Below are 110238 nucleotides of genomic sequence, written 5' to 3' on the forward strand. Positions count from 1 at the left end.
CTCGACACCGACGTCGCGACGGCGAGCGTGCGGGCGATCCTCAGCGCCGCGAATGGGGCGTAATTCGGGGGCGGCCTTACAATCCGCCCCCCGCGACCCCATATGTCATTATCGCGGCAGACGTTTTTTCGTAGGCCACCGCGACTGAGAGACGCTTGGCGCTCCCGCTTACGCAAGAGGAGCCGCGCCGATGAGCAGTAAACCCGACCCCGATTCCGCCACGCCCGCCCCCGCTCCTGCTTCGGCAAAGTCGCACTCCAGCCGCGTGTTTCGCCCCAAATGCACCCCGCTTCCCCACGATGAAGCGCGGCGCCAGGGTAACATCAGCAGCCTTGCCTATCTGACGATGGGCGGCCGCGACCCCGCAATGGCCTTCCTCAACGCCGAAAATTCCGCCCTCGGCGGCCGCCCGCTCGCGCTCGCGACCGCCAGTGCCGAAGGCTATGCGCGCGTCGCCGCCGCGATCCACGCCTGGTCGCCGGGCCCGGCCGCCGGATGAGCCGCGCGATGAACCTCGCTTTGTCCGAAAGCGAAGTGACCACGCTCTGCACCGCCGCAGGGATCAGCGTCAGCGCGATCGAACCGCTGCCGTCGGGCGGCACGCACCTCGTCTGCACCACCGGCGCGGGCGCCGACGAAATCCGCCTGCGTCTCGCCGGCCACCTGATCGAAGGCGCGGTCACCCGCTATCGCTTCTATCGTCCGCCGGACAAATAGGCCGCCCCGCACAGCGTCAGCGGCCGCGGCAACGCCCTGATGTCGAGCGTCATCGCCGCGCTCAGCGAAAGCGGCGGCCCGGTGATGGACATCGTCGATTACAGCGAACACGCGATCGGCCAAGGCAGCAATGTGAAGGCCGCGGCTTACTTGGAATGCCGCACGGCGGACGGCAGGAGCCTGTTCGGCTGCGGGCTCGACACCGACGTCGCGACCGCGAGTGTGCGGGCGATTTTGTCGGCGGCTAATGGCGCATAGAAGTCAGCCCCTCCACCGCTACGCAGTCCCCCTCCCCATGCCCTACGGGCACAGGGGGGAAAGAAAAGCGATGCGAAGCGAGCCCAAAATCCTCCCTGTTGCGAAGCAATGGGGAGGGAGACCGCGCCCGAAGGGCGTGGTGGAGGGGCGATTAGCGCGACGCCAAAATCAGCCGAACCAACCCATCCACAACTCCATCGACATCCTTCAACACATCAACCGCCGCCACCCGCACCACAACAAACCCCTGCCCGCGCAACCAATCATCCCGCACAGCATCGCGCTCGATCCGAAAATCATGCGCCACCCCATCAACCTCAACGATCACCCGCCCCTCAGCCGCATAAAAATCCGCCACATACACCCCCACCGGATGCTGCCGCCGAAACTTCACCGCACCCGGCCGCAAACGCAGCCGCTGCCAAAGCAACACCTCCGGCGGCGACATCTCCCGCCGCAACCCCCGCGCCTTCCGAACCGTCGCCTTAAAAGTCTGCCGCACCCAAACCTCCCAACCAACTCCTCCCTGTGGCCAAAGGCCATGGGGAGGTGGCAGCCGCAAAGCGGCTGACGGAGGGGCCAAAAGCGCAACGCCCCAGCCCCTCCACCACCCTACGGGCGGTCCCCCTCCCCATCGCTACGCGACAGGGAGGAAATCAAAACCCCAACCCCCCTCCACCCCGGACCGATCCCCAAACAAAATCCTCCCCGTGCCGCAGGCATGGGGAGGGGGACCGCCGCGAAGCGGTGGTGGAGGGGCTTCAGCGCTGACCGCTGATTGCTAAAATCCGCGCTCGACGACCTCATTCAGATTGCCCAGCAGATATTCCTCGACCCTGAATGATCGGCCCGCTGCATTTAGCTCCGCGAAATACCCCAAGGAGTACCCACAAACATGCTCCGGAAGCGTTTTTCCATCCGCTGACCACACACCATCGTACGACTGCTTCGTCAGTGCTCTAAGACGATCGCGATCCTTCGTTTTCTCTGTCTCGGGATGCTCTATCCGCTTCATTTCGAGAGCAATAAGATTGTCTCTTTCGATGACTTTTCCTCAGCTATGGAGAATTAGATCGCAGGTGATCCGCACTATACGCAAGCGATCATCGAGCAAGGTTTTGACTCTGCCCTCTTGCATCCGATTATACTCGACGTCCGCGTAGTATCTGTTGAATCCCGCACCCTGCGCCTCGGTCGCACCGTAGAGTGCCAAGGCTGCGGAGAGATGATTATGCTGGAGGATCATACCCCGATCGCTGCGGTGCAGAAGATGATCGACGGAATTGAAATCAGTTAGCGACTGGGGTTGAACGGTCGCGCTTCCTCGTGGCCAGCATTCCGTCGATAGATTGCGGGTAGGATTAGCGAGCCACGCGAACGAACTTAATCATTTCGGGGCCGCAGTGATTTTCTTGGCAAATTAATTCCTTGCCGCAGCCGTTCTCTACCGCATTGCCCACGATCACGACTTGCTTACCAACATTGGCTCTAAGTTCGGAAGCCTGGTCAGCTGTGTGAAGAATGCCAACGCACTTTTTATCTCGGGAGATCAAGTTGAAAATTGATCCATACCGTTCCAATCGCCCGGAAAAAGAGTCCTCAAATCGAGGGCTTAGGCTCTCGTTGTTCTTCTCTGATATCGTGGAGCAAGCCGCTAGGAAGCCTGATGAAGCGCAAGCAACTAGCAAAAACAAGGATTTCACATTCATGGCCTAGAAGCCCTCTGCATTTGATTCAATCGCTGCACGATCACACTCTTAGTAGAAGCGGAAACCGTAAACGAAACTGCCATCGGTCGCGACATTATCTGGCAGAAAGACTAAATAATCTCCCTTTCCTACAATTCACCCATATGGTTCATTCTCTCAGTTTCATCTAACCGAAAGGACGAATCGATGGACGACGCCGCCCCCAATCCCGCCGACATCCCCGCCCCCGGCAGCTATCACTGGACACCCAAACTCCAGCGCGCGTTTCTGGAGAGCTTGGCGACCACCGGGTCGGTGAAGATCGCCAGCGCGTCGGTCGGCATGTCGCCGCGCGCGACCTACGATCTCAAGCACAAGCCGCAGGGCGCGGCGTTCCGGCTCGGCTGGGCGGCGGCGGTGCTGATCGCGCGCGGGCGGCTCGCCGACGAGCTGCTCGACCGCGCGATATGGGGGCATGACGAGATGACCACCGTCATGCGCGAGGAGGACCGCAGCCTCACTAAACGCCGCCGCATCGAATCGCGCCTCGGCCTCGCGATGCTCGCGCGCCTCGACCGCATGGTCGAAACCCGCGCGAAAGCCGGCGAGGAAATGCTCGCGCAGATCATCGCCGGCGACTGGCCGGGCTTCCTGTCGCTCTTCGATGCCGCCGAGGCAGCCAAGTCCGACGGCGCCGGGGCCGACGCATCGGATGCCGAGACGCACGCCGACGCGCGCGCCGATGGCCGCGCCGACGGTCTCGGGGCCGCGCTCGCGCTCTGGCTCGCCGGTCGCGACAACCGCGCGAACCCGCTCGCCACCCTTTGGCGCGGTACCGCGATCGCGAATGAAGTTGCGCAGTTTTCCGCCGATGACGGGGAAGAGGAACAAGCCGATCCCACCCCCGAGGAAGAGGCCGCCGCGATGACCGTCTGGCACGACGACGAAAGCGGCGAACTGCGTACCAACTTTCCCCCGCCCGACGATTTCGTGGGGATCGAGGAGGGCCAGTTCGGCCATGAGGATTATGAACGCTCGCTCGATGCCGAGGAGGAGGTCGCGTGGGAGGCCGCGTGCGCCCAAATCTACGCCCCGCTGCGACAGGCCGGCGAAGCCGCCCGCCGCGCCTTCTTCAACCTGCCCCTGCCCGCCAACGACCCGGCCCCGGCGGACGAGACAAAGGCGCGGAAAAGCGCGAGCGGCTGAAATCCCCTCCCTGTCGCGAAGCGATGAGGAGGTGGCAGCGCGAAGCGCTGACGGAGGGGCAATGGCGGCGCCGTTGCCGCCCCACCACCACGCCCGGCGGGCGCGGTCGCCCTCCCCATGCCTGCGGCATAGGGAGGACAAAATGGGCTCAACCTTGACTTTTCAATGGAATGCGCCCATATCCGGAAAGCTATCGTCGCAGGCGACGGAAAATTCTCACGTGCTACGGCCTGAAATTCCCTTCACATGCTACCAAGCTCCTCCGGTGCTTTTGCCGGCGGATTCCCGTTTCTTCGTGAAAGGAAACATCAAATGGCCATCGGCACTGTAAAATTCTTCAACACCGACAAGGGTTATGGCTTCATCGAGAATGAAGACGGCTCGGGTGACAGCTTCGTCCACATCACCGCAGTTCAGGCTGCCGGCATGGACACGCTCCACAAGGAACAGCGCGTTTCCTACGACCTCGAAACCGGCCGCAACGGCAAGGTTTCGGCGATCAACCTCCAGTCGGTCTGATCTGAATTCGTCCGCGTGGCGGGCCGGGTGTCACGTTTCGCGCATCCGGTCCGCCCCGGCCGTTCCGCCGCGCGTCCTTCGGGGCGCTCCGTCCACCTGTAACCAAGCAATTTCGTTTAAAATCAAAGATAAAGATGATGACTATGTTTAGTAATACCAATTCGATTTTCCCCGCTCTGCCCGCGCTGTCGCTGGCCGGCAAGGCCCAGACGGTCATCCCGTCCCGCCGCCGCCGCCCGACGCTTTCGCGCCGCGAGCTCCGGCGTCTCATCGCCGATATGGTCGACTGATCGACCGTAAACCCTAAGGAAGCAGCCATGTCGGCCACTATCGAATTCTACCTCACGCAGGCTGAAAAATGCTCTACAGAGGCCGAGGCATCGGCGCTGACCCAGGTCCGCGACCGCAATCTGCGCGCCGCTGCGGCGTGGCAGGCGATGGCCGACAAGCTGCTCCACACCGAACAATTGCGCGCCGAGAAAGACCGGCTCGCGGCCGCCGCGCGCGGTTGACGCCGGCGCGGTGCAGGCGCCATGGCCCACGCCATGACGACATCCTCTGCCGGCCGCCCCTTCACCCACCGCATCGCCGTCGCTGACGACCTCGCGGCGCTCCGCACCGTCATGGCGCTCGCCATCGCCGAGCTGCAAAAGGGCTTCCTCTCGGACGAACAGATCGCCGCCAGCAACGCCGTCATGGGCCTCGATACCCAGCTCGTCGCCGACGGCACCTATTTCGTCATCGAGGACGGCGACGCCATCGCCGGCTGCGGCGGCTGGTCGTACCGCGCCACCCTCTATGGCGGCGACCACAGCAAGGATCTGCGCGATCCCGCGACGCTCGACCCCGCCGTCGATGCGGCGCGCATCCGCGCCATGTACACCCACCCCGCATTTGCCCGCCGCGGCGTCGGCCGCCTCATCATGACGCTCTGCGAGGATGCGGCGCGCGCCGCGGGTTTCCGCCGCGCCGAAATGATGGCGACGCTGTCGGGCGAACCGCTCTACCGGGCCTGCGGCTACACCGCGATCGAGCGTATCGAGGCGCCCGGTCCGAACGGCGTGGCCGTCCCGCTGATCCGGATGGGCAAGGCGCTGGATTGAGTCAGGCTGCGGCGACCGGCATCGCCATGCCCCGCAGCCGCTCGGCATCCCGCGACGGCGGCAGGCCAAAGGCGCGGGCATATTCGCGGCTGAACTGCGATGCGCTCTCGTACCCGACCGAATAAGCCGCGCGGCTCGCCTCGCTGCCCCCCGCCAACAGCCGCCGCGCCGCGTGCAACCGCAGCGTCTTCTGGAACTGCAGCGGGCTCATCGCCGTCGCCGCCCTGAAATGCCGGTGAAACGAAGCAACGCTCATCCCCGCAATCTCGGCCAGCTTGGCGGTCGGCAGCAACGTGTCGAAATGCTCATGCATCCACAGGATCGCCCGCCGAACCCGCGACAGCCGGCTATCCTCTTGGGCAATGGCGCAAAGCTGCCCGCCCAGCGGCCCCTGCAGCAGGCGATAGAGGATTTCGCGCTCCCGCATCGGCGCCAGCATCGCAACGTCGCCAGGCCGGTCGAGCAGCCCGAGCAGGCCTGCCCATGCCTCGACCAGTTCTTCCGTCACCGACGCAACCGCGAATCCTGCCAGGTCACCCGGCGGCGTCTGCCCGATCACGGTGGGATCCATGCTGGCGATCAGATCGGCCAACACGGCACGGTCGATGCGCAGCGCCGCGGCGACATAGGGCTTGTCCAACGTCGCCTCGACCACCCGGCCGACCGCAGGCAGGTCGAGCGAGGCGACAAAATAGCTCGACGCGTCGTATCGCAGTACCCGGTCGCCAATCACGACCTGCTTGGTCCCCTGCAGGATCAGGCAGGTGACGGGCTCATAAACAGTCGCGATCCCGCTCGTCGGCGCACATTGCGTCGCGACGACCAGCCGCGGCACCGGCGTCTCATAATATGGGGAAACCGCATGACGCAGAACCTGCGCGCAGATCGAGTCGAGCCGTTCTCTCATAAACCCAACATCGGATGCCGCGTGGCAGCGCGCAAGGTCGCTTATCGACTAACGCCTTCGCATTGACAGGAATAGGCAAGCGAACGCCATGATCGGGCAGCGCAACGACGGGCAGCCCGCTTATCATGATCGGACAGGGCATCCCCTCCCCCGCCCTGCAACCCAAGGAGTCCATCATGACCCAGTTCAATGCCAAATCGACCACCGACGACGTGCTGGCCGGCGTCGATCTCAAGGGCAAGCGCTTCCTCGTCACCGGCGTCTCGGCCGGGCTCGGCGTCGAGACCGCCCGCGCGCTCGTCGCCCATGGCGCCGATGTCGTCGGCGCGGCGCGCGACCTGACCAAGGCCGAGGGCGCGACCGCCGAAGTCCGCGACGCCGCGGCGCAAAGCGGCGGCAGCTTCGAGCTGATCCGGCTCGACCTCGCCTCGCTCGCCAGCATCCGCGCCGCCACCGATGCCCTCAACGCCGACGGCCGCCCGTTCGACGTCATCATCGCCAATGCCGGCGTGATGGCGACGCCCTTCGGCAAGACCGAAGACGGGTTCGAAACGCAGTTCGGCACCAATCACCTCGGCCACTTCACCTTCGTCAACCGGATCGCTTCGCTGATCAAGGACGGCGGCCGCTTCGTCAGCCTCGCCTCGTCGGGGCACCGCTTCTCGAACGTGAACCTCGAAGATCCGAACTTCGACAATGGCGATTATGAGCCCTGGGCTGCCTATGGCCGTGCGAAGACCGCGAACATCCTCTTCGCCGTCGAGTTCGACCGCCGCCACAAGGATCGCGGCGTGCGCGGCATCGCGCTCCATCCGGGCGGCATCCACACCGAACTTGGCCGCCACCTCGACGAAGGCGCGATCGAGGCGCTGCTCGAACAGATCAACGCCTCGGCGCGCGCCGCGGGCGGCGAAGAGTTCGAATTCAAGTCGGTTCCGCAGGGTGCGGCCACCTCGGTCTGGGCCGCGGCGGTCGCCGATCCGGCCGAAGTCGGCGGACGCTATCTCGAGGATTGCCACGTCGCCGAACTCGCCGACGACGACGGTCTGCGCGCCGGGGTGCGCGCCTATGCGATCGATCCCGACAATGGAAAGGCCCTGTGGGCAAAGAGCGAGGAAATGGTCGGCGAGCGTTTCTGACGCCCGGCATCAGCCGATCCGGAGGAAGGCGGTGACCGTCAGCCGCCCTTCCGCCGGATCGGCCGATAACGCCGCGTCCGCCGCAATCGCGCCGCTGTGGAGGTTCCAGCTGCGATAGAGCAGCGCGCGATTATAACATGCTTCGGCGGCATGAATGCGCTCGAACAACGGCGTGTCGCCGTCGATATAGGCCGGCGCGGGCGGTCCGCCATGCCGCAACTCGGTATCGAGGTGGCGGAAGAATATCTCGCGCCGCGCCTCGGTCACGGTCTCGAAGCCCGTGGCGCGATGGCGGTAGAAAGCCGTGCCACCCCTGCGTGGCGAGAGATAATGAATGAGCGCGATGCGATCTTCGTCGAACGCATCGACATGCGGGAGGCGCTGCGCAATGGACAGCGCATCCGTCGCCGTCGCGACGATCGAGAAGCTTGCGTCGACAACCTCGATCGGCCCCGACCGTCCGAACGCCTCGACCGCTGCGGTGGCGATGAGCGGAAGCTGCTCGGCCAGATAGGTTTCGGGCAACGCAGCACGGACGCCTGGATAATGCTGCCGCCCCGGCTCGAACGCCGCCGCTGCGGCAAAGGCCCGCAGTGCGTCTGGATTGGCGGCGAAACCGTCGAGGACGGCGAGGGGCTGCGCCTCGTCGCCGATGCTCCCGACGCGAACGGCGCTCATTCGGTGTGCGGCTTGATGGCAACGGGTTCCGCAGCGGGTGCGACGACTTTCGCAAGGTGACGCCGCAGCGCTTCAAGTGCAACCGCATTGCCTTTGGCGAAAAAGGCAACGAGCGCGCGGCCGCCCTCGCTGTCGGGATAGCCCGTCGCAGTCAGCGTCAGCCGCGTTCCCGAGCCCTCTGGTTGAAGCTCGATGAAGGAGGTGACTTGCTTGTAGTCGTCGCCGTGCGGGAAATCGTCGGGCACCTTGATCGTCCGGAACACCAGCAACCGCCCGGGAATGCGTGCCACGAACTGCTGCCAGATCGCGCCCGGACCACCCGCCAACTCATCCGGGTTGTAGCTCGTTTCGATAACATCGCTCTCGCCCTCCGCCCAGCGGGCGAGCGGAGCAGCCCAGCTCCTCCACCCCTCGGGCGTCGAGATCGCCGTCCACACGTCGGTGATTGGCGCGGCAATGACCGTGCTGTGGACCGTCATCGCGGTACCGTCGGCTTCGGTCTTGGTTGCCGTTTCGATCGTCGATGCGGGGGAAGCCTCCGGTGCGGCTTCGGTGACAGGCTCGGCCGCGGGAAGATCCTGCGCCATCACCGGCGTAGCAGCCATGATCAACGCGAGCGGGATCAGTGCGCGCATCATGCCGCCTCCGCCACGGGATGCGGCGCCGAGAAGCGCTGGCGATACTCCTGCGGCGACAGGCCGGTGATGCGATGAAACAATTTCCTGAACGCCGCTGCATCTTCATATCCGACCGCCCAGGCGATCTGGTCGACCGTCCGCTTGGTGAACTCCAGCAGCTCGCGCGCCTTGCCGACGCGGATATGCTGGACATATTCGACGGGGGTCATGCCGGTCGCCGCCTTGAAGCGACGTTGGAAGGTTCGCTCCTCCATTCCCGCCTCAGCGGCCATGTCGGCGAGCACGACCGGCCCGGCGCCCTTCGCTTGCAACCAGTGCTGGACCTTCAGCACCGGTTCGTCACCATGGGTCAGCTTCGGCGCGAAGCTCGCGTAGTTCTTCTGTTCGCGCCCCGACGGGTCGATCAGCAGGAACCGCGCCGTCTCCATCATCACCGAAGGCCCCAACAGCCGCTCGACGATACGAAGGCCCAGGTCGGTCCAAGCCATCAGACCACCCGCAGTGATGATATCGCCCTCGTCGATCACCATCCGGTCGGCTTCCAGCCGCACATCGGGAAAACGCGCCTTGAATTCCTCGGCAAAGAACCAGTGCGTCGTTGCCGGTCGCCCGCTCAGCAGGCCCGTCGCGGCCAGCGCAAAAGATCCGCCGCAGTTCGACGCCAGGACCGTGCCCTGCGCATGCCGGTCGACCAGCCAGCGCGCGTAGGGCGCGACCTCTTCGGCCTCAAGCAGCCTGTGCAGGCTTCCCGGCGTGACAATCACGCTTGGCGAATTCGCCGCGGGCTCATCGGGATGGCTGTCGAAGCAACGGGCAAAGCCGCCGCCTTCCTGCATCCGCCAGTGGCTGACGCGGATCGGCTGGCGGCCGTGATCGACGGCGAACCGCCCGGCGATATGGAACAGGTCGGTTATTCCGTGGACCATGCCCATCTGGCAGTCGGGATAGAGCATCATCCCGACCTCGACGAGCGTCTGGGGCGCATCGGGTAACTTCAATCTGGGCATTGTTGCTCCCCTGTCGCTCATTTGTCGGAATCGGACCGCATAATGTCGCGTCCGCCAATCCCGATCAAGCCCGACCCGGCCTATCTCCAGATCACCGGCGGACGACCCGCCCCTGACGAAACGAAAGGAACCACGCCATGACCACGATCGCAACCAAGGACGGCACGCACATCTTCTACAAGGATTGGGGTCCGAAGGACGCTCAGCCGATCGTCTTCTCGCACGGCTGGCCGCTGTCAGCCGACGCCTGGGACGCCCAGATGGTGTTCTTCGCGAATCAGGGCTTCCGGACCATCGCTCACGACCGCCGCAGCCACGGCCGCTCGGATCAGGTCTGGGACAACAACACCATGGACCAATATGCCGATGATCTCGCCGAACTGATCGAACAACTCGACCTCAAGGACGTCATCCTTGTCGGCCACTCGACCGGCGGCGGCGAAGTCACCCGCTACATCGGCCGCCACGGCACCGCGCGTATCGCCAAGGTCGCGCTTATCGGCGCAGTCCCCCCGCTGATGCTCAAGACCGAGGCCAACCCCGGCGGTCTCCCCCTCGACGTCTTCGACGGCATCCGCAAAGGCACCTTCGATAACCGCCCGCAGTTCTTCAAGGATCTGACCCTGCCCTTCTATGGCTACAACCGCGATGGCGCCGTCATCAGCGAGGCGGTGCGTGACGAATTCGTCCGTCAGGGCATGAACGGCGGTCTCAAGGGCTTGCTCGACAGCATCCGGGCCTTTTCGGAAAGCGACTTCAATGAGGATTTGAAGAAGTTCGACAAGCCGACACTCGTCCTCCACGGCGACGACGACCAGATCGTGCCGATCGGCGCCGCGGCGCTCTCGACCGTCAAGATCGTCAAGCAGGCAGTCCTCAAGGTCTATGAGGGCGGCAGCCACGGACTGACTGTGACCGAGCAGGACCGCTTCAACACCGATCTTCTCGAATTCATCAACAGCTGATAAGGAAGAGGCGCGGCTCCCCCACCGCGCCTCCTCTTTTTTACGGAAGGAGACGTGCCATGATCCTGGGTTTGAGCATTCCGCAATTCACCACCCTGCATGTGCTGATCAGCTTTGTCGGCATCATCGCGGGCCTTGTTGCTATCCCCGCCCTTGCGCGGGGGCGCGTCCTGCCCCGCACAAACGCGGTCTTCCTATGGTTCACGCTGCTCACCAGCCTGACCGGCTTCCTTTTCCCGATCGTTGCCTTCACACCGGCGCTTGGCACGGGGATCGTCTCCACGCTGGTGCTAGCGATTGCCTTCTGGGCCTGGTACGGTCGCAAGCTCGCCGGTCGCGCCGCTTCAGTCTATGCCGTCACCGCCACGATCGGCCTCTGGCTCAACCTGTTCGTGCTGGTCGTCCAGTCGTTCCTGAAGGTGCCTGCGCTCAACGCGCTTGCTCCCAACGGCACCGAACCGCCGTTCGCCGCAGCGCAAGGCACCCTGCTCGTCCTGATGATCGGTCTCGGCTATCTCGCCTTCAAGGCAAGCCGCAAATGGGCGACCACCTGAGCGGGGCTTTCGGGACGGGGGCGGCCTGTATGGGTCGCCTTTGTCATGTCCAATGGACAGCCGATCACGCAACCGCTTAAAGGCCCGTGCATGACCGCATCCCCTCACCCCGAAAAAGTTCGCGTCGCCGCCGTCCAATATGGCCTCCGCGGCATTTCCGGCCCCGAGGCATTCGAAAATCAGGTCGAATATTTCGTCCTCTCCGCCGCAGACTATGGCTGCGACTTTATCGTCTTTCCCGAACTCTTCCCCATGCAGCTTCTTTCGTCGGGTGAGCGCCTTCCCGCTGTCGAAGCCATGGCCGCGATCGATGCGGCTACCCCGCGTTTCACCGCTGTCATGACCAGCCTCGCGCAGAAATATCGCATCAACATCATCGGCGGTTCGCACCCGGTCCGCATCGAAACCGGCGCAAAGCGCAACCGCTGTCACATCTTCCTGCGCGACGGCAGCACTCACCACCGCGACAAGCTCCACCCCACCCCGTCCGAACGCGAGGCTTGGGGCATCGAGGGCGGCACAACACGCGATGCCGACGTGATCGAAACCGACTGCGGCCCTATCGGCATCACGATCTGTTACGACAGCGAGTTTCCCGAACTCCCCCGTCGCCTCGTCGATCAGGGCGCCGAAATCCTGTTCGTCCCCTATTGCACCGACGACCGCCGCGGGCACCTTCGCGTCCGCTATTGCTGCGCCGCGCGCGCAGTCGAAAACCAATGCTATGTTGTGACCGCGGGCGTCACCGGCAATCTGCCGAACGTCTTCAATATGGACATCCACCACGCCGAAAGCGCGATCCTGACTCCATCGGACATGCCCTTCGCCCGCGACGGCATCGCCGCCGAAGTCACGCCCAACACCGAAGGCATGGCGATCGCCGACCTCTCACTCGCCGACTTGCGCGAGGCACGCGCGGGCGGCGCCGTTCGCAACCTGGCAGACCGTCGGCACGACCTTTACCGCATCGACTGGAGCTAGCGATAACACCAGCGCATCTCCTCTTGCACGACCTTCCCTTTACGTTAAGGTAAGTTTCAAACCGCAACTGGAGAGAGTGATACAATGGCCCTTCCCCCGATCTTTGACCGCCTGCGCCTGCCCGTCATCGGGTCGCCGCTGTTCATCGTGTCGGGGCCCGAACTCGTCATCGCGCAGTGCAAGGCCGGCGTGGTCGGCAGCTTCCCGGCGCTCAACGCCCGCCCACAGACGTTGCTCGACGAATGGCTCCACCAGATCACCGAGGAACTGGCCGCGTGGGACCGCGACAATCCCGATCGCCTCTCTGCCCCCTATGCGGTCAACCAGATCGTCCATAAATCGAACGACCGCCTCGAACAGGATATTGCGACCTGCGCCAAGTGGAAGGTGCCGATCACGATCACTTCGCTCGGCGCGCGCGAAGAACTCAATCAGGCCGTGCACGGTTGGGGCGGCATCACCCTCCACGACGTCATCGACGACCGCTTTGCGCGCAAGGCAGTCGAAAAGGGCGCCGACGGCCTGATCCCCGTCGCCGCCGGTGCCGGCGGCCATGCCGGCCGCCAGTCGCCTTTCGCGCTGGTGCAGGAAATCCGCGAATGGTTCGACGGCCCCGTCGCACTCTCGGGCGCGATCGGCCATGGCCGCTCGATCCTTGCCGCACAGGCTTGTGGCGCCGACCTCGCCTATATCGGCAGCGCCTTTATCGCGACCGCCGAGGCGAATGCCGATCAGGGTTACAAAGACGGCATCGTCGAAGGCCGCGCGGCCGACATCGTCTATTCGAACCTCTTCACCGGCGTGCACGGCAACTACCTCCGTCAATCGATCGTCTCGGCCGGGATGGACCCCGACAATCTGCCTGAAGGCGACCTCAAGACGATGAATTTCGGCTCGGGCGGCAACACCAAGGTCAAGGCGTGGAAGGATATCTGGGGGTCAGGTCAGGGCATCGGCCCGGTCACCGCCGTACGCCCCGTTGCCGAGTTCATCGGCGAACTTGAAGCACAATACCTCGCTGCCCGCCGCGAACTCGAAGCGAAGGTCAGGCTTTGACCGCCTTCTCCAAACATCCTGTCGATCGCTTCGTCCAGATAGGGGCGGTCGGCAAATAGCCGCATCGGATCGCGCCGGTTGAGCCAGAAAGCGCCGCCGTGGCGATCTGTCAGCGCCCGTCGCATCGCATCTTGCAGTAACCGCAGCCGCATGACTGCAACGCGCCGCGCCGAGCGCAAATCTGTGGGTGCGTTGAGCGCGAAATGAACGCGAATCTGCTCGACACGAGCCGTCATCACATCATTATATCCCTGATGCGGCCCGCGATGCAGGGCATGTCCGGACGTCAAAGCAGCGCTCTCGCAAGCTGGCAGCACCAACCCGTTATGGCTGAAGTGGTGAAGCGAGAAGGCTTCGGCCTCCAGCCAGTCGAACATTATAGCCATTTGCGGGCGATGCAGCAGTCCGACGGGGATCAGATGATGTCGCTGGAACCCCGGACGTGGCGGCGGAGCTTGTTGCCACCGCCGCGATGCCATCAAAAATCGCTGCCGAATTCCGCTCGAATCACCGCGTCGCGCTCAGCGCTGCCACCAACCGGCCGAAGCACAACCCATTCGCCCGGGTTCAGGCCTCGCAGACCCCGCTCCTCGGTTACCGGTCCATGGAGCATGATATCCAGTGCCAGCCGCGCAAGCCGTTTGACCATTTCAGCAACGGTCCAGCCCGGAGGAACTCCGCCTTCGATCTCCTGCCCCCCGAACAACGCCAGCCCTCGCGTCCGCACCGTTGCGCCATCGGGTCTGTCGCTCCGGCGAAAGGCGACCAGATGCAGAACCGGCGGCATACCGCTGACCAGCATCTCGGCCATCGCCCCTCTGAACTGCGGCGCGTCGGACCACAGCCGCGCTGGCGACCAGAAAATATGGCTCGCATCGAACAAATCGATCAGCAGCACCGTCATCTTGAAAAATTCGCGTAGCCGCGTCGGTTCGATTTCGACGCCATCTACGACCTCGGGAACGAGGGTCCATATCTGCCCCTCTCCCCGCCACCCGGGAGGAAGCCGCGCGGCGAGCATGCTCGTTGCCGGATGTTGCGGATCGGCATCCGCCAGCGCCGGTGCCGACGTCGACCCGACGATCAGGCTCATCGACCCCACGCTCAAACGATAGGCTGGCGCAGAAACGCCTGCCACCCCGTTCCCCGCCGGTTCCGGCCGCAGCCCCATCCGGCGGAACGACGCCTCGGGGTTGCCTCCCGGCAGCGTGCCGACAATCAGCACAAAGGGAGCCGGCGCTGCCGGTGCGATCGACGTGGTGCTGCTGTCCGTTTGCATGACGTGGGCCGCCCTCCCCGAGGGATCATCCTGCATCGCAAGAGTTGCCGGAATGTTCAAACGCTTATTCGGACATTGCCGTAAGTTAACGAGCAGCCCGGATCAGATCGCGACCTGGCTACCCAGCTCGACAACGCGGTTCGTCGGCAGACGGAAATACTCCATCGCGCTTTCCGAATTGCGCAGCATCCACGCGAACAGTTTCTCGCGCCAGATCGGCATACCGGGTTTACTCGCCGCGATCAGTGTCTGGCGCGAAAGGAAAAAGCTCGTCTCCAGCATCTTGAACTCGCCGCCGCAGCCGGTTGTGCGCTTCAGCGCCTCGGGCACATCGACCGGCTGCATGAAGCCATAGTTCAGGATCAAACGGTGGAACCCCTGCCCCAGCGCTTCGAGCTGACAGAGCTTGCTCTCGGGCACGAACGGCACGTTAGCGATCTTGATCGTCAGCAGGATGATCCGCTCATGCAGCACCTTGTTGTGCTTCAGGTTGTGGAGCAACGCATGCGGCACGCCATCGGACGAGGAGGTCATGAATACCGCTGTTCCGGGAACCCGGGTTGCGCTGTTAGCAGCGGATTTCACGAATACCGGGATAGGCATCGCGCCCTCCGCCATTTCCTGCTGCATCAGCTTGCGCCCACGCGACCAGGTCGTCAGCATCGTGAAGATGACCAGCCCGATCGCCAGCGGCACCCAGCCACCATCGGGTACCTTGATCAGATTCGCGCCGAAATAGGCGATGTCAACGATGAAGAAGACTGCAAGGATGGGCAACGCCTTCCACGCCGGCCAGCGCCACAGGACGAACAACACCACGCTCATCAGGCAGGTGTCGATGAACATCGCGCCGGTCACCGCGATGCCATAGGCGGCGGCAAGGTTGCTCGACGAGCCGAAGAACAGGACGAGAAGGATGACCATCACCATCAGGCCCCAGTTCACCACCGGAATATAGATCTGCCCCTGCGCCGACGCGCTCGTGTGATCGACGCGCAGGCGCGGCATGAAGCCGAGCTGGATGGCTTGCTGGGTCAACGAGAAAGCGCCCGAAATTACGGCCTGGCTCGCAATGATCGTTGCGAACAGCGCCAGAATGACGACCGGCACCTTCCACGCTTCGGGCATCATCAGGAAGAAGGGATCCTGGATCAGCTGCGCGGTCGGGGCAACCTCGCCCGCCAGCACCATCGCACCCTGCCCCATATAGTTGAGCATCAGTGCGGGCAGCACGAACGCCAGCCAGCTGATCCCGATCGGCGCACGTCCGAAATGCCCCATGTCGGCATAGAGCGCCTCGGCGCCCGTCACCGCCAGCACGACGGCGCCCAGCGCGATGAAGGCGGTAAAGCCGTCGAGATAGAAAAAGCGCAGCGCGTTGATCGGGTTGAGCGTGTGCATCACGATCGAGGGATGATCGACGATATGGATCACCCCCAGCACCGCGAGCATCAGGAAATAACAAAGCATGATCGGGCCAAAGAGCATTCCGACCTTGGCGGTCCCGCGCGACTGGATCGCGAACAGGCCGATCAGGATCGCCAGCGCGATCGGCACGATATAGGGCTCGAACCCGCGGCTCACATATTGCAGGCCCTCGGTCGCCGAGAGCACCGACATCGCCGGGGTGATCATGCTGTCGCCATAGAAGAGCGCGGTCGCGAACACCCCGAGCAGGATGATCGGCCAAGTCCAGCGCTTGCCCTCCGACGACCGGCTGATCAGCGCCAACAGGGCCAGACTGCCGCCCTCGCCCTTGTTGTCGGCGCGCATGATCGTCATGACATATTTGAACGTCACGACGAGCATCATCGACCAGAACACCAGACTCAGCACGCCATAGATGTGCAGCCGGTCAGCCGCGATCGAATGATGGCCGGCAAAGGTCTCGCGGAACGCGTAAAGCGGGCTCGTACCGATGTCGCCGAACACCACGCCCACGGCACCCACGGCAAGCTTCAGCTTGCTGTCGGCGTGATGCCCGTGGCCGTAATGGGCCGTTTCGGCGGCGGCAGTACCGGCGTCCGAAGCGCCGCCTGCGGCCTGTTGCGACTCAGCAGTCATTGCGCGCCTTTAGACGAGCCGGAGCCTTTGTAATAGGTTCCAAATCGGGACGCATCCTCAGGGCGCCGCAGGCGCCTCGGGCGGCAGTTCGGGCCCCATGGCCTGACGAAGCTGCGCCAGACGCAGTTCAAGGTCTTGGCGCCATGGCGCATTCTCCGGCGACCGTGCCAGAAGCTGGCTCCAGACCGCATTCGCTCCCTTCAGATCGCCGCTCTGCGCCATTGCCAGCCCCGCGAAAAACGGCGGCGCCGGATGGTTCGGATCGCGTTTCGCGGCTTCGTCGAAGGCGAGCGCCGCCGCGGGCGACATCACCCCGCCGCCGTGCGCCACCAGCGCATTGCCCAATCCGACCCACAGGTCGACATTGTCGGGATATTTCTCGAGCCCCTTTTCTAGCGACTGCGCCGCCAGTTCGGTCTTGCCGGTACGCATGAAACCGTCGGACATGCCTATCCATTGCGCAGCCGGGCCGAAGCGATCGGCCATTCCTTGCTGCCGGTCGGTGATGGCTTCACCGAACCCGTCGGGTTCGGGCGCCGCGACGACCGGTTTGCCGGGCAGCGAGGGACTCCCCTGCAGGGCGTAGCCCACCAGCCCCAGCATCACCGCCGCCCCTGCGAGCGGCTGCGACGCAGTTGGCAGCTTGCCGAGCCATATCATGCCGCCGGCGGCCAGCATCGCGGCCAGGAAAATCCACAGCCAGATCATGCGTCACCATCCCCATCGGCGTCGCCGCGCCGGAAGCGGCCGAAGGCCAGCCAGCCACCCAGCGCGAGGAACAGCAAAGGCCCGAACCAGAGCAATGTCGTCGCCGCGTCGAGCGGTGGATCGTAGCTCACCCAATTGCCGTAGCGCGCGACGAGCCATTTTCGGATCGCGTCCGGGCTCTCGCCCGCCGCGATCTTCGAACGCACTTCATGCCGCATGTCGCCCGCGAGCGGCGCGTCGCTGTCGGCGATCGACTGCCCCTGACAGACGAGGCAGCGCAGCGTCTCCATCAATTCCTTCGCCTTCGCCTCTTCCGCCGGGTCGCGCAGCTGCTGATAGGCGTAGGGAGCCGGCGGCAGCCGATCCTGCGCCGCGACCGGCGCGATGATCGACGCGAACAGCAGGGCCAGGATCAGCCACAGCCTCACTTCATCGCCTCCAGCTTGGCAACGATCTCGGGCACCTGATCCTGCAGGATCACGCCCTGAATCTGCTCGCGGATGATCCCCTTACCGTCGATCAGGAAGGTTTCAGGCACCCCCGACGATCCGAGTGCGATCTGCACGCTGCTCTGCTGGTCCGACCCGATGCGGTCGAACGGATTGCCATTTTCGCGCAGGAACGCCGCGACATCTTCGGGCCGGTCGCGGATCGCGATCCCGTCGATGGGCACCCCGGCCGCCTTCAGGGCCTCGAGCTGCGGCGCCTCGGCGCGACACGGGATGCACCAGCTCGCGAACACATTGACCAGCCGCGGCTTGCCGTCGGCCAGTTGACTGCTCTTCAGTCCCTCGATCCCCCCAGTCGCGGGCGGCAGATCGAATAGCGGCATCGGCTTGTTGATCCACTGCGACTGGATCAGCGTCTCGGCGGGTACCGTCAGGCGATAGATGAAGGCGCCGAACAACAGCCCCATGACCGCCAGCGGTACGAACAAGACCCAGCGGTTCCTCATGCGAAACGCTCCTGCGCCTTGCGGGCACGCCGGGCGCGCCAGATTTCGAGCAATTGCGCGCGGCCGAGCATCGAGAGTGCGGCGCCGACCGCGATAAGCGCACCGCCCAGCCATATCCACCACACCAGCGGCTTCCACCACAGGCGCAGCTGATAACGGTCGGCGGTCCCGTCGGGTCCGGTCACCGGCTGACCCAGCACAGCATAAAGCTGCCCACCCGGCCGCGTCAGCAACGCCGCCTCGTTCGTTTCGGTCGGCGCTGTGCCCATCAGACCGGGGAACATCCGCGCCTCGGGATGCAGCGTGAAAGAAGCACCCGACGGCGTCGTCGCGACCAGCGTTCCGCGGATCGCGGTGTAGTTCGGCCCCGCGACGGGCGCGACGCCGACGAACTTCACCGAAAAGTCGGATACCGTCACCGTCTCACCCGGCGACGCCGCCACAAGCCGTTCCTTGATGAACGCGCTCTCGGCGCCCATGCCCGCGAGCGCGATCGCGACGCCGAAATGTGCAATTACCATGCCCCAGGTCGGCAGCGGCGTGCGCCGCAGGTTCCGGCCCCAAAGCGGCGCAAGGCTAGCGACTGCGACAATCCCCGCCACCGTCATGCCGAGCAGCGGCAGCACGCCGACCTTGCCGCCGAACAGGATCAGCGAGAACAACACCACCGCGCCCGCCAGCACCGCTGCGGGCAGCCGCGACCATAGCTTCTTGCCGTCGTCCTTCCGCCAGCTGAGCAACGGACCCGCCACCATTACGAGACACAGGATCAGCGCCAGCGGCCCGGCGACCTTGTTGTAATAGGGCGGCCCGACCGAAATCTTCTCGCCCATCGCCTCGGCAACGATCGGATAGAGCGTACCGAGCAACACCAGCGCGAGGATCGTCGTCAGCAACAGATTGTTGATCACCAGCGAGCCTTCGCGGCTCATCAGGGCGAATTTCTTGCCCTCGGCCACGGCTCCCGCACGAAAGGCGAAAAGCGTCAGCGCACCGCCGATATAAACAGCCATAAGCACCAGCAGGAAAGTACCGCGCTCGGGATCGACGGCAAAGCTGTGGACGCTCGTCAGCAAGCCGGATCGGACGATGAAGGTGCCGACCATGGACATCGAAAAGGCAATCACCGCCAGCATCACCGTCCAGGCGCGCAGCGCGTTGCGCGTCGCGGTAACGCTCACCGAATGCAGCAGCGCCGCGCCGGCAAGCCACGGGATCAGCGACACATTCTCGACCGGATCCCAGAACCACCAGCCGCCCCAGCCAAGCTCATAATAGGCCCAGTAGGAGCCGGCCGTGATTCCGAGCGTCAGGAAAATCCAGCTTCCCAGCACCCACGGCCGCATCGCGCGCGCGAACGCGGGACCGATCTCGCGCGTGATCAGCGCACCGACAGCGAAGCTGAAGGCGACCGAAATTCCGACATAGCCAACGTAAAGTGTCGGCGGATGGAACGCCAAACCCGGATCCTGCAACAGCGGATTCAGCCCCTGCCCGTCGGGCGGCGCAACCGGCAGACGCTTGAACGGATTCGACGAGAACAACAGGAAAGCGAAGAAGCCAAGGCTGAGCGCAGCCTGCGCCGCAAGCGTTGCAATCAGCGTGTCGTTGCGAAGCCGCCGCTCGAAAATCGCGACGAGCGCACCCGAAACGCCAAGGATCGTCAGCCACAACAGCATCGACCCTTCATGGTTGCCCCAGGCGCCTGCGACCTTGAACAGCATCGGCTTCAGGCTGTGGCTGTTGCGCGCCACCAGTTCGACCGACATGTCAGACCGTACGAACAGCGCGATCAGCAACGCGAAAGCGCCGGCAGTGAGCACACCCTGCGCGACGCTGGCCGGACGGACGAGCGCGGCAAGGTCATCCTTGCCAGTGCGGACATAAAGAATGCCCGCAATCAGCGAAAGACATGCAAGTGCCGCGGCGATCCACAGCAGAGCCTGGCCCAGTTCGGCGATCATACCTTCGGCGCCACTTTCATATTCTTCGGCATCTCGCCCATCTGCGGGGGCATATAGCGCTCGTCATGCTTGGCGAGGATGCGGTCGGCGACGAACGTTCCGTCGGCGCGCATCCGGCCGTCGGCAACCATGCCCGAATTTTCGGCGAACAGGTCGGGGACGATCCCCTTGAACTGAACCGGAATCGACGCCTTGCCGTCGGTGGCGACGAAATCAATCGTCAGCCCGTCGGCCTGTCGCTTGATGCTGCCCTCAGCGACCATACCCCCCAGCCGCATCGGCTCGCCGACCACGGTCTTGCCGTCCTTCACCTCTACCGGGGTGCGAAAATAGGCCGCCTCGTCGCGCAGCGCGCTGGCTGCCAGAACGCCGGCGCCCGCGACACCGCACAGCGCGACCGCTGCCAGAATCAACCGTTGATGCTTCGCCTTCATTTGCGATCCCCGCGCGGCGCCCCGCCGCGCCGACTATCGGCGCGCAGCGCGTCACTGCGTTTCTCGGCCTTCGCCATCGCGCGCCAGCTTGCCCACAGCACCGCACCGGTGAGCAGCGCCGTCAGGGCATAGGCCGCCGCCACATAGGCCCATTGCCCGCTCCCGCTGATCACCCCCGTCACGCCTCAATTCCCTTCGTCGTCGTCGGCAAGGCGCCGCAGCCTGGCCGCAACGCGGTTGTCGGCGATGATCCGCCGCATCCGCATCAGCACGATCGCTCCGAATAGCAGCGAAAAACCGATAAGGGTCAAGCCCAAAGGCCACAGCAAGGTGCCGTCGATGCTCGATCCGCCCAGCGTAATGCTCGGTCCCTGGTGCAGGCTGTTCCACCACACGACGCTGCGGTTGATGATCGGAATGTTGATCGCGCCGACAAGGGCGTAAATGGCAGCGCCGCGCGATAGCGACCCGCCCTGCCGTTGCCCGTCGTCGCCGGTCGTGAGCGCGATGAAACCCGCATAGAGGAACAGCAGGACCAGCATCGAGGTCATCCGCCCGTCCCATTCCCACCAGGTGCCCCAAGTCGGCTTGCCCCAGATCGATCCGGTCGCAAGGCACAGCGCCGTAAACAGCATCCCCGGCACCGCAATCGCGCGGGCCGCAATTCCGGACAGCGGATGGCGCCAGACGAGCTGCACCAGCCCCGCAACCGCAAGCGAGGTCCAGCCTCCCATACCCAGCCAGGCCGACGGCACATGAACATACAGGATTCGGGCGGTTTCGCCCTGCTTCGCCTCGCCTGGCACCATCGTCAGTCCGGCAAAGGCGCCGCCCAGCACGAGCAGAAGCCCGACGCCGAGCAGCCACGGTGTCAGCGGCTTGGCGATCGCCAGAAAGCGGGTCGGGTTGGCATAAGCGTGCATCGGTTTCGCGTCGTCTTTAGGTGAGGCCGATTTATCGGTCCAGTGAATTGCCCGGCGCGACCCGGCCGCGCTTCTCTCGCCCGCCTGATCTGCGCCGTCAACCCTGTGGGTCGTTACGCGTTTCCCTTCCGAAGCCATTGAGCAAGGTCAAAACGCCCCGATGATGCTTGGGGATTCAGCCCTCCGGCCGCGTCCATATCCAGCTTCCCGTCACCACTGCCGCGATCGCCGGCGCCATCACCCATGGCCAGGGTGAAAAGATCGCCGCCAGAACGATACTGAATGCGAATGCGACAGTCGCCGCGATCTTGCCCTTGCGGCTGATCGCACCCTTCTCGCGCCACGCGACGATATGGTGCCCGAAATGCGGATGGTTCAGCAGCCATGCCTCAAGCCGCGGCGACGAGCGCGCGAAACAGAAGGCGGCCAGAATGACGAACGGTACGGTCGGCAGCAGCGGCAGGAACGCGCCGATCGCGCCGAGTCCCAGCGAAGCCCAGCCTGCGACCAGATAGAAATGCCGTTTCATCGGGGGCTGGCTTAGCGGAAATCGAAACCCGTGCCAGCCCTCGAAGCGCTTAACCTCGCCCGATCAGCTTCTGCGCCATCCGGTCGGCGACAGCGGAAGCCGGCGCACCGCTCGATTTGCTCTCGGCCCAGATTTCTGCCAGCCGGCCGGGAATCTGATGGATACGGCTCTCGACTTCCTCGCGGCTACCCTGCCCCAGATATTCCAGCGCGACATTGATGATGCCGCCCGCATTTATCACATAATCGGGCGCATAGACGATGCCGCGGTCGTGGACGCGCTGGCCGTCGGCTGCGGTCGCGAGCTGGTTGTTCGCACCGCCCGCGATGATCGGCACACGCAGCTTTTCGATACTGCGCTCGGTCAGGATCGCACCCAGCGCATTGGGGCTCAGCACATCGGCCTCGATCTCCATGATCGCCGCCGAATCTGCCAGATCGGCGCCCAGCTCCTCGGCCAGCGCCTTCGCGCGCGCCAGATTGACGTCGGCGAGGGTCAGCTTCGCGCCCTCGGCCGCAAGTCGCCGCGCAACCCCGCCGCCGACGCTGCCGACACCCTGGATCGCGACGCGCACGCACGCGGCGCTGTCGGTGCCGAGACCCTCGCGAATCGCGGCCTTGATGCCCAGATAGACGCCGAGCGCGGTGAACGGCCCCGGGTCGCCGCCGGCATCGGCACCGCTTGCCACGGGCAGCCCGCTGACATGCTTCGTCTGCTTCGAAATCTCGACCATGTCGGCGTCGGTGATCCCGACATCTTCCGCGGTGACATAGGCACCGCCCAGCGAATCGACCGCGCGGCCGAACGCCGCAAGCAGGTCGGGGGTCTTGGCGCCATTCTCGTCGGCCAGGATCACGCCCTTGCCGCCGCCCATCGGCAGGCCCGCCATCGCATTCTTGTAGCTCATCCCGCGCGACAGGCGCAGGGCGTCGGTGATCGCCGCTGCGCGCTGCGGATAATGCCAGTAACGGACACCGCCCGCCCCGGGCCCGAGGTGGGTCGAATGGACCGCGATGACCGCGGTCAGTCCGCTGGCACGATCGCGGAACATGTGGACATGCTCATGATCGTCGAAATCGGCGAAATCCCAGACAGCAGACATGCGCGACTCCTCGCGTTAGAAAATTACGTTATGGCGTAATAATCCGTCAGGGGGTATGTGTCACCCCAAATACCGCACAGGCGTGAAAATCGAGAAAATGGGGCGACCAACGGGGCTCGAACCCGCGACCTCCGGTACCACAAACCGGCGCTCTAACCAACTGAGCTATGGTCGCCACATGCCCGGCGAAACCGCCTGCGACAGCGCGCGGCGATAGGCGCGCCCTCCCCCTTCGTCAAGCATTGTTCGCGGACGCGCGCGCCACTAAAAGCGCGCCATGGCTGCTAACGAACATGTCGACATGGCGACCTCGAGCGCCGACCGCACCGCCGAACGGCTCGCCGCCGTCCCGGGCATCAGGCGCGCGCCCAGCCCGAAGCTTCAGCAGTTCATGCTGCCACGCTTCCTCGATGCAGAAACCTGCGCTGCGCTCATGGCGCTGATCGAAGACGATGCACGCCCGTCGACGATTGCCGATCCCAATGGCGATGAGGCCTTTCGTACCAGTTCGACCTGCGACCTCGACCACCGCATACCCATCGTCATCGAGGTGAACCGGCGGCTTCATGAACTCACCGGTATTCCGCCCGAATATGGCGAACCGCTGCAAGGTCAGCGCTACGATGTGGGGGAGGAGTTCAAGGCGCACACCGACTATTTCGATCCCGGCGGCGCCGATTGGGAGACATATTGCGCGATTCCCGGCCAGCGAAGCTGGACGCTGATGATCTATCTCAACGAGCCGCCCGCGGGCGGCGCGACGCGCTTCCTGTCGACAGGCAAGATGCATCAGCCGGAGGCGGGCAAGCTGCTCGCCTGGAACAATGTCCGCCCCGACGGCACGCCCAACCCCGAAACGCTCCACCACGGGATGAAGGTTCGCAAGGGCCGGAAATATATCATCACGAAATGGTTTCGCGAGCGCCCGTGGCCTTGGGCAGAGGGGGAGCTGGCCTGAGCCAGCCCCCACCGGATTTAGCGCACCAGCCGGTACTGGAAGCTCAGCGTCAGCGTGTTCGCGACCTGACCCGGTTCGACCGGCGTCGCCTTGCCGGCTGCGTCCATCGCCTGCAGGCGTACCATCGGAACCGGCTGCGGCCCGCCAAAGCTGCCGCCCTCGCTGAGCGAAACCAGCTCGGCGCCACGGTAGCCCGCAAGCCGGGCATAGTCGGCCGCCTTTGCTTCGGCTTCCTTGATCGCCGCACCACGCGCGCCGACCAGCTGAGCGTCGGGATTCTTCATGCCGAACCACGGTCCGTCGACATTGGTGCCGCCCGCCGCGACCAGCGCATCGAGCAGCGGGCCGATGTCGTCGATCTTCGGCGTCGTCGCGCGCACGCTGTTCGACACCTGATAGCCGAGGAAGCGCGGCGGCTGGCCGTCGGTGCGGTTGTTATAGTCGTACTGCGGCGACAGGTTGATGCCGCTCGTCTGGATATCCTCGGCCTTGATCCCGCGCGCCTTTGCCGCGGCGATCAGCTTGTCCATCGCGGCGGCGTTAAGGCGCATCGCCTCGACCGCGGTCGGCGCGGTCGTCGTCACCCCGGCACCGACGGTCGCCTGATCGGGACGCGAGCGCACTTCCTGGCTGACGCTGAACGAAAGAATGGGGCCCTGCACCGTAGCTGTCGTCACCGTCGATCCTCCCTGTTGGGCAGTGGCGGGCACGGCCGCCATCAGCGCGATACCGGCAGCCATAGCGGTGAGCATTTGCTTCGTCATTTCATTCTCCTGTGGACCGGAGTTCCGGCCGTTCGTGATGGCCACTCCGTAACGCTGACGGAGCGAACCCGTTCCGGCCTTTGCCCTTACGGCGCTTGCATGATGCTGAACGTATCGGTAGCGCGCCGTTCATCATGGCAGCTCCCATTCTTTCTTATGAAGGCCTCGGCCTGGTTCAGGGCAGCGGCTGGCTGTTCCAGGATCTCGACATTTATGTCGGCCAGCGCGACCGCCTCGCGCTCATCGGCCGCAACGGTGCGGGCAAGACCACGCTGCTGAAACTGCTCGCGGGCAGCATCGACGCCGACAAGGGCAAGCGGACGATCGTGCCCGGCACCCATGTGGTGCTGCTCGAACAGGAGCCCGACTTCCGCGGCTTCGCCACCCTTATGGATTATGCCCTCGCTGGCAACGACGGCCCGCCCGAGCATGAGGTCGCCGCGATCGCCGACCAGCTCGGCATCGACATGACGCGCGAGGCCGCCAGCGCCTCGGGCGGCGAGCGCCGCCGCGCCGCAATCGCCCGTGCGCTCGCGCAGAACCCGGACGTGCTGCTCCTCGACGAGCCGACCAACCATCTCGACCTCGCGGCGATCGACTGGCTCGAAAGCTGGTTGTCGCGCTTTACCGGCGCATTCGTCGCGATCAGCCACGACCGCACCTTCCTGACCCGCCTGACGCGCCAGACCTTGTGGCTGGACCGCGGCAGCATCCGCCGCAAGGAAATCGGCTTCGGCGGCTTCGAGGAATGGAGCGACGCCGTCGCCGCCGAGGAAGCCCGCGCCGCGCAGAAGCTGGACTCGAAGCTGCGGCTCGAGGCGCACTGGCTCGAACGCGGCGTCACCGCGCGTCGCAAGCGCAATCAGGGCCGGCTCGAAAAGCTGAAGGAAATGCGTGCCACGCGCGCCGCTATGATCGGTGGCCCCGGGGTCGCCAAGCTCGGGCTCGCCAACGACGATGTGCGTTCGAAATCGGTGATCGTCGCCGATCATATCAGCAAGCGCTTCGGCGACCGCACGATCATCAAGGATTTCGATTTCCGCGTCCAGCGCGGCGACCGCATCGGCATCGTCGGCGCCAACGGCGCAGGCAAATCGACCCTGCTCAAACTACTCACCGGCGAAATCCAGCCCGACGAGGGCAAGATCACGCTGGCCCCGACGCTCGACGGCATCGTCATCGACCAGCAGCGCAGTTTGCTCTCGCCCGAAAAGCGCGTCCGCGACATCCTCGCCGACGGCGGTGACTGGGTCGAGGTGCGTGGCGTCAAAAAGCATATCCAGGGCTATCTGAAAGACTTCCTGTTCGACCCGGGCATCACCGAAGCCAGCGTCGGCGCCCTCTCCGGCGGCGAACGTTCGCGGTTGCTCCTCGCACGCGAGTTCGCTCGCGAATCGAACCTGCTCGTCCTCGACGAACCCACCAACGACCTCGACCTCGAAACGCTCGACTTGCTTCAGGAAGTCATCGCCGATTACGAGGGCACCGTCCTCCTTGTCAGCCACGACCGTGACTTCCTCGACCGCACGGTAACCGTGACGCTCGGCCTCGATGGATCGGGCAAGGTCGACATCGTCGCGGGCGGCTATGCCGACTGGGAAGCCAAGCGGAGCAAGCCTGTCGCTGCCAAGGCAAAGAGTGCGCCGTCCGAAGCCGCTCCCCCTCCGCCGCCACAGGCCCGCAAGAAACTCAGCTACAAGGATCAGCGCGACTACGACCTCCTCCCGGCCCGCATCGAGGAAATCGAGACGGAAATGGCCGGGATCGAAACCGAACTCTCCGACGGCGCCCTGTTCACCCGCGACAACGCGCGTTTCAATGCGCTGACCGCAAAGCTCGACAAACTGCGCGACGAAAAGGCGACCGCCGAGGATCGCTGGCTGGCGCTGGCGGAAGAGATCGAGGCGCTAGGGTAGCCTCCACTTTTGGGGTGGGAAGCGGACGCGTCCTCTGTGATCCCCGGCGAAAGCCGGGGCCCAGGAAATTCCGGCACGAAGCTGGCGTTGTGCCGCTCTGGGCCCCGGCTTTCGCCGGGGATCACATTAGCAGCAATCGGTCGCTAGCGGTCGTCGATACCCTCACCCCGTCCCATAAAACCGCGCCAGCCGGTCGAGCGCCAGCCCCAGCACCAGCTTCCCCGACCGCGCCGGCCAGCCTAGCGCCTTCTCCGCGCCGCCGATCCCCTCGCCTGCACAGATCACCCGCCAGCAGATGTCGGCCAGCCCCGGTCCGACATGGTCGACCGCCGCATGAAAGCGCCGGTGCGCGTCGATCCGCGCCAGCGAGGCATCCGCCGCCCGCGCCCCGCCGCGTCCCTTCGCGGGCGGCGCAGCATCCCAGCGCATCGTCACCCGCGCCGCCAGATCGGCCCGCTCATAATCGGCGCGCAGCCGTTCGCCCGCCTGCAATTGCGCGCCCGTCAGCAGCCCCCGCGCTGCCAGCCATGCGATGGGGCTCTCGGCGACATTGACCGTCACATGCCGCATCACCTGCGGCCCGGCCTTGCCCGGATCGATGCGATCGTCGGGGTGGATGCGTGTTTCGAGACGGCGTGCAGTCATGCGATTCTCCTGTCTGGCAGGACGTGCTTGACATTGGATTATTTTGTAGGAAAGAAGAAACCGATTTGGTTATCTTGGGAGCAGCACGTTGATCAACAGCATTCGGGCCGTACGCCGCGCCAAGGGCCTGACGCTCGAAGAAGTCGGCCAGCGCTGCGATCCGCCCACGACCGCGCAGACGATCGGACGTCTCGAAACTGGCACGCGCACGCTCTCGCTCGGCTGGATGAACCGCATCGCCAAGGCGCTCGGGGTCGAGGCGGCCGAGCTCGTTCAGCTCCCGCAGGATACGCAGCTCACTATCACCGCCTTGCTGGGCGCGGACGGGGCACAGGCCCCGACGCGTGTCGAACAGGCGCTGACCGCGCGTCCCGGCGAAGACATGGCGGCGGTACGCGTCACCTCGTCGATCGGCGATTATCGCGCCGGCGACGAGATATGGTGCCGCCGGATCGAGGGTGACTGGGCGAGCGCGCTCAACCGCGATGTGCTCGTCCCCCGTCCCGCCGGCCGCTTCTTCTTCGCACGCCTCCTCAACGTCGACGGCGAAAAGCTCCACCTGCTTCCTCTCGGCACCGGCCAGCGCCAACAGGTGGTGAGCAACCCGCCCTGGGCCGCGATTGCCGTGCGGCTCATCCGCTCGCTCTAGGTGGGGTCCGACACTCCCTTGCGCGTCCTGTCGATCGCGACGCTCTTCCCCGACGCCGCGCGGCCGAATTTCGGACTGTTCGTCGAGCGCAGCCTGCGCGCGCTCGCCGCGCAGCCGGGGATCGACCTTACCGTCGTCGCGCCGGTTGGCCTGCCGCCCTTCCCGCTTTCGCTGCATCGGCGCTACCGCGCGCTACGGGCCTTGCCTTTGCGCGAGCAATGGAATGGCCTGACCGTCCTCCGCCCGCGCTTCACGCTGATCCCGCGCTACGGCGCGCGCTTCAACCCGGCACAGGTCGCAAAGGCCGTATCGGGCGCTGTTCGCAGCCAGTCCTTCGACGTCATCGATGCGCAGTTCTTCTACCCCGACGGCCCCGCCGCGATGCGTGTCGCAAAGACGCTTGGCCTGCCCTTCTCGATCAAGGCGCGCGGGGCCGACATCAACCATTTCGGCCATGACCCGGCCACCGCGCCGCAGCTACTTGCGGCGGCGAGCAACGCGGTCGGCCTGCTCGCCGTATCCGGATCGATGCGCCGCGACATGGCCGCAATCGGGATCGATCCCGCGAAGGTCACCATCCACTACACCGGCATCGACGCCGGGCGCTTTCACCCCGGCGACCGGGCATCCGCACGCGCCGCGCTCGATATGGGCAGCGGACCAGCCATCGCAACCGTCGGCGCGCTGATCCCGCGCAAGGGACAGGCGCTTGTGATCGAGGCGCTCCCCGCGTTGCCCGACGTCCATTACTGGCTCGCCGGCGCGGGCGAAGAAAAGGACCGCTACCGCGCCCTCGCCGACCGGCTCGGCGTCGCCGATCGTGTCCATCTGATGGGTCCGGTCGCGAATGCCGACCTGCCGCAGCTCTATCGCGCGGTCGATGTCGTCGTGATGCCCTCGGCCAGCGAGGGCCTCGCCAATGCGTGGGTCGAGGCGATCGCCTGCGGAACCCCGATCGTGATCAGCGACGCCGGCGGCGCTGCCGAGCTTGTCTCCTCATCCGCAGCCGGGCGCATCGTCACGCGCACGCCCGATGCCATCGCCGGAGCTGTGCGGGATCTACTCGCGAACCCGGCTCCCTCGGCGGATATTGCCGCGAGCCTTGCCGGCCGCTTCGACTGGGATCGCAACGGCCGCGAGCTGGCAGAGCACCTTCGCCGCTGCGCCCATAGGCAAAGACAGGGCGGGCAAAAATAAGCCGCCCGCTCCAGCCCCGTTACAGAGCTGGAGCGGACGGCTTTGAATAGCCGAAAACGGCCGATCAGACGACCGCGCCGTCATCCTTGCGCTGGACGCGCTCGGCACCCTCGGTCGCCGCAGTGGTGCGCGGAACGAAGCTGTGCGAACCCACCTTCAGCCACACCAGCACCGGCGTCGACATCAGGATCGACGAATAGGTGCCGACGAACACGCCGAACAGCATCGCGGCGGTAAAGCCGAAGATCACGTCGGGGCCGAAGACCAGCAGCATGCCGAGCGCCAGCAGCACCGACACGCTGGTCATCACAGTGCGCGAGAGGGTTTCGTTGATGCTGAGGTTCAGCAGCGGAACGATCTCCATCTTGCGGTATTTCTTCAGATTTTCGCGCACGCGGTCATACACGACGATCGTGTCGTTCAGCGAATAGCCGACGATGGTCAACAGCGCCGCGATGCTGTTCAGGTCGAACTGCAACTGCGTCACCGCGAAGAAGCCAAAGGTCAGCGCGACCTCATGGAACAGGCGGCCGAGCGCGCCAACACCGAACTGCCATTCAAAGCGGATCCAGATGTAGATCGAGATACCGATCATCGCGAGCGCAAGGCTGAGCACGCCGGTCTGGATCAACTCGCCGGACACCTTGCCCGACACCGTTTCGACCGCGCCCGTCTTTGCAGTCGGGAAGGCCTTCTTGATTCCGTCGACAAGCTGCTTTCCGGCACGGTCGGCAACGGCCTTGTCACCTTCGGGCAACGCGGTGCGGATCGAGACGGCCTTGTCCGATCCGAACTGCTGGATCGTCGGATCGCCAAGGCCGATATGGCTGACCTTTTCGCGGATATCATCAATCGGCGGCATTGCGCCGGGGAATTCGACGCGGACCGATTGGCCGCCGACGAAGTCGACGCCAAGGTTGAGCCCCTTGTAGGCAACGAGCGCCAGCGAGATCGCAACAAGGATGAAGCTCATGGCCGAAGCAAGCTTGCGCCACTTCAGAAAGTCGATGTTCGTGTCGTCGGGGACGAGTTTCAGCAAACGCATGATGTCGCCCTTTCCTTAAATGTTGATCGACGCCGGGCGCGTCTTGTGCAGCCAGCGTGCGGCGAACAGGCGCGTGACGGTAACGGCGGTGAAGACGCTGGTGACGATGCCAATGGTCAGCACAACCGCAAAGCCCTTGATCGGGCCCGAGCCGAACCAGAACATCAGCGAGGCGGCAATCACGTTGGTGACGTTGGCGTCGAAGATCGCGCGGCTGGCTTCGCTATAGCCCAGCTCGACGGCCTGGAAGACGCGTCGGCCGCGTTTCAATTCCTCGCGTATGCGCTCGTTGATCAGCACGTTCGCGTCGACCGCAGCGCCGATCGTCAGCACGAAGCCCGCGATACCCGGCAGCGTCAGCGTCGCGTTGAAGAACGCCATGATCGCGACGATCAGGAAGATGTTGAAGAACAGCGCGACGTTCGCATAAACGCCGAAACGGCCATAGACGAGGACCATCAGCGTCAGCACCGATACGGTGGCGATGATACCCGCGATCACACCCTTGCGGATCGAATCGGCGCCGAGTTCGGGCGTCACCGTCCGCTCCTCGACCACCGTCATTTTCACCGGCAACGCACCCGAACGCAGCGAGATCGCGAGGTTGTTCGCGGTCGCGACGGTGAAGCTGCCCGAAATCTGAGCGCTGCCGCCCAGGATCGGTTCGTTGATATTGGGCGCCGACAGCACCCGGCCGTCGAGGACCATGGCGAAGCGCTTGCCGACATTCTGCGCGGTTACCTTCGCGAAGGTCGCCGACCCCGCCGAATCGAAGCGGATGTTGACGACCGGCTGGCCCGACTGCTGATCATAGCCCTGCTTCGCATCGAGCAGTTGTTCGCCGCTGATCATCACCTGACGGCGCAGCACCTCGAACGGTACGCCGGCACCGGCACCCTCGGCATAGGGGACGATTTCGCTGCCGACCGGCACGCGGCCCGCCGCGGCTTCGGCCGGATCGGCGTTGGCGTCGACCATGCGGAATTCGAGCCGCGCGGTTTTGCCGATCAGATCCTTCAGCTGCTGCGGATCCTGAAGGCCCGGCACCTGCACGACGACGCGGTCGTCGCCTTGACGGATGATCGTCGGTTCGCGCGTGCCGAGCGCGTTGACGCGCTTGTCGATGATGTCGCGCGCCGTATCCATCGCATTGGCGATTGCCTGCTTCTGGCCCGCCGCAGTCGGCGTCATAACGATCCGCGTTACATCGACAATATCGATCCGCCAGTCGCGCTGGCCGGTCATGCCCGCACCGCCCGTTTCCTTGAACAGCCGGTCGCGCGCTTCGTCGAGCTTCGCCTGATCGCGGACGAGGAAGCTGATCTTGCCGCCCGCGGTCGACAGTTCGCCGATCCCGATATCATCATCGGATCCGCGTTCGCCGCGCATCGCGGCGCGCACGGTCTTTTCCATATTGGCGAGCTGCGTCTTCTGCAGATCGGCGGTGTCGGCTTCGAGCAGCAGGTGGCTGCCGCCGGCAAGATCGAGGCCCAGATTGACCTTTATCTGCGCGATCGACGGCAGTTTATCGAAGGTCTTTTCGGGCAGGAAACTGGGAATGGCAAAGACAATGCCGAACAGCAGGATGATGCTGATGCCGATGGTCTTCCAGCGCGGGAAATCGAGCATAGGGAAATTCCGGTTGGTCTGGGCGCCGCCATAACCGGCGGCGCCGGAGGCATCAGTCGTTCGCGGGCTTTGCACCCGGCGCGAGCACGTCGGCGATCGTCGACTTCACGACCTTGATCTTCACGCCCTGCGCGATTTCGACGTCGGCGAAATCATCGTCGACGCGCGTCACCTTGCCGACGATCCCGCCGCCGGTCACGACCTGATCGCGCGGCTTCACCGCCGCGATCTTGGAGCGATGCTCCTTGGCGCGCATCTGCTGCGGGCGGATCAGGAAGAACCAGAAAACGACGAAGATCAGCAGATAGGGCACCAGCATGATGAAGCCGGCGGCCCCGCCCCCGGAACCAGCCGCCTGGGTCAGAAGCAAATTGGTCGACATGAGTGAAAGACTTTCTCTTTGCAGCACCACCCGTCCACCAGAACGGGCGCGCAAAATAATGGCGCGGCGCCTATCACGCGGGGAATTTCGACGCAACCGCTCGCTGCGTGCCCTCCCCCCTTGCTGGCCCCGCCAGACATGGGGGCGTGCGCGTGCAGATCAAGGCGCGCACGGCGATTGCCTCAACCTGGCCATCACCGCTTGCATCGCCTGCCAACCCGCGCTAGGGGCCTCGCCTGCCCAATCGGGCCGGTCGGGACGTAGCGCAGCCTGGTAGCGCATCACACTGGGGGTGTGGGGGTCGGAGGTTCGAATCCTCTCGTCCCGACCAATTCAAACCGCGCTCTACGCGGTTACACGGAAAGCGACGGACCGGTGCAAGCCAGCATCCTGATCGTGATCGCGGCTTTCCTGACGTCGATCCTTTCGGGCATTTTCGGCATGGCGGGCGGCCTCGTCCTCATGGGCCTCCTCGCATGGCTGCTGCCCGTCCCGACCGCGCTCGCGCTTCACGGCACAATCCAGTTCGCCTCGAATATCTGGCGCGCGCTCCTCCACCGCCGGCATGTCGTCTGGCCGGTGCTGCTCTGGTTCGGCGCCGGCGCCGCCGCTGCGGTCGGCTTTTTCTCGCTCGTGCTGTTCGCACCCACGAAATTCTACGTCTTCCTCGGCCTCGGGCTGATGCCGATCCTTGTCTGGCTGCCCGAACGCTGGCTGCCGCTCGACGCCGCGAACCGCTGGCACGCGCTCGGCGGCGGCTTCGTCTCGACCGGAATCGCACTGATCTCGGGCGTCTCGGGTCCGGTGACCGACATGCTCTTCATCAACACGCGGCTGGGGCGGCATCAGATCGTCGCGACCAAGGCCGTGATGCAGGCAATGGGCCACGCCTCGAAGATTCTGGTCTATGGCGGCGTGCTGCTCAGCGCGTCGGCGCAGGCGGCGATCCCGCTATCCGCCACCGCGATCGCCATCGTCGCCTCGATGGCTGGCATCATGGTCGGCGGGGTCATCCTCGACCGGATCAGCGACGCGCATTTCCGCGCAACCCGCCGCTGGCTGGTGACGTTGATCGGCGCGACCTTCCTGTTTCAGGCAATCCAGATCGCCATCGGCTGAGGCGGCATTCCCGTCGGGGAACGCCGCCGCGCTTTGCCTCAGTTCGCTTCCTGCGGTGCATCCTGCGGATCTTCCGCCGGCGGCGGCGTCGCGCGGGCCTTGCGCATCGATTCGAGCTCGTTCTTGTCGATAAAGCCGTCACCATTGGCATCGAGATGCTTGAAGAAGGTATCGACCTTCTCGGGCGAGGCGAGCGACGGGTCGCCCTGACGCTGTGCGCGCATTTCGGCCATCTTCGTCACTTCGGCCTTGTCGAGCTTGCCGTCACCATTGGCATCCATCATCGCGAAGATACGGCCGCCATCCTGCGGCGGCTGCGCCGCGGCAATGCCGGGCAGCGCCACGCCGACGGCAGCGGCCATCATCGTCAATTTCCTCATAATCTGTCCTTTTTCGTCATGGGCGGCGAAACCGCCGGGCACCCCGACGCGAAGATGGGGCCGCGGATGTCGCAAAACTATGCCACGGGCATTCGATTCGTCACGGACGCAGCACGACTTTTCCCACCGCCTCGCGCCGCTCCAGCATCGCGAACCCCTCGCGCCAGTCGGCAAGGTCGAGCGACGCATGGACATGCGGCCGGATTCGGCCCTCCGCCGCCAACCGGTCGGTCGCGGCGATATTCTCCACCCCGCGATCGGGAAACCGGCGTCCATATTCGCCCGCGCGCACCCCGACGACCGAGAATCCCTTGATCAGCGGCATGTTGACCGACACCTCGGGAATCCGCCCCGACGCGAAACCGATGACCAGCAGCCGACCGTCGAACGCGATGCAGCGCGTTGATTCGTCAAATACGTCGCCCCCGACCGGATCGAAGATCACGTCGGCCCCCTTGCCGCCGGTCAACGCCTTTACCTCTTCACGAAAGCCGGGCTCGGCGGCGATCACCGCGTCGGGTGCATAAAGCCGCGTGATCGCCGCCCGCTTTTCCGCGCTGCTCGCCGCCGCGATCACCCGCGCGCCCAGCGCCTTGGCAAGGTCAACGGTCGCCAGACCGACGCCCCCCGCCGCGCCATGGACGAGCACCCAGTCCCCCGGCTGCACGCGCGCGCAGCGGACGAGTGCGACCCAAGCGGTGAGATAGGCGACCGGATAGGCGGCGGCTTCGTCCCAGCCCAGCGCCTCGGGCTTGGGGCGCAGCGCCGCAGCGGGAACGACCGCATATTCGGACATCGCTCCGAACCGGTTGCCGCCAACCACCGCATCGCCCGGCTGCCAGCCCGCCACGCCATCGCCGACCGCATCGACCTCGCCCGAAAATTCCAGCCCAGATACGAAAGGCAGTTCGGGTTTCAGCTGATATCCGCCGCGCGTCATCAACAGGTCGGGGAAATTCACCGCCGCCGCGCGCACGCGCACGCGCGCCTCGCCTTCGCCCGGCTCGGGGAGCGGCAGGTCGACAAGCGCCGCTCCGGCGTGATCGGGAAGCAGTTCGCGCACCTGAAGAGCCCGCATCGGCGAAATTCCTTTCCTACAATATTCCTATATGGTTCGTTATTGGATCTCAGCCAACCAGAAGGAGTGAATCATGCCACGACCCGATCCCTCGATCAGCGACGCCGACGCGTTGATCGATTCCGTCATCGACCGCGAAGGCCGATATGTAAACCACCCCGCCGACCGCGGCGGCCCGACCTGTTGGGGTATTACCGAGGCTGTCGCCCGCGCGCAGGGCTATGAGGGCACGATGCGTGACCTGCCGCGCGCCGATGCTGCAGCCATCTATCGCCGTCTCTATTGGCTCCGTCCCGGCTTCGACAAGGTCGCGCTCCGTGCGCCAAGGATAGCCGCCGAACTGTTCGATACCGGCGTCAACATGGGGACCGGCACCGCAGCCGGCTTCCTGCAGCGCGCGCTCAACGCCCTGAACCGCGCCGCGCGCGACTATCCCGACATCACCGTCGACCGCGAGGTCGGCCCGCGCACGCTATCGGCGCTCGACGGTTTCCTGAAAGCACGTGGCAAGGGCGGCGAGACCGTCCTGCTGCGCGCAATGGAGGCACTGCAGGGCGAACGCTACATCGCGCTCGCCGAACGCCGCCCAAGCCAGGAGGCCTTTCTCTACGGCTGGCTCGCCAACCGCATCGACCAGAACTGATGCCGCCCAAGATGTGAATCGCGAATAAAGTTCCGCAGTTTTCCGCCACAATTGGAGAAACGATATGAGCATTCTCGAAGGCCTGATCGGCCCCGTCGCCAAACTGATCGACAAGATCATCCCCGACCCAGAGGCGCGCGACCGCGCCAAGCTCGAACTGCTGAAGCTCGAGGGCAGCCAGGAAATGGAAGCGATCCGCACCCGCATGACCGCGATCGTCGCCGAGGCAAGCAGCGCGGATCCCTGGACCAGCCGTGCGCGGCCGAGCTTCCTCTACGTCATGTATGCACTGCTGCTCTGGGCGATCCCGATGGGCCTGATCGCCGCCGCCCGCCCGGAGATGGCAAAGGGCATCGCCGAGGGCATGAACGCCTATCTCGCGGGCATTCCCGAACCGCTCTACGCGCTCTTCGGGACGGGTTATCTCGGCTACACCGCCGCGCGGGCGTGGGGGAAAGCAAAGGGGGTGGAGGCCTAAGCCTCGACCACCGCCGCCAGATTTGCGAGGGAACTGTTGAGGCCAGCCTCGTGATCCTTGGCCGAAATCCCCGGCGGCACATGGTGGGCGTCGATTGTCACCAGCGTGCCGCCGCCCTTGCGCGACAGATACCAGTGCATCGCCATTGTTCCCGAAAAGCGCGGATCGTCGGATTCGAACTCGACTTCCCAGACGATCAGCCGCCCGTCGTCGAGCACGGGAATATGCACCTCGACGATATCGCTATCGTCGTCGCTTTTCGTCTCGACATCCGGATCGTCGAAGGACAGCCGCATTCGGAAGCCGCCGCCTTCGTGCAGCTCACAGCGCTCGAATTCGCCGGTCGCGCCCTCGGGCGGCAACCAGCGCGCAAGCTTTTCTGCGCTGGTAAAGGCCGCGAAAACATCGACCAGCGGCGCCGCGATCAGCCGTTCGGCATGATCGGTGCGCCGCGTTTTCCTGGTCTGTTTCAAGCGAGCGCGGCTTTGACCGCAGCAACGGCGGCATCCGCCGCCGCGCCATCGGGACCGCCGCCCTGCGCCATGTCGGGACGGCCGCCGCCCCCCTGTCCGCCAAGCGCGGCAACCGCCAGCTTGACCAGTTCGACGGCGCTCAGCGCGGTAACCTTGTCGTCGGTCACCCCGACCGCGACCGAGGCCCGACCATCGTTCACCGCAACCAGCATCGCAACACCGCTGCCGACCTGCTTCTTCAGCCCGTCGACCGTGCCGCGCAGTTCCTTGGGATCGAGCCCGTCGACCACCTGCGCTAGGAACGCGGTATCGCCGACCTGCTCGACCGCCGGCCCGGCAGCTGCACCGCCACTCGAACCACCAAGCGCGAGAGCCTTCTTTGCATCGGCGAGTTCGCGCTCGGCCTTCTTGAGCTGCTCGGCGAGCGCGGCAACGCGTGCCGGCACATCGTCGGGCGAGGTCTTGAGCGCCGCCGCCGCTGCCTTCAGCGCATCGTCGCGGCCGTTGAGCCAGATACGCGCAGCCTCACCCGTCAACGCCTCGATACGCCGCACGCCCGAGGAAACCGCAGATTCGCTGATGATCTTGAACAGGGCGATGTCGCCCAGCGCCCGGACGTGCGTCCCGCCGCAAAGCTCGACCGAATAGCTGTGGTCGTCGGCATGTCCCATCGACAGCACGCGAACCTCGTCGCCATATTTTTCGCCGAACAGGGCCATCGCGCCCGCGGCGATCGCATCGTCGGGGGTCATCAGCCGCGTCGAGACCGTATCATTGGCGCGGATCTGCGCGTTCACGTCGGCTTCCACCTCGGCGATTTCCTCCGCGCTCAGAGCCTTGGGGTGCGAGAAGTCGAAGCGGAAGCGATCTTCGGCAACCAGGCTGCCCTTCTGCGTCACATGTCCGCCGAGGCGGTTGCGCAGCGCCGCGTGCAGCAGGTGCGTGGCGCTGTGATTGGCGCGGATGCGGTCGCGACGGTCGGCATCGACGGTCAGTTGCACCGTGTCGCCGACCTTCAGCGCCCCCCCCTCCAGCTTCGCCTGATGCGTGTGCAGGCGGCCGAGCGGCTTACCCGTGTCGCTGACGGTCGCTTTCGCGCCGTCCAGCGTCGCAATCGTGCCGGCATCGCCCATCTGGCCGCCGCTCTCGCCATAGAAGGGCGTCTGGTTGGTCAGCACGACGACCTCGTCGCCTGCCTTGGCTTCTTCGACCGGCTTGCCGTCGCGGACCAGCCCGATGACCGTAGCCTCGCCCGCGGTCGAGCCATAGCCGGTGAATTCGGTGCTGCCGTTCGCCTCCGCGAGGTCGAACCAGATTTCATCCGATGCCTTCTCGCCGCTGCCCTTCCACGCCGCACGCGCCGCAGCTTTCTGCTGCGCCATCGCTGCATCGAAGCCGGAGCGATCGACCGAAATATCCTCCGCGCGCAGCGCATCCTCGGTCAAATCGTATGGGAAGCCATAGGTATCGTAGAGCTTGAACGCGACCTCGCCGGACAGCGTATCTCCCTTGCCCATGCCGACCGTCGCTTCGTCGAGCAGCTTCAGCCCCTTGTCGAGCGTCTGGCGGAACTTGGTCTCCTCGCGCTCCAGCGTCTCGGCAATCAGCGGCTGCGCGCGGATCAGATCGGGATAGGCGGCGCCCATTTCAGCGGTCAGCGACGGCAGCAGACGATGCATCAAGGGATCTTTGGCACCGAGCAGATGCGCGTGACGCATCGCGCGGCGCATGATCCGGCGCAGCACATAACCGCGCCCCTCAGCCGAAGGCAGCACCCCGTCGGCAATCAGGAAGCTCGACGCGCGAAGGTGATCGGCGATCACGCGGTGGCTCGCCTGCGTCGCGCCTTCGGCGGGCACGCCGGTCAGGTCGACCGACGCCGCGATCAGCGCCTTGAAGGTGTCGGTGTCATAATTGTCGTGGACGCCCTGCAGCACCGCAGCAACGCGCTCCAGCCCCATGCCCGTGTCGATGCTCGGCCGCGGCAGGTCGACGCGCTCGCCTCCGGGCAGCTGTTCATATTGCATGAACACCAGGTTCCAGATCTCGACGAAGCGGTCGCCATCCTCTTCGGGCGATCCGGGCGGACCGCCCCAGATATGATCGCCATGGTCATAGAAGATTTCGCTGCACGGCCCGCACGGCCCGGTGTCCCCCATCGACCAGAAATTGTCGCTGGTCGGGATACGGATGATGCGCTCTTCCGGCAGGCCCGCGATCTTTTTCCACAGATCGAACGCCTCGTCGTCGGTGTGATAGACGGTCGCGGTCAGCTTCTCGGGCTTCAACCCCCACGTCTTGGTGATCAGCGTCCACGCATGATGGATCGCCTGCTCCTTGAAATAATCGCCGAAGGAGAAATTCCCCAGCATTTCAAAGAAGGTATGATGCCGCGCCGTATAGCCGACATTGTCGAGGTCGTTATGTTTGCCGCCCGCGCGCACGCATTTCTGCGACGAAGCCGCGGTGCTGTACGGCCGCTTTTCCAGCCCGGTGAAGACATTCTTGAACGGCACCATGCCCGCGTTGACGAACATCAGCGTCGGGTCGTTATACGGCACCAGCGGTGCCGAAGGCTCGATGTGATGCCCCGCCTCCCCGAAATAGTCGAGGAAAGAGCGGCGAATGTCGTTGGTCGATGTCATCCGCGCGATCTAGTGCGATGCGGCGCGTTTCTCAAGCATTACGCGCGAGAATGCACCAGCCACCTATCGCCGGCACAGGCGATCGAGTTCCTCGTCGCTCATGCCTTCCTCGTCGATCAGCTTTTGCGAGACATACCGCACGTCATATTGCGAAACCTGATATTTGCCGTCGCTGAGCCGATAGAGCAATATTCCGCCACATGTTCCGGCAATTCCCGGGTGCGAACTCAGCACGGCAAAATAGGCATAAGCCCCCGGATAGCTCGCATCGGGGGGATTGTTGAGCCACCCGTCCAGCCGCGCGGTGAACTTGCCGGCGCCCGTCTGATGCATCTTCGCCTCGCGGCTGAACCGGTTCATCTCGTCGGTCGTCGCCTCGAGCTGCGGGTCCATCAGGGCGGCCAGCGCCCGTCCATTGCCTGCGTCGAGATAGGTCAGAAAACGCGCCACATAATCGGTCGCGGCCGCAACCTCGGCCGGGCTTGCCTTCCAGTCAGCGGGAACGGGCTTGTAGGGGTCCGTCGCCGGATCGAAACAGGTGAAGGCCTGACGATAATCCTTGATGACCGTGACCCCGCGCGCAACGTCGATCTGGTTGTCGAAGAAGAAGCGCCCGAAGCGGACGCTCAGGCGCCCGCATTTCTGCGCGGCAAGGACCTTTATCCGCTCGATGACCGGATCATATTGATTTGCATCGATCAACGGAACCGTCGCCGCGTAGCCGCGACCCGGAACGGCCTCGATTTTGATCGCAGGTGTAGTGGACGCCGCGAGCATCGCGGCCAACAAGATCGTCGCCATCGTCTATCCCCAAATTTTCCACGCCGGCGACCTCAGCGTAGCACACCGTGATTCGGTCACGATGCCCCACCGCAACCGTGCGCGGGCGAACCGCAACAGACAAGGCTAAATTGCTTTTGGGATCAAAAGGCTGTCGCAAGTCCTTTGCCGAGGTAGCAGGGTAGCTGCCGCAGAACGTCGGCCTTCGGCACGCCGTCCTCAATCAGGTCGGGCGGAACCTCGGACGTGTCGACGCGAACCACGGTGAAGGCGCTCGCGGGATCGCTGCGGTGGACGACGACATAGCCGCAATCCATCGACCCGTCCTTGCGATCGCCCCGGAAGTCGAAGGCAGCGTAGAGGCCGGATGGCTGCCCCGCCGGATCGGGATACCAGCTGAGGCGCAAGATGCGGATCTGGCCATCGGCCCACAGCGCATCACGCTTCCGCAGGTTCATCTCCCATTCGAGCCGCGGGTTTGCCGCCTGAAACGACAGGCGAAGCATCGCATAGGCGGCCGAATAATCACGCCGGGCCAGTGCGAGCGTATATTCGGCGAAGCGGCCGATAGCCCCCTCTTCATCGACCGCAGTCGCCTTGAAGCCCTTGCCCTCGGGGACGATCGTCTCGCGCTCGACTCCCGGCGCAAGCGTCGGGGGAGCGCCCGATGCCAAAGGGATCCCCGCGATCAGCGCGGCCACAAGCACGGTAATACGGACCGCGCGGTCAATAGCCATAATAGGCACCGCCCTTTTCGCGCGCGCGCCGCCATGCCGGACGATCGTGGCAGGCGTTCACGAAATTGGCGAGTTTCGGATAGCGCGGCGCCATGCCCTGCATGATCGCGATCTCCGCCGGGAAGCTCAGCATCACGTCGGCGGCCGACAAGTCGCTGCCGATGAAATGACCGTCCTCGCCGACCTGGCTCTCCATATAGGAGAAATGCGCGTCGAGCTGCTGCGCGATCCGCGATTCGAGCGGCGCCGCCGCCTCGCCGAGCCGCGCGGTATAGAGACGAAGCAGGATCGGCGTCATCGCCGACCCTTCGGCAAAATGCATCCATTGCAGATGCCGGACATGATCGTCGGTTCCGCGCTGCGGCACGAGCTTCTCGCCGCCATGATAGTCGCAAAGATATTCGGCGATCGCCGCAGATTCGATGATGATGCGCCCCTCATCTTCGAGAACCGGCGACTTGCCGAGCGGGTGGACCGCCAGCAATTCGGACGGCGCCAGATTGGTCACCGGATCGCGGTCATAGAATTTTACCTCATACGGCACGCCAATTTCCTCGAGCAGCCAGAGGATGCGTTGCGACCGGCTATTGTTCAGATGGTGGAGGATCAGGGACATGGGTGTACTCCTTCGGGGGGTCGGGATGGACATGGGCCGTTGCGGTCGATCAAAGCCGCCAGCTCGCGCACCAGCTTGGCGCCGAGAATCGCAGTGACGTCGCCGACATCGCGGCCGGGGTGATGTTCGACGATATCGGCACCGACGATCGGCGCGGTCTGCTTGTGCAGCACCGCCAGCAGTTCGCGTACCGTCAAACCGCCGGGTTCGGGATGCGCGACGCCGGGGGCTGCCGAGGGATCGAGCCCGTCGAGATCGATCGAGATATAGAGCGGCCCGTCCAGCACCGGAACCATGTCGGGCGTAAATCCGGCCATCGGTACAATCTCGACCCCGAAGCGCGCGGCCTGTTTGCGGCAATGACCATTCAGCGTCCGAATGCCAACCTGTACCAGCCGCCTCGCATACCCCGCCTCGCATATCCGCGCGAAGGGCGATGCATGACTGCGCGGATTGCCACCGAAATCGTCATAAAGATCGGGATGCGCGTCGAAGTGGAGGATGGTCACCGGGCCGAAGCAGGTCGCGGCTGCTTCGACGAGCGGAAAGGTCACCGCATGGTCGCCACCAAGCGCCAGCGGCACCTCGCCATCCTCCTGCAACATCGCGACGTGGCGGCGGATCGCGGCATCGTCGCGCGCGACATTCTCGCTGAGCGGCAGGTCGCCGTCATCGGAAAAGGCGATGTCGACCCCGATCTCGGGTCCCAGCTCGCTGGCCAGATTGCCGCGATCGCTGCGGAGCGCCGCGCGTATTGCCGCCGGTCCCGCTGCCGCGCCGCGTTCGAAACTGCTGTTGACGTCGGTCGGTAGGCCGAAAAGGCGGATCGCGGGCATGGAGCGTTTGTAGCCGCTGACAAGGCCGACGCAAGGATCATCAGCCGGCGTTTCAGGTCATCGCAGCAGTCGCAGCTTGTCGAATTTTTGCCCCGATAGCCTGGAAAATCCAGGCTCGACCTGAGGATCGGATCAACGGCGGGCGGGCCATCTGCGAGAGGGACATGTGCAGATCATCGGCAGCCGCAAGGAAGCCGCGCGGCCCGCCGCCGTCGGCCGGCCGGTTCACAGGAGGGGAAACCGGCCGGATGGCAGTCAGTGGGGGCGATCAGCTATCGCCGTCGTCGCCTTCATCGTCGGGACCGGCCATCATTTCTTCCGCCACCGCGTCGGTGCGGCCACGGATCGCCGCTTCGAGGCGTTCGCGAAGCTCGGGATTATCGGTCAGGAAGGTTTTCGCATTTTCGCGGCCCTGCCCGATACGGATCGAGTCATAGCTGAACCAGGCGCCCGACTTCTCGACGAGCCCGGCCTTTACGCCGATGTCGAGAATCTCGCCGATCTTCGAAATGCCCTGCCCGTACATGATGTCGAATTCGACCTGCTTGAACGGCGGTGCGACCTTGTTCTTGACGACTTTGACGCGAGTCGTGTTGCCGACGATCTCGTCGCCATTCTTGATCTGACCGGTGCGGCGGATGTCGAGGCGAACCGAGGCGTAGAATTTGAGCGCGTTGCCGCCGGTCGTGGTCTCGGGGTTGCCGTACATCACGCCGATCTTCATGCGCAGCTGGTTGATGAAGATCACCATGCAGCGCGACCGACTGATCGAGCCGGTGAGCTTGCGCAGCGACTGCGACATCAGACGCGCCTGCAGACCGACGTGGCTGTCACCCATCTCGCCCTCGATTTCGGCGCGCGGAACGAGCGCGGCAACCGAGTCGACGACGAGCACGTCGATCGCGTTCGACCGCACCAGCGTGTCGACGATTTCGAGCGCCTGTTCACCGGTGTCGGGCTGCGACACGATCAACTCGTCGATATTGACGCCCAGCTTGCGCGCATAGACCGGGTCGAGGGCATGTTCCGCATCGACAAAGGCGACGGTGCCGCCGGTCTTTTGCGCTTCAGCCAATGTGTGCAGTGCCAGCGTCGTCTTGCCCGAGCTTTCAGGACCATAGATTTCGATGACGCGGCCGCGCGGCAAACCGCCGACGCCCAGCGCGATGTCGAGTCCGAGCGAACCAGTCGAGATCGCCTCGACCTGCATCGCTTCCTTCGAGCCCAGCTTCATTACCGAGCCCTTGCCGAACGCGCGATCAATCTGCGCGAGCGCGGCGTCGAGCGCCTTCTGCCTGTCCGTTCCGTTCACTGATTTCCCCGATTCGACGAGTGATAATTGTCCGGCCATAACCGTCCCTTTCCAGCTCTAGAGCGACGGCAGAAGCATCGCAATGGCGGACTATGTGCCATATTTGTTCTCATGGAACAAGTGGGGAACAAAAGAAAGTCGCAGGGACTGAAATCACAGGTTTTTCAACGAAAACTTTCCAGTGCCGCCTCAATATCGCCAATCCGGAACGGTTTGGTCACCAGCTTGCGGTGTGCATGCGCCGGCGGAATGACGTCCCCCCCCCCCGAGGTGAAGGCAAAGGGAATCCCCCGCTCCGCCAATGCATCCGCGACCGGCCAGCCCTTTTCATCGCCGAGGTTAATATCGACGAGCGCGCCAGTGATCGATTCGCTGCCGATGATCGCGAGCGCCTCTTCATTTGTGGTTGCCTGCGCGGGCTCGGGCAGCCCGAGCGCGTCGAACATGTCGACGAGCATCATCCCGATCAGCACATCGTCCTCGACGAGCAGTATCCGCATCCCCTCAACCATTGCTCACCCGATGCGCTGCATCGTCGAGCGCCGCCGACACCGCCTCGGTCAGTTGCGCGACCGAAAAGGGTTTTGGCAGGAAGGCGACGTCATCGATATTGATCGACTGGCGCAGTTGCTCCTCGGCATAGCCCGACATGAACAGAATCGGTAGCGTCGGCCGTTTCGCGCGCATCGCACGCACCATCGCGGGGCCGTCCATCGTCGGCATCACGACGTCGCTGACGATCAGGTCGATCTTGTCCATGGCAACAAAGCGCTCCAATCCCTCTTCTCCCTGCGACGCGGTCACGACGCTATAACCCGCACGGGTCAGGGCGCGTTCCGCCACCGCACGCACCATATCCTCGTCTTCGACGAGCAGGATTGTGCCGGTGCCCCACTGGCTCTTCTTCGCCTTCGCGACAGGCGTCGGCGTTGCCGCCACGCCATTCTCGGCGCGGTGGACGGGCAAATAGACGGTAAAGCTCGTCTGCCCGGGCTTGCTGTCGGCAAAGATGAAGCCCGCCGATTGCTTGATGATACCGTAGACCGTCGACAGACCGAGGCCCGTTCCCTTGCCGACGTCCTTCGTCGTGAAAAAGGGTTCAAAAATCTTGGGCAGGACATCTGCCGGGATCCCCGTCCCGGTATCACGGACCCTGAGCGCGCTGTAATCGGCGGGCGGCATGAATTCGTTGCCCATCTGACGCACGTCGGCCGCCGATACCGGATAGGTCTCGATCGTCAGCGTTCCGTTGCCCGCCATCGCATCGCGGGCATTCACGGCCAGATTGATGATCACCTGCTCGAGCTGGCCGGGGTCAGCGCGCACCGCACCGAGGCCACGGCCGTGATGCACCGACAGCTGGACCGTATCGCCGATCAGGCGCTTCAGCAGGTGCGACACCTCCGAAATCACGTCGGGGAGCTGCAAGATCTGCGGCCGCAGCGTCTGCTGGCGCGAGAAGGCGAGCAATTGCCGCGTCAGGCTGGCGGCGCGATTGGCATTGCTACGGATCTGCTGGATGTCGTCATAGTCGCTGTCACCGGGCGTATGCCGCATCAGCATCAGGTCGCAGGCACCGAGCACCGCGGTAAGAATATTGTTGAAATCATGCGCAACACCGCCGGCGAGCTGGCCGACCGCCTGCATCTTCGATGCCTGCGCGACCTGCCGCTTCAGCCGCGATTCCTCGCTCGAGTCTTTGAGGCTCAGCAGCACCGCAGCTTCGCCCAGCCCCCGCACGCCGACGACGCGCATCGACACCGGCTCTTCGCCTTGGCCGATCAGCCGGATCGACAGGTCGCCCCCCACCTGCTGCCCACTGCTATGGCGGCGGATCATGTCGGCGAGCGGCCCCTTGTCCTCGCCCACGACCAGATCGCCCGGATAGCGAGGGGGTTTCGCGTCGCCGATGCCCGCCGCGCGTCCGAAAGCACGATTCATATAGAGAAAGCGACCATCACGATCGACGAGCGCAAGCCCGAAAGGCAGCAGCGAGAGCAAGGTTTCGACATAGGCCTGCGCGGTGCCGCGGTCGGCGGGGCCCATTTCTTCGTCCAGCATCGCAAGCAGCATCGGGCCATGCTGGTCGGCAGGAACGAGCGGAATCTGGAGCATCCGCACCGGCGTCGCGCGATCGCCTTCGCGGGCGAAATAAAGCGACCCCGCATCGTCGAGCCGCAGCATCGCGCCGACATCGCGCCCGATATAATGGGCCTGATCGCCGTCCTCGAGCGCGCGGACGACAAAAGCCTGATTGGCAACCCGCAGCCGCCCCTCGGCGCTCACCAGCGCCGCCATGACGCCCGCATGGCCGAGCGTCCGACCAGCCGGTCCATCGAGATGGCGCATGACCTCGGTCGCAAGATCCAGCCGCTCGAGCGCCGCGAAACGCCAGACGAGATAGTCTTCCGCCTGCCCGGTGCGCGTCACCTGCGCCTGCAGTTGCAACGGCCCGATCGCGATCTCGTCGACCCGACCCTCGCCGTCGCGCCACGCCGCGCGGCCCGCATTTTTGAGCAGTTCGGCGCCGCGTCCGTCGAGCGGCAGTCCCGGCGGCGTGACGAAGCCGCCCATCCAGGTCGCGAACAGGTCATTCGCGCAAACCAGCCGTCCGCCCCGATCGGTCACCGCAATCGCGACATCGTCATGATTCACCGCAGCGCGCAGCATCGTCCAGTCGGGCGTCGCGGTCTCGCCGCCTACCGCTGCCGGAAACAGGCGGCGCGCGAGCAGCACACCGCCGCCCGCGATCGCCAGACCGGCAAGAAATCCCGCCGCCAGCACGGCATCGCGCGTCGCCCAGAACAGCAAGGCGACCGAGAGCAACGCAAGCCCGCCAAGTATCGCCAGATCGACAGGCGAGAGTGCGGCCCGCGCCGAAAGCGTCCCGGCCGCAGGGCCTGCCCCCCTGCTGAATTCATTGTCAGCGGAAGGCAGGCTTTGCGCGGTCAAATCAGACTCTTTCTATTGGCGCATCACCAGATGCGGACACGATCCTTCGGCGCCAGATACAGCTTCTGGCCTTCCTTGACGCTATAGGCCTTATACCAAGGGTCAAGGTTGCGCGAGACCCAAGACCGCTGGATCGACGGCGAATGTGGATCGGTCGTGATGCGCTGCGACAGATTCTGCTCGCGATAGTTGCGACGCCACACTTGCGCCCAGCCGAGGAAGAAGCGCTGGTCGCCGGTCAGGCCGTCGATCACCGGCGCCGGCTTGCCGCCGAGCGATTTGCGGTAGGCGTCATAGGCGATCGTCAGGCCGGCGAGATCGCCGATATTCTCGCCGAGCGTGAATTCACCGTCCAGACGCTCGCCGGGCAACACTTCATAGGCGTTGTATTGCGCGACGAGCGCCTTGCCGGCGGCTTCGAATGCCGCAACGTCCTGCGGCGTCCACCAGTCCGCAAGCTTGCCGGTCTCGTCATATTTTGCGCCCTGGTCGTCGAAATGGTGGCTGATCTCGTGGCCGATAACGGCGCCGATACCGCCATAGTTGATCGCGGCGTCGGCTTTCGGGTCGAAGAAGGGCGGCTGGAGGATCGCGGCCGGGAAGACGATCTCGTTCATGCCGAAATTGGCATAGGCGTTGACCGTCATCGGGGTCATGCCCCACTCCCAGCGACGGATCGGCCCGCCAAGGCGTCCGACATTGTCGTCATGCTCGAACTGGTTCGCGCGCAGCGCGTTGCCGAACAGATCGTCGGCGCGGATTTCGAGCCCGCTATAATCCTTCCAGCGATCGGGGTAGCCGATCTTGGTCGTGAAATTGGCTAGCTTCTTCTTCGCCTTCACCTTCGTCTGCGGCTGCATCCAGGTCAGGTTGCCGATGCGGGTGTCGAGCGCCGCGAGGACATTCTTCACCAGCACGTCCATCGCCGCCTTGGTTTCGGGCGGGAAATATTTCGCGACATAGTCCTGACCGACCGCTTCACCCAGATTGGCGGTGGTGAAATCGACCGCGCGCTTCCAGCGCTCCTGCATCTGCGGCGTGCCCGACAGCGCGGTACTGTAGAAGGAGAAGGCTTCGTTGGCGACCGCATCGGGAAGGACGCCCGAGAAGCCATCGAGGCTGCGGACGAGCAGCGCATCACGCAGCACGCCGATCGGCGCATCGGCAAGCAGCTTTGCCTCGCCCGTCAGCGCGCTCGGCTGCGACACGAGGATCGTATCCTCCTTGACGCCGATGCCGCGGACGAATGCGGCCCAGTCGAAGCCCGGCGCCGCCTGCACCAGCTCGGCGATGTTCATCTTGTTATAGGCCTTCGTCGCGTCGCTGCTGTCGTTCTTGTCCCAATGGACGGTCGCGACCTGCTTTTCGAAATCATAGATCGCCTTCGCGCGCGTTGCGGCATCCTTCTCGCCAGCCAGCGTCAGCACATTTTCGAGATGCTTCAGATAGGCAGCCTGAAGCTTCACGTTGCGATCGCCGTCCTTCAGATAGAAGTCGCGGTCGGGCATCCCGATCCCGCCCTGGAACAGCGTGTAGATATAGACCTCGGGATTCTTGTCGTCCTGTCCGACATAGCCGCCGAAGAAATGCTGGACGCCGTTGCGGTCGGCTTCGGCGAGCAGGGCCGGAAGCCCGGCCTTGTCGACGGCGCGGATCTTGTTCAGCCAGGGCTGGATCGGCGCGAGCCCCTTTGCCTCAACGGCCGCGGAATCGAGATAGGAGGCGTAAGCGCGACCGATCTTGCTGTCCGGATCGCCCTTCGCAACCTCGAGAATTTCCTGCGTCCGCTTCTGCGAAAGATCGCCAAGCGCGGTGAACATGCCATAGTTCGACTTGTCGGCCGGGATCGCGGTGTTCTTCGCCCAAGTGCCATTGGCAAAGGCATAGAAATCGTCGCCCGGCTGGACACTCTTGTCCATGCCCGACAGGTCGAAACCGAAATCGCCGATTTCGGGCTTGGCGGCGGCATCGGTCGCCGGAGCGGTCGCAGCCGCTTTTTCCTTGGCGACGACCGCAGGTGCGGCGCCGAGCAGAACTGCGCCAAGCGCGGCGGTCGCCATAAGGCGCGAAGAAAGGTTCAGGATCATGATATTCCCCAGATAGATAAAGCGACAAGCGCACCACACGGCACGATGTCACGATGGGGAAAGCTATAGGCTTCCCGGCCGGGCCGGTTCAACCGGCGGCGGTGTCGCTGGTCGATGCCTCATGTCGTTGGTCGCGTGCGCGGCGAATCTTGCGCCGCCAGCGAAGGCGAATCCAGTTGTCCCAGATCACCGAGGCAAGGACGTAGCCGACGATCGCCGACACGACCGATATCACGAACAATCCTGCAAGCCCGCCGAGCAAAGCGGGGCCGACATTCGCGGAGACCCAGTTCCACCACTCGCCGAGCGAGGCGCCCTCGTCATAAAGGATATAGAGGTCGGCGACATGCGTGTGCAGGCCGAACAACGTGTTGCCGAGCCAAACCGATGCCGCAAGGATCAGCGGGGTCGTCAGCGGGTTCGACAAAAAGGTCATCGCCGCGCCGATCGGGATATTCGCCCGGAACGGCAGTGCCAGCAGCGCAACGCCCAAAATCTGCACGCCGGGGATCAGAAAGAAGATGCCGACGAACAGCCCCAGCGCGGTGCCGCGCCGCACCGACGTGCGGGTGAAGCGCCACAAATGGCTGTGCGCGACGCGATGCGCGAAGGGTTTGATGAAGCGGCTCTCGAGCAGCTCCTCGCGCGTCGGCGAGTTGCGGCGAATCCAGTTCATCAGGAACGCCTTATCGCGTGGCCTGCCCCCGCTCATCCGCGGTCCTTCATCAGCCGCTCCTTGTCGCGCTTCCAGTCGCGCTCCTTGATCGACTCCCGTTTGTCGTGCGCCTTCTTGCCCTTGGCGAGCGCGAGTTCGACCTTCGCGCGCCCGCGGCTGTTGAAATAGACCGACAGGGGGACGAGCGTCATGCCCTGCCGCATCACGCCGGCGTGCATCTTGTTGATCTCGCGGCCGTTGAGCAACAGCTTGCGCGGCCTTTTCGGTTCGTGATTGAAACGGTTGCCGTGGCTGAATTCGGGGATGTTAGCGTTGATCAGCCACACCTCGCCGCCGGTCACCTCGGCATAGCTTTCGGCGATCGTGCCTTCGCCGAAGCGCAGCGATTTGACTTCGGTTCCCTGCAGGGCAATCCCCGCCTCGAACACCTGTTCGATGGCATAGTCGAAGCGCGCGCGCCGGTTCTCGGCGACGACCTTCTTCTTGTCGAATTCTGCGGCGGACTGCGGACGGGCCATTGAATTAAACCTGGATAACTCCCGCCGCGACCAATGCGGCATCGACGGCCTTGCGCGATGCATCGGACGCCTCGACGATAGGTAAGCGCACTTCGGGCGAAAACCAGCCATGGACTCGCGACAACGCATATTTCACGGGACCGGGCGACGCGTCGGAGAACATCGCCTTGTGCAGCGCGAACAGGCGGTCGTGCAATGAAAGCGCGCCCGACCAGTTGCCGGCGGCACAGGCAGCGGCGAAATCGGCACAGAGCCGCGGCGCGACATTGGCGGTCACCGAGATGCAGCCGGCTCCACCCATCGCCGCGTGCGGCAGCCACAGATCGTCATTGCCGCTGAGCTGGCAGAAACCGGCACGCGCGCCCGCCCGGTGGATCGTGACGCGCGCCAGATCGCCGCTCGCATCCTTGATCGCAACGACCGAAGGAATTTCGGACAGCTTGCACATCGTCTCGGCACTGATGTCGGTGACGGTACGCGCGGGCACGTTATAGACGACGATCGGCAGGTCGCTCGCGTCGGCGAGCGCCCTGAAATGCGCAAGCAGCCCGTCCTGCGTCGGCCGGTTGTAATAGGGCGCGACGATCAGCGCGGCAGATGCGCCGGCTTTCTCGGCGTATTGCATATGGCGGATCGCAGTCGCGGTGTCGTTCGACCCGCAGCCGGCGATCACCGGCACGCGTCCGGCGGCGGCCTCGATGCAGGCGTCGATCACCTGATAATGCTCGTCAAAGCCCAGCGTCGGGCTTTCACCGGTGGTGCCGCATGGCACCAGCGCGCTCGTTCCTTCGTCGATCTGCCATTCGACGAGCCGTTTGAACGCCGGCGCATCGAACGCACCGTCGCGAAATGGCGTCACCAAGGCGGGAATCGAGCCCGAAAACATGCTCCGCTCCTTTACAAAGACTCCGCTCGACCGATAGGATTGGCGAGCGCGCCCGCTATTGGACGTCTATTCAGCGCCCCGCAAGGAGTTTGGCATTACCATGGCCGGCATGATTTCGCTGCCCCGCATTTCCCGCCTGGCGCTTGCCGCCGCCCTCTTCTTTCCCGCCGCTGCCCATGCAAGCGAACTCACCCCCGAACAAATGAGCTGGTATCGCGCCCAGATGGGACTCGCTGGCCAGACGGGCATGCCGTCGTCGACCAATTCGGTCGGCGACGCGGTGCTCGAATGGCGCCGGCTGACCGCGACCAACACCGCCTCGTTCGACCAGCTCTCGCGCTTCCTGATGGCGAACCGCGACTGGCCCGATGCCGACAAGCTGCGCGTGCGCGCCGAAAAGGCGATCGTGCTCGACAGCTATGACCCGCAGCGCACCCTCGCTTTCTTTCAGGCCTATCCGCCGCGCACCGCCAGCGGCGAACTCCGCTATGCGCTGGCGCTAAACGCTACCGGTCGCCGCGAGGACGCCAATGCGGCGGCGCGCCGCGCCTGGACCGGCGGGATCATCGACGAAATGGAAGTGAGCCGCGCGCTCAGCTTCTTCCCCGGCGCCTTCACGCCCGCCGACCATGACGCGCGGATGGACCGCCTGCTGTGGACCGGATCGACGATCGCGGCGAGCCGCCAGCTTTCCTATGTGTCGCCGCAGAAGCGCGCGACCTTTGCCGCGCGCCTCGCGATGCGCAGCGGCGCGGTCGATGCCGCGCTTCAGGCCGCGGCGGTCGAGAGCCAGAACCCTTCGATTCTTCGCAGCGACGCCGGCTATATCACCGACAAGGCGACCTGGCTTCGCAAGGCGGGACGTGTCGGCGAAGCGCGCTCGCTGCTCGCCGCGCCGCGATCGCTCGAAAAGGCCCCGACCGATACCGAGGAATGGCTGGAAACCCTGCTCACCAACGCCCGCGCAGCCGATGCAGCGGGCGACAAGGTCACGGCCTATAATATCGCCAAGCAGCTCGACGACAGCTTTGCGCCCGGCGTGGTGATCCGCGAAGCCCCGCTCAGCGTCCGCGACGATTACACCTCGCTTGCCTGGCTTGCCGGCCAGCTTGCGTTCAAGAGCCTCGGGCGCCCCGGCGAAGCCGTCCGCCTCTACGCCGCCTATGGTGAAGGCGCGCGCTCTGCGCAGACACGGACCAAGGGCTTCTACTGGGCTGGACGCGCCGCGCTTGCAGCGGGCAACCGCGATGCGGCGAACGGCTATTTCAACGATGCCGCGCAGCATTATGACCAGTTCTACGGCCAGCTTTCGCTTGAGCGCCTCGGCCGTGCGCAGCCCAAGCCAACGCCGAACCCGACCGTTCAGGTGAACGGCGACGAGCGCCGCGCATTCGAGGACAACCGGCTGGTGCGCGCGGCGCGCGCGCTCGGCGAGATCGGCGCGTGGCGCGAGCAGTCGCAATTCCTGCGCGCGCTTGCCAACCGCGCTCGCTCGCCATCCGACCATGTGCTGGCAGGCCAGCTCGCGGCGTCGATCGGCCGCCCCGACCTCGGCGTGATGATCGGCCGCAGCGCGCAGGCGAACAGCCTCGACGCGGTCGAAGTGTCGGGCTTTCCGACCGTCCGCGTACCGAACGGTCACGAAGGCAACTGGACCTTCATTCATGCGATCACGCGGCAGGAAAGCCAGTTCGACCGGCAGGCGATCAGTCACGCCGGCGCGCGCGGGATGATGCAGTTGATGCCCGGCACCGCACGCGAAGTCGCCGGCAAGCTGGGGCTGAGCTATGACGCCGGCTCGCTGACCGCCGACACCAATTATAATATGACGCTGGGCTCGACCTATTTCCAGCAGATGCTGAGCTATTTCGGCGGCAGCTATCCGCTTGCCGTCGCGGCTTACAACGCCGGTCCGGGCAATGTGAACAAATGGATCCGCGCCAACGGCGACCCGCGTAACGGCGGCATCGACATGGTCGACTGGATCGAGGCGATCCCGATTTTCGAGACACGCAACTATGTGCAGCGCGTGCTCGAAAACGCCGTCGTCTACGATACGCTCCGCGACGGGCGAAGCCTGCCCAATGCACCGCTGAGCTTCTATCTCGGCAAGCGCAACCCGGGGTAAGCCCGGGTGGCGGGGGACAAGACGAACATCATCTCGCCGGCGGGCTTCGCCGCGCTGCGCGCCGAATATAACGCGCTGCTCGGCGACGAACGGCCCAAGCTGGTCGAGGTAATCAGCTGGGCGGCGGGCAATGGCGACCGCAGCGAGAATGGCGACTATATCTATGGCCGCAAGCGGCTGCGCGAGATCGACCGGCGGCTCGGCTTTCTCGCCCGCCGGATGAAGGCCGCGCGCGTCGTCGATCCGGCTGAGCAGCCCGACAAGAGCCGGATCTGGTTCGGCGCCACGGTCGAGCTGGCCGATGATGACGATGCCCGGCGCGTCGTGACCCTCGTCGGCGATGACGAGGCCGAAGCAGGCGAAGGCCGGATCGGCTGGAACAGTCCCCTCGCCCGCGCGCTGCGCGGCGCCGCGATCGGGGATCTCCGCACCGTGCAGCTTCCCGCCGGTCCCAAGGAATGGGAGGTTTTGGCGGTCAGCTATCCCTGATCGTCACTCGCCGATCCCTGCAATCAAATCGCGCTGATCCTTTCGGAGTTCGGGGAGGTCGCGGGCGAGCTTTGCCCAATAGGCGGCCTCCTTCGGGTTCGCTGCGACGCCATTGCCCTTCGCATAGGCCCAGGCAAGGATGGCGCGCGATCCTGCGAAACCGGCGCGGGCACCGACACCGCAATTCTCGACCTCGGCTATGGTGAGGGTCTTGTCGGCGAAATGCGCCTCGCAGAGCCAGTGATTGCCCTCCGGGTTGCCACCGTCGGCGATCAAGCGCAGTCGCGCCAGACTTTCAGGCCGGGTCGCCGTAAAATACGTCAGGGCAAAGATCGCGGCCGGATGCCCCGCCGCCGCCGCCTCGGCATAGAGAAGCTGCGACCGCGCGACGTCCGGCGGACCGAAGGTCCCGGCCGTCAGTCGATAGGCAAGGTGCGTCTTCGCCTTGGAAAAGCCGGCGTCCGATGCCGCGACATAGAGATCATAGGCACGCTTTACGTCCTCGGCCGAAGGATCATTCTCGAGCAGCAGATAGGCCAGTTCCTGCTGGCCTGCCGGAAAATTCTGCGCAGCCGATTGTTCGAGATAGGCCCGCGCGCGCGACACGTCTTTCCGTACCCCAACGCCGAGCGAGAACATATAGCCGGCGAGATGCTGCGCGAGCGGATCGCCGCCGTCCGCCAGCCCGATCAACTCGGCGGCCGGATGACGCGACAGGACGTCGGCGATCAGGACCGGCTCGTCCTCGATCGCAAGACGATCGAGCGAGATGTCGGCGAGCGGCTTCACCGCCGCGCTGCGAACCACCGCCGCAGCGGCGGTCGCAGGTCTCGGGGCGGCTGGCGCTGGCGCTGCGGTCGGCACAGCCGCGCTGCTCACGCCCCGTCCGGGCAATTCGGGCGGCGCGACGAGATAATAGTCGTCGAACCAGCTGCCATAATGAAAGGGCTGCTGCGGCCCATGCTCCATCCCGTAGGTGCGCTTGTAGACGTCGCGCGAGACGACCTTGAAATAGTCGGCGATTTCAAGCCCCGGAATGCCGAGTTCCTTGACCACCGCCGCAGCAAAGGGGCTGACCGGCGATCCGACCGGCGCATAGTCGAGCGCGGGGCGCCCCTTTGCGGTCGAATAGAAAACCGCCCCCTGCCCGATGTCGAGCAGGCCGAGCGGCGCCGACCCCGCCTCGCCCTTCGCCACATCGACATCTTCCACGCGCACGACAGGCTCGGCGGTGCGGCAAGCGTCGACGAACAACAGCGTAAAGGCGCCCGCGGGGACGACGCGCCTTACCAGCGCCTCGATCGACAGGTAACGCTTCTCGACATCGGCGCGCCGCGTCGCGGGCGGTGCATCCATCGGGACAAGCCAGTTGCGCCCGCCATATTCGAAACCATGGCCGGCATAATAAAGGATCACCGACTTGGCGCCCTTCGCCTCATCTGCGAATTTTGCGAGGTCGGCGTCGAGCGCCGCCTTGTCGGCATTGCGGACGATGCGCGGTGCGATGCCTGCCTTGGCAAAGGCATCGCAGACATAGTCGATGTCATTGACCGCATTCCTCAGCGACGGCCATTCCCAGTCATTATAGGAACTGTTCCCGATGAGCAGCGCGACGCGGTCGCCTGCAAGCGGCGCGGTGCCGCAGCTACCCGCCTGCGCAAAAGCGTCCGGCGCAACATACAGGGCCATTAGCGACGCGATGAGCGCCCCCAGCCGTTTTCCACCCCTCATATTCGCCCTTCCCCCGCGCGAATCGCCGCATCCGGAAATCCCAGAAAACTGCGCAACTTCACTCCGAAATCGCCTTTCCGTCCCCACGGCGCCCCCGTTCGCGCAGACATCGGCGATGGCAACAGCCTAGGTCGGCGTACGACTGTAGGAAAGCGCAATTTCCTCTGTGAGCAGGGTCATAAACAATGGCATGAAGGCACCCTAAAACGGCAGCCTGCTCAGACACACCGATCGATTGCGGAGGAACTTATGCGGACACTGGCTTTGGCGGCGCTGCTGCTGGCATCGGGCGGAGCGCAAGCGATGCAGCGGCCGGAGGTTCCGGTGATGAGCGACGATGAGATTCAGGCGACGATGAAGGCGGGCGAGGAAGTTGAAAACCGCGTCAACGGCGATTTCAATGGCGACGGCGACATCGACACTGCCTGGATCGTCCGCGGCGAGGACAGCCGCGCGCTTCATGTGCAGTTCGCGGCGCGCGGCGAATATGACATGTATCACGAACCCGCAGGCAGCGCCGACCTCGACCCTTTCCCGCTCGGCCCAGCCGAAATGACGGTCTCGAAGGGCGTGCTGGTCGTCAAGGATCTGACCGGCGGCACGACAGCGATATCGGCGACCTATCGCTTTCGCGGTGAAAAGATGAAGCCGAAGATGCGGCTGATCGGGCTCGACGCGACGCTCTACAGCCGGACTTACGCGCATGACGGGGCCGAGATGAGCTGGAACGTCCTGACCGGCGACGTCATCGCGACCAAGATGAAGCTCATCGGCAGCGGCGAGAATGCAAACTACGACAAATCGGCGGTCAAGCGCTTCAAACGGCCCGTCCGGGCATATTATATGGAGGACACGCCGGACGCCGAAGAGACGCTCGACATGGCAATGAAGGGCAAGTGACGGCGCCGCTTACTGGTTGAGCAGCGCCGGCACGATCCAGATCGCAGACAGTATGATTACCGCGAGCAGCAGCGATATGGCTAGGACATAGCGAACGCCCTGCCCCTTGATGCCGCTGCTGGCTTCGGTCTCGGTCACCTCGACATGGTCATCGACGACATGCATGGTTCGTCTCCCTTTCCGGTCCGCATAATACGCCGGCGTTGCGCGCGGGGTTCCCGCGCGTCGAATGGGAATATTTAGCCAGAGGGTCTGTAAGCCGGGTTCTGTCCACCCCTTTTGACGGGGGATGGGCGATCATTCCTCTAGGCCGGCGGTTACCCGACGGCTCAAGCAGTCAACCCGGACGGCGGGGCCGGAACCAGCCCTGAGTTACCTCGTGCCATCCCTATTCGACCTTGCTCCCGGTGGGGTTTGCCGTGCCGCGTCCGTTGCCGTCCGCGCGGTGCGCTCTTACCGCACCCTTTCACCTTTCGCCGGGCCGAAGCCGTTGGCGGTCTGCTCTCTGTGGCACTTTCCCTGACTCCGGTTGCCCGAAGCCGCCGGACGTTATCCGGCACCGTGGTTTCCGTGGAGCCCGGACTTTCCTCCCCCGCTTGCGCGGCGGCGATCGCCCGACCCTCTGGCTGGATGCGTTATAGGCCTTTCGGCCCGGTTTGACGAGTCAATTGCCCTCGGGCTGCGGCAGCAGCAGCGCGAGCAAGATCGCGCGGCATTCGCCGTCGATCGTTCCGTCGATCAGTTCGGTGCGAAAGCGCCGCTGGAACGCGACCGTCGCGGCAAAGCCGTCGGTCACGTCATAGCCGAAGCGCTCGAGTGCGAGCAGGAAGCCCGCATCGGTCCACAGCGGATCGGTGAGCTTCTTCGTCGGGCGCGGGAGGGCGAGGCGGCGGCGTGCCAGTTCTTCCCAGGGAAAAAGTTCGCCAGGGTCCTGCTTGCGGGTCGGCGCGATGTCCGAATGGCCGACGACATTGCCGCGCGTGATCGAATGGCGATCCTTGATCTGGTGGACGAGCCGCACGACCGATGCGACCTGCGGGTCGGGAAAGGGCACATAGCCCCATTCATGCCCGGGATTGACGATCTCTATCCCGACGGCGGCCGAATTGATGTCGCTGATGCCGCGCCAGTGCGATTTTCCGGCGTGCCAGGCGCGTTTGTCCTCGGGCACCATTACGGTGATCTGGCCATCCTCGCTGACCACATAGTGCGCCGAAACTTTCGCTTCGGGATCGGCAAGCCGATCAATGGCTTCAGTCCCGGTCTTCATACCGGTATAGTGCAGCACGATCATTGAAATGGGCAGCGCGCGTTCGTCGAAATTGGGTGACCAGCGTTCGATAAAATCGCTCATGCGCCTTGCGGTCCGTCCTGTCCTGCCCAGCCCTTCCCCTGCGCCAGCAGCGCAGAAATTGCAAGGTCAGGCGGCGATCGACCGCAACGGGTCGGGTCGGCGGACCTGCTGGTCGGCGGGCTCGTACAGACCGCGCAGCCGCGGGCTGGCGACGAACTGATCGGTCTGGCCTAGCACGGTCTCGCCCGCGCCGAGGACAAGAAAACTCTGCGGCGCCGCCACCGTCCGCAGCTTGGCGAACGCTTTCTGCCGCATCGGCAACGAGAAATAGAGCAGCAGATTGCGACAGAAGATGAGGTCGGCGGGCGCCCCGAGCGGTGGGCGGTCGACAAGCATGTTCTGGACCGAGAAATCGACGCGGCGGCGGAGGTCCGCCTTGGCGAGCCAGCCAGCCTCGGTCTGGTCGAACCAGCGCACCATGCGCTGCACCGGCAGGCCGCGCTGGATTTCGAACTGGCTGTAGAGGCCGACACGCGCACGACCGATGGCGTGATAGCTGACGTCGGTCCCGACGATATCGACCTGCCACCCGGCCCATTTGCTGTCCTGTTCGGCGAGCAGCATCGCCATCGAATAGGCTTCCTGACCCGTCGAGACACCGCAATGCCAGATCGTCAGCCGCCGCTGGCGCAGGTTGATGCGGTGCAGATGTTCGAGCGCGGTCTTCGCGATGTCATCGAACAGGCTGTGTTCACGATAGAAAAAGGTTTCGTTGTTGAGCATCGCATCGACCGTGTCGTCGAGGAGCTGGCGGCTGTTCGAGGTCACGAGCGCCGCGACGAGGGCATCGAGATCGCCGATACCGTGCCGCTGCATCACCGGCTTCAGGGACATTTCGATGCGCCAGATGCGGTTCGGAGACAGCGTCTGCCCGGTTCGCGATTCGAGCACACCCATCAGGACGCGATAGGCCGACTCGCTGGCTGTCCCGCCCATCATGACGAACGGCGCCCCGGCATATAGCTGCCGAGCATCAGCGCGATCGCATCGGGGTTGAGCGTGGCCGTCGCAAGCCCCGCCTTGGCCACAGCGCCCGGCATCCCCCAGATCACGCAGCTTTCGGGCGCCTGCGCGAAAATCGTGCCGCCAGCCTCCTTCAACCGCGCCGCGCCCTGCGAGCCATCACGCCCCATACCGCTTAGCACGACCGCGACGCCGCCCTTGCCATAAGCCTCGGCCACCGACGCCAGCATCGGATCGGCCGAGGGACAGCAGCCATTGTCGACCGGCCGGCGGTCGAGCGCAATTTCGCGCCGTGCGCCGTTCGCGACGACCATCAAATGCGCGTCGCCGGGCGCGAGGTAGATGTGATTGGCCTCGACCATCATGCCCGCTGCGGCCACGCAGACCTCACGCTTCGTCATCATCGCGATCTGGCGCGCATAGAATTCCATGAACGCGTCGGGCAGATGCTGGGTCAGCAGAATGGGCGCCGAAATGCGCGGGTCGAGATGCGCAAGAAAATTGGCGAAGGCCGGAATGCCACCGGTCGAGGCCGCCACTGCGATACATTCGAGCCGCTGGTCGGCATCGATCGCGACAGGTGCCGGGGGCGCTGGCGGACGGAACGCAATGCGTGTCACGGCCGGCACCGTTTCCAGATGCCCGAGCGAAAGGATGCGGTCGGTCAGCACCTCGGCAAAACGGCCCGAAAAGCTGCCGCGACCGGGCTTGGCGAGCGTGTCGCTGGCGCCGAGCGCGAGCGCTTCGATCGCCGCCGGGCCGCCTTCGACACAGTTCGACGACAGGATCAGCACCCGTGCTTTCGCCGCGCGCTCGAGAATATGGGGCAACGCATCAATGCCGTTCATACCCGGCATCTCGATATCGAGCACGACGACATCGACGGGTTCGCACGCCAGGAAGGCCAGCGCGTCGTGCGCCGAGGCGACCGAGGCGCAGACCGTCAGACCGGGGGTTTGTTCGACGATACGTTCCAGGATACTGCGGACAACCAAGCTGTCGTCGACGAGCAGGACGCGCACGTTGCGACCGGCCGGTTCTTCGGCCCCGCCTGGGTCTGATGGAAGATGGGCGGATCGCGTCACCGGTGCGGCCTCAGGCCACGCCGACGAGCTGCAGCTTTCCTTCGAGCGTTTCGCGATCGAACGGCTTCATCACATATTCGTCGGCGCCGGCTTCGATCGCGGTGCGAATATGGTCGATGCTGTTTTCGGTGGTGCAGAAGACGACGCGCGGACGTTCCTCGAACCCGAAGTCGAGATCGTTGAAAGCGCCGAGAAATTCCATGCCGCTCATCACCGGCATGTTCCAGTCGAGGAGGATGACGTCGGGGCGGTTGGCGCGGCAATAGGTCAGCGCCTCCTGCCCATCGGCCGCCTCGTCGACAGAAAACGACATGCTTTCAAGGATATGACGCGCGACCTTGCGGATCACTTTACTATCGTCGACGACCAGACAAGATTTAGACATTTATGCCTCCGACCCCAAGGTTGCCGCCATGCTAGGGCGAAGGGGTGTGCAGGTTATTAATACGACCGCCATCACGCAGCCTTAAGTGCCGGTAATGTGATAAAATGCGACGGATCGACGACGAGCAGCGAATGCCCCTGATGCTCGATCATCGCGTCAGCGACGCGTGCCCAGCCGGGCAGCAATTTGCCGGTGACCCGCGTTTCGGGCGCGTCGATGAAACAGACATCCTCGATCTCGTCAGCGAGCAGAGCATAGCCATGACCGGCGACGTCGACGACGACGACGCGTTGTCCCGGCGCGACCGGGACCGACGAGAGGCCGACGACGACATGCGGATCGATCAGCGTGAAGACGCGGCTGCGCAGCGCGAAGAGCCCCGCGACATGCGACGGGGCGCCGGGCACCTCGACCGGCGTACCGACGGTCACGACCGAATGGATCGAGCGCGAGCGGAGCGCCACGCGCGTGTCTGCAATCCGCGCGACGAGATAGAGCTTGTCCATCATGGGCGGTCTCCCCCGACACTGCGGCGCAGCGCTTCGAGCAACGCGCCGCGATCATAGCGATAAACGGTGTCGTCGTCGGGTCCCGATGCCGCGACCGAGCTGCGCAGGCGAATGACCGGAACACCGCCCTCCCCGGCACCCGCACCGTCGGGGGACAGCGACAACAGCACGTCGGCCGCTTCGCCACCATGGCCCGACGCGATCCGATAGCCCGCGCTCTGCAGGATCGGCGCGAGGAAATTTTCGCCCCAGCCGTCATGATCGTCGGCGATTCGGCACAGCGGCGCACGACCGGTCGGAGCCGTCATCCCGCCGGAATATTGCTCCATCAACCAGAATGGATCGATCAACTCGACCGGCTCGCCGCCGACGATGACGATCCCCGCGACCAGCCCCGGCGTCGCGGCCGGCTGGACCAGCTCGGGCAGGCGCACGATGTCGATCACCGTATCGATCGGATAACAGAGCACCATCTGCCCGTCGTGGAGGCGAAGCAGCTTCAGCGTGCCATGATCCGCGGGCAACGTCGCGGCGTGGACCGCGAAGATATCGTCGCCGATCTGCGCCTGAATCTGGCCACCGCTTTCGAACAGCGCGAGCGCGGGCACTTCCTCGACGCGCTCGATCACCGACAGGCGGACACCGCGCGTGCGGCCGCCGATGTCGCGGAAGAGCAGCAGCTGCGCGGCATTGCGTTCGGCCGCCGCCGCAGCTTCGGCCTCGACCGCCTGATCCATCTGGCGCCCCGCTTCGGAGGCATCGATCGCCGCCGCCGCCAGAATGCCCTGCACGTCGAGCAGCAGCACCGGGCGGCCATTGTCGGGCAGCGTCGTGCCCGCATAGAGTCCCGTCGCCATGATCATCGGCGCGGCCGGCTTGATCACCAGTTCCTCATGGTCGTGGATCGCGGCAACACTCAGCGCATAGCTCTGCCCCTGCCCCGGCCGGACGAGGACGAGCGCACGATCGTCGATGTCGTCGCGGTGGTCGCGGTTGCGGCCGAGAATGGTTTCGAGACGCAGCAGCGGGAATTGCTCACCGCGCACAGTGACGATTTCACCGCCACCCAAGCGCTCGATGCGGACGCTGTCGCTCGTCTCAAGCAGGATTTCGCGCACCGAACCGCGCGGGATCGCGAAATATTGCCCCGCCGCGCGCACCATCAGGCCCGAAATGATCGTCAGCGTCATCGGAACGCGCAGCACGACCGAAAGCCCGCGCCCCTCATCGTTGCGCAGATCGACGACACCGCCGATCTTTTCGACATTCGCCTTGACGATATCCATGCCGACGCCGCGGCCCGAAATGGCTGTCACCTTGGCGGCGGTCGAGAAACCGGGGCGGAAGATCAGGTCGAGCTTTTCGCGCGGGGTCAGCGCGCGCGCGTCGGCGGCCGATATGACACGCGCCGAAATCGCTTTCTGGACGAGGGCATCGGGCGAAAGCCCGCGCCCGTCATCGCGCACCTCGATCTCGATCTGGTTGCCCGACTGGCGCGCCGAGACGCTGATCGTCGCGGTGACGTCCTTGCCTGCGGCGACGCGGCCGTCGAGCCCCTCGATGCCATGATCGATCGCATTGCGGACGATATGGATCAACGGATCGCGGATATTTTCCATCATCTCACGGTCGAGTTCGACCTCGCCGCCACTGGTCGCAAAACGGATCTTCTTGCCCAGATCCTTTGCGAGGTCGCGAACGATGCGCGGCAGCGGCGCGAACAATTTGTCGATGCGCTGCATCCGCATCTGGCTGACCGACTGGCGCATTCCGGCAATCGAATCCGAAAGCCGGTCGAACGACGCGATCAGCGACGGATTGGCGCCCGATTCACGCAGCATCCGGGCGAATTCGTTCCGCGCGAGCACAATGTCGGTAACCCCGGTCATCACGCTGTCGAGCAACGGCAACGGTACGCGGATCGAGCGCCAGCCCTGCATATCGACGACGACATCATCCTCGCGGCGGAGCTGGATTTCGGCAGGGTCAGAAGGGGTTTCGGCGACGGCGTCGGCGACCGAAAGCGCAGCAATCACGTCGCTGTCATCGCCCGTCGGCTCGACGCCTTCCTGCGCGAGTATCGCGCAAAGCTGCGACAGCCGGTCGATGATCCCGAGGACCCCGGTGACGAGCGCCGCATTCGCGGAACGGTTGCCGCGCCGCACCTGATCGAGCGCATCTTCGGCGGCGTGCGACAGTGCGGTAACGCGCGGCAGCGACAGGAAACCCGAACTGCCCTTGATCGTGTGAACCAGACGGAAAATTGCGTCGAGCTGCGCCCGGTCGGCAGGGTTCGCCTCCCACGCCACCAGCGCCCCGCCGGCCTCGGCAAGGATTTCCGCCGTTTCGGCGAGGAAATCGTTCAGCAGATCGTCCATTATGCTATCGGTGCGCCCCGGAAATCGAGGCTTCACCATGCCGGACAATGGTTAATGGAGGGTTTGTATCTGGGAGAATCCGAAAGGAAAATTCGGCCCGTACAGCGCGATCAGCGACCCTTCAGCACCGCCCCGACGAGCAGCGAAGTGGGGGTTTCGCGGGCGAGCATCACCGTGCCGCCACTCTGCTTCGCCACCGCCTGAACCAGCACCGCCGGCGCGGTGCGCGAGGTCATCGCGGTCGCGCCTTCGCCCTCGGCGAGGATGCGTTCGACGTCGGCGTCGAGGAAGATACGCTCGGCCTCGACATGCAGCGCGATCTCGATGCCGCCGCTCTGGTTCTCGCAGCCGATGTCGAGCCGGCCGCCGCGCACCAGCGCATCGACGAGCAGCAACGACAGGTTGAGGATGATCTTCACCGCGGGCTTGGGCAGCGGGTCGGCCCCGATCATCCAGTTGAGGTCGATCGCGCGGTCGCCGATGATCCCCTCGATCGCCGACTTCGCTTCATCGGCGGGAACGAGCTCGCCGAAACCGCCCGCCGAGCCGAAGGCCAGACGAAAGAATTTGAGCTTGTTCGCCGAGGTCCGCGCGCTCTGTTCGAGCAGGTCGATGCAGCGCGCGCGCATGTCGGGGTCTTTTTCGTCGGCGAGCAATTCCAGCCCGTTGGCGAAGGCGCCCACCGGGCTCAGCAGGTCGTGGCACAGGCGCGACGCCAGCATGGACGCGAAATCGACGCGATCGTCGGACATGGATCAGCAACTCCCCGCAGACCGGCTCTTCCGGCTCGCGCCTGCTCCCTAAGGCAGGCGCCCGATCCGGGCAAGCGCGATGCGGCGAGCCCCTTGAAATTCCGCCCCTCGAAACCATATCGCGAGCAATGTTGGGGGACGACGAAATACTTTCCGTGACGCTTCAGGACGGGGCCGCAGGGCTGCGGCTCGACCGCGCGCTAGCCGAGGCGCTGCCCCAGCTTTCGCGCGAGCGGCTGAAGACGCTGATCAAGGGCGGCCGCGTTGCCGACGCCGCGGGAACGATCCTGTGGGATCCGTCGGCGAAGGCAGCGGCACCCGCGACGCTCGCGGTCCGGCTGCCCGCTCCCGCTCCGGCGCATAATGTCGCGCAGGATATGGGCCTCATAATCGCCTATGAGGACGAGCATCTGATCGTCGTCGACAAGCCCGCCGGGATGGTCGTCCATCCCGCCGCGGGAAATCTCGACGGCACGATGGTCAACGCCCTGCTCCACCATTGCGCGGGGCAGCTCTCGGGGATCGGCGGGGTTGCCCGTCCCGGCATCGTCCACCGGATCGACAAGGATACCAGCGGGCTGATCGTCGCAGCGAAGCATGACAAGGCGCACGAAGGCCTCGCGAAGCAATTCGCGGCGCACAGCATCGACCGCCGCTATCTCGCGATCGCAACCGGCCGCCCGATGCCCGCGAACGGCACCGTCAACGCGTGGCTCGCCCGGTCGAGCACCAACCGCAAGAAGATGGCGGTGGTGGCCGAGGGGCGCGGCAAGCATGCGATCACGCATTACCGGACGATCGAGCCGCTGAAAGGCGCGACCTTGGTCGAATGCCGGCTGGAAACGGGGCGCACGCATCAGGTGCGCGTCCATATGGCGCATATCGGGCATTCGCTCGTCGGCGACCCGGTCTATGGCCGCGTCAAGAAGCCGCTCTCGGAAACATTAAAAGCGCGTAATTTCGCGCGTCAGGCGTTGCATGCGGCCCATTTGGGCTTTATTCATCCGGTGACGGGTAACCGGGTCGCGCTCGACAGCGAACTCCCCCTAGATATGCGGGAACTGCTCGATGAACTGCGCGTTTAAGTTTCGAATGAAAATCTATCTCGACCGACGGGCGCAACCGCGGCACAACTCTCCTCTGGAATTTTAGGGAAGACGCTATGGCTAACAAAAGCAATGTTCCGGCAACGGTGCCCGCGCTCGGCGGTGAGGCGAGCCTGAACCGCTATCTGGCCGAGATCCGCAAATTTCCGCTTCTGACGCCCGAGCAGGAATATATGCTCGCGAAGCGTTTTCAGGAGCATGGCGACAATGAAGCTGCGGCGCAGCTCGTGACCAGCCATCTCCGCCTCGTCGCGAAGATCGCGATGGGATACCGCGGCTATGGCCTGCCGGTCAGCGAGCTGATCAGCGAGGGCAATATCGGCCTGATGCAGGGCGTGAAGAAGTTCGACCCCGAACGAGGCTTCCGCCTCGCCACCTATGCGATGTGGTGGATCCGCGCCTCGATCCAGGAATTCATCCTGCGCTCGTGGAGCCTCGTGAAGATGGGGACCACCGCGGCGCAGAAGAAGCTGTTCTTCAACCTTCGCCGGATGAAGAACAGCCTCGACGCGTTCGAGGACGGCGACCTCAGCCCCGAACATCTCGCCAAGATCGCGACCGACCTGGGCGTGACCGAGGAAGAGGTCACCAGCATGAACCGCCGCATGGCGATGGGCGGCGACACCTCGCTGAACGTCCCGATGGGCGAGGATGGCGACAGCCAGTGGCAGGATCTGCTCGGCGACGAAGGCCCGCTGCAGGACGAACGCGTGGCCGAGGCCGAGGAACGCGACGTGCGCCATGCGCTGCTGAGCGAAGCGCTTGCGACGCTCAATGAGCGCGAGCGTCACATCCTGACCGAACGCCGCCTGACCGACGATCCGAAGACGCTCGAGGATCTGAGCCAGGTCTATGACGTCAGCCGCGAACGCGTCCGCCAGATCGAGGTGCGCGCTTTCGAAAAGCTGCAGAAGGCGATGCTGAAGCTCGCGGGCGACCGCCGGCTCATCAACGCCTGAAACGGGGCATTGCGGGGCCATAACGCCGGACTTTCCGGCCAAGGAGTCATGCGATGCGTATCTTTCCGCTCGCCCTTGCGGCACTCGCCCTCTCCGTCCCCGTCACCGCGGCCGAAACGCCGGCCCGGTTGACGGTGACGCTCGCGAATTTCAGCTTCACTCCGGCTGATCTGCACCTCCATGCCGGCGAGCCTGTCACGATCCATTTCGTCAACGAAGGATCGGGCGGCCATGATTTCACCGCCGAGGAATTTTTCGCCGCATCGACAATGGATGCGGCGAACCGGACCCGTGTCGAAGGCGCGAAAGGCCGGGTTTCGCTCGGCAAGGGCGAGAGCCGCGACGTGACGCTGACCCCGCGCGCGGGCACCTACAAGGTGCATTGCTCGCACTTCATGCACTCGTCGCTCGGCATGACGGGCAAGATCGTCGTCGACTGACGAACGGCGGCTCAGAAGCGCCTTACATAGCCTGCGTAAAGTTCGATATCCGGGCTGTCGCGATTGAGCCCGACGTTCACGCCCATGTCCCACTGACTATTCTCGCCCGGCTGCCATGCCGCCGACAGCCCCGCGAGCGCTTCGGTCGAATGCCTCGCCGGATCGCGGTCGCGCGTGAGCGACACCTCGGCGCTCGCCGACACGGCGTCGGACAGGTCGAAGCCGATGCCGGCGGCCGATCCATAAGCCAGATGCCGTCCCTTTCCGTCGCCATCGACCGCCGCGTCGGCATGCGGCGTCAGCGCGAGCGAAACCGGACCGGCTTCGACACTCAGCGGCACCAGCAACCCGCCGCCCCAGTCGCCCGCCCCGACCCCGCCACCGCCGGTCGGCAGCGTCGCATAGGGCATCACCGCGATCGAAAAGCCCGATCCGTCGGGGTTGCGAAGATTCTGGCGCAGCGCGAGCGTCACGTCGCCGGTCCGCACCCGCTTGTCGATCGTTCCCGCAACACTGTCGCGCTCGCGCACATGGCCGAGCGCGATCCAGCCGACCTGCGCCTCCAGCGACGGCGTCAGCCCGATGCGGAGCAGCGCGTCGCCGGTCAGGATCGTGTCGGTGCGCTGCGGCCCGTCGTTCTCTCGCGTCCAGTCGCCCAGCCCCAGTTCGAATAGGAACTTGCCCGGCTCGACCGTGCAGGCGGGCGTCCCCAACCCCGGCCGGTCGGCGCACAGGTCGCGGCCGTCGGCGGCGAAAGCAGGCGATGCGAAACCGAACGCGACGAGCGCGACGGCATAGCGAAGCATCGAAATCTTTTCATGGTTCATCGGGACTTTCCCTTTTCCTGCCTCTCGACTACGCCGCTTCGATGGCGAGGAAAAGCGGGCGCAGGAAATTCACGATGGGGCGTTTGTTCGTCACCGGAATCAAGGTCGTCCTCGGCTTCATCCTTGTCTCCATCCTCTGGGTTCTGCTCTACGCCGTCGTGCCGCCACCGGTGACGATTACGATGCTGACCGACGGCAATGGCATTACGAAGGACTGGATGAGCCTCGACAACATCGACCGCAACATGGTGCGCGCCGCGATCGCGGCCGAGGACGGCAAATTCTGCAGCCACGACGGCTTCGACCGCGACGCGATCGAGCAGGCGATCGAACGCAACGCCAAGGGCAAGCGTATTCGCGGCGGATCGACGATCAGCCAGCAGACCGCGAAGAATGTGTTCCTGTGGCAGGGCAGCGGCTGGACGCGCTACATCCGCAAGGTGCCCGAGGTGTGGTTCACCTTCCTGATCGAAAAGATCTGGGGCAAGCGGCGGATCATGGAAGTCTATCTGAATGTCGCGGAGACCGGGCTCGGCACCTATGGCGTCGAGGCGGGGGCACAGCGCTATTTCAAGCATGGCGCGAGCAAACTGACGCCGCAGGAAGCCGCACGCATCGCCGCGATCCTGCCGCTGCCCAAGAAGCGCGAAGCGGTGAGCCCGTCGGGCTTCACGCGGCGCTATGGCAATTCGATCCGGGCAAGGATCGGGGTTGTGGGGCGCGACGGGCTGGACGGGTGCGTCTATAAGTAGGGCAGCTTTGGGGTGGAAAGCGGACATTGGACGTGTCCGATTGCAATTGGCGGCTAGCCCTTCATGCCATTCAGTATCGATTGTGCCTCCGTCCGAATCTGGTTCATTTCCGCCGCCGCCAGCATCGCCTCGACGTCCCCGGAAGTTCTTTCCACGAGATCGCAAAATCTTTCTGCAAGAGCCATGATTCGTGCGTCCCAATGCCCGAACACGGACCTCCCGGCTTTGACATTGAGCGACAGATTACTGCTGAATAGCATGGAATGGCATAACTCTTCAGGCACGCACATGACGCTCTGATCGCGTCCCATCCAGTAGTATTCTTGGAAGTCTTTGTCGCTGAGCTCTTCAAGAGCCTCCAACACTATCCCCTTGTTTGGTTTGAACATGTTGGGGAAAGCCTCATTGCGATGATCACCGGTGCATTTTGGCAAAAATGGCTAGCGTCCGCAATCGGTCAAAACGAACCCTAAGCCGGCTTCCAGCTTTTCCGCTCTTCAGCCTGCTTGAGCACCTCGAACGCCGCTTGGCCCGCCGCGAAGCGCTTTGCGGCTTCGGCATCGCCCGGCTTCACGTCCGGGTGGCATTCCTTGGCGAGATTGCGCCAAGCCTTTTTCGTCGTCTCGAAATCGGCGTCGGGTTCGAGGTCAAGGATTTCGAGCGCGCGCATTTCGTCGGCGCTGCGGCTGCCGTCGCCCGATCCGCCCCACGCATAATGCTGCGCTTTGGCGTAGGCTCCCGCGTCGCGCGTCTCGTTGGCGGCGCGCGCAGCAGCGTCTTCGGCGCTCAATCCTTCGAAATAATCCCAGCCGCGATTATATTCGGCGGCGTGCGTCTCGCAGAAATACCAGCGTTCGGGGCTGTTCGGCGACTTGGGCGCGGGGCAGTTGCCAGGGTTGGTGCAGCCATGGCGATCACACAGGCGAACCTTCTGCGTCTCGCGCGACGAGCCATAGGGGCGCCAGCGGGGAAAACCCCAGTCATCGGATCTCTTGGCGCGGCTCATTCCGCCCCATGTAGCAACGAGGGTGTCAATTGGCTAGGCGGGGTGACCCGAAAAGCTAGTCTTTCGGCGAAAAACCGAAGGCCTTGTGCGCCAGTTTGACGACTGCAGGGTCGAGATCGGGCGGAGTCATCGGAACTACGGCTTCCAGCGCCTCGACGATATGCTTCAACGCGGCGATGCGCGCGGCCTTCTTGTTGTTGCCGTCGAGCACCTTCCACGGTGCCCAGCGCGTGTCGGTCTGCTGGAACATTTCCTCCATCGCGGCGAGATAGTCCTTGCGCTTCGAGCGGTTGCGATAGTCGTCGGTGCCGGTCTTCCAGCGCTTCCACGGATCGTTGAGACGATCGGCGAAGCGTTCGTCCTGTTCCTTTTGCGTAATGTGGACGAACAGCTTGACCAGATGGGTGCGGCTGCCAGTCAGTTGCGCTTCGAACTCGTTGATCTCGTCATAGCCCTTGCGCCACTCAGCCTCCGTCGCATAGCCCTCGACGCGTTCGACGAGGACGCGGCCGTACCAGCTTCGGTCGAAGATCGAGATTTCGCGGTTGCCGGGGAGCCGCTTCCAGAACCGCCACAGGAAATGGCGCGATTTTTCTTCGTCGTTCGGCGCGGCGATCGGCCACACCTCGAAATAGCGTGGGTCGAGCGAGGCAGTCAGCCGCTGGATGATCCCGCCCTTCCCTGCCGCATCCCAACCCTCGAGCATGATGACGCTGCGCTGACCGTGCGTGATGTGCGCGGCCTGCAGCCGTTCGAGCCGGTCCTCCAGCGCCGCGATATGCTTCGCATAGTCGCCGTCATATTTGGCGCCGGTTTCATAGTCGGAGAGCTGAATGGTCATGGCGCCATCCTAGCGATGCTGCCGCGACGGACCAAGCGCGCGATGTGTCCGTTTACGGCACAATCCGCTCAGTTCGCACCCATCAACCGCTTGCGGGCGTCCCAATCGGCAAGCGCGCGGCGCTGGCGGTCGATCCGCGCAATGCCTTCGCCGATATCGCGATTTTTGGAACCGAGGCGCTGGGCCTGGCCGTACCAGTCGACGGCGGCGTCATATTCTCCCGCCGTCTCGGTGCAGAGGCCGAGATTGAAGGCGAGCGCAGCGGTCGGTTCGGCATCGCGCGTCAGCCCTGCCCATGTCCGGCAGGCCGCCGCGGGGTCGCTCTTGGTCAGGCGGATCGCCTCCTTGAAAGCCTCGGCAGCGGGCTTGGCCAGTCCCTTGCGGTTCTCGTCGACGCGGACGTCGAGCGAATAGCCGGTCGGCGCCAGGTCGCGGCGGATCGCCTGCACCTGATCGCGCTGCGCCCAGTCGATATAATCATCGACCGTGCGCGAGGCGGCGCGGTCTGGACACCAGGTCTGTTGGTCGCGAGCGCTCAGCGGGCGCGTGTAGCGCACCGATCCGTCGCCGATCGCAACGAGGCGCGCGGTGGTCGTGACAGCGATCGTCCGGCGGCGGCAACGGATGTCGACATCGACTTCCTTGACGCACTTGTTCTTGTCGGCCGGATCATAGTCGGTACATTTCTTGCGCTTCTCGGTCACCGGAACCTCATCGACGCTCGCGCGGGTCGTGCCCGTGACCAGGCCGTCGATCGGCGCCCCGGATTCGGGCGCGACAATCCGGAAATAGGGCCGCCCGCCAAACTGCGCATTGCCGAGCGCCGCCTCGAGCTGCTGTGCGACCGCGCCGCCGTCTTCGCCCTCGAAGCGGTCGACCGAAATCCGGATCAGGTCATTGGTGTTCGCCGAAGCGGGATCGCTGCCCTGAATGGTCAGCGTCTCCGCGGCCACGGGCGCGGCACCACACAGCATCGTCACGGCAAGCAGCATGAAACGCATGAATCACCCCCCGGTTCAACGACCCGGCGAAGGGCTATCGCAGCCCTGCGGGCCTGTCAAAGCGCGGCGGCGATCAGCGCGGCGACGCGCGCCGGGGCCTCCATCGGGATAAAATGACTGTGGTCGTTCCACAGTTCGTCCTGCGCCGCCCCGATTGCCGGGCCAAGGCCAGTCCAGGTCGGGCTTTGCGAGAAATCCATTGAGTCGCCGCGAAGCCCCTGCGGCGCGCGGATCAGCGTAACCGGCGCCTTGATGTCTCCGAGCCAGACATAGGGATCGGCGCGGAGCGCATTCTGGTACATCGAGGCTTCGAGAGCCGGGGGGCAAGCCAGTTCCAGCCCCTCCCCCGACGCGGCGGGCAGCAGGCCATGGGTGCAATAATCGCCCAGCACCCCGGGCTCCCAGCCGCTGTAAGGCGCGCGGTCGGCGAAGCGAGCGCGCATTTCTTCAACGCTGGCCCATTGGTTGCGGCGGCGCGAGACCGGATGGTCGGCGGGATCGGGAACCGGCTGGTCGGCCTGTCCGGCATACAGGCCGGGCGCCATGATGACCGGATCGATCAGGATCAGGTGACGGAATGTTTCCGGCCTCTCTGCGGCGAGCCGGGTCAGCACATAACCGCCCATGCTGTGGCCGCAGCCGACGAAGCTTTGCTCCGGGAAGCGGTCGAGCAGCGGCAGCAGTGCGCGGGCGTTGCTGGTCCAGTCGCTGAGCGACGCCGGGCGAAAGCTGCGGCCATGGCCGCGATGATCGGGCGCGAGGACGTGCGTGCCCGCCGGCAGCGCAGCGACGACGCGGTCCCAGAGGCGCGCATGAAACCCGGTCGCGTGAAGCAGCAGGACCGAGGGCCCCTCGCCTCTCTCGCCCCATTCGAACCAGCAGATATCGCCGTCCGGCGTTTCCTGCCGGTGCTCGCGCGGCGCCTTCATGCCTTAGCTCTTCGGCCCGTCCACGATACGGATGCTCAGTTCCTTGAGCTGTTTTTCGCTGACCGGCGCCGGGGCGCCCATCATCAGGTCTTCGGCCTTCTGGGTCATGGGGAAGACGATGACTTCGCGGATGTTCGGCTCGTCGGCGAGCAGCATCACGATGCGGTCAACGCCCGGCGCCGAACCGCCATGCGGCGGCGCGCCAAACTTGAAGGCGTTGATCATGCCCGCGAAATTGGTGTCCACATCCTGCTGGCTATAGCCGGCGATTTCAAACGCCTTGTACATGATGTCGGGGCGATGGTTCCGGATCGCACCCGACGACAGCTCGACGCCGTTGCAGACGATGTCATACTGATAGGCGAGGATGTCGAGCGGATCCTTGGTCTCCAGCGCGTCCATCTCGCCCTGCGGCATCGAGAAGGGGTTGTGGCTGAAATCGATCTTGCCGGTGTCCTCGTCGGCCTCGAACATCGGGAAGTCGACGATCCAGCAGAATTCGAAGCGGCTCTTGTCGATCAGACCGAGCAGATCGGCGACACGCGTGCGGGCGAGACCGGCGAGCTTCGCCGCCTTCGCCTCGACGCCAGCGGCAAAGAAGATGCCGTCGTTCGGGCCAAGGCCCATCGCGTCGGCGATCGCCTTCATGCCTTCCTGGCCGTGGTTGTTGGCGATCGGACCGCCGAACACGCCGTCTTTCTGCGTCGCATAGCCGAGGCCCGGGAAACCTTCCGACTGTGCCCAGCTGTTCATCTCGTCGAAGAACTTGCGGCTCTTTTCGTGCGTTTCGGGCGCGGCAAGGGCGCGGACGACCTGGCCTTCCTCGACCATCGACGCGAAGCGGCCGAAGCCCGACCCCTTGAAGAAGGTGCCGACGTCATGAACGAGTAGCGGGTTGCGCAGATCGGGCTTGTCGCTGCCATATTTCAGCATCGATTCGCGATACGGGATGCGCTGGAACGGCAGCGGCGACACGGTGCGGCCCTTGCCTTCGAAATCAGCGAACTCCTCGAATACGCCGTGGAGCACGGGTTCGATGGCGTTGAAAACGTCGTCCTGCGTGACGAAGCTCATCTCGAAATCGAGCTGATAGAATTCGCCCGGGCTACGATCAGCGCGCGCATCCTCGTCGCGGAAACAGGGCGCGATCTGGAAATAACGGTCGAAGCCGGCGACCATCAGCAGCTGCTTGAACATCTGCGGTGCCTGCGGCAGCGCATAGAATTTGCCGGGATGGACGCGGCTGGGGACCAGATAGTCACGCGCGCCCTCTGGGCTGCTCGCGGTCAGGATCGGAGTCTGGAATTCGGTGAAGCCCTGATCGATCATCCGGCGGCGCAGCGACGAAATCACGTTCGAACGCAGCACGATATTCTTGTGCAGCCGCTCGCGGCGCAGGTCGAGGAAACGGTTGGTCAGGCGGACTTCCTCGGGATAATCCGTCTCGCCGAACACCGGCAGCGGCAGGCGTTCGGCCGCCGACTGCACGGTCACCGCGGTCGGATAGATTTCGATCTCGCCGGTCGCGAGCTTCGGGTTGAGCGTTTCGGGCGACCGCGCGGCGACCTTGCCGGTGAAGGTCAGCACAGACTCAGGGCCGAGGGCGTTGACGGTGGGATAGAGATCCGAACCGGTCTCCACAACGATCTGGGTGATGCCATAATGGTCGCGAAGATCGACGAAGAGCACATTTGCATGCTCGCGCGTGCGATGCACCCAGCCCGAAAGACGGACTTCTTCACCGACGTTGGCGGCGCGAAGATCTGCGCATGTGTGGGTGCGATAGGCGTGCATTGTGATCGTCTTTCAAATGTCCGGGGAGGCGCGCCGGAAAACGCACCGATATGGCCGCGCCTAAGGCAATGCGACGCGCCATTTGTCAAGGCTTGAGGGCGGAATCGCTCTTCCGCCGCGCCCGATTCAGCTTCCGTAAATTTTCCTGCCCGCTTCGCTCAAGTCGCTGTATAGGCCGGAACATGCAAATCCATCCGCTTATCGAAACCAGCGCAGCGCTCGTCGAATTTGTCGATCTGATCAAGAACAGCGATTTCGTCGCCGTCGACACCGAATTCATGCGCGAAAACACCTTCTGGCCCGAGCTTTGCCTGATCCAGGTCGCCGACACCGAGCATGCCGCCGCGATCGACCCGATGGCGGCGGGCATGGATCTGAAGCCCCTGCTCGACCTGCTCGTCGATAACGAGGACGTGCTGAAGGTCTTCCACGCCGGCGGGCAGGATGTCGAAATCATCTTCAACCTGACCGGCAAGACGCCGCATCCGATCTTCGACACCCAGATCGGCCAGATGGCCCTCGGTCAGGCCGAGCAGGTCGGTTATTCGAACCTGGTCGAAGCCTGGATCGGCATCCAGCTCGACAAGGGCGCACGCTTCACCGACTGGAGCCGCCGTCCGCTAGACAAGCGCCAGATCGACTATGCGATCGGCGACGTCACGCATCTAGCGAAGATTTTCCCGATGATGCTCAAGAAGCTGGTCAAGACCGGCCGCGGCCACTGGCTCGACGAGGAAATGGAAAAGCTCGCCGATCCTTCGAACTACAACCTCGATCCCAATGATGCGTGGCAGCGGATCAAGGTTCCGTCGCGCAAGCCCGACGTGCTCGGCCGCCTGCAGTCGCTCGCCGCATGGCGCGAGCGCGAGGCGCGGAACAAGAATCTGCCACGCGGCCGCATCGTTAAGGACGAGACGCTCGCCGACCTCGCGGCGCATCCGCCGAAGCAGCAGGAAGGTCTGGGCAGTGTCCGCGGCTTGTCGGCAACGTGGAAATCGAACGACATCGGCGGACGGCTGATGGACGCGCTGGCGAACGCCAAGCCGCTCGGCAAGGACGACATGCCCGACCGCGCACCGCGCGGTCCGGGGCTGGGCAAGGAAGGCGTGCTTGTCGCCGATCTGTTGAAATTGCTGCTCAAGATCCGCGCCCGCGAACTCAATGTCGCGGCGCGGCTGATCGCGCGAAGCGACGATCTGGAAGCGCTCGCGGCGGGTTCGCGCGGCGATATTCCGATGATGCAGGGCTGGCGCTACGACGTGTTCGGCCATGCCGCGCTCGACCTGGTCGAAGGGCGGATGGGCTTTGCGGTGGTCAACGGCAAGCTGGTGATGAGCGAGATCGACGCCGCGACGGTGAGCGAGGTTTAAAGCAGAACCAGCTCGGGTTTCGCATCGAGCGCCTGCGCGAGGATACGCAGCCGGCGCTCGACCGACTCGCCGGCCAGATGGTGCCAGCCGGCGTCGAGACAGAGCCGGAGCTTGCCATCGACCAGCGCGATGCCGCTTGCCTTCAACGGCGCCTCGACACCGCCGGTCAGGCGCTGCGCGAGACGGATCGCAAGGCCCCATTGGCGGGCGCGCGCCAGCCGCTCGTCGCTGACCAGAGCGCCCATCGCCGGAAATTCGGAGTCGGCGCCGCCGAAGCCCGCATAGAGCGCGCGCGCCAGCAGGACGCGGCCCGGAATATCGATGCTGCGCCAATTGCCGTGGAGGCCGATTTCGGTGCCGCGCTCCGCCCGGAAATCGGGGTTTGCCGACCAGGCGACGTCGCTGAGCAGGCTGGCGGCGAGGCGGACGCGGCTGTCGGCATGCGCCTCACCCGCGAACAGCGGCGCGATCCAGTCCGCAATCGCGCGGCCATGCGGGGCGAAGCGCGCAAGACGGCGCCCCTCGAATTCGGCGGCGACGATGAGCGGATCCTGCGCGCGCGTCGCCGCGTCGAGCGATTGATAAAGCAATCCTTCGCGGAGCCCCGACGACGACACCGTCATTTCCGGCACATCGAGAATGTTGACGAGCGCCGCGAGCAGCGCGGCCGCATCGGGCAAGGTCGCGGCGCGGTTCGACGCCATGCCCGGGATCGCGCGAAGCTCCTCGAACGTAAGGCGCTTGCTCGCGCGGATCAGGCGGCGGATCGCGGTGCGCGGAAACGTGTGCTGATCGAGTACCGCCAGCGGATCCTTGGTAATTTCGAGATCGAGACGCGACAGCGCGCGCCACGAACCGCCGACGAGATAGAGCGGCAGACCGGTCAGTCCCTCACCCGGCCAGCCGGCACTCCGGAGCATCTTGCGGATTGCGCGTTCGAACGCAGCCTCGCCGTCCTTGCGAAGCGCCGGCAGGCGCAGAACGCCGAGCGGGAAGGACGCGCGGCGGCCCACCTGTCCGTCGGCGACCTCGGCAAGTTCCAGACTGCCGCCGCCCAGATCGACTGCGATCCCGCGCGCGTCGGGAATTGCCGACAGCACGCCATAGCCCGCCGCTTCGGCTTCCTCCGCGCCCGAGAGCAGGCGGATCTTGAGGCCCGCTTCGGCCGCTGCAGCAATGAAGGCGGGTCCGTTCTCGGCATCGCGCACGGCGGCGGTCGCCACGCATTGCAGATCCTTGACCTCCATATGCCGCGCGAGCAGCGCATAGCGGCGTAGCGCAACAAGGCCCCGTTCGGCATCTGCAGGCGCGATCCGGCCGTCGGTCGACAGCCCCCGCCCGAGGCCGGCCGCGACCTTTTCGTTGAAGATCACCGCCGGCGCGCGCGCCGGGCCCTCGTAGACGACGATACGGACCGAGTTCGACCCGATGTCGATCACTGCCGACCGGTGAACGGCCTGTCTGGAAGAGCGGAGGAGACCCAAGTGCTTCTTCTCAGTCTTCGTGCATGTGGAAGTCGAGCGTGGGGACGTCATGGCGCTTGTGGAGCGCCGTCCCGCGGCCCGAAAGCGACGGATTATTCATGAAATAATGGTGAAGGTTGAACGGCTTATCGCCCGGCGTTACGCGCTTGTAGACCCCGTCGGGTTGCAGCACCCAGCTTTGTTCATTGTCGATCAGGTTCGCCACAAGAACCTGGTCGAGGATTTGGTCGTGGACCGTCGGATTCTCGATCGGGATCATATATTCGACGCGGCGATCGAAGTTGCGCGGCATCCAGTCGGCGCTGGAAATATAGAGCTTCGCGCCGCTGTGCGGCAGGCGCGCGCCGTTAGCGAAGGCCCAGACGCGGCTATGTTCGAGGAAGCGGCCGACGACCGATTTGACGCGGATCGTTTCGGACAGGCCGGGCACACCGGGGCGCAGGCAGCAGATACCGCGCACGATCAGTTCGATCGGCACTCCGGCCATGCTCGCTTCGTAAAGCTTGTCGATGATGTCGGGGTCGACGAGGCTGTTCATCTTGGCCCAGACGCCCGATGGGCGGCCGGCCTTCGCCGCCGCGGTCTCGGCATCGATCAGTTCGGACAGGTGGTGACGCATGTTGAGCGGCGACATGGTGACCATTTCGAGCCGTTCGGGCTCGACATAGCCGGTGATGTAGTTGAACAGCTGCGCCGCATCGCGCCCGGCGCGCGGATCGGCGGTGAAGAAGCTGAGGTCGGTATAGATACGCGCCGTAATCGGGTGATAATTGCCGGTGCCAAAGTGGCAATAGGTGCGATAGCCCTGCCCCTCGCGGCGCACGACCATCGAGATTTTGGCGTGCGTCTTCCACTCGATGAAGCCGTAGACGACCTGCACGCCGGCGCGCTCGAGCTGGTTTGCCCAGAGCAGATTCTGCTCCTCGTCGAAGCGTGCCTTGAGTTCGACGACTGCGGTGACCGACTTGCCGGCCTCGGCTGCCTCGATCAGCGCGCGGATCACCGGCGACTGGTCGCCCGCGCGATAGAGCGTCTGCTTGATCGCGACCACGTCGGGATCGGCCGCCGCCTGCCGCAGGAAAGCGAGGACGACCTCAAAGCTTTCATAGGGATGGTGGACGAGAATGTCCTTGCTGCGGATCGCCGCAAAACAATCGCCGCCATGCTCGCGAATACGCTCGGGAAAGCGCGGCGAATAAGCAGGAAATTTCAGGTCGGGCCGGTCAATATCGACGAGCGCCGACAGGGCTGCGAGGCCGATGAAGCCCCCGATCTTGGCGACAATCGCCTCATGCCCCTGGATATCGGCATTGAGCACCGCCGCGATCTCCGCCGACATGTCGGCTTCGAGTTCGAGCAGGATGACGCGGCCGCGGCGACGGCGGCGGATTGCGGTGCGGAACAGGCGGACCAGATCCTCGGCCTCTTCCTCGATTTCGATGTCGCTGTCGCGGATGATGCGGAACACCCCGAGCGAGCGCACCGAGAAGCCCGGAAAGAGCAGATCGGCGAACAGCTCGATCAGATATTCGATCGGAACGAAGTTGCCCGGCTCACCCGGCACGGGGACGAAGCGCGCCAGCGACGCGGGAATCATGACCAGCTCGCGCACCGTGTCACCCGTCGCCTTGCGCTGAAGGTCGAAGATCACGCCAAGGCCGCGATTGGGGATGAAGGGGAACGGATGCGCCGGGTCGAGCACCTGCGGAGTCAGGATCGGAAAGATCTGGTCGATGAAATATTGGCGCAAGCTCGCGCGAAGCGCGTCCTTGTCCGAACCGGCGCCGTGAACGACGATCCCCTGCTCGGCTAGCTGGCGGTGGAGCCGCTGCCATTCGGACTGCTGCTGATCGACGAGACGGTTCACCTCGGCCTCGATCTCGGCAAGCTGCTGCCCCGGCGAGCGGCCGTCGGCCGATGGGTCGTCAATGCCCTGAAGCTGTTGCCCCTTCAGTCCGGCGACGCGGACCATGAAGAATTCGTCGAGATTGCTGCCCGAGATCGACAGGAAGCGGAGCCGTTCGAGCAGCGGGTGCGCGGGGTTGCGCGCCTCCTCCATCACCCGCCGGTTGAACGCCAGCCACGACAGTTCGCGGTTGAAGAAGCGATCGGGCCCGAAACCGGGCACCCCTGTATCGGTGTCATTTTCCGCGCGTAAGGGGCCACCAGCTATCGACATGTCGCTCCATCCTGCCTTTCCAGCAAATCGGGATCGATGAGCCCCTGTGACAGTAATGTTTCACGAGTAAGACGAATACTAATGCCGCGCCCTTTTTCGAGCGAGGCCGAATCGAGCGCCGCAACGACGCGGTGGATCATCGCATAGCTGCGCTCCATGCGCGGCACGATGTAGGACGGAACCTCGGGCACGATTGCGATGCCGCGCTGTGCGAAGAGCGCTTCGATCAAGTCGCGGGCGAGGCAGTCGTCGGGCTCGCCGATCGTGAGCACGGGCACCGCGGCGAGCCGCGACGCGAGATCGGGAAGCTTGACGCCCCATTCGGCGGGCGGCGCATCGGCGATGATGAGGAGCGGCGTGCCCGACGATTGCGCCGCATTCCACGCGTGGAAAATTTCCTCTTCGGACACGCTGTCAGGACCATCGATGACGCGGCCGCCGGTTTCGCGCGCAAAGAGCCGGCCGATCAGGCTGCGTCCCGATCCGCGCGGCCCGGTCAGCACTGCGGTCCGCACCGGCCAGGTCGAGACGTGGCGCAAATAGCGGATCGCGTCAGCATTGCTGGTACCGACGATCAGCGGGCCGTCATTGGCACCGCCGGCGCTCCAGTCGAGCGGCAGCGCAATCTGTCCGGGCGCAGCCATCAGCGGCTGATCCTGAGCTGACCGCCGCCTTCCTGCACCTTGAAGCCGCGCCCCGCGAGCGCGGCTTTCAGCGCCGCCAGATCGCCGCGGAAGCTGACGCGCATCACGGACGTGCCGCCGACAGCGACGCTGGTCGTCGAAGCCGACTGAACCCCCGCGATACCGGCGACTGCCCGCTCGGTGGCTGGGACGGATTCGGAGTCGGGTGAGGTGTACTGAACGGTGAAGCTCTGCGTGCCGACCGTCGGCGTCGCCGGCACCGCGCTGTCGGTTTCGGTTGGCAGCGCGTCGTCATCCACCAGCGTTTCCTGGGGAAGGTCGGCCTTTTCGACCGGCTTTTCGAGGACGAGATAGGTGTCGGTGCGCAGCACGCCTGCCGCAAGCGCGCTGGTATAGATGCCATCCATCCGCGCCACGGCCTTTTCCATCATGTCGGGAAGCGCGGCGGGGCTGGGTCCGGTCATCGTGAAGCTGTCGATCAGCTTGTTGTCAGGACCGAAGCGGGCCGTGAAGGTGCCCTTGATCGGCCCGCCGGGATAAGAATATTCGATCCGGGCGATCGGGACCAGAACGTCGGCGGCGCCATATTGATCGAGGATCACACGCCACCAGACGCGGCCGCGCCGGCCGGTCTGCCCCGGATTGAGCAGCAGCGTATCGACGCCGGTGCCCGCGGTGCGAACATAGTCGATCGCACTCTGCCCGGTATTATATTCGGCCCAAGCGCGCTGCCAGGCGCTGCGCTGTTCGAATACCTGTTCGATGCCGTCGATCGAATAGACCGGAATGACGAGCAGCGGCGGCGACCGCAGCGTCCGGCCGCTGACGCCGAGAATTTGCCCCGCACGGACACGGTCGAACTGCACGCCCAGCTTCGCGACATAGCGGCGCGGGCCGATCTGTTCCTGCTCGACGACAATCGCGGTGACGATGCCGTCGAGAACCGAATCGCCGAGCGCCGGCCCGTCGGAGCCGTTGATCCGTTTGTAGAGTTGCGCCCAGCCCTTACGCTGCGCCTCGCGCCAGCCCTTTTCGCGCGCGTCCTCGGCATTGTCGCCGGTCACATCGACCAGGATGCCGCTGGCGAGGAAGTCACCGCTGCTGTTGATCGGCGTAATGCCCCGATCGCCGCGGCTGATCTGCCCTTCGACGATACCGGCCAGCAGAATCGCGAAGAACAGCCCGAAAAGCGCGGCCCAGCGCCAGTCACGCGGCGCGAGCGAACGAAGATTGAAGCGCGGGGCGAAGCGGGGGAAAGCGGCCGAAGTCATATCTTCTCTGTTCTTTGCCCCGAAGTGCGGTGCCCGACAAGGAAATCATGGCATTTGTCGGCCGGAAGCGTTAGTCGCGCGGGCCATGGATTCCAAGCAGAACAAACCGACCGGGCAACCTGCCAGCTACACTTATGCCGAGGCAGGCGTATCGATCGAGACCGGCAATGCGCTGGTCCGTGCCATCGCCCCGCTCGCCCGTGCGACGCGCCGTCCCGGCGCCGACGCCGACTTGGGCGGCTTCGGCGGCTTCTTCGACCTGAAGGCCGCAGGCTTCAATGATCCCCTGCTCGTTGCGGCGAACGACGGCGTGGGAACCAAGCTGAAACTCGCCATCGAATCGGGCAAGCATGACGGGGTCGGGATCGATCTGGTCGCGATGTGCGCGAACGATTTGATCGTGCAGGGCGCCGAGCCGCTATTTTTCCTGGATTATTACGCGACCGGCAAGCTCGACAATGATGTCGCCACCGCAGTGGTCGCGAGCATCGCGGAAGGCTGCAAGCAGGCCGGCTGCGCGCTGATCGGCGGCGAGACCGCCGAGATGCCCGGCATGTATTCCGACGGCGATTATGATCTCGCGGGCTTCTGTGTCGGCGCGGTCGAGCGCAACCAAGTGCTGACCGCCGACAAAGTTGCGGCGGGCGACGTGATTCTGGGTCTCGCCTCGTCGGGCGTCCATTCGAACGGCTTCTCGCTGGTGCGCCGCCTTGCCACCGACAAGGGCTGGAAGCTCGACCGCCCCGCCCTGTTCGACCAGAATGTCCTGCTGATCGACGCGCTGATGGCGCCGACGCGCATCTATGTGAAAAGCCTGCTCCCGCTGGTGAAGACCGGCAATATCCACGCGCTCGCGCATATCACCGGCGGCGGACTGCTCGAGAATATCCCGCGCGTCCTGCCGAAGACGCTCCACGCGCACATCGACGCCGATGCGTGGGAGCAGCCGCGGCTGATGGCGTTCCTGCAGGCGCAGGGCCATATCGAGCCCGAGGAAATGGCGCGCACCTTCAACTGCGGGATCGGCATGGCGGTCGTCGTCGCCGAAGCCGATGTCGCCGAGGTGACGGCGGCGCTCGAAGCGGCGGGCGAAACCGTCCACCGCATCGGCCATATCGCCAACGGCGAAAAGGGCTGCACGGTGAGCGGCAGCGTCGAAACCTGGAGCGCGATGGGCGCATGGTCGGCAACGCATAATGGCTAAGGCGCGTGTCGCCGTCCTGATCTCGGGCGCCGGCACCAATATGGCGGCGCTGCTCTACGCGGCGAAAGCCGCCGATTGCCCCTATGAGCTGGTGCTCGTCGCGAGCAACAATCCCGATGCGCCCGGTCTTGCGATCGCCGAGGCCGAGGGCATTGCGACGTGGAGCCTGTCGCACAAGGGCATGAACCGCGATGCCTTCGACGCGCTGGTCGACGAGCAACTGCGCGAGGCGGGCGCCGAGTTCGTCGCGCTCGCCGGCTATATGCGGATTTTGAGCGACGATTTCGTCGGCCGTTGGGCGGGCAAGATGGTCAATATCCATCCCAGCCTGCTGCCCCGATATATGGGGCTGAACACCCATCAGCAGGCGATCGACGCCGGCGACGAATTCGGCGGATGCAGCGTTCATATCGTGACGCCCGGCGTCGACGAGGGACCTGTGCTGGCGCAGACGCCGGTCGCGATCATTCCGGGTGACACGGCCGAGAGCCTGACCGAACGCGTCCGCTTTGCGGAGCATCAGCTTTATCCCGCAACGCTCGCCGCCTTCGTCGCGCGCGAGCGATCGCCCGACTGGCTGCTCGGCCGCGTGCGCGAGCTGGCGATGGCGCTGCCCGAGGCCGACGAGGTCACCTCGCACGGCATGCCCTGCTTCGGGATCGTGAAGGGCAAGAAATTCGCCTATTTCACCGAGGATCATCACGGCGACGGCAAGATCGCGCTGCTGGTCAAGATCAGCGGCGCCGACGAGCAGGCCGCCTTGATCGAGATGGACGAGGAGCGCTATTATCGCCCCGCCTATTTCGGCGACGGCTGGGTCGGCATAAGGCTCGACCTCGGCGATACCGATTGGGATGCGATCGGCGAGTGGCTGCGCAAGAGCTGGCTCGCGGTCGCGCCGAAGAAGCTGGCGGGCCTGATGGGGGTCGCGGAGGAGTTTTGACGATGCGGTTGTTCGCGGCGCTGTTGATCCTCATCTTGAGCGGCTGCGGCATTGCCGTTTCGGACAAGCCGATGCTGACCGCCGTCGATACCGCGGGCGCGCCGCAATTCGCCGACGGCGTGTGGCTGATGCCCGGATTCGACGAGGAGGTGGACTGCGCGGTCGATACCGCCAAGCCGGTGTCGAGCTGGCCCTACTGCGCGACCTGGGCGCTGCACAAGGACGGCCAGTGGTTTGCGCGCGAGGGCAATAGCGGGATCGTGACCAAGCCCGTGCCGCGCGAGGCGGTGGTGGTCTCGAACGGCGACATCGCGATCGTCCAGCTCGAATCCGAACCTGGCGAGGACGGGACGGTCGATCCGACGCCCTACACCTTCATCGCCTTCGACAACAAGCCCGCCGCGACCGCGCCGCTGCGCACGCTCGGCTTCTGGATCGTGATGTGCGGCAAATATGAGCCCGTCGAGGCCGCCGCCGAGGGCGAACCCGACAAGCTGGTGCGCTTTCCCGGCTTCGACGAGAAGTGCCGGCCCGAATCGGTGCAGGTGCTGCGCGACGCCGCCGCGGCGAGCCGCCCCGCCGCCGACTTCCCATTGCCGCAATTCGGCTGGGCCCGCGCCGCGCTCGACTAGGCACAAAAAGGGCCGCCGGATCGCTCCCCGGCGGCCTCTTTGTTTGCCTTGCGGCCTGTGTCGGTTAGCCGACGATTTCTTCGGGCTTGAAGAAATAGGCGATTTCGATCGCGGCATTCTCGTCGCTGTCCGAGCCGTGGACGGTGTTCGCTTCGATGCTCTCGGCCAGTTCCTTGCGGATCGTGCCCGGTTCGGCGTTCGCGGGGTTGGTCGCGCCCATGATGTCGCGGTTGCGCTGCATCGCGTCTTCACCCTCGAGGACCTGGACGACGACCGGGCCGCTGATCATGAATTCGACGAGTTCGCCGAAGAAGGGGCGTTCCTTGTGGACCGCGTAGAAGCCCTCGGCCTGTTCGCGGCTCATGTGGATGCGCTTCGACGCGACGACGCGCAGGCCGGCGTCTTCCAGCATCTTGGTGACGGCGCCCGTGATGTTGCGGCGGGTGGCGTCGGGCTTGATGATCGAAAAGGTGCGGGTGACCGCCATGGGAAAGCTCCTGCGTTGGTATTTTCTGTGATGCGCGCGCCTCTAGCGGCGCTTTCGCCTTCCCGCAAGGACAGAGGTGCAGGCGCCGGTCAGCCGCCCGAGCCATAGGTTACCGCACCCTCGACTATGTCGCCATTCTGGGTCGCGGTGACCTGGATCGTCGTCTGTTCGTCGCCCGGCTTTTCGGCGCCGATGATGATCGTGTCGCCCGCGTTCATTTCGGACTTCACCTTCAGGCCCGCGCTTTCGATCTGGCCGCGATAATGCGCGACGACGTCGGCCGCCTTCGCCTTCACCTCGAAGCTCGCGAGACCACCCTGCTTGCCTTCCGACGACCCCGCGAAGCCGCCGGTCATCTTCGATCCCGGATAGGGTGTCAGGCCGGCGGGCAGCTTCGCCTCGGTGCCGAATTGCATCTCGCCATCATCGGTCTTGATCGTGACCTTGCCGTCCTCGCCATCCTTGCCGCCACTGACCTTATACTCGGCAGTCTTGCCCGTCGCGGGATCGGTATAGGTGCCGCTCGCTACCTCCGTCTCGGACTTCGAGCCGCAGCCCGTCACGAGGAGCGCGGTCGCAAGCGCCGCGGAAAGGGTGAGGTTTTTGCGTATCGTCATGATCGGACTCCTGACCGGGAAGAGAAGTCCGCCTGTGTAAGGCGGCTGTCCCGCCTGTCCGTGACGCGCGTCACAACCGGATCAGGATGCGATTTCCGACCAGCGGCCGCGATCATCCTGCCGCCAGAAATGCCGTTCGGCGCCTTCGACCGAACCGAGCGAACGCCACGCTGCACGCGCATCGTCGATCCGGCTGTTGTCGAAAAGCAGAAAGGCGCGATCAAAGCCGAGCGCCTCGTCACGCCATTCGCCGTCGGCGAGCGCGACGTGCGTTGCGTGGTTGGGCGGCGCCGTGTCGAGCGTTCCGGCAAGAAGGATCGGTTCGATCGCCTCGTCGGGTGAGCCGGCATTGCCGTGCGGCAGAAAACTTGCCGGTTGGAGCGTCCAGAGCGCTTCGTCGATCTGCTGGCGCTGCATGGCGGAGGCGGCGACCACCAGCAGGCGGTCGCCATTCCCCAATATTCGCGTGGCGAGCGCGGGAAGCACCCGTTCGGCGGGATCGCGCGTCAACTGATAGAAATCGACGCGCGCCATTCCCGCCCTCGCCTGTCCGCTCAGCCTTCGTGGTTTTCGGCGATGTAGCGGTCGAGCAGGCGCACGCCATAGCCCGTCGCGCCCTTCGCCCACACCGGACCGTCCTTGTCGGCCCAGGCCATGCCGGCGATGTCAAGATGCGCCCAGGCGACGCCTTCGTCGACATAGCGCTTCAGGAACTGCGCCGCGGTGATCGAGCCGCCTTCGCGCGGACCGACATTCTTCATATCGGCGATCGGGCTGTCGATCAGCTTGTCATAGGCCGCCGACAGCGGGAAGCGCCACAGCTTGTTGTTGCTGCCCTCACCCGCCGCAATCAGATCCGCCGCCAGCGTGTCGTCATTGGCAAAGATGCCGGCATATTCGTGGCCGAGCGAGATCACCATCGCGCCGGTCAGGGTCGCGAGGTCGACGATGACCTTCGGATCATAGGCCTTTTGCGCCCAGGTAATCGCGTCACAAAGGACCAGGCGGCCCTCGGCGTCGGTGTTGAGCACCTCGACCGTCTGCCCCGACATGCTGGTGACGATGTCGCCGGGGCGCATCGCATTGCCGTCGGGCATATTTTCGACAAGGCCGACGACGCCGACGACGTTCGCCTTCGCCTTGCGGCCGGCAATCGCCTTAATCGCGCCCGCGACGGCGCCCGCGCCGCCCATGTCCCACTTCATCATATCCATACCGGCGGCGGGCTTGATGCTGATGCCGCCGGTATCGAAAGTGACGCCCTTGCCGATGAAGACAACGGGCGCATCGCCCGGATTGCCGCCGTTCCAGCGCATCGCGAGCAGGCGCGGCGGACGCGTCGAGCCCTGCGCGACGCCGAGCAGCGCGCCCATGCCGAGCGCCTTCATCTGGCGCTCGTCGAGCACTTCGAGCTCGACGCCGAGGTCAGTCAGATGCTGGCAGCGTTCGACGAAGGTTTCGGGATAGAGGATGTTCGGCGGCTCGGCGACGAGCGTCTGCGTCAGCGCGACTCCGTCGGCGACCGCCGAATAGCTGCCCCAGCGCGCCGAAAGGTCGCCCGCGGGCGAGGCAATCACGATCTTGCCGAGGCTAGGCTTGGCATTGTCGGCAAGCCGGGTGCGATAGGTGTCGATGCGCCAGTTGCGCAGCCGCGCGCCCATCGCAAAGGCGAGGACGTCATCCTCGTCGGCCTGCCCGGCGCTCGCGAAATCGACATGAACCGCCGTCACGCCACTGGTCTGGAGTCGCGCCACCAGCGCGGCGCCGCTGCGTTCGAGATCCTGCGTCGTGCCGTCGCCGATGCCGACGAGCAGCAGGCGTTTCGCCTGCTCGCCATCGATGGCCGCGGTTTCCGCAACCGCGCCCGCTGCGCCGTCGAACCGCGCCTGCGCCGCCGCCGCGCCGAGCAGCGCGCCGAGCTTGCTCGCCTCGCCCTTGCGGACCGGAAATGCGACGACGTCGGCAGACGCATCGATTTGCGCGACAAACTGGATGTCCATGCCTTAACTTTCTCATGCGATGATTGATTGGAACGTGCCGGACCGATAGGGGTTTCGCCTGCGAGTTGCAAAACAAAGCAGAAGACACCGTCCGGGTGGACACTAGATAAGGCGTGGGACAGAGATATCAAATGAGCTGGGCTTTGTTCCTACAGGCGAAGCGCGCGCAGCCGCTATGGCTGGCGACCGCCAGCGGTGCGGCGCTGATGGCGTGTCCTGTCGCCGCGCAGCAGACGGTCGAACCGCCGCGTACCGAGGCGCCGGCCACCGGACCCCAGGCGGCCGAGCCGGATTTGAAGAACCGCGACGTCTCCGCCGTGACCGTCGATGCGCCCGATCCCAAATCGGATGAACAGATCGGCTTTGCCGCCGACAATCTGAATTACGACAACAACAGCGACATCGTCGTTGCCGAGGGCAATGTCGAAATGAACCGCGACACCGTGCAGATGCGCGCGAACAAGGTGACGTGGAACCGCAACACCGGCGAAGTCGTCGCCGAGGGCGATGTCGCGATCAAGAATCCCGAGGGCGATACCGCCTATGGCGACCGCATCGTCCTGACCGATACGCTGCGCGACGGGGTGGTCGAGAATATGCTCGTCGTGCTCGACAATGGCGCGCGGTTGGCGGCGGTGAAGGGCACGCGGTTCGATAACGGCAATATCGAGCTGGAAAATGCCGCCTACACCCCCTGCCCCGTCGAGGACGGATCGGGCTGTCCCAAGAATCCGAGCTGGCAGATTCGCGCCGTGCGCGTCATCTATGATCGCGCCAAGAACAAGGTGAAGTACAAGGGCGCCCGCGTCGAAATCTTCGGCCTGCCGCTGATCCCGCTTCCCGGGCTCAGCCACCCGGCGAACAAGGAAGCGGGTAGCGGACTGCTCGTTCCCGAAATCCGGCTCGATCGGACCAACGGCTTCGAAATCGCGGTCCCCTATTATCTCCGTCTCGCCTCCGATCGCGACCTGACGATCACGCCGCACCTCTACACGGGGTCGGTGCCGATGATCGAAGGCGAATTCCGCGCGCTCACCGATATCGGATCGTTCCGTATCAACGGCTTTGCCACGCACAGCTCGGTGGTCCCCGTGTCGGGTCAGGTCATCGATCCCAACCGGCAGTTCCGCGGTTATCTTGAAAGTGCGGGCAAGTTCCAATTCAGTCCGCGGTGGAGCCTTTCCTACTCGGGACGGATCACCACCGACCGCACCTTCATGCGGCGTTACGATATCAGCCGCGACGACCGGCTGCGTTCAACTTTCGAACTCGAACGCATCGGCGGGCAAAGCTATCTGTCGATCGCTGGCTGGGCGACGCAGACGCTGCGCGTCAACGACCAGCAGGGGCAGCAGCCGATCGCCCTGCCGATCATCGATTATCGCCAGCGGCTCGACGACCCGCTGCTTGGCGGCCAGATCGAGCTTCAGCTGAACACGCTGGCAATCGCCCGCACCGCGGGCCAGGACACGCAGCGCGCTTTTGCGGGCGCGACATGGAATTTGCGCGGCCTGACGGGCTTGGGGCAGGAAGTCGTGCTGACCGCGATGGTGCGCGGCGATGTCTATCACAGTGACGGGAATTTGCTGACCGCGATCCCGGGCTATCGCGGCAAGTCAGGCTGGGAAGGCCGCGGCATTGCGGCGGTGGCGGCCGACATGCGCTGGCCCTTCATCGGCGAATTCGCCGGCGGCACGCAGACATTGACCCCGCGCGTCCAGATCGTCGCGACGCCCGCCCTCAAGAATCTGGACATTCCGAACGAGGATTCGCGCGCCTTCGACCTGGAAGACAGCAATTTGTTCGCGATCAACCGCTTCAACGGTTACGACCGATTCGAGGATGGCGCGCGCATCACCTATGGCGTCGAATGGAATTTCAGCCGGCCGGGTCTCAACATCAACTCGGTGATCGGGCAGAGTTACCGCCTCTCCGACAAGCCGTCGCTGTTTCCCGACGGAACCGGCCTGACCGACCGCACGTCCGACATCGTCGGCCGCACCACCGTTGCGTATAAGGATTTCCTGCGACTGACGCACCGCTTCCGGCTGGACAAGGATAATTTCGCGGTCCGGCGCAACGAGATCGATGCGACGATCGGCAGCCGCGCCACCTATGCGGTGGTCGGCTATTCGCGGCTCAATCGCGACATCCTGCTGCTCGGCGAAGATTTGCAGGACCGCGAGGAAGTGCGGGCCGGCGGCCGCGTCGCCGTCGGGAAAAACTGGTCGCTGTTCGGCTCGGCGATCGTCGATCTGACGCGGCGCAGCGACGATCCGCTGGGCATTGCGGACGGGTTCGACCCGATTCGCCATCGTCTGGGCGTGGCCTATGACGACGACTGTCTGTCGATCGCGCTGACGTGGCGCCGCGACTATATCGACACCGGCGACGCGAAGCGGGGCAACAGCTTCTCGTTCCGCATCGCCTTCCGCAACCTCGGCTTCTGATCGATCTTGCTCAGCCCCCGTTCAGCGTCGCGACGCTATCGGGGCTGCAAACCGGTCCGAAGGGCGATTGCGCTGGACCTTCGGGCGTGTCCGCTGATACGGAGCGTGCCGTTATTTCTCGAATAGGATGGCAATGACCAAATTTTCGACCATGATCGGACTGATCACCGTGGCGGCCGTGGGTGTGACGCCGGTACTGGCCCAGACCGTCCCCGACAGCGAAGTGCCGACGACCAGCCTGAACATTCCGGGCAACGTCAAACTATATGGCGACGACAAACCGAACGTCTATCGCCCCTCGGCGACCATCAATGGTGAGATCATCACCGCGACCGACATCGAGCAGCGCATGGCGCTGATCAGTATCGCGAACAACAATGTTGATCTGCCCCCCGAGGAAGAGCAACGGCTGCGCCAGCAGATCTTCAGCAACCTGATCGACGAAAAGCTCCAGATTCAGGAAGCCAAGGCCGCGAAGATCGAGATCGACGAAAACGTCATCAACCAGCAATTCGCCCGCCTGGCCGCACGCTTCAAGCAATCGCCCGACGATTTTGCGAAATATCTCGATTCCAAAGGATCGTCGGCGGCCGCAGTGAAGCAGCAGATCCGCGGTGAATATGCCTGGGACCGCCTGCTGTCGCGCAACATCCAGTCGACAACCAACGTCTCGACCGAAGAAGTCGACATCATCGTCAAGCAGATGCAGGACAGCAAGGGTCTCGACGAGTTCCACCTCGGCGAAATCTATCTGTCGGCGACGCCCGACAATGCGGCGGCGGTGCTCGAGAACGCCCGCAAGATCATTCAGGCCCTGCAGGCCGGCGGCAGCTTCCAGGCCTATGCCCGCCAGTTCTCGGAAGCCTCGACGGCCGTCGTCGGCGGCGACCTCGGCTGGGTCCGCGGCGCCCAGCTTCCAGCCTCGATGGCTGAATCCGCACAGCAGATGGCGCCCGGCCAGCTTGTCGGCCCGATCGAGGTGCCGGGCGGCATTTCGATCATGCTGATGATCGACCGCCGTCAGGTGCTGACCGCCGATCCGCGCGACGCAGTGCTGAGCCTGAAGCAGGTCTCGCTCGACTTCCCGCCGGGAACGACCGAAGCCTCGGCGGCGGCGCTTGCCAGCAAATTCGCCGAGACGACGCGCACCATCGCGGGCTGCGGCGGTGCGGACAGCGTAGCCGCCTCGCTTGGCGCGCATGTCGTCGCGCGCGACAATATCGCGATGCGCGCCCTGCCGCCCGCGCTGCAATCGACGCTTGCATCGATGCAGATCGGCCAGACCACGCAGCCCTTCGGTGCCGCCAACGAGGGGATCAGCGTACTGGTCCTGTGCGGCCGCGACATGCCGTCGACAGCCGCCGAACCCGACCGCGCCCAGATCGAGGAAAAAATCCTCGAGGACAAGGTCAACAAGCGCGCCCAGCGCTATCTGCGCGACCTGCGCCGCGACGCGGTTATCGAATATAGCTGATGCCTGTTTTTGAAGATCGACGTCCGATCGCGGTCACCATGGGTGACCCGGCCGGCGTCGGCCCCGAAGTCGCCGCGCGTGCCTGGGCCGCGCGGCGCGAGCATGATCTGCCGCCCTTCGTCGCAATTGGCGATATCGCCGCGATCGGGGCCGTCTGGGACGGACCGGTGGCACGGGTCGGCGACATCGCCGAAGCAATGGGCGCTTTCGATACCGCGCTGCCGGTGTGGCATCTGGAGGACAGCGGCCCGCTGGCCCCCGGAACGCCGACCGCAGCGGGCGCAACCTGCGCGCTTCACGCGCTGGAAACCGGAATCGGCCTGACGCGAAACGGCGCGAGCGACGCGCTGGTCACCGGATCGGTGTCGAAGCATGCGCTGCACGGGATCGGCTATACGCATCCGGGGCAAACCGAGTTCATCGCCGAACGCTGCGGCGTCACCGCTACCAATGCGGTGATGATGCTGGCGGGGCCGGGCCTGCGCGTCGTGCCGCTGACGGTGCATATTCCGCTGGCCGAGGTGCCAGAGAGGCTGACGATCGACCTGATCGTCGCCAAGACGCGCATCGTCGCCCGCGGCCTTGCGCGGGACTTTGGCATCACCGCGCCGCGTATCGCTATAGCAGGCCTGAACCCGCATGCGGGCGAGAGCGGCCAGCTCGGCAGCGAAGAGAGCCGCGTCATCGCGCCCGCCGTCGCACAGCTCGCCGAAGAAGGGATCGTCATCGACGGCCCGCTCGCGGCCGACGCGCTGTTCGCGCCGGGTATTCGCGACCAGTATGATGCAATCCTCTGCGGCTATCATGATCAGGCGCTTGCGCCGTTCAAGGCGCTGCATTTTCACGACGGCGTCAATCTGACGCTGGGCCTGCCGATCATCCGCACCTCACCCGATCATGGCACGGCGTTCGATATCGCCGGCACCGGAAAGGCCGACCCTGGCCCGACGATCGCGGCGATCGCGATGGCCGCGCGCATGGCTGCGGCACGCGACACCAGCCTCGCCCCCGCGAAGTGACGACCCAACCGAAGACGCCCCTGCCCCCGCTGCGCGAGACGGTGCGCCTCCACGGGCTGTCGGCGAGCAAGGCGCTCGGCCAGAATTTCCTGTTCGACGAGCAATTGCTTGACCGGATCGCGGCGTTGCCGGGCGACCTTGAGGGCCAGACGGTGTTCGAGGTCGGCCCCGGCCCCGGCGGTCTGACACGGGCGCTTCTGCGCGCGGGTGCAAAGGTCATCGCGGTCGAACGCGACGACCGCTGCCTGCCTCTGCTCGCCGAACTGTCCGAAGCGTTCGACGGACGGCTGACAATAATCCCCGACGATGCGATGGCGGTCGACGCCGACGCGCTCGCGGGCGGGCCGTATCATATCGTCGCAAACCTTCCCTACAATGTCGGGACCGCGCTGTTCACGCGCTGGCTGGAGCCGAAGAGCTGGCCGCCGCAATGGCTGTCGCTGACCCTGATGTTCCAGCTCGAAGTCGCCGAGCGCATCGTCGCGCCGGTCGGGACGAACGCTTATGGCCGACTCGCCGTGCTTGCACAGTGGCGCTCGAACGCGAAAATCGCGATGAAAGTTCATCGCTCGGCCTTCACGCCGCCCCCGAAAGTGATGTCGGCGATTGTTCATGTCACTCCCGCCGACGAACCCGAAGGCGTCGACCCGAAGATCCTGTCGAAGCTGACCGAAAAGGGCTTCGGCCAGCGCCGCAAGATGCTGCGTCAGAGCCTGAAAGGCGTCACGGGTGCTATCGAGGCACTGGAAGCGCTCGGCATCGAGCCGACGCGGCGTGCAGAGACCGTGAGTGTGGCCGAATGGATCGCACTGGCGCGGGCGCTCGGGACAGCACATTCTTCCGGATCCTGACCCGGCTCGATATTGCCTCTACTACTACTGCTGGCGGGTTTTGCTCTTGTCCGCCCGTATGGCATCCCAAATAATCAGAAACGTAATTACCATTGTAGCAAGCCTCAACCCTATGTTCACGGGGTGGCCGATCGAAGCCAAGACCTCGATCTGGATTGGAGAGAAAAATTGCCAAATCATCACAACTGACAAGGGCATCAGAATTGCAAGGCGAATGGCGCGGGTCCAATCAAACCTGAGCGTCAGATAGACGCACAACCAAAGAACGAAGAGCGACAAACTAAAAAAAATGTCGATCATCGCGACAGCGCCGGTCAGTTCTGGCTGGTCGTTCCGACGGTCGCCACCGGCTTCGGTGCGATCGCTTCGGCGGCAACGACGCGTTTGGTGGCGCCCGTTGCAATCGCCTTTTCGAGCGCGGCGACCTGCGGGCATTTGTCCTTGCAGAGGCGCTGCGCCGCCGCGAGCTTTTCGCGGGCGAGTTCGAGCGCGCCCTTATCCGCCAGTGCTTCGCCCTGTCCGGTCAGTGCCACCAGATCGTTGGGTTCGAGGAGCAGCGCTTCGCGATAGAGGCCGATGGCCTTGCCCGGCAGGCCCTGCGCGCGCGCGACCTGCGCCATGGCAATGATCGCCGAGCGGTTGCGCGGATCAGCGGCGAGCGCGGACTCATAGAAATCGACCGCAGCATCGAGATTGCCGGCGTGCTGCGCTTCCTCACCCTGTTTTTGCAGCAGGGTCGAGCGCGGAAGAATGTCGTTGTCGGCGCGCTGTGCATCGGAGGCCACGGGCATGCTGGCAAGGACGATGCCGGCACCGAGAGCCAGGAAACTGACGCGCATCACATTCTCCCATTTCTTCATTGGGGCGATGCTAACATGCGCGTGTCAGCCGTGCGAGAAAAAATCCGTCGCAGCCGTCGTGCGCCGGGGTGAGCAGAAATCCGTGCCCCGCCGCCCGGCCGATACCGCCCGGCAGATAGCCACCGTCGGCCGTCCAGCCGGGATTTTGCTTCAGAAACTCGTCCACCTGGGCCCGCCCCTCGCGCGCGATGATCGAGCACACCGCATAAAGGAGTTTGCCGCCGGGCGCCACAAGATCGGCACCGATCGCGAGCAGCTTCGCCTGATCGGCCAGATGACGTTCCAGACGCGCCGGGGTGAGCCGCCAGCGAAGTTCGGGACTGCGCCGCCAGGTGCCGCTGCCCGAGCAGGGTGCATCAACGAAGACGCGGTCGGCCTTGCCGCGCCATTCGGCGAGCATGTCGAGTTCCTGCCCCGGATTGAGCAGCCGCGTTTCGATCCGTGTCGCGCCGGCGCGCTCGGCACGCGGCGGAAGCTGTTGCAGGCGGGCACGATTGGTGTCGCAGGCAAGGATATCGGAGCCGTCACCGGTCAGCGAGGCGATGGCGAGCGTCTTGCCGCCGCCGCCCGCACAGAGATCGACAATCGCCTGCCCCGGCGCGGCGTCGAGCGCGGCGGAAGCATATTGGCTTGCGGCGTCCTGCACCTCGAACGCCCCGTCTGCGTAAGCGGCATGCTGCGCGGCCGCGGTTTCGGGCGGAAGACGCCAACCGTCGGGCACACCCGCGATGGCCTCGCCTTCCGGGAAATGCGCAGCGAGATCGGCAGCGGCCGCCTTGATACGGTTGGCGCGCAGGTCGAGCGACGCGCGGTCGAGCATCGCGCCATATTCGTCTTCGCCGACAAGGGAGTCGAAGAGATCAATGAGCGCTTGCGCGGCAAGCCCTGTCTCTGCGCGCGGTTCGTCGGGCGCGATCGGCGCGGGGCCATAGGCCGACCCGTCGAACAGCGCCGCCAGTTCGGGATCGCCATCGGCGAGCGCGAGCATCGCCGCACGGCCCGATACCGGCGCCGAGCGCACGGCGCGGATCGCGTCATAGACATAAGCGCGGATCGCTCGCCGGTCCTTCGAGCCCGCATAGCGTCGCTCGCGCATCGCGGTGGAGAACAGGCTATCGGCAGGTGCCCCGCCCTCGCGCGCCGAGGCGGCGATGGCGTCGAGAATCTCGATCGCCGCCTGAACGCGCGCTGCCGTCCTCATCGGGCGGCCTCAGCCGACCGGATAATTCGGCGCCTCACGCGTGATCGCAACGTCATGGACGTGGCTTTCACGCAGGCCCGCATTGGTGATCCGCACGAACTTCGCGCGCTCGCGCAGATCCTTGAGGGTGCGGCTGCCAGTGTAGCCCATGGCCGCTTTCACGCCGCCGACGAGCTGGTGGATCACGTCCTTCGCGGGGCCCTTGAACGGCACCTGCCCCTCGATGCCTTCGGGGACCAGCTTCATCTGATCCTTGATGTCCTGCTGGAAATAGCGGTCGGCGCTGCCGCGCGCCATCGCGCCGACGCTGCCCATGCCGCGATAGCTCTTGTACGTGCGCCCCTGGAACAGGAAGGTTTCGCCCGGTGCCTCTGCGGTGCCCGCGAGGAGCGAGCCGACCATGACGCTCGACGCGCCCGCCGCAAGCGCCTTGGCGATGTCGCCCGAGGTGCGAAGGCCGCCGTCCGCGATCACCGGAACGCCGAGCTTCGACGCCGCCTCGACGCTGTCGAGAATCGCGGTGAGCTGCGGCACGCCGACGCCGGCGACTACGCGCGTGGTGCAGATCGAGCCGGGGCCGATGCCGACCTTCACGCCGTCGGCGCCGCAGTCGATCAGCGCCTTGGTCGCGTCGCCTGTCGCGACGTTGCCGGCGAGCACCTGAACGCGGTTCGACAGCTTCTTGATCTTTTCGACCGTCGCGCCGACGCCCTTGCTGTGGCCGTGCGCGGTATCGACGACGATCAGGTCGCATTCGGCTTCCAGCAGCGCCTCGGCACGCTCGATGCCGCTATCACCGGTATTGGTCGCCGCGGCGACGCGCAGGCGGCCGTTGCCGTCCTTCGTCGCCTCGGGGAAATTGACCGCCTTTTCCATGTCCTTGACGGTGATCAGACCGATGCAGTGATAGTCGTCGTCGACAACGAGCAGCTTTTCGATCCGGCGCTGGTGGAGCAGCTTGCGCGCTTCATCCTGTCCGACACCGGGGCGGACGGTCGCGAGATTGTCTGCGGTCATCAGCTCACGCACGGGCTGGCCGGGATTGTCGGCGAAGCGGACGTCGCGGTGGGTCAGGATACCGACGAGCTTGCCGCCGGGTTCGACCACGGGGATGCCCGAAATCTTGTGCTGGTCCATCAGCGCGGTCGCATAAGACAGCGGGGCGTCGGGGGTGATGGTGATCGGGTTGACGATCATGCCGCTTTCGAAGCGCTTGACCTGCCGTACCGCTGCGGCCTGTTCCTCGATCGTCAGGTTGCGGTGCAGCACGCCGATGCCGCCGATCTGCGCCATCAGGATCGCCATGTCGGCCTCGGTCACCGTGTCCATCGCCGACGACAGGATCGGAATGTTGAGGCTGATCTCGCTGGTGAGCTGCGTCGAGAGATTGGCGTCCGACGGCAGTATGTCCGACGGCCCCGGCACCAGCAGCACGTCGTCGAATGTCAGGCCGGTGATGATTTCCATGGAGTGCCACTTTCTCATGCGGGCGGCGCCAGCCCCCGCGTTCGGGGCGGCACACGCGATTCGTTTGGTGGCGGCCCATGTAACCAGTCGGCGCCAAGCGCGCCAGTGGGGGAAGCACGAATATTTCACGGTCCGCGCGAGGTCGCGCCGCGCTCTTCACCGCACAAAATCATGCCGCCCCCGATTGCGACTCACCCCTTCGATGGCTAGGCGATTGATTTGTGAGCGCGACCGAGACCCCTTCCCCGCCATCTTCCCTCGCGCCGTTCCGCTATCCGACATTCCGCGCGATCTGGATCGCCAATCTGGCGTCGAACATGGGGTCGATGATCCAGTCGGTCGGTGCCGCGTGGCTGATGACCGAGCTGACGACGTCGCACCAGCTGATTGCGCTCGTTCAGGCAGGCGCGACGATCCCGATCCTGCTGCTCGGCGTGTTCGCCGGCGCGATCGCCGACAATTTCGACCGCCGCCGCGTCATGCTCGCGGCGCAAAGCGGCATGCTCGTCATTTCGGCGGCCTTAACGACCGCGACGTGGATGGGGGTAATTTCTCCGCTGCTGCTGCTTTTCTTCACGCTCGCGGTCGGCTGCGGCACCGCTCTCAACGGCCCGGCGTGGCAGGCGTCGGTGCGACTACAGGTCGAACCGAAAGATCTGCCGCAGGCGATCGCCCTCAACAGCATCGCGTTCAACCTCGCGCGCAGCGTTGGGCCGGCATTGGGCGGGCTGCTAATCTCGGTCACCGGCCCCGCGCCCGCCTTCGCGCTTAACTCGATCAGCTATCTCGCGCTGATCATCGTCCTGCTTCGCTGGCATCCCGAAGTAACACCGCCAAAGCGCACGCCGATGCTCGCGGCGATCGGCACCGGGGTCCGCTTCTGCATCCAGTCGAACCCGGTGCGCCGCATCCTGATCCGCGGCTTCGCCTTCGGACTGGCGGCGATCGGCTTTCAGGCGCTGCTTCCGGCGCTGGTCCGTGACCGGCTACACGGCACCGAGACGATCTATGGCCTTTGCCTTGCCACCTTCGGCGCGGGGTCGATCCTTGCGGCCCTGTGGGTCGGCGGGCTACGCCGCCGCTGGGGCAGCGACCGGATCGTCAGCGTATCGGCGATCATATTCGCGGCGGCCCTGATCCCGATGGCCTTCGCCACGTCGGTCCCGGCGGTGATGGCTTCGACCTTCGTCGCGGGCCTCGCCTGGGTATCGACGCTGACCACGCTCAACGTCGCGATGCAGCTCCGCTCGCCCGAAGCGATCCTCGGCCGCTGCCTGTCGATCTATCAGGCGGTGACCTTCGGCGCGATGGCGCTCGGCGCCTATCTGTTCGGGCTTCTCGCCGACCTCTGGTCGCTTTCCGGCGCGCTGATCGCGTCGAGCGGATGGCTGGTACTGACCGCTCTGCTCCTGCCATTTCTGGCGCCGATGCCGGGCCGCGACGAGGGCCGCGTCGACCGTTAAGCATTTTTTCCCGCCGCCCTTAAACAGCGTCCCGAGGCGCCCGTTAAATGGCGCATGACCACACATGCGACATCTTCGAACGAGCCGGTAGGGCGGCTCCTGGGCTGGCTAGGATTACGGAGCGCGCAAGGCGACGCCCGTGGGGATGAACGCCCCACAGGATCGGCCGCGACGCACGACCTGATGCGCGAGACGCGCCATCAGTTGGTCGGCGCGATCAGCACCTTCCTGCTCGATCACGATCTGGACGTCACCGCGACGAACCTGCTGATCGCGCACAGCGCCTTTTCGGGCATCAACCCGCGGCTTGCGCGGCAGATCGCGACGCGCGCCGGAAGCGGCGAAGGCATCACCCAACAGTGGCTCGACGAGCTGGCGCAGCAGGAACCGATCCAGCCCGACAGCGCCGAACTCGATCGCATGGTCGCCCGCCTCGAATCGAACCTCGAAACCTTCCAGACGAACACCAAGGCCGCGCGCAACGCGACCAGCGAATATGGCACCAAGCTCGAAGAACATGTCAGCGACCTGGAAGAAGTGCAGAAAACCGGCGAGCTTGTCTCGCACCTTGCCGACATCGCCAAGGTGATGCTCGAACGCACGCGCCACGCCGAAGAGGAAATGCGCAAGAGCGAGGACGAAGCCCGCTCGCTGCGCCGCAGCCTCGCCCGCGCCAAGCGCGATGCCGAGGTCGACTATCTTACCGGTCTGCCGAACCGCCGCGCTTTCGAAGTGCTGCTCGAACGCCATTATGAGGAAGCCCGCGCCTCATGCGAACCGCTGTCGGTCGCCTTCTGCGACATCGACAAGTTCAAGGAAGTCAACGACACCCACGGCCATGAGGCTGGCGACCGTGTCATCAAGCTGATCGCCGACACGCTCGCGCATATCTCGAACGACCATTGCCACGTCGCGCGTCACGGCGGCGAGGAATTCGTGATGCTGTTCCGCGGCCTGCCGCCGAGCGAGGCGGCAAAGAAGCTCGACCAAGCACGCGAATCCTTAGCCAATCGCCGCCTGATCAACCGCAAGACCGACGAGCCGTTCGGCCAGATCACCTTCTCCGGCGGGGTGGCCGATGTCTTCGGCTTCGGGGATGCACGCTCGGCGCTGAAAGCGGCCGACGACGCGCTCTATCGCGCCAAGGAAAGCGGCCGCAACCGCATCGAACTGGCGCAGCTCTGATTTCTTCGCCTGACGGCGAAGGCGGCACCGGCCCGCTCCCCACCCGGATTCCCTAGGTTACTATCATTAGGGAAGCCGGGTGGGGGGCGGGCCGGTGCCGTTAAATCAGAGCGTCAACGGCTCCAGCGCGCGAAGATCGCCGTCGGGAGCAGCAGCCCCCGCGCCTCTTCGCGCACCGCGAGTTCGCCGCATTCGACCTTGCCCGGCAAATCGGCGAAAAGCTGCGCAAGCAACTCGCCGATCGCGAGCGCGGACATCCGCACCGCATAGACGGTCAGGAACAACGCGCGACTGTCGGCATCGAGCAGCTGGCGGCAATCGGCGAGCAGCGGCGCCAGCCCCTCTTCGAGTTGCCAGCGTTCGTTATTAGGGCCGCGACCGAACTTCGGCGGGTCGAGCAGAATCGCGTCGTAGCGTTTTTCGCGGCGCACTTCGCGCGCAGTGAACTTGCCCGCATCGTCAACGATCCAGCGGATCGGCTGCTCGGTCATACCCGCGAGTTCGGCATTCTCCCGCGCCTGAGAGACCGACTTCTTCGAGGCATCGACATGCGTGACCGACGCACCCGCCGCAGCCAGAGCCTGACTGCCGACGCCGGTATAGCCGAAGAGGTTCAGGAAGGCCGGATCAGGCTTGCCCGCAATCTGCGCACGCAGCCAGTCCCACACCGGCGCCATGTCGGGGAAGAAGCCGAGATGGCGGAAAGGCGTGCAACTCGCGGTGAAGCGCGTCTCGTTCCAGCCGAGCGGCCAGCCTTCGGCGGGCACGGGCTTGTTATAATACCAGCGGCCGCCGCCATCGTCGTCGGACGCGGGAACGAACTCGCCGTCGGCCTTGTCCCACTCATTCTGTGCCAGCGCGGGGTGCCACATCGCCTGCGGTTCGGGGCGAATGAAGCGGAAACGGCCATAGCGTTCGAGCTTGCGGCCGCCGCCGCTGTCGATCAGCCCATAATCGTCCCAAGCTTCTCCGACGAGCGTCACCAGAGGCAGAAGGTCAGCCACGGGCAGCTTCCGCAAGGATATGGGCCTTCACCGCGTCATAGTCGCCGGGAAGCTTCACATAGCGCTCTTCGCGCTCGAACAGGTTGCCGAGGCGCGCGGGAAGCGGCGGGCGCACGCCCGTCGCGCGCTCGACTGCCTCGCGGAACTTCGCCGGGTGCGCGGTCGCGAGGGTGACGACCGGGATGTCGGCATCGATCTGAAGCTCGCGAGCGGCTGCAAGGCCGACGGCGCTGTGCGGATCGATGATCTGCCCGCCATGCTCCTGCGCCCAGCGGAGCGCGAGCGTCATGCCGTCGCCGTCGATGCGGGCGCTGGAGAAAAGACCATGGGCGCTGCGCAGCATATCGGCGGGGATCGTCATCGCACGGTTCGCGTCGAACTCGCCCATCATGCCGGTGATCGCACCGCCATCGCGGCCCGAGAGATCGAAGAGCAGCCGTTCGAAATTGCTGCTGACCTGAATATCCATGCTGGGGGTCGCGGTCGGCGTGACGCTGCCGGCGCTATAGTCGCCGCTGGTCAGCGCGCGATGGAGGATGTCGTTGACGTTCGTCGCAACGACGAGCCGCGCGATGGGCAGACCCATCTGCGCCGCGACATAGCCCGCGAACACGTCGCCGAAATTGCCCGTCGGCACACTGAACGCCACCGGGCGATCGGGGCCGCCGAGACGGACGGCGGCATAGAAATAATAGACCACCTGCGCCATCAGCCGCGCCCAGTTGATGCTGTTGACTGCCGACAGCGTCACCTGGCTGCGGGCGTCGGCGTCGCCGAACAGCCGCTTCACCATCGCCTGTGCGTCGTCGAAGCTGCCGTCGATCGCGATGTTGTGAACGTTGGGGGCGAGCACCGTCGTCATCTGGCGGCGCTGCACGTCGCTGACGCGGCCCTCGGGGTGGAGCATGAAGATCTGGATATGCTCGCGGCCTGCGACCGCCTCGATCGCGGCCGATCCAGTATCGCCGGAGGTCGCGCCGACGATGGTGATGTCGGTGTCGCCGCCGGCAAGGAATTTTTCGAACAACTGGCCGAGCAGTTGCAGCGCAACGTCCTTGAACGCCAGCGTGGGACCGTGGAACAGCTCGAGCAGCCAGTGGCGATGATCGAGCTGGACGAGCGGCGTGATCGCGTCGTGGCTGAAACGGCCATAGGCCGCCTTGCACAGGTCGCGCAGTTCGTCTTCGGTCAGCACGCCCGCGACGAAGGGCGCCATCACGCGCACCGCAGTTTCGACATAGTCGAGCCCGGCGAGCGCGCGAATGTCCGCCACCGACATCTGCGGCCATTTCGCCGGGACATAGAGGCCGCCGTCGCTGGCGAGGCCGGCGAGCGTGGCGGCGCGGAAGTCGAGGGTCGGCGCGGAGCCGCGGGTGCTGATATATTCCATGACGGGAATGCGCCCTAACGGCGCGCCGTCACCGCTGCAAGCGGCGCCGCACCGCAAGGATATAGATAATCAGCGCCGCAACGGCGAAAATGAACCATTGCACCGCATAAGCGAGATGGTTGTTCGGCACATCGGCGCCCGACGGCACCGCGCTGGCACGCAGGCCCTGCACCGGCGTGTCGGCGACGAGCATCGCGCGCGCGGGCACGGCGCCGCCAGTCAGGCGCTGGATCAGCGTCGGCTGCTCGGGGCCCGGAACGACCGTCCCCTGCACCGTTCCACCCCTCCATTGCGGCGGCGTAAAATCGTCGGAGGTGCCGACATCGATCAGCACGCCCGGCCCCTCGGCGCCCGTGCGGCAATCCGCGATCATGCGAATACCCGTCTTTCCCGTGCGGTCGCTGCCGCTACGCGGATCCCATTTGATGGGTTCGAGGCACACCACGCTCGACTTGCGGAACAGCATCGCATCGGCGACCGGCGGCAGCTTGGGATAGGTGACGAGCGCGGACATCGCCATGTTGCGTTGATAGAGCGCGATCAGCGCTTCTTTCTCGCCCTTGCGCTGCAACTGCCAGGCGCCGAGCGCAATCATCACCGCGACGGCGCAAAACACGATGATGGTCGGGATGACCGGCCAGCGACGCGGCGCCTCCGGGGCAGGCTCAGTCATCGCTCATCTTTCCTTCGGCAGCCTTGCGCTGATGCTCACTGGCGAGCAGCGCCGCCTTGGCGACGCGCAGGCCATAAACCACGGCAGCGACAGTCAGCGGCACCCACAGGATGATATGAACCCACAGCGGCGGATGCAGCGCGCTGTCGAGCCCGAGCGCCACGGCAATCAGCAGCGCACCGATGATCAGCGTCAGGAAGGCCGCAGGGCCATCCCCGACATTGTAGCGGCTGTAATCGAGCCCGCACGAAGCGCAGCGATCGCGAAAGGCCACGGGGCCGTCGAACAGCCCCGGAGTCCCGCATTCGGGACAGGTCGCGAAAAGGGCAGCGCGCCAGATCGGCGGCTGCCCCTTTTGTGCTTGTTTGTCTTGCGACAATTTAGTGCGCGGCAACCGGCGCGCCCCAGCCGCCCCAGACGTAGACGATGATGAAGAGGAACAACCACACCACGTCGACGAAGTGCCAGTACCAGGCAGCAGCTTCGAAGCCGAAGTGCTGGGTCGGGGTGAAGTGGCCCTTGTAGGTGCGAACCAGGCAGACGATCAGGAAGATCGTCCCGACAAGCACGTGGAAACCATGGAAGCCGGTCGCCATATAGAAGGCCGACGTATAGTTGATCGTGCCGAACGGGAACGGCGCTTCGGCATATTCATAGGCCTGAATGCAGCTGAACAGCGCGCCCAGAATGATCGTCAGCCACAGCCCCTTTTTCAGGCCTTCACGGTCGCCGTGGATCAGCGCGTGGTGCGCCCAGGTGATCGTCGTGCCCGAGCAGAGCAGGATCAGCGTGTTGAGCAGCGGCAGCGAGAAGGCGTCGATGACGTGGATGCCCTTCGGCGGCCAGATCGTCGCGGCGGTCGCGCCGTCCTGCCCGAACAGGCTGGTCACGGCTCCATCGACGATTTCGACCGGAACCGGGAAGAGCGAGAAGTCGAACCAGGCCCAGAACCAGCCGACGAAAAACATGACTTCCGAGGCAATGAACAGGATCATGCCGTAGCGAAGGTGAAGCTGGACGACCGGCGTATGATCACCGGCATGCGCTTCGTTGATAACGTCCGACCACCAGCTGAAGAAGGTGGCGATTACGCCCATGAAGCCGAGGCCGAGCACCCATTTGCCGGCGCCGCCGAAATAATCGGCGTGCATGGCCATCACGAGGCCGAAGAACATCACCAGCGCGGCGACCGAACCGATCAGCGGCCAGACGCTGGGGTTTACGAGGTGATAGTCATGTTGTTTGGCACCGGCCATGTCACAGTTCCCGTTTTTTGCCCCAGCTTGATGGTTTCCCCACCACCCGCCGGTCCTTGGTAAGACTCTTTGATCGCGGCCTTAGCTCGCGTTTTTATCCGCGTCTACAGGGTGGAAGGTGTAGCTGAGCGTGATTTCTTCGATGTCGCGCGCGTCGGGGTCGTCCTTGATCTTCGGATCGACGAAGAACAGCACCGGCATGCGTACCTGCTCCCCTGCTTTCAGCGTTTGCTGGGTGAAGCAGAAGCACTGGATCTTGGTGAAATATTTGCCCGCCGCGTCGGGCGTGACGTTGAAACTGGCCGTGCCGACCACCGGATGCGTCGAATCATTCTGCGCGATGAAAATCGCCATATCGCGCGCGCCGATGCTGACCGTGTCGGTCGGATGCTCGGGATAGAATTTCCACGGCAGCTTTGGTGAGACGTTGGCGTCGAACCGCACCGAAATGGTGTCGCTGAGAATCTTTGGCGTTTCGGCCGCTGCAACGGGATCGTAACGCTGCGTCGTGCCGCCGAAGCCGGTCACGCGGCAGAAGAGATTGTAGAGCGGTACGGCGGCGAAGCCGAGCGCGACCATCGCGACGGCAAGCAGCGTGGCGAGCGACGCGGTCTTCGCATTGGCCGACATCACCTTCACTTGGGCACCACCATGCGCGCGATCGTGATGAAGAAGAAGAGGAAGGCCAATCCGCCGAGCAGCCAGCCCATCAGATTGGCACGGCTGCGCTGGCGACGGCGATATTCCTTCTCGTCGAAGGGCTGCGGTTCGGGGGGCGTTTCGTTGTTCATAGCGGGAACCAATGGTCGGCGACGACCGCGCCGAACAGAATGAAAAGATACGCAATCGAATAGGCGAACAGGCGCTTTTCGGGCTGCATCAGATCGCCCTCGCCCGTCCGGCGCGTGCCGACCTGAATCGAGAGCGCGACGAAGATCGCCGAAAGCACGACGGCGGTCCAGCCATAGAGCGCACCGGTATAGCCGAGCGGCCAAGGCGCGATCGCGCCGACCGCCATGATCAGCGCGTAAAAGAGGATCTGGCGGCGTGTCGAAGTCTCTCCCGCGACGACCGGCATCATGGGAATGCCCGCGGCGGCATAGTCCGACCGCACGAATAGCGCGAGCGCCCAGAAATGCGGCGGGGTCCACAGGAAGATCAGCAGGAACAGCAGCAGCGGCAACGGCGCGACGCTGCCCGTCGCGGCGACCCAGCCGATCAGCGGCGGAAAGGCGCCCGCAGCTCCGCCAATGACAATATTCTGCGGCGTCCGCGGCTTCAGCCACATCGTGTAGACGAAGACATAGAAGAGGATCGAGACGGTCAGCAGCACTGCCGCCTGCCAATTGGCGGCGAACAGCATCAGGAAGACCGAGAAGGCCGCGAGCCCGACGCCGAATTGCAGCGCGGTCTGCGGGTCGAGGCGGCCGGCGGGCAGCGGCCGCCCGGCGGTGCGCTTCATCTTCGCGTCGAGGCCGGCCTCATACCATTGGTTGAGCGCGCCCGACGCCCCTGCCCCCAACGCAATCGCGAGGATCGACGAGAAGGCGAGCACGGGATGAACGCTGCCCGGTGCCGCAAGCAGGCCGCAGAGCGCCGTGAAGACGACAAGCGACATCACGCGCGGCTTGGTCAGCGCGAACAGGTCGCGCCAGTCGGCGGGAAGCGCCGTTTCGCCATGGGTCAGGCTCTGCGCCATATTTGCTCCGGCCTTAAGGGAAACGCCCCCTGCCGAAGATTAGCAGGGGGCGAAACCGATCAGGCGATAGTCTTACGCGATCCGGGGCAGTTCGTTGAACTGGTGATACGGCGGCGGGCTCGACAGCGTCCATTCGAGCGTCGTCGCGCCTTCACCCCACGGATTGTCGGCCGCCTTCTTGCCCGCGAACAGCGAGTAGATGATGTTCACGAAGAAGAACACCATCCCGACGCCCATGATCACATAGCCCCACGACGAGACCAGGTGCCAATAGGCATAGGCTTCCGCATAGTCCGGATACCGGCGCGGCATGCCCTGCTGACCCAGGAAGTGCTGGGGGAAGAACATGACGTTCACGCCGATGAAGAAGACCCAGAAGTGCAACTGGCCAAGGACTTCGCTGTACATCCGGCCGGACATCTTCGGGAACCAGTAATAGAAGCCGGCGAAGAGCGAGAAGACCGCGCCCAGCGACAGCACATAGTGGAAGTGCGCGACGACATAGTAGGTGTCGTGCAGCGCGGTATCGACGCCGCCGTTCGCCAGAACGACGCCCGTGACACCGCCCACGGTGAACATGAAGATGAAACCGAGCGCCCAGACCATCGGGGTCTTGAAGCTCAGCGAACCACCCCACATGGTGGCGATCCAGCTGAAGATCTTGATGCCCGTCGGAACGGCGATGACCATCGTCGCGGCGGTGAAGTACATCTTGAGGTTCACGCTCATACCGACGGTGAACATGTGGTGCGCCCACACGATGAAGCCGACGACACCGATCGCGACCATGGCATAGGCCATGCCGAGATAGCCGAACACCGGCTTGCGGCTGAAGGTCGAGATGATCTGGCTGACGATGCCGAAGCCCGGCAGAATCATGATGTACACTTCGGGGTGGCCGAAGAACCAGAAGAGATGCTGATAGAGCACCGGATCGCCGCCGCCCGTCGCGTCGTAGAAAGTGGTGCCGAAATTACGGTCGGTCAGCAGCATGGTGATCGCGGCGGCGAGAACCGGCAGCGCGAGCAGCAGCAGGAAGGCGGTGACGAGCACCGACCACACAAACAGCGGCATCTTGTGCAGGGTCATGCCCGGCGCGCGCATGTTGAAGATGGTGGTGATGAAGTTGATCGCACCGAGGATCGATGCCGCGCCCGCAAGATGGAGCGAGAAGATCGCCATGTCGACCGCGGGTCCGACCGAACCGCTCGTCGAGAGCGGCGCATAGACCGTCCAGCCGGTGCCGGCACCATTGCCGCTGCCGCCCGGGACGAACAGCGAACCGCACAGCATGACGAAGGCAACCGCAGTCAACCAGAAGCTGACGTTGTTCATGCGCGGGAACGCCATGTCGGGCGCGCCTATCATCAACGGCACGAACCAGTTGCCGAAACCGCCGATCATCGCGGGCATGACCATGAAGAAGACCATGATCAGGCCGTGCGCGGTGATCATGACGTTCCAGAAATGCTTTGCGGCGGTCAGATCGCTGGCCCCGCCCAGCCACTGGGAAACCGTTCCCAGATACTGGATGCCGGGATGCGCGAGTTCGAGACGCATCATGCCCGAAAGGGCGCCACCGACGATGCCGGCGATGATCGCGAAGATCAGGTAAAGCGTGCCGATGTCCTTGTGGTTCGTGGACATGAACCAGCGGACAAAAAAGCTCGGCGTGTCGTGATCATGGTCGTGATCGTGCGCGTGGTCGTGGCCGTGCGCGGGTGCAGTCGCTGCAATATCGGTCATCTGTCGGACCCCTTGATTATTTCTTGGCGGCCGGGGCGGCGGCGGGAGCCGCAGCCGGCGCTGCTTCGGTCGTGGCGGCAGCCGGCGCGGCGGCCGGAGCTTCGGTCGTCGTTGCCGGGACCGGGCCGGCAGGCGCCGGCGCGGCGGCTGCCGGGGCAGCGGCGGGCGTCGGACCGGCGGGGTTGCCGCCCTTCGAACGCACCCAGGCTTCCCACTTGTCGACCGGCAGCACTTCGACCGCGATCGGCATATAGCCGTGATCGACGCCGCAAAGCTCCGAACACTGGCCGTAGTAGACACCGACCTTGGTCGGAGTGAAGGTTGTTTCGTTGGCGCGGCCCGGGACCGCGTCCATCTTGGTCCAGAAAGCCGGAACCGCGAAGCTGTGGATCACGTCGGCGCCGGTGATGATCAGCTTTACCTGACGACCGACGGGAACGACCATGCGATTGTCGACCGCGAGGTGATAGGGCTCGCCGGCGGCCTTCGCCTGATCTTCGGTCAGGATTTTCGAGACATATTCACCGATGCCCTGGTCGGGGTAGGCATAGCCCCAATACCATTGGTAGCCGGTGACCTTGATCGTCAGCGCATCCTTCTTCGGCGGTTCATACTGCGCCGCGAGCAGGCGGATCGACGGGACCGCGACGAGCGCGAGGATCAGCACCGGGATCGCGGTCCAGATCACTTCGATGAAGGTATTGTGCGTCGTCTTCGACGGGACCGGGTTCGCCTTGGCGCGGTAACGCGCGACGACCCAGAGCAGCAGGCCGAGAACGAAGAGCGAGATCACCGTGATGATCGGCAGCAGGATCACATGGTTGAACCAATAAGCCTGTTCGCCGATCGGGGTGACCTGCGGCTGGAAATTGATGCCGGCATCGACGGGCTGACCCACGCCGGGGGTCGGCTTCATCGGCACATAGGTCGCATCGCCCGCAGGCACCGCAGCCTTCGCCGCGTCGGCGGGAGCCGCCGGGGCGGCGGTCGGCGCTGCAGCGGGAGCGGGAGCGGCCGGAGCCGGAGTCGCTTCGGTCGTCGCGGCCGGCGCTGCGGCAGGTGCCGCCACCGGAGCCGCGGCATGCGCGGCCCCCGCCGCGCCGAGCGACAAAGCCGCTGCGATTACAAGGGTTTTCAAGCTCTTCATAAGAATTGTGCCGCCCGTTGCCTGTTGTTCTTTATGATGCCCCAACCCCATTGTGCGGACACCGGACATGCGTCACGGCAGCCGTCCCCAAGGCTGAATCTCGCGGGCGCTATAGACCCGCTTGCCGCTTGCCTCAAGCATCTCTAACACTATTTTACGGCTGGCAAATCTTCGCCGCCGAAACAGGACCGTTCGATCCGGACGGCAACAGGAACAAAAGACAAAATCTCCCATGACCGATGATGAAATCCTGGCCGAGTTCCGCGCCGCTGACGCGCTGCTGCAGGGGCATTTCCTGCTCTCCTCCGGCCGCCACAGCGAATATTACCTCCAGTGCGCGCGCGTGCTGATGGACACCGAGCGTGCCGGACGCCTCGCCTCCGCGCTCGCGGCCAAGCTGCCGCGCGACCTGCGCCAGGCGATCGATCTGGTCGTCTCGCCCGCGATGGGCGGCGTTATCATCGGCCATGAAATGGGCCGCGCGCTCGGCAAGCCGGCGATTTTCGTCGAGCGGCCGACCGGCACCTTCGAACTGCGCCGCGGCTTCGCCATCCCCGCCGGCGCCAAGGTGCTGATGGTCGAGGACGTCGTGACCACCGGGCTGTCTTCGCGCGAAGCGATGGAGGCGGTGCGCGCCGCCGGCGGCGACGTCGTCGCCGAAGCCGCGCTCGTCGATCGCTCGGCGGGCAGCAATATCGACCTTGGCGTTCCCTTCTATCCGCTCGTCGCGATCAATTTCCCGACCTATGCCGCCGATGATCTGCCGCCCGAGCTCGCCGGCACCGAGGCGATCAAGCCGGGGAGCCGCGCGAATTGAGCCAGCGGCTGCGTCTGGGGGTCAATATCGACCATGTCGCGACGATCCGTAACGCGCGCGGCGGCGATCATCCGGATCCGGTGCGCGCGGCGGAGATCGTCGCGGCGGTGGGCGGCGACGGAATCACCGCGCATCTGCGCGAGGATCGGCGCCATATCCGCGATGACGATCTGGCGCGCATCCAGGCGGCGACCACCCTGCCCCTCAATCTCGAAATGGCGGCAACCGACGAGATGGTCGAGATCGCACTGCGCCATAAGCCGCATGCCGCATGCATCGTCCCCGAAAAGCGCGAAGAGCGCACGACCGAGGGCGGACTCGACGCGGCAGGGCAGCATAATCATCTCGCGCCGATCGTGTCGCGACTGAACGATGCGGGCATCCGCGTCAGCCTGTTCATCGAACCCGACGCGCGTCAGATCGAAGCGGCGATGCGGCTACGGGCGCCGGTCGTCGAATTTCACACCGGCCGCTACGCCCATGTCGACGGCGAGGAGCGCGCCATCGAGCTGCGCCGCCTCGCCGATGCCGCCGCGCTCGCATGGAAGAATGGCATCGAGCCGCACGCGGGCCACGGCCTGACCTATGAGAATGTCATCCCCGTCGCGGCGATCCCGCAGCTCGCCGAGCTCAATATCGGTCACTATCTGATCGGCGAGGCGATCTTCACGGGGCTCGAGACGGCGGTACGCCGGATGCGCGACCTGATGGACGAGGCGCGGGGATGAAGAATTTCGTCATTGCGAGCGAAGCGAAGCAATCTCCAGCCCTCGGCATTGCGCAAGGACGATGGCTGGAGATTGCTGCGTCGCCTTCGGCTCCTCGCAATGACGGCCCGAGGGGCTTGGCATGATCATCGGCCTCGGTTCCGACCTTTGTAATATCGAGCGTATCCAGAATTCGCTCGACCGGTTCGGCGAGCGGTTCGAGAATCGCGTCTTTACCGATGTCGAACGCGCCAAGGCGGCGCGGCGGCCGTTCACACGTGCCGGAACCTATGCCAAGCGTTTCGCCGCGAAGGAGGCTTTTTCGAAGGCGGTCGGCACCGGCTTCAAGCGCGGTGTATTCATGAAGGACATCGGCGTCGTCAACGCGCCCTCGGGCGCGCCGACGCTGGCCCTTACTGGCGGCGCTGCGGCGCGGCTCGCGGAAATGATTCCGCCAGGCCATAGCGCCCACATTCATCTGACACTGACCGACGACCATCCCTGGGCGCAGGCATTCGTCATCATCGAGGCAATCAAGGACTGACTATGACGAAGACCGCGACGACCAAAGCGGGGGGCAAGGACGAGGGAAGCTGGGGCAAGCTGATCCGCGACATCGTGGTGATATTGCTGCTGGTGCTCGGCATCCATAGCTGCGTCGCCAAGCCCTTTTACATTCCATCCGATTCGATGATGCCGGTGCTGCGCAACGGCGACCGGCTGATCGTCAGCAAATATCCCTATGGCTGGTCCTATGCCTCGGTCAGCTTTCATCTGGCACCGAAGACATCGGGCCGCTGGTTCGGCAAGCTGCCCGCGCGTGGCGACATCGTCGTGCTCGAGCATCCGGTGAACCGCATCGACTATATAAAGCGCGTGATCGGCCTGCCCGGCGACACGATCGAACTGCGCGGCGGTGCGCTGATCATCAACGGCAAGCCGATCAAGCGCGAAGTGCAGCCGATGCTGAGCGTGCCCGTCGATGCCAATATGCCCGGCCCCGACAGCAGCCTTGGTCGCTTCATCACGCAAGGCGCGAACGGCAAGGAAGTGCTCGAACTGCCGATCGTGCGCGAGACGCTGCCCGGCGGCGCGACCTTCGACACGATCGACATGGGTCCGGGTTACCGCACCGATGATTATGGGCCTGTCAAAGTGCCCGCCGACCATCTGTTCCTGATGGGCGACAACCGCGACGGCAGCGCCGACAGCCGCGTTCCGGTCGAGCAGAAGGGTCTTGGCGGCCCGGTGCCGTTCGACGCGATCGCCGGCCGCGCCGAAATCATCAGCTTTTCGACCGATGGCACGGCCCAATGGTATAACCCGCTGAGCTGGTTCGAAGCCCTGCGTTCGGGCCGCGCGGGAACCAACCTTCGCCCCGCGCATGATGAGAGCGCGAAATAGGAGCAAGGCATGACGACGACGGCGAGGAAGACGACCGCGACGCGCAAGAAACCCGCGGCGGCGACCACAACGCCGGCGGACGAGCATAAGGAAGCCCCCGGCCCTACCGAGATCCGCAGCCAGCTGCTCCGTGCCGAGCTTTTGAAGGCCGGTGCCTGGCTGGGCCTCGCGCTGCTGATCGGCCTCTGCATCATCCTGATCCAGCCGATCCTGCTGATCTTCGCCGGGATCGTCGTCGCGGCGATCCTCGACGGCGGCACCCGCCTGCTTGGCCGCGTACTGCCGATCGGACGCGGATGGCGGCTGCTGATCGTCTGCCTGTCCCTCGTCGCGTTCATGGCATGGACAGTGATGTTCGCGGGTTCGCAAATCGCCGATCAGGCTGCGACCCTCCAGACCGTCGTGATGGGTCAGGTCGAACGCATTGCTGCCTGGGCCAGCGAACATGGCATGGGCGACCTGCAGTTCGATACCAAGACGATCACCGACA

The 110238-nt window shown here is 64.8% G+C and carries 117 protein-coding genes, 2 tRNA genes, 1 other RNA gene and 1 pseudogene (2 of these 121 only partly in view); 44 read left to right on the plus strand and 77 right to left on the minus strand.

Annotated elements, in window-relative coordinates; genetic code table 11:
* From leuA to ACQY80_RS00565, 4 genes and pseudogenes are all read left to right on the plus strand, one after another.
* A protein-coding gene (leuA, locus tag ACQY80_RS00550) for a 2-isopropylmalate synthase (protein WP_428685703.1) crosses the window boundary here: on the plus strand, positions 1-63 show its final stretch. It extends 1596 nt beyond the left edge of the window; only the last 63 of its 1659 coding nucleotides appear in the window; its start codon lies off the left edge, out of view; it ends in the stop codon at positions 61-63.
* 127 nt (positions 64-190) lie between these two features.
* Complete coding sequence (locus ACQY80_RS00555) at positions 191-499, plus strand: hypothetical protein (protein ID WP_428682584.1); 309 nt, start codon at positions 191-193, stop codon at positions 497-499.
* An 8-nt stretch (positions 500-507) separates the two neighbouring features.
* Positions 508-717, plus strand: coding sequence for a hypothetical protein (locus ACQY80_RS00560; protein ID WP_428682586.1), 210 nt, complete (start codon positions 508-510; stop codon positions 715-717).
* A 12-nt stretch (positions 718-729) separates the two neighbouring features.
* Positions 730-975 (plus strand): annotated as a pseudogene (locus ACQY80_RS00565) (alpha-isopropylmalate synthase regulatory domain-containing protein); the annotation flags it as partial.
* A gap of 151 nt (positions 976-1126) precedes the next feature.
* Here the strand turns inward: ACQY80_RS00565 and ACQY80_RS00570 are convergent.
* Positions 1127-1477, minus strand: a complete 351-nt coding sequence (locus ACQY80_RS00570) for an endonuclease domain-containing protein (RefSeq protein WP_428682588.1) — start codon at positions 1475-1477, stop codon at positions 1127-1129.
* Between the two features lie 1393 nt (positions 1478-2870).
* Here ACQY80_RS00570 and ACQY80_RS00575 point away from each other — a divergent pair.
* The 5 genes from ACQY80_RS00575 (at position 2871) to ACQY80_RS00595 (ending at position 5491) form a co-directional block, all read left to right on the plus strand.
* A complete protein-coding gene (locus ACQY80_RS00575) occupies positions 2871-3869 on the plus strand; it encodes a hypothetical protein (protein WP_428682590.1) in 999 nt (332 codons plus the stop codon).
* Positions 3870-4181: 312 nt separating this feature from the next.
* A complete protein-coding gene (locus ACQY80_RS00580; protein WP_428682592.1) occupies positions 4182-4388 on the plus strand; it encodes a cold-shock protein in 207 nt (68 codons plus the stop codon).
* A gap of 137 nt (positions 4389-4525) precedes the next feature.
* Entirely contained in the window at positions 4526-4678 is a 153-nt protein-coding gene (locus ACQY80_RS00585; RefSeq protein ID WP_428682594.1) for a hypothetical protein, read from the plus strand.
* A gap of 27 nt (positions 4679-4705) precedes the next feature.
* Positions 4706-4900, plus strand: a complete 195-nt coding sequence (locus ACQY80_RS00590; protein WP_428682596.1) for a hypothetical protein — start codon at positions 4706-4708, stop codon at positions 4898-4900.
* A gap of 33 nt (positions 4901-4933) precedes the next feature.
* Positions 4934-5491: a GNAT family N-acetyltransferase gene (locus ACQY80_RS00595; protein ID WP_428682598.1), complete on the plus strand. Its 558-nt coding sequence runs from the start codon at positions 4934-4936 to the stop codon at positions 5489-5491.
* Position 5492: 1 nt separating this feature from the next.
* Here the strand turns inward: ACQY80_RS00595 and ACQY80_RS00600 are convergent, their stop codons facing one another.
* Positions 5493-6398: an AraC family transcriptional regulator N-terminal domain-containing protein gene (locus ACQY80_RS00600; RefSeq protein ID WP_428682600.1), complete on the minus strand. Its 906-nt coding sequence runs from the start codon at positions 6396-6398 to the stop codon at positions 5493-5495.
* 176 nt (positions 6399-6574) lie between these two features.
* Between ACQY80_RS00600 and ACQY80_RS00605 the strand changes: the two genes are divergently transcribed.
* A complete protein-coding gene (locus ACQY80_RS00605) occupies positions 6575-7537 on the plus strand; it encodes an SDR family NAD(P)-dependent oxidoreductase (RefSeq protein ID WP_428682602.1) in 963 nt (320 codons plus the stop codon).
* Between the two features lie 9 nt (positions 7538-7546).
* Here the strand turns inward: ACQY80_RS00605 and ACQY80_RS00610 are convergent, their stop codons facing one another.
* The 3 genes from ACQY80_RS00610 to ACQY80_RS00620 are packed head-to-tail and all read right to left on the minus strand — an operon-like array spanning position 7547 to position 9860.
* On the minus strand, positions 7547-8215 hold the full coding sequence (locus ACQY80_RS00610) for a DUF6445 family protein (RefSeq protein WP_428682604.1): 669 nt from the start codon (positions 8213-8215) through the stop codon (positions 7547-7549).
* On the minus strand, positions 8212-8853 hold the full coding sequence (locus tag ACQY80_RS00615) for an SRPBCC family protein (protein WP_428682605.1): 642 nt from the start codon (positions 8851-8853) through the stop codon (positions 8212-8214). Before ACQY80_RS00615 ends, ACQY80_RS00610 begins: the two co-directional genes overlap by 4 nt.
* Positions 8850-9860, minus strand: a complete 1011-nt coding sequence (locus ACQY80_RS00620; protein ID WP_428682607.1) for a GlxA family transcriptional regulator — start codon at positions 9858-9860, stop codon at positions 8850-8852. The genes ACQY80_RS00615 and ACQY80_RS00620 overlap by 4 nt, the downstream gene beginning before the upstream one ends.
* A gap of 137 nt (positions 9861-9997) precedes the next feature.
* On the opposite strand from ACQY80_RS00620, the gene ACQY80_RS00625 reads away from it, so the two are divergent.
* The 4 genes from ACQY80_RS00625 (at position 9998) to ACQY80_RS00640 (ending at position 13416) form a co-directional block, all read left to right on the plus strand.
* A complete protein-coding gene (locus tag ACQY80_RS00625; protein WP_428682609.1) occupies positions 9998-10825 on the plus strand; it encodes an alpha/beta fold hydrolase in 828 nt (275 codons plus the stop codon).
* 59 nt (positions 10826-10884) lie between these two features.
* Entirely contained in the window at positions 10885-11379 is a 495-nt protein-coding gene (locus ACQY80_RS00630) for a hypothetical protein (RefSeq protein WP_428682611.1), read from the plus strand.
* Positions 11380-11469: 90 nt separating this feature from the next.
* Entirely contained in the window at positions 11470-12360 is an 891-nt protein-coding gene (locus tag ACQY80_RS00635; protein ID WP_428682613.1) for a carbon-nitrogen hydrolase family protein, read from the plus strand.
* A gap of 84 nt (positions 12361-12444) precedes the next feature.
* On the plus strand, positions 12445-13416 hold the full coding sequence (locus ACQY80_RS00640) for an NAD(P)H-dependent flavin oxidoreductase (protein WP_428682615.1): 972 nt from the start codon (positions 12445-12447) through the stop codon (positions 13414-13416).
* Here ACQY80_RS00640 and ACQY80_RS00645 read toward each other — a convergent pair.
* From ACQY80_RS00645 to ACQY80_RS00705, 13 genes are all read right to left on the minus strand, one after another.
* A complete protein-coding gene (locus ACQY80_RS00645) occupies positions 13305-13895 on the minus strand; it encodes an AHH domain-containing protein (protein ID WP_428682617.1) in 591 nt (196 codons plus the stop codon). The genes ACQY80_RS00640 and ACQY80_RS00645 overlap by 112 nt on opposite strands.
* Complete coding sequence (locus tag ACQY80_RS00650; protein WP_428682619.1) at positions 13895-14695, minus strand: hypothetical protein; 801 nt, start codon at positions 14693-14695, stop codon at positions 13895-13897. Before ACQY80_RS00650 ends, ACQY80_RS00645 begins: the two co-directional genes overlap by 1 nt.
* A 102-nt stretch (positions 14696-14797) precedes the next feature.
* The gene (locus ACQY80_RS00655) at positions 14798-16759 is read right to left on the minus strand and encodes a potassium transporter Kup (RefSeq protein WP_428682621.1); all 1962 of its coding nucleotides are present in this window, start codon (positions 16757-16759) and stop codon (positions 14798-14800) included.
* Between the two features lie 57 nt (positions 16760-16816).
* Positions 16817-17467, minus strand: coding sequence for a tetratricopeptide repeat protein (locus ACQY80_RS00660; protein ID WP_428682623.1), 651 nt, complete (start codon positions 17465-17467; stop codon positions 16817-16819).
* A complete protein-coding gene (locus tag ACQY80_RS00665; protein ID WP_428682625.1) occupies positions 17464-17895 on the minus strand; it encodes a cytochrome c-type biogenesis protein in 432 nt (143 codons plus the stop codon). The genes ACQY80_RS00660 and ACQY80_RS00665 overlap by 4 nt, the downstream gene beginning before the upstream one ends.
* Positions 17892-18422 carry a DsbE family thiol:disulfide interchange protein gene (locus ACQY80_RS00670; RefSeq protein WP_428682627.1) on the minus strand — a complete coding sequence of 177 codons (531 nt, stop codon included), beginning with the start codon at positions 18420-18422 and terminating at the stop codon, positions 17892-17894. Before ACQY80_RS00670 ends, ACQY80_RS00665 begins: the two co-directional genes overlap by 4 nt.
* Positions 18419-20386, minus strand: coding sequence for a heme lyase CcmF/NrfE family subunit (locus ACQY80_RS00675; protein WP_428682629.1), 1968 nt, complete (start codon positions 20384-20386; stop codon positions 18419-18421). Before ACQY80_RS00675 ends, ACQY80_RS00670 begins: the two co-directional genes overlap by 4 nt.
* Positions 20383-20820 carry a cytochrome c maturation protein CcmE gene (gene ccmE, locus ACQY80_RS00680; RefSeq protein ID WP_428682631.1) on the minus strand — a complete coding sequence of 146 codons (438 nt, stop codon included), beginning with the start codon at positions 20818-20820 and terminating at the stop codon, positions 20383-20385. Before ccmE ends, ACQY80_RS00675 begins: the two co-directional genes overlap by 4 nt.
* A complete protein-coding gene (locus tag ACQY80_RS00685) occupies positions 20817-21002 on the minus strand; it encodes a hypothetical protein (RefSeq protein ID WP_428682633.1) in 186 nt (61 codons plus the stop codon). The genes ccmE and ACQY80_RS00685 overlap by 4 nt, the downstream gene beginning before the upstream one ends.
* A 3-nt stretch (positions 21003-21005) precedes the next feature.
* Positions 21006-21743, minus strand: coding sequence for a heme ABC transporter permease CcmC (ccmC, locus tag ACQY80_RS00690; RefSeq protein WP_428682635.1), 738 nt, complete (start codon positions 21741-21743; stop codon positions 21006-21008).
* A 175-nt stretch (positions 21744-21918) separates the two neighbouring features.
* Complete coding sequence (locus ACQY80_RS00695) at positions 21919-22272, minus strand: YbaN family protein (RefSeq protein WP_428682637.1); 354 nt, start codon at positions 22270-22272, stop codon at positions 21919-21921.
* Positions 22273-22321: 49 nt separating this feature from the next.
* Entirely contained in the window at positions 22322-23374 is a 1053-nt protein-coding gene (locus tag ACQY80_RS00700) for a Glu/Leu/Phe/Val family dehydrogenase (RefSeq protein ID WP_428682639.1), read from the minus strand.
* Positions 23375-23472: 98 nt separating this feature from the next.
* Positions 23473-23549: transfer RNA gene (locus tag ACQY80_RS00705), tRNA-His, on the minus strand.
* Between the two features lie 102 nt (positions 23550-23651).
* On the opposite strand from ACQY80_RS00705, the gene ACQY80_RS00710 reads away from it, so the two are divergent.
* Positions 23652-24332 carry a prolyl hydroxylase family protein gene (locus ACQY80_RS00710; protein ID WP_428682641.1) on the plus strand — a complete coding sequence of 227 codons (681 nt, stop codon included), beginning with the start codon at positions 23652-23654 and terminating at the stop codon, positions 24330-24332.
* A gap of 17 nt (positions 24333-24349) precedes the next feature.
* Here ACQY80_RS00710 and ACQY80_RS00715 read toward each other — a convergent pair whose 3' ends face one another.
* On the minus strand, positions 24350-25096 hold the full coding sequence (locus ACQY80_RS00715) for an SIMPL domain-containing protein (RefSeq protein ID WP_428682643.1): 747 nt from the start codon (positions 25094-25096) through the stop codon (positions 24350-24352).
* Positions 25097-25230: 134 nt separating this feature from the next.
* On the opposite strand from ACQY80_RS00715, the gene ACQY80_RS00720 reads away from it, so the two are divergent.
* Complete coding sequence (locus tag ACQY80_RS00720; protein ID WP_428682645.1) at positions 25231-27012, plus strand: ABC-F family ATP-binding cassette domain-containing protein; 1782 nt, start codon at positions 25231-25233, stop codon at positions 27010-27012.
* 162 nt (positions 27013-27174) lie between these two features.
* On the opposite strand, the gene ACQY80_RS00725 is transcribed toward ACQY80_RS00720, so the two are convergent.
* Positions 27175-27657 (minus strand): DUF6456 domain-containing protein, encoded by a 483-nt coding sequence (locus ACQY80_RS00725; RefSeq protein WP_428682647.1) that lies wholly within the window; start codon positions 27655-27657, stop codon positions 27175-27177.
* 88 nt (positions 27658-27745) lie between these two features.
* Here ACQY80_RS00725 and ACQY80_RS00730 point away from each other — a divergent pair, with 88 nt between their 5' ends.
* Together ACQY80_RS00730 and ACQY80_RS00735 are read left to right on the plus strand one after the other, a co-directional pair.
* Entirely contained in the window at positions 27746-28306 is a 561-nt protein-coding gene (locus ACQY80_RS00730; RefSeq protein ID WP_428682649.1) for a helix-turn-helix domain-containing protein, read from the plus strand.
* Positions 28307-28324: 18 nt separating this feature from the next.
* Positions 28325-29503, plus strand: a complete 1179-nt coding sequence (locus tag ACQY80_RS00735) for a glycosyltransferase (protein WP_428682651.1) — start codon at positions 28325-28327, stop codon at positions 29501-29503.
* A 64-nt stretch (positions 29504-29567) separates the two neighbouring features.
* Here ACQY80_RS00735 and secF read toward each other — a convergent pair whose 3' ends face one another.
* Genes secF through yajC form a run of 3 tightly spaced genes read right to left on the minus strand, consistent with a single transcriptional unit; the run spans position 29568 to position 32559 of the window.
* Positions 29568-30548, minus strand: coding sequence for a protein translocase subunit SecF (gene secF / locus ACQY80_RS00740; RefSeq protein ID WP_428682655.1), 981 nt, complete (start codon positions 30546-30548; stop codon positions 29568-29570).
* 15 nt (positions 30549-30563) lie between these two features.
* Positions 30564-32177 (minus strand): protein translocase subunit SecD, encoded by a 1614-nt coding sequence (gene secD, locus ACQY80_RS00745; protein ID WP_428682657.1) that lies wholly within the window; start codon positions 32175-32177, stop codon positions 30564-30566.
* A gap of 52 nt (positions 32178-32229) precedes the next feature.
* Positions 32230-32559 carry a preprotein translocase subunit YajC gene (gene yajC / locus ACQY80_RS00750; protein WP_428682659.1) on the minus strand — a complete coding sequence of 110 codons (330 nt, stop codon included), beginning with the start codon at positions 32557-32559 and terminating at the stop codon, positions 32230-32232.
* 254 nt (positions 32560-32813) lie between these two features.
* On the opposite strand from yajC, the gene ACQY80_RS00755 reads away from it, so the two are divergent.
* Positions 32814-32890 (plus strand) — tRNA-Pro (locus ACQY80_RS00755).
* Positions 32891-32934: 44 nt separating this feature from the next.
* A complete protein-coding gene (locus ACQY80_RS00760; protein ID WP_428682661.1) occupies positions 32935-33678 on the plus strand; it encodes a TSUP family transporter in 744 nt (247 codons plus the stop codon).
* 38 nt (positions 33679-33716) lie between these two features.
* Here ACQY80_RS00760 and ACQY80_RS00765 read toward each other — a convergent pair whose 3' ends face one another.
* Together ACQY80_RS00765 and ACQY80_RS00770 are read right to left on the minus strand one after the other, a co-directional pair.
* Complete coding sequence (locus ACQY80_RS00765; RefSeq protein WP_428682663.1) at positions 33717-34058, minus strand: EF-hand domain-containing protein; 342 nt, start codon at positions 34056-34058, stop codon at positions 33717-33719.
* Positions 34059-34158: 100 nt separating this feature from the next.
* Entirely contained in the window at positions 34159-35136 is a 978-nt protein-coding gene (locus ACQY80_RS00770; protein ID WP_428682665.1) for an NADPH:quinone oxidoreductase family protein, read from the minus strand.
* A gap of 73 nt (positions 35137-35209) precedes the next feature.
* Here ACQY80_RS00770 and ACQY80_RS00775 point away from each other — a divergent pair, with 73 nt between their 5' ends.
* Positions 35210-35779: a glycoside hydrolase family 108 protein gene (locus ACQY80_RS00775; RefSeq protein ID WP_428682667.1), complete on the plus strand. Its 570-nt coding sequence runs from the start codon at positions 35210-35212 to the stop codon at positions 35777-35779.
* Between the two features lie 64 nt (positions 35780-35843).
* A complete protein-coding gene (locus ACQY80_RS00780) occupies positions 35844-36257 on the plus strand; it encodes a holin family protein (RefSeq protein WP_428682669.1) in 414 nt (137 codons plus the stop codon).
* Here ACQY80_RS00780 and ACQY80_RS00785 read toward each other — a convergent pair.
* From ACQY80_RS00785 to dapA, 13 genes are all read right to left on the minus strand, one after another.
* On the minus strand, positions 36254-36730 hold the full coding sequence (locus tag ACQY80_RS00785) for an SRPBCC family protein (RefSeq protein ID WP_428682671.1): 477 nt from the start codon (positions 36728-36730) through the stop codon (positions 36254-36256). The two genes, ACQY80_RS00780 and ACQY80_RS00785, sit on opposite strands and share 4 nt — an antisense overlap.
* Positions 36727-39375, minus strand: a complete 2649-nt coding sequence (gene alaS, locus ACQY80_RS00790) for an alanine--tRNA ligase (RefSeq protein WP_428682673.1) — start codon at positions 39373-39375, stop codon at positions 36727-36729. The genes ACQY80_RS00785 and alaS overlap by 4 nt, the downstream gene beginning before the upstream one ends.
* A gap of 63 nt (positions 39376-39438) precedes the next feature.
* Complete coding sequence (locus ACQY80_RS00795; protein WP_428682675.1) at positions 39439-40176, minus strand: hypothetical protein; 738 nt, start codon at positions 40174-40176, stop codon at positions 39439-39441.
* A gap of 122 nt (positions 40177-40298) precedes the next feature.
* Positions 40299-40892 carry a hypothetical protein gene (locus ACQY80_RS00800; protein ID WP_428682677.1) on the minus strand — a complete coding sequence of 198 codons (594 nt, stop codon included), beginning with the start codon at positions 40890-40892 and terminating at the stop codon, positions 40299-40301.
* The gene (locus ACQY80_RS00805; protein WP_428682679.1) at positions 40882-41508 is read right to left on the minus strand and encodes a glutathione S-transferase family protein; all 627 of its coding nucleotides are present in this window, start codon (positions 41506-41508) and stop codon (positions 40882-40884) included. Before ACQY80_RS00805 ends, ACQY80_RS00800 begins: the two co-directional genes overlap by 11 nt.
* The gene (gene speB / locus ACQY80_RS00810) at positions 41499-42344 is read right to left on the minus strand and encodes an agmatinase (protein WP_428682681.1); all 846 of its coding nucleotides are present in this window, start codon (positions 42342-42344) and stop codon (positions 41499-41501) included. Before speB ends, ACQY80_RS00805 begins: the two co-directional genes overlap by 10 nt.
* A 268-nt stretch (positions 42345-42612) precedes the next feature.
* Entirely contained in the window at positions 42613-43695 is a 1083-nt protein-coding gene (gene recA, locus ACQY80_RS00815) for a recombinase RecA (RefSeq protein WP_428682683.1), read from the minus strand.
* A gap of 125 nt (positions 43696-43820) precedes the next feature.
* Entirely contained in the window at positions 43821-44156 is a 336-nt protein-coding gene (locus tag ACQY80_RS00820; protein WP_428682685.1) for a response regulator, read from the minus strand.
* Between the two features lie 4 nt (positions 44157-44160).
* Positions 44161-46506, minus strand: a complete 2346-nt coding sequence (locus tag ACQY80_RS00825) for a response regulator (protein ID WP_428685705.1) — start codon at positions 46504-46506, stop codon at positions 44161-44163.
* 125 nt (positions 46507-46631) lie between these two features.
* The gene (locus ACQY80_RS00830) at positions 46632-48695 is read right to left on the minus strand and encodes a M13 family metallopeptidase (protein ID WP_428682687.1); all 2064 of its coding nucleotides are present in this window, start codon (positions 48693-48695) and stop codon (positions 46632-46634) included.
* An 88-nt stretch (positions 48696-48783) separates the two neighbouring features.
* Positions 48784-49371 carry a DUF2062 domain-containing protein gene (locus tag ACQY80_RS00835; protein ID WP_428682689.1) on the minus strand — a complete coding sequence of 196 codons (588 nt, stop codon included), beginning with the start codon at positions 49369-49371 and terminating at the stop codon, positions 48784-48786.
* Positions 49372-49403: 32 nt separating this feature from the next.
* Entirely contained in the window at positions 49404-49889 is a 486-nt protein-coding gene (gene smpB / locus ACQY80_RS00840; protein WP_428682691.1) for an SsrA-binding protein SmpB, read from the minus strand.
* Positions 49890-49893: 4 nt separating this feature from the next.
* Positions 49894-50775: a 4-hydroxy-tetrahydrodipicolinate synthase gene (dapA, locus tag ACQY80_RS00845; RefSeq protein ID WP_428682693.1), complete on the minus strand. Its 882-nt coding sequence runs from the start codon at positions 50773-50775 to the stop codon at positions 49894-49896.
* 100 nt (positions 50776-50875) lie between these two features.
* Here dapA and ACQY80_RS00850 point away from each other — a divergent pair, with 100 nt between their 5' ends.
* A complete protein-coding gene (locus ACQY80_RS00850; RefSeq protein ID WP_428682695.1) occupies positions 50876-52903 on the plus strand; it encodes a transglycosylase SLT domain-containing protein in 2028 nt (675 codons plus the stop codon).
* Positions 52904-52909: 6 nt separating this feature from the next.
* Positions 52910-53392, plus strand: a complete 483-nt coding sequence (gene greB, locus ACQY80_RS00855) for a transcription elongation factor GreB (RefSeq protein ID WP_428682697.1) — start codon at positions 52910-52912, stop codon at positions 53390-53392.
* 3 nt (positions 53393-53395) lie between these two features.
* Here the strand turns inward: greB and ACQY80_RS00860 are convergent, their stop codons facing one another.
* Positions 53396-55081, minus strand: a complete 1686-nt coding sequence (locus tag ACQY80_RS00860) for a caspase family protein (protein ID WP_428682699.1) — start codon at positions 55079-55081, stop codon at positions 53396-53398.
* Between the two features lie 291 nt (positions 55082-55372).
* Between ACQY80_RS00860 and ACQY80_RS00865 the strand changes: the two genes are divergently transcribed.
* Entirely contained in the window at positions 55373-56023 is a 651-nt protein-coding gene (locus tag ACQY80_RS00865) for a hypothetical protein (protein ID WP_428682700.1), read from the plus strand.
* A 9-nt stretch (positions 56024-56032) separates the two neighbouring features.
* On the opposite strand, the gene ACQY80_RS00870 is transcribed toward ACQY80_RS00865, so the two are convergent.
* The 9 genes from ACQY80_RS00870 to ACQY80_RS00910 all read right to left on the minus strand — a co-directional run bounded on the left by ACQY80_RS00870 (position 56033) and on the right by ACQY80_RS00910 (position 63449).
* On the minus strand, positions 56033-56188 hold the full coding sequence (locus ACQY80_RS00870; protein ID WP_428682702.1) for a hypothetical protein: 156 nt from the start codon (positions 56186-56188) through the stop codon (positions 56033-56035).
* A gap of 74 nt (positions 56189-56262) precedes the next feature.
* Positions 56263-56649: RNase P RNA component class A (rnpB, locus tag ACQY80_RS00875), an RNA gene on the minus strand.
* 38 nt (positions 56650-56687) lie between these two features.
* On the minus strand, positions 56688-57377 hold the full coding sequence (locus ACQY80_RS00880) for an N-acetylmuramoyl-L-alanine amidase (RefSeq protein WP_428682704.1): 690 nt from the start codon (positions 57375-57377) through the stop codon (positions 56688-56690).
* A 66-nt stretch (positions 57378-57443) separates the two neighbouring features.
* On the minus strand, positions 57444-58316 hold the full coding sequence (locus tag ACQY80_RS00885) for a CheR family methyltransferase (protein ID WP_428682706.1): 873 nt from the start codon (positions 58314-58316) through the stop codon (positions 57444-57446).
* A complete protein-coding gene (cheB, locus tag ACQY80_RS00890; protein ID WP_428682708.1) occupies positions 58313-59362 on the minus strand; it encodes a chemotaxis-specific protein-glutamate methyltransferase CheB in 1050 nt (349 codons plus the stop codon). Before cheB ends, ACQY80_RS00885 begins: the two co-directional genes overlap by 4 nt.
* 73 nt (positions 59363-59435) lie before the next feature.
* Positions 59436-59810: a response regulator gene (locus ACQY80_RS00895; protein WP_428682710.1), complete on the minus strand. Its 375-nt coding sequence runs from the start codon at positions 59808-59810 to the stop codon at positions 59436-59438.
* Positions 59811-59881: 71 nt separating this feature from the next.
* A complete protein-coding gene (locus tag ACQY80_RS00900) occupies positions 59882-60319 on the minus strand; it encodes a chemotaxis protein CheW (RefSeq protein ID WP_428682712.1) in 438 nt (145 codons plus the stop codon).
* Complete coding sequence (locus tag ACQY80_RS00905; RefSeq protein WP_428682714.1) at positions 60316-62697, minus strand: chemotaxis protein CheA; 2382 nt, start codon at positions 62695-62697, stop codon at positions 60316-60318. Before ACQY80_RS00905 ends, ACQY80_RS00900 begins: the two co-directional genes overlap by 4 nt.
* Before the next feature lie 110 nt (positions 62698-62807).
* Complete coding sequence (locus tag ACQY80_RS00910; protein WP_428682716.1) at positions 62808-63449, minus strand: histidine phosphotransferase family protein; 642 nt, start codon at positions 63447-63449, stop codon at positions 62808-62810.
* A gap of 128 nt (positions 63450-63577) precedes the next feature.
* Between ACQY80_RS00910 and ACQY80_RS00915 the strand changes: the two genes are divergently transcribed.
* The 3 genes from ACQY80_RS00915 to ACQY80_RS00925 all read left to right on the plus strand — a co-directional run bounded on the left by ACQY80_RS00915 (position 63578) and on the right by ACQY80_RS00925 (position 65954).
* Positions 63578-64534 carry an RluA family pseudouridine synthase gene (locus ACQY80_RS00915; protein WP_428682718.1) on the plus strand — a complete coding sequence of 319 codons (957 nt, stop codon included), beginning with the start codon at positions 63578-63580 and terminating at the stop codon, positions 64532-64534.
* A 77-nt stretch (positions 64535-64611) separates the two neighbouring features.
* Positions 64612-65514, plus strand: a complete 903-nt coding sequence (gene rpoH, locus ACQY80_RS00920; protein ID WP_428682720.1) for an RNA polymerase sigma factor RpoH — start codon at positions 64612-64614, stop codon at positions 65512-65514.
* 53 nt (positions 65515-65567) lie between these two features.
* Positions 65568-65954, plus strand: coding sequence for a cupredoxin domain-containing protein (locus ACQY80_RS00925; RefSeq protein WP_428682722.1), 387 nt, complete (start codon positions 65568-65570; stop codon positions 65952-65954).
* A gap of 11 nt (positions 65955-65965) precedes the next feature.
* Here the strand turns inward: ACQY80_RS00925 and ACQY80_RS00930 are convergent, their stop codons facing one another.
* Positions 65966-66781: a transporter gene (locus tag ACQY80_RS00930; protein ID WP_428682724.1), complete on the minus strand. Its 816-nt coding sequence runs from the start codon at positions 66779-66781 to the stop codon at positions 65966-65968.
* A 74-nt stretch (positions 66782-66855) separates the two neighbouring features.
* Here ACQY80_RS00930 and mtgA point away from each other — a divergent pair, with 74 nt between their 5' ends.
* Positions 66856-67533 carry a monofunctional biosynthetic peptidoglycan transglycosylase gene (mtgA, locus tag ACQY80_RS00935; RefSeq protein ID WP_428682726.1) on the plus strand — a complete coding sequence of 226 codons (678 nt, stop codon included), beginning with the start codon at positions 66856-66858 and terminating at the stop codon, positions 67531-67533.
* 53 nt (positions 67534-67586) lie between these two features.
* On the opposite strand, the gene ACQY80_RS00940 is transcribed toward mtgA, so the two are convergent.
* The 6 genes from ACQY80_RS00940 to aspS form a co-directional block, all read right to left on the minus strand.
* Entirely contained in the window at positions 67587-67922 is a 336-nt protein-coding gene (locus ACQY80_RS00940) for a hypothetical protein (RefSeq protein ID WP_428682728.1), read from the minus strand.
* Positions 67923-68002: 80 nt separating this feature from the next.
* A complete protein-coding gene (locus ACQY80_RS00945; protein ID WP_428682730.1) occupies positions 68003-68539 on the minus strand; it encodes a J domain-containing protein in 537 nt (178 codons plus the stop codon).
* A gap of 55 nt (positions 68540-68594) precedes the next feature.
* On the minus strand, positions 68595-69380 hold the full coding sequence (locus ACQY80_RS00950) for a polyphosphate kinase 2 family protein (RefSeq protein ID WP_428682732.1): 786 nt from the start codon (positions 69378-69380) through the stop codon (positions 68595-68597).
* Between the two features lie 68 nt (positions 69381-69448).
* On the minus strand, positions 69449-70381 hold the full coding sequence (locus ACQY80_RS00955; protein WP_428682734.1) for a hypothetical protein: 933 nt from the start codon (positions 70379-70381) through the stop codon (positions 69449-69451).
* A gap of 56 nt (positions 70382-70437) precedes the next feature.
* Entirely contained in the window at positions 70438-71310 is an 873-nt protein-coding gene (locus ACQY80_RS00960) for an alpha/beta fold hydrolase (protein ID WP_428682736.1), read from the minus strand.
* A 3-nt stretch (positions 71311-71313) separates the two neighbouring features.
* The gene (gene aspS, locus ACQY80_RS00965; protein ID WP_428682738.1) at positions 71314-73104 is read right to left on the minus strand and encodes an aspartate--tRNA ligase; all 1791 of its coding nucleotides are present in this window, start codon (positions 73102-73104) and stop codon (positions 71314-71316) included.
* A gap of 182 nt (positions 73105-73286) precedes the next feature.
* On the opposite strand from aspS, the gene rnd reads away from it, so the two are divergent.
* The gene (gene rnd, locus ACQY80_RS00970) at positions 73287-74474 is read left to right on the plus strand and encodes a ribonuclease D (RefSeq protein WP_428682740.1); all 1188 of its coding nucleotides are present in this window, start codon (positions 73287-73289) and stop codon (positions 74472-74474) included.
* Here rnd and ACQY80_RS00975 read toward each other — a convergent pair.
* Genes ACQY80_RS00975 through ACQY80_RS00990 form a run of 4 tightly spaced genes read right to left on the minus strand, consistent with a single transcriptional unit; the run spans position 74471 to position 80052 of the window.
* Positions 74471-75958, minus strand: coding sequence for a Ppx/GppA family phosphatase (locus ACQY80_RS00975; protein WP_428682742.1), 1488 nt, complete (start codon positions 75956-75958; stop codon positions 74471-74473). The two genes, rnd and ACQY80_RS00975, sit on opposite strands and share 4 nt — an antisense overlap.
* A gap of 10 nt (positions 75959-75968) precedes the next feature.
* Complete coding sequence (locus ACQY80_RS00980) at positions 75969-78137, minus strand: RNA degradosome polyphosphate kinase (RefSeq protein WP_428682744.1); 2169 nt, start codon at positions 78135-78137, stop codon at positions 75969-75971.
* On the minus strand, positions 78128-78781 hold the full coding sequence (locus tag ACQY80_RS00985; RefSeq protein WP_428682746.1) for an HdaA/DnaA family protein: 654 nt from the start codon (positions 78779-78781) through the stop codon (positions 78128-78130). The genes ACQY80_RS00980 and ACQY80_RS00985 overlap by 10 nt, the downstream gene beginning before the upstream one ends.
* Positions 78781-80052, minus strand: a complete 1272-nt coding sequence (locus ACQY80_RS00990; RefSeq protein ID WP_428682748.1) for a heavy-metal-associated domain-containing protein — start codon at positions 80050-80052, stop codon at positions 78781-78783. Before ACQY80_RS00990 ends, ACQY80_RS00985 begins: the two co-directional genes overlap by 1 nt.
* Positions 80053-80137: 85 nt before the next feature.
* Here ACQY80_RS00990 and purM point away from each other — a divergent pair, with 85 nt between their 5' ends.
* From purM to ACQY80_RS01005, 3 genes are read left to right on the plus strand one after another with little or no spacing between them, the layout of a single operon-like run.
* Positions 80138-81256 carry a phosphoribosylformylglycinamidine cyclo-ligase gene (purM, locus tag ACQY80_RS00995; RefSeq protein WP_428682750.1) on the plus strand — a complete coding sequence of 373 codons (1119 nt, stop codon included), beginning with the start codon at positions 80138-80140 and terminating at the stop codon, positions 81254-81256.
* A complete protein-coding gene (purN, locus tag ACQY80_RS01000; RefSeq protein ID WP_428682752.1) occupies positions 81249-82199 on the plus strand; it encodes a phosphoribosylglycinamide formyltransferase in 951 nt (316 codons plus the stop codon). Before purM ends, purN begins: the two co-directional genes overlap by 8 nt.
* A gap of 2 nt (positions 82200-82201) precedes the next feature.
* A complete protein-coding gene (locus ACQY80_RS01005) occupies positions 82202-82831 on the plus strand; it encodes a hypothetical protein (RefSeq protein ID WP_428682754.1) in 630 nt (209 codons plus the stop codon).
* A 64-nt stretch (positions 82832-82895) separates the two neighbouring features.
* Here the strand turns inward: ACQY80_RS01005 and ndk are convergent, their stop codons facing one another.
* The 4 genes from ndk to ACQY80_RS01025 all read right to left on the minus strand — a co-directional run bounded on the left by ndk (position 82896) and on the right by ACQY80_RS01025 (position 85935).
* Positions 82896-83318: a nucleoside-diphosphate kinase gene (gene ndk / locus ACQY80_RS01010; protein ID WP_058808958.1), complete on the minus strand. Its 423-nt coding sequence runs from the start codon at positions 83316-83318 to the stop codon at positions 82896-82898.
* Between the two features lie 89 nt (positions 83319-83407).
* Positions 83408-83935 (minus strand): hypothetical protein, encoded by a 528-nt coding sequence (locus ACQY80_RS01015; RefSeq protein WP_428682756.1) that lies wholly within the window; start codon positions 83933-83935, stop codon positions 83408-83410.
* Positions 83936-84016: 81 nt separating this feature from the next.
* Positions 84017-84469 (minus strand): DNA polymerase III subunit chi, encoded by a 453-nt coding sequence (locus ACQY80_RS01020; RefSeq protein ID WP_428682758.1) that lies wholly within the window; start codon positions 84467-84469, stop codon positions 84017-84019.
* A gap of 20 nt (positions 84470-84489) precedes the next feature.
* A complete protein-coding gene (locus ACQY80_RS01025; RefSeq protein WP_428682760.1) occupies positions 84490-85935 on the minus strand; it encodes a leucyl aminopeptidase in 1446 nt (481 codons plus the stop codon).
* A 131-nt stretch (positions 85936-86066) separates the two neighbouring features.
* Here ACQY80_RS01025 and ACQY80_RS01030 point away from each other — a divergent pair, with 131 nt between their 5' ends.
* The 4 genes from ACQY80_RS01030 to rsmA all read left to right on the plus strand — a co-directional run bounded on the left by ACQY80_RS01030 (position 86067) and on the right by rsmA (position 91729).
* Positions 86067-88385, plus strand: coding sequence for an LPS-assembly protein LptD (locus ACQY80_RS01030; protein WP_428682761.1), 2319 nt, complete (start codon positions 86067-86069; stop codon positions 88383-88385).
* 133 nt (positions 88386-88518) lie between these two features.
* Entirely contained in the window at positions 88519-89859 is a 1341-nt protein-coding gene (locus ACQY80_RS01035; RefSeq protein WP_428682763.1) for a peptidylprolyl isomerase, read from the plus strand.
* Positions 89859-90878, plus strand: coding sequence for a 4-hydroxythreonine-4-phosphate dehydrogenase PdxA (gene pdxA, locus ACQY80_RS01040; RefSeq protein ID WP_428682765.1), 1020 nt, complete (start codon positions 89859-89861; stop codon positions 90876-90878). The genes ACQY80_RS01035 and pdxA overlap by 1 nt, the downstream gene beginning before the upstream one ends.
* Entirely contained in the window at positions 90875-91729 is an 855-nt protein-coding gene (gene rsmA / locus ACQY80_RS01045; protein ID WP_428682767.1) for a 16S rRNA (adenine(1518)-N(6)/adenine(1519)-N(6))-dimethyltransferase RsmA, read from the plus strand. Before pdxA ends, rsmA begins: the two co-directional genes overlap by 4 nt.
* 24 nt (positions 91730-91753) lie before the next feature.
* On the opposite strand, the gene ACQY80_RS01050 is transcribed toward rsmA, so the two are convergent.
* The 4 genes from ACQY80_RS01050 to guaB are packed head-to-tail and all read right to left on the minus strand — an operon-like array spanning position 91754 to position 95257.
* On the minus strand, positions 91754-92029 hold the full coding sequence (locus ACQY80_RS01050) for a hypothetical protein (protein ID WP_428682769.1): 276 nt from the start codon (positions 92027-92029) through the stop codon (positions 91754-91756).
* A 14-nt stretch (positions 92030-92043) separates the two neighbouring features.
* Positions 92044-92568: a tetratricopeptide repeat protein gene (locus ACQY80_RS01055; RefSeq protein WP_428682771.1), complete on the minus strand. Its 525-nt coding sequence runs from the start codon at positions 92566-92568 to the stop codon at positions 92044-92046.
* 31 nt (positions 92569-92599) lie between these two features.
* Entirely contained in the window at positions 92600-93790 is a 1191-nt protein-coding gene (locus ACQY80_RS01060) for an RsmB/NOP family class I SAM-dependent RNA methyltransferase (protein WP_428682773.1), read from the minus strand.
* A gap of 9 nt (positions 93791-93799) precedes the next feature.
* Positions 93800-95257 (minus strand): IMP dehydrogenase, encoded by a 1458-nt coding sequence (guaB, locus tag ACQY80_RS01065; protein ID WP_428682775.1) that lies wholly within the window; start codon positions 95255-95257, stop codon positions 93800-93802.
* A gap of 221 nt (positions 95258-95478) precedes the next feature.
* Between guaB and ACQY80_RS01070 the strand changes: the two genes are divergently transcribed.
* The gene (locus ACQY80_RS01070) at positions 95479-96720 is read left to right on the plus strand and encodes an MFS transporter (protein ID WP_428682777.1); all 1242 of its coding nucleotides are present in this window, start codon (positions 95479-95481) and stop codon (positions 96718-96720) included.
* A 183-nt stretch (positions 96721-96903) separates the two neighbouring features.
* Positions 96904-97905 (plus strand): diguanylate cyclase, encoded by a 1002-nt coding sequence (locus tag ACQY80_RS01075; RefSeq protein WP_428682779.1) that lies wholly within the window; start codon positions 96904-96906, stop codon positions 97903-97905.
* Between the two features lie 113 nt (positions 97906-98018).
* Here the strand turns inward: ACQY80_RS01075 and ACQY80_RS01080 are convergent, their stop codons facing one another.
* The 10 genes from ACQY80_RS01080 to coxB all read right to left on the minus strand — a co-directional run bounded on the left by ACQY80_RS01080 (position 98019) and on the right by coxB (position 106820).
* Positions 98019-98897 (minus strand): class I SAM-dependent methyltransferase, encoded by an 879-nt coding sequence (locus ACQY80_RS01080; RefSeq protein WP_428685707.1) that lies wholly within the window; start codon positions 98895-98897, stop codon positions 98019-98021.
* A gap of 4 nt (positions 98898-98901) precedes the next feature.
* Positions 98902-100299 (minus strand): threonine synthase, encoded by a 1398-nt coding sequence (gene thrC, locus ACQY80_RS01085; RefSeq protein WP_428682781.1) that lies wholly within the window; start codon positions 100297-100299, stop codon positions 98902-98904.
* Positions 100300-100327: 28 nt separating this feature from the next.
* Positions 100328-100972 (minus strand): SURF1 family protein, encoded by a 645-nt coding sequence (locus tag ACQY80_RS01090; RefSeq protein ID WP_428682783.1) that lies wholly within the window; start codon positions 100970-100972, stop codon positions 100328-100330.
* Complete coding sequence (locus ACQY80_RS01095) at positions 100965-101351, minus strand: DUF983 domain-containing protein (protein ID WP_428682785.1); 387 nt, start codon at positions 101349-101351, stop codon at positions 100965-100967. Before ACQY80_RS01095 ends, ACQY80_RS01090 begins: the two co-directional genes overlap by 8 nt.
* Position 101352: 1 nt before the next feature.
* Positions 101353-102228, minus strand: coding sequence for a cytochrome c oxidase subunit 3 (locus ACQY80_RS01100; RefSeq protein WP_428682787.1), 876 nt, complete (start codon positions 102226-102228; stop codon positions 101353-101355).
* A gap of 81 nt (positions 102229-102309) precedes the next feature.
* On the minus strand, positions 102310-102858 hold the full coding sequence (locus ACQY80_RS01105) for a cytochrome c oxidase assembly protein (RefSeq protein WP_428685709.1): 549 nt from the start codon (positions 102856-102858) through the stop codon (positions 102310-102312).
* A 5-nt stretch (positions 102859-102863) separates the two neighbouring features.
* A complete protein-coding gene (locus ACQY80_RS01110) occupies positions 102864-103019 on the minus strand; it encodes a hypothetical protein (protein ID WP_428682789.1) in 156 nt (51 codons plus the stop codon).
* Positions 103016-103927, minus strand: a complete 912-nt coding sequence (locus ACQY80_RS01115) for a heme o synthase (RefSeq protein ID WP_428682791.1) — start codon at positions 103925-103927, stop codon at positions 103016-103018. Before ACQY80_RS01115 ends, ACQY80_RS01110 begins: the two co-directional genes overlap by 4 nt.
* Positions 103928-103999: 72 nt before the next feature.
* Positions 104000-105673 carry a cytochrome c oxidase subunit I gene (gene ctaD, locus ACQY80_RS01120; protein ID WP_428682793.1) on the minus strand — a complete coding sequence of 558 codons (1674 nt, stop codon included), beginning with the start codon at positions 105671-105673 and terminating at the stop codon, positions 104000-104002.
* A 16-nt stretch (positions 105674-105689) separates the two neighbouring features.
* On the minus strand, positions 105690-106820 hold the full coding sequence (gene coxB, locus ACQY80_RS01125; RefSeq protein WP_428682794.1) for a cytochrome c oxidase subunit II: 1131 nt from the start codon (positions 106818-106820) through the stop codon (positions 105690-105692).
* A 232-nt stretch (positions 106821-107052) separates the two neighbouring features.
* Between coxB and pyrE the strand changes: the two genes are divergently transcribed.
* The 5 genes from pyrE to ACQY80_RS01150 all read left to right on the plus strand — a co-directional run.
* On the plus strand, positions 107053-107637 hold the full coding sequence (gene pyrE / locus ACQY80_RS01130; protein WP_428682796.1) for an orotate phosphoribosyltransferase: 585 nt from the start codon (positions 107053-107055) through the stop codon (positions 107635-107637).
* Positions 107634-108365 (plus strand): pyridoxine 5'-phosphate synthase, encoded by a 732-nt coding sequence (locus ACQY80_RS01135; protein WP_428682798.1) that lies wholly within the window; start codon positions 107634-107636, stop codon positions 108363-108365. The genes pyrE and ACQY80_RS01135 overlap by 4 nt, the downstream gene beginning before the upstream one ends.
* A gap of 121 nt (positions 108366-108486) precedes the next feature.
* A complete protein-coding gene (gene acpS / locus ACQY80_RS01140) occupies positions 108487-108888 on the plus strand; it encodes a holo-ACP synthase (RefSeq protein ID WP_428682800.1) in 402 nt (133 codons plus the stop codon).
* Positions 108889-108890: 2 nt separating this feature from the next.
* Positions 108891-109748, plus strand: a complete 858-nt coding sequence (gene lepB, locus ACQY80_RS01145) for a signal peptidase I (RefSeq protein WP_428682802.1) — start codon at positions 108891-108893, stop codon at positions 109746-109748.
* Positions 109749-109757: 9 nt separating this feature from the next.
* Positions 109758-110238, plus strand: partial view of an AI-2E family transporter gene (locus ACQY80_RS01150; protein WP_428682804.1) — the 5' end (the start) only. The gene runs 653 nt beyond the window's last position; 481 of the gene's 1134 nt are visible here — the first part of the coding sequence; the start codon lies at positions 109758-109760; its stop codon lies beyond the right edge, outside the window.

Source organism: Sphingopyxis sp. (assembly GCF_965279755.1).
Lineage (GTDB): Bacteria > Pseudomonadota > Alphaproteobacteria > Sphingomonadales > Sphingomonadaceae > Sphingopyxis.

Coding starts and splice junctions, on each gene's coding strand:
- ACQY80_RS01055 (WP_428682771.1), bottom strand. CDS start 92,568: ATGCGCGTCAGTTTCCTGGCTCTCGGTGCCGGCATCGTCCTTGCCAGC.
- ACQY80_RS00800 (WP_428682677.1), bottom strand. CDS start 40,892: ATGGCTATTGACCGCGCGGTCCGTATTACCGTGCTTGTGGCCGCGCTG.
- ACQY80_RS00655 (WP_428682621.1), bottom strand. CDS start 16,759: ATGACTGCTGAGTCGCAACAGGCCGCAGGCGGCGCTTCGGACGCCGGT.
- ACQY80_RS00885 (WP_428682706.1), bottom strand. CDS start 58,316: ATGATGGGCGGGACAGCCAGCGAGTCGGCCTATCGCGTCCTGATGGGT.
- ACQY80_RS00695 (WP_428682637.1), bottom strand. CDS start 22,272: ATGAAACGGCATTTCTATCTGGTCGCAGGCTGGGCTTCGCTGGGACTC.
- ACQY80_RS00860 (WP_428682699.1), bottom strand. CDS start 55,081: ATGGCCCTGTATGTTGCGCCGGACGCTTTTGCGCAGGCGGGTAGCTGC.
- mtgA (WP_428682726.1), top strand. CDS start 66,856: ATGGGGCGTTTGTTCGTCACCGGAATCAAGGTCGTCCTCGGCTTCATC.
- ACQY80_RS00610 (WP_428682604.1), bottom strand. CDS start 8,215: ATGAGCGCCGTTCGCGTCGGGAGCATCGGCGACGAGGCGCAGCCCCTC.
- ACQY80_RS00615 (WP_428682605.1), bottom strand. CDS start 8,853: ATGATGCGCGCACTGATCCCGCTCGCGTTGATCATGGCTGCTACGCCG.
- ACQY80_RS00555 (WP_428682584.1), top strand. CDS start 191: ATGAGCAGTAAACCCGACCCCGATTCCGCCACGCCCGCCCCCGCTCCT.
- ACQY80_RS00925 (WP_428682722.1), top strand. CDS start 65,568: ATGCGTATCTTTCCGCTCGCCCTTGCGGCACTCGCCCTCTCCGTCCCC.
- ACQY80_RS00820 (WP_428682685.1), bottom strand. CDS start 44,156: ATGCGGATACTGCTCGTCGAGGACGATGTGCTGATCGGGATGATGCTC.
- rnd (WP_428682740.1), top strand. CDS start 73,287: ATGCAAATCCATCCGCTTATCGAAACCAGCGCAGCGCTCGTCGAATTT.
- ACQY80_RS01075 (WP_428682779.1), top strand. CDS start 96,904: ATGCGCGAGACGCGCCATCAGTTGGTCGGCGCGATCAGCACCTTCCTG.
- ACQY80_RS00585 (WP_428682594.1), top strand. CDS start 4,526: ATGACTATGTTTAGTAATACCAATTCGATTTTCCCCGCTCTGCCCGCG.
- ACQY80_RS00775 (WP_428682667.1), top strand. CDS start 35,210: ATGCCACGACCCGATCCCTCGATCAGCGACGCCGACGCGTTGATCGAT.
- thrC (WP_428682781.1), bottom strand. CDS start 100,299: ATGGAATATATCAGCACCCGCGGCTCCGCGCCGACCCTCGACTTCCGC.
- smpB (WP_428682691.1), bottom strand. CDS start 49,889: ATGGCCCGTCCGCAGTCCGCCGCAGAATTCGACAAGAAGAAGGTCGTC.
- ACQY80_RS00870 (WP_428682702.1), bottom strand. CDS start 56,188: ATGCATGTCGTCGATGACCATGTCGAGGTGACCGAGACCGAAGCCAGC.
- ACQY80_RS01050 (WP_428682769.1), bottom strand. CDS start 92,029: ATGATCGACATTTTTTTTAGTTTGTCGCTCTTCGTTCTTTGGTTGTGC.
- ACQY80_RS00905 (WP_428682714.1), bottom strand. CDS start 62,697: ATGGACGATCTGCTGAACGATTTCCTCGCCGAAACGGCGGAAATCCTT.
- ACQY80_RS00560 (WP_428682586.1), top strand. CDS start 508: ATGAACCTCGCTTTGTCCGAAAGCGAAGTGACCACGCTCTGCACCGCC.
- lepB (WP_428682802.1), top strand. CDS start 108,891: ATGACGAAGACCGCGACGACCAAAGCGGGGGGCAAGGACGAGGGAAGC.
- ACQY80_RS01015 (WP_428682756.1), bottom strand. CDS start 83,935: ATGACGATACGCAAAAACCTCACCCTTTCCGCGGCGCTTGCGACCGCG.
- ACQY80_RS01115 (WP_428682791.1), bottom strand. CDS start 103,927: ATGGCGCAGAGCCTGACCCATGGCGAAACGGCGCTTCCCGCCGACTGG.
- ACQY80_RS01060 (WP_428682773.1), bottom strand. CDS start 93,790: ATGAGGACGGCAGCGCGCGTTCAGGCGGCGATCGAGATTCTCGACGCC.
- ACQY80_RS00805 (WP_428682679.1), bottom strand. CDS start 41,508: ATGTCCCTGATCCTCCACCATCTGAACAATAGCCGGTCGCAACGCATC.
- ACQY80_RS00990 (WP_428682748.1), bottom strand. CDS start 80,052: ATGACTTCGGCCGCTTTCCCCCGCTTCGCCCCGCGCTTCAATCTTCGT.
- ACQY80_RS00850 (WP_428682695.1), top strand. CDS start 50,876: ATGGCCGGCATGATTTCGCTGCCCCGCATTTCCCGCCTGGCGCTTGCC.
- guaB (WP_428682775.1), bottom strand. CDS start 95,257: ATGGAAATCATCACCGGCCTGACATTCGACGACGTGCTGCTGGTGCCG.
- ACQY80_RS01110 (WP_428682789.1), bottom strand. CDS start 103,019: ATGAACAACGAAACGCCCCCCGAACCGCAGCCCTTCGACGAGAAGGAA.
- ACQY80_RS00940 (WP_428682728.1), bottom strand. CDS start 67,922: ATGTTCAAACCAAACAAGGGGATAGTGTTGGAGGCTCTTGAAGAGCTC.
- ACQY80_RS01105 (WP_428685709.1), bottom strand. CDS start 102,858: ATGTCGGCCAATGCGAAGACCGCGTCGCTCGCCACGCTGCTTGCCGTC.
- secF (WP_428682655.1), bottom strand. CDS start 30,548: ATGCGTTTGCTGAAACTCGTCCCCGACGACACGAACATCGACTTTCTG.
- ACQY80_RS00625 (WP_428682609.1), top strand. CDS start 9,998: ATGACCACGATCGCAACCAAGGACGGCACGCACATCTTCTACAAGGAT.
- acpS (WP_428682800.1), top strand. CDS start 108,487: ATGATCATCGGCCTCGGTTCCGACCTTTGTAATATCGAGCGTATCCAG.
- pyrE (WP_428682796.1), top strand. CDS start 107,053: ATGACCGATGATGAAATCCTGGCCGAGTTCCGCGCCGCTGACGCGCTG.
- purN (WP_428682752.1), top strand. CDS start 81,249: ATGGCTAAGGCGCGTGTCGCCGTCCTGATCTCGGGCGCCGGCACCAAT.
- yajC (WP_428682659.1), bottom strand. CDS start 32,559: ATGTCGACCAATTTGCTTCTGACCCAGGCGGCTGGTTCCGGGGGCGGG.
- ACQY80_RS01090 (WP_428682783.1), bottom strand. CDS start 100,972: ATGACTGAGCCTGCCCCGGAGGCGCCGCGTCGCTGGCCGGTCATCCCG.
- ACQY80_RS00650 (WP_428682619.1), bottom strand. CDS start 14,695: ATGCAAACGGACAGCAGCACCACGTCGATCGCACCGGCAGCGCCGGCT.
- ACQY80_RS00630 (WP_428682611.1), top strand. CDS start 10,885: ATGATCCTGGGTTTGAGCATTCCGCAATTCACCACCCTGCATGTGCTG.
- ACQY80_RS00930 (WP_428682724.1), bottom strand. CDS start 66,781: ATGAACCATGAAAAGATTTCGATGCTTCGCTATGCCGTCGCGCTCGTC.
- ACQY80_RS00780 (WP_428682669.1), top strand. CDS start 35,844: ATGAGCATTCTCGAAGGCCTGATCGGCCCCGTCGCCAAACTGATCGAC.
- purM (WP_428682750.1), top strand. CDS start 80,138: ATGGATTCCAAGCAGAACAAACCGACCGGGCAACCTGCCAGCTACACT.
- aspS (WP_428682738.1), bottom strand. CDS start 73,104: ATGCACGCCTATCGCACCCACACATGCGCAGATCTTCGCGCCGCCAAC.
- ACQY80_RS00700 (WP_428682639.1), bottom strand. CDS start 23,374: ATGTCTGCTGTCTGGGATTTCGCCGATTTCGACGATCATGAGCATGTC.
- ACQY80_RS00830 (WP_428682687.1), bottom strand. CDS start 48,695: ATGATCCTGAACCTTTCTTCGCGCCTTATGGCGACCGCCGCGCTTGGC.
- ACQY80_RS00900 (WP_428682712.1), bottom strand. CDS start 60,319: ATGATGGACAAGCTCTATCTCGTCGCGCGGATTGCAGACACGCGCGTG.
- secD (WP_428682657.1), bottom strand. CDS start 32,177: ATGCTCGATTTCCCGCGCTGGAAGACCATCGGCATCAGCATCATCCTG.
- ACQY80_RS00675 (WP_428682629.1), bottom strand. CDS start 20,386: ATGATCGCCGAACTGGGCCAGGCTCTGCTGTGGATCGCCGCGGCACTT.
- pdxA (WP_428682765.1), top strand. CDS start 89,859: ATGCCTGTTTTTGAAGATCGACGTCCGATCGCGGTCACCATGGGTGAC.
- ACQY80_RS01020 (WP_428682758.1), bottom strand. CDS start 84,469: ATGGCGCGCGTCGATTTCTATCAGTTGACGCGCGATCCCGCCGAACGG.
- ACQY80_RS00620 (WP_428682607.1), bottom strand. CDS start 9,860: ATGCCCAGATTGAAGTTACCCGATGCGCCCCAGACGCTCGTCGAGGTC.
- ACQY80_RS00575 (WP_428682590.1), top strand. CDS start 2,871: ATGGACGACGCCGCCCCCAATCCCGCCGACATCCCCGCCCCCGGCAGC.
- ACQY80_RS01030 (WP_428682761.1), top strand. CDS start 86,067: ATGAGCTGGGCTTTGTTCCTACAGGCGAAGCGCGCGCAGCCGCTATGG.
- ACQY80_RS01100 (WP_428682787.1), bottom strand. CDS start 102,228: ATGGCCGGTGCCAAACAACATGACTATCACCTCGTAAACCCCAGCGTC.
- ACQY80_RS00895 (WP_428682710.1), bottom strand. CDS start 59,810: ATGTCTAAATCTTGTCTGGTCGTCGACGATAGTAAAGTGATCCGCAAG.
- ACQY80_RS00910 (WP_428682716.1), bottom strand. CDS start 63,449: ATGTCCGACGATCGCGTCGATTTCGCGTCCATGCTGGCGTCGCGCCTG.
- ACQY80_RS00595 (WP_428682598.1), top strand. CDS start 4,934: ATGACGACATCCTCTGCCGGCCGCCCCTTCACCCACCGCATCGCCGTC.
- ccmC (WP_428682635.1), bottom strand. CDS start 21,743: ATGCACGCTTATGCCAACCCGACCCGCTTTCTGGCGATCGCCAAGCCG.
- ACQY80_RS00600 (WP_428682600.1), bottom strand. CDS start 6,398: ATGAGAGAACGGCTCGACTCGATCTGCGCGCAGGTTCTGCGTCATGCG.
- ACQY80_RS00795 (WP_428682675.1), bottom strand. CDS start 40,176: ATGGCGACGATCTTGTTGGCCGCGATGCTCGCGGCGTCCACTACACCT.
- ctaD (WP_428682793.1), bottom strand. CDS start 105,673: ATGACCGATATTGCAGCGACTGCACCCGCGCACGGCCACGACCACGCG.
- ACQY80_RS00580 (WP_428682592.1), top strand. CDS start 4,182: ATGGCCATCGGCACTGTAAAATTCTTCAACACCGACAAGGGTTATGGC.
- ACQY80_RS01035 (WP_428682763.1), top strand. CDS start 88,519: ATGACCAAATTTTCGACCATGATCGGACTGATCACCGTGGCGGCCGTG.
- ACQY80_RS00720 (WP_428682645.1), top strand. CDS start 25,231: ATGGCAGCTCCCATTCTTTCTTATGAAGGCCTCGGCCTGGTTCAGGGC.
- ACQY80_RS00865 (WP_428682700.1), top strand. CDS start 55,373: ATGCGGACACTGGCTTTGGCGGCGCTGCTGCTGGCATCGGGCGGAGCG.
- ACQY80_RS00590 (WP_428682596.1), top strand. CDS start 4,706: ATGTCGGCCACTATCGAATTCTACCTCACGCAGGCTGAAAAATGCTCT.
- ACQY80_RS00640 (WP_428682615.1), top strand. CDS start 12,445: ATGGCCCTTCCCCCGATCTTTGACCGCCTGCGCCTGCCCGTCATCGGG.
- ACQY80_RS00725 (WP_428682647.1), bottom strand. CDS start 27,657: ATGACTGCACGCCGTCTCGAAACACGCATCCACCCCGACGATCGCATC.
- ACQY80_RS00980 (WP_428682744.1), bottom strand. CDS start 78,137: ATGTCGATAGCTGGTGGCCCCTTACGCGCGGAAAATGACACCGATACA.
- ACQY80_RS00765 (WP_428682663.1), bottom strand. CDS start 34,058: ATGAGGAAATTGACGATGATGGCCGCTGCCGTCGGCGTGGCGCTGCCC.
- ACQY80_RS00950 (WP_428682732.1), bottom strand. CDS start 69,380: ATGACCATTCAGCTCTCCGACTATGAAACCGGCGCCAAATATGACGGC.
- ACQY80_RS01025 (WP_428682760.1), bottom strand. CDS start 85,935: ATGGACATCCAGTTTGTCGCGCAAATCGATGCGTCTGCCGACGTCGTC.
- dapA (WP_428682693.1), bottom strand. CDS start 50,775: ATGTTTTCGGGCTCGATTCCCGCCTTGGTGACGCCATTTCGCGACGGT.
- ACQY80_RS01005 (WP_428682754.1), top strand. CDS start 82,202: ATGCGGTTGTTCGCGGCGCTGTTGATCCTCATCTTGAGCGGCTGCGGC.
- ACQY80_RS00835 (WP_428682689.1), bottom strand. CDS start 49,371: ATGAACTGGATTCGCCGCAACTCGCCGACGCGCGAGGAGCTGCTCGAG.
- ACQY80_RS00710 (WP_428682641.1), top strand. CDS start 23,652: ATGGCTGCTAACGAACATGTCGACATGGCGACCTCGAGCGCCGACCGC.
- ccmE (WP_428682631.1), bottom strand. CDS start 20,820: ATGAAGGCGAAGCATCAACGGTTGATTCTGGCAGCGGTCGCGCTGTGC.
- ACQY80_RS00945 (WP_428682730.1), bottom strand. CDS start 68,539: ATGAGCCGCGCCAAGAGATCCGATGACTGGGGTTTTCCCCGCTGGCGC.
- ndk (WP_058808958.1), bottom strand. CDS start 83,318: ATGGCGGTCACCCGCACCTTTTCGATCATCAAGCCCGACGCCACCCGC.
- ACQY80_RS00645 (WP_428682617.1), bottom strand. CDS start 13,895: ATGGCATCGCGGCGGTGGCAACAAGCTCCGCCGCCACGTCCGGGGTTC.
- ACQY80_RS00955 (WP_428682734.1), bottom strand. CDS start 70,381: ATGCGTTTCATGCTGCTTGCCGTGACGATGCTGTGTGGTGCCGCGCCC.
- alaS (WP_428682673.1), bottom strand. CDS start 39,375: ATGACATCGACCAACGACATTCGCCGCTCTTTCCTCGACTATTTCGGG.
- ACQY80_RS00985 (WP_428682746.1), bottom strand. CDS start 78,781: ATGGCTGCGCCCGGACAGATTGCGCTGCCGCTCGACTGGAGCGCCGGC.
- ACQY80_RS00715 (WP_428682643.1), bottom strand. CDS start 25,096: ATGACGAAGCAAATGCTCACCGCTATGGCTGCCGGTATCGCGCTGATG.
- rpoH (WP_428682720.1), top strand. CDS start 64,612: ATGGCTAACAAAAGCAATGTTCCGGCAACGGTGCCCGCGCTCGGCGGT.
- ACQY80_RS00660 (WP_428682623.1), bottom strand. CDS start 17,467: ATGATCTGGCTGTGGATTTTCCTGGCCGCGATGCTGGCCGCCGGCGGC.
- speB (WP_428682681.1), bottom strand. CDS start 42,344: ATGCCCGCGATCCGCCTTTTCGGCCTACCGACCGACGTCAACAGCAGT.
- ACQY80_RS00670 (WP_428682627.1), bottom strand. CDS start 18,422: ATGAGGAACCGCTGGGTCTTGTTCGTACCGCTGGCGGTCATGGGGCTG.
- recA (WP_428682683.1), bottom strand. CDS start 43,695: ATGGCCGGACAATTATCACTCGTCGAATCGGGGAAATCAGTGAACGGA.
- ACQY80_RS00915 (WP_428682718.1), top strand. CDS start 63,578: ATGTTGGGGGACGACGAAATACTTTCCGTGACGCTTCAGGACGGGGCC.
- ACQY80_RS00770 (WP_428682665.1), bottom strand. CDS start 35,136: ATGCGGGCTCTTCAGGTGCGCGAACTGCTTCCCGATCACGCCGGAGCG.
- ACQY80_RS00635 (WP_428682613.1), top strand. CDS start 11,470: ATGACCGCATCCCCTCACCCCGAAAAAGTTCGCGTCGCCGCCGTCCAA.
- ACQY80_RS00880 (WP_428682704.1), bottom strand. CDS start 57,377: ATGAGCGATTTTATCGAACGCTGGTCACCCAATTTCGACGAACGCGCG.
- ACQY80_RS00605 (WP_428682602.1), top strand. CDS start 6,575: ATGACCCAGTTCAATGCCAAATCGACCACCGACGACGTGCTGGCCGGC.
- ACQY80_RS00960 (WP_428682736.1), bottom strand. CDS start 71,310: ATGAAGGCGCCGCGCGAGCACCGGCAGGAAACGCCGGACGGCGATATC.
- coxB (WP_428682794.1), bottom strand. CDS start 106,820: ATGAAGAGCTTGAAAACCCTTGTAATCGCAGCGGCTTTGTCGCTCGGC.